Genomic DNA, 115,343 nt, shown 5'->3' with positions numbered 1-115,343 from the left:
AGCCGCGGATGTTCTATCGCAGCCTGACCGCGATCGAACAGCAGCACCTCGCCGACGCGTTCGCCTTCGAACTGGGCAAGTGCGCCGACGAGACGATCCGGCAGCGCGGGGTGCAGATGCTCGCCGAGGTCGATACCGACCTGGCCGGATACGTGGCCGGTGAACTGGGTCTGCCGGTGCCCGCCCCGCAGTTCTCGGCCGTCGTCGAGCTGCCGCCCAGCCCGGCGCTGTCGCAGCTGCGCGGCACCTTCCCCGTGGACGGGCGCAAGGTCGCCATCCTGGTCGACGATCAGGTCGATCATTCGCTGCTCGACGATCTGGTGCGGCTGTTCCAGCGTGCCAAGACCAGCCCGATGGTGGTGGCCCCGCACGGCGGAAAGCTGAACCACCAGAGCGGGATCGGGATCGATCGCAGCTTCGCGACCATGCGCTCGGTCGAATTCGACGCCGCGTTCCTGCTCACCGCCGCCGGTGACCACCGGGTCGACCTGCTGGTCGGGGAGATGTGGCGGCACGGCAAACCGCTTGCCGCGTCGGGAGCCGGGGAAGAGGTGCTCAAGCGCAACGGGTATGGGCCGGATCGGCCGGGGGTGTTCGCCGGGGAGGATCTGGAGATCACTTCCAACGATCTGCTGGAAGCGCTTGCGGCGCATCGGGTTTGGGCCCGGTTCTCGTAGGAGTTCGAACGCCCCGGCGCGCGTGGCGCGCCGGGGCGCGAAACCCCTTCTCACAGCACCGGATTGCCGCCCGTCACCGCGATGCGGGCACCCGAGACGTAGCTGCCCTCGTCACTGGCGAGCATGACGTAGACCGGGGCCAGTTCAGCCGGTTGACCGGCGCGGCCGAGCGGGGTGTTGTCGCCGAATTCGGCGACCTTCTCCGGGGGCATGGTGGACGAGATCAGCGGTGTCCAGATCGGCCCCGGGGCGACGCTGTTGACGCGAATTCCCCGCTCCCCCAGCAACTGTGCCAGGCTGGCGCAGAAGTTCGCGATGGCCGCCTTGGTGGCGGCATAGGGCGCCAGTTTCGGGCGCGGCATATCGGAGTTGACCGAGGAGCTGCCGATGATCGAAGAGCCGGACCGCATATGCGGCAGCGCGGCCTTGACCAGGCGGAACATCGCGCCGATATTCAGGTCGAAGGTGTAGTCCCACTCCTCGTCGCTGATCTCCTCCAGGGTGTCGTGCGACATCTGGTAGGCCGCGTTGCTCACCAGCACATCGATGCGGCCGAACTCCTGCACCGCGCGGTCGACGACGGCGCGGCAGTGCGCGGGATCGGCCAGGTCCCCGGCCATCAGCACGGCCTTGCGACCGGCCTGCTCGACCAGCTGCGCAACCTCTTTCGCGTCGTCGTGCTCGTTCAGATACGTGATCAGCACATCGGCGCCCTCGCGGGCGAACGCGATCGCGACCGCGCGGCCGATGCCGCTGTCCGCACCGGTGATCACCGCCGCCTTGCCGGTGAGTTTGCCGGACCCCTGATAGCTCTGCTCGCCGCAGTCCGGCACCGGCGTCATCCGCGCCTGGGTACCGGGCACATCCTGTTGCTGTTCGGGAAATCCCATGTCCGCTCCTCTCCAAATCGACCCATCAGGGCCTTACCCGGGCGGACAGGGGCTAATCGGGCGTGAGGTTTGCCAACAAATCGCTCGGGTATCCGGAACAGCAGATGCGAACAAGTGCCGACGCGACCATCGAGGAGCGCACCATGTTCAGCACGGAGTTCCGACGAGCCAAGATCGATGAGGACACCCAGCGCATGGCGGTGTTCCCGGGCGACCGGCCGGATCTCGAGGACCTTCCGGCCGCCGCGCGAGCCGAGGCGCACCGCAGGCAGTGCACGCCGGAACCGGGTAGGAAGCCGGTCCGCCGCTAGCGCTCGACCCCGCCGAGCCGCCCCTCCAGCAGCGACAGCAGATCGGCGAGGATGCGGGCGAGGTCGTCGCGCTCCCCCGCGGGCAGATCCGCCAGCAGCTTCTTTTCGTACGAAAGCTGCTGGGGCAGTACAGCGTCGACGAGTTCGAGCCCGGCGGGGGTCAGGGACAGATGAACGACGCGGCGGTCGCGGCCATCGATGCGGCGCGCGACCAGCCCCCGCTGTTCCAGTCCCCGAACACGTTTGGTGACCGCCGCGGGTGAGGCGAAGGTCTCCCGGGCCAGGCGGCCCGGGGTCAGCTCGCCGCCCATTCGGCGCAGCGCGCACAGCACCTCGAACTCCGGCCGGGTCAGCTCGGCCCGGCCCAGCGGGGCGTCACCCACCTGCTGGAACAGCGCCGCGCAGCGATTGATTCGGCCGATGATCCCCACCGGTTCGGTATCCAGCCCGGCGTACACCCGTGACCATTGCCGCAGCACGCCCGCGACGGCGTCCTCGGCGCTCACGACGCCGCCGATCGCGTGGTCAGCTCCGCCAACGCTCGATGTCCGGCCCGCTCGGCGGCCACGATGCGCTCCTCGGGCAGCGGTGCGCTCCACCACTCCCCGGCGGCCACATCGGCGGCCTCGCGCATTTCGATCAGCGCCGCGGTCAATCGCCCGCGAGCCGCGGCGGCATCGGTGGCGACGCGCGAATTCGCCGTCACCGCCTCCAGATTGCGCAGTGCCATGGCCACCCGGTTGGACACCCGGCGATTCGGAACGAGGAAGCACACCGCGATACCGACGGCCGCACCGACACAGGTGTCGAGCCAACGGTCCAGCACCAGCCGATGCGGTGGGGTGCGGGCCACGAATTCGGTCATCGCCAGCGCCATCGGCGTCACGAAGATCATTGCCAGACCATAGTTCCGGGAGATCGTCGCCTCCACCGCGAGCAGGCAGACCAGCGAGACGACCACCAGCGCCGCGGCGCTGTGCAGCAGCGGTGCCAGCGCGGTGAACAGCAGCACGCCGCCGAGGCTGCCCAGCACCCGCAGCACCGCGCGCTGCCAGGACAGCGCGGTATTGGCGACGAAGGCGGCGACGGCGGTCAGCACGGCCCAGTACGGCCGATCCACACCCAGCATCATCGAGGTCCACCCGGCCGCCGCGCCGCCGAGGGCGACTCGAATTCCGATGGGCAACAGGGCGGAACCCGGTACGAACGCCGCGAGCAGACGACGCACACCGGAGGCATCGGCGTCGGCGGCCCGCTCGGCGGCCACACCGCGCATCTCGTCCAGTTCGGCCGCGACCGGTCGCACGGTCGGTATGCCCCGCCGCCTGCGCAGCGCGCGTGCCCACTCCTCGAGCACATCGGCCTGATCGGCACGGTGGGCGGCCATGGCGGATTCGGCCCGCGCCACCAGCCGCGCCAGCGGGGCGCGCTCGGCCGACAGCACGGGTGTCTGGCGCAGCGTGTTCCAGGCCGCGTACACGGCCGCGGCCGCCTCGTAGCGCAGCCGGGCCTCGGCCGGATCGTCGGGCGTGGTCCGCAGCAGCCGCGCCGAGGTCGTCAAAGCCCGTGCCACCGCTAGCCGCTCGGGCGCATGCGGCCGAAAGATGCTCGGCGCCAGGCAGACGCACCAGGCCAGCACGCCGCCGAGCAGGACCAGAGCCAGATGCGTCGGCACCGCCGCGAGGCGCGTGGGCACGAAGGCGGCGGTGGCGACGACGAAGGTGAACACCACATTGCCCGGCGGTCCGATCCGGGTGGCATCGCAGCCCACCTTGAACAGGCCGGACAGCAGGGCGATCACGGCCACACGCAGCACCGCGGCATCGGTCAGCGCGGCGGTGCACGCGGCGACGGCGGTCCCGGCCAGCATGGCGAGCAGCACCCAGGCCAGGGTGCGCGCTCGCGCGGCATACGGCAGGCCATGCGCGTACAGCGCGCACAGGCCGCCCGCGCTGGTGTAGAGCGCGAGCTCGAGATGTCCGGCCGCGAGCAGCGTCACCTCCGGCGCTCCGACCGCGATCATCGCGCTCAGCGCCGACCAGCGCCAGGTGTCGGCGACCGGACGCAACCGCAGCAGACCGCGCACCGGCAACGCCCGCCGCAGGGTGCGGTGCGCGGGCGTGGTCCGATCCTGGGTGCGCGGGGTCGAGGGCATGACGAGAAGGTTAACAGGTGTTTTACCACGAAAATAACTATCGGTACGATCGAGTGATAGCGCTAACATTCGGCCGGCCCAGGAGACGTCGCTTCGCATTCCACGAATCGCATTTGGCGGAATAAGGTTGATCGTTCAACCACAAGCCCGAATTCGCGTCGACGGCGGTATTCGGATAAATGCGTGGATGCTAATCCGGCGCCTGCGCATTCCCGGTGAGCGACTGCCGATATGCCCGCGGTGACATCCCGCGCCAACGGGTGAAGGCGTGGGTGAAGTTGGCGGTCTCGGCATATCCGAGCAGCCGCGCCACATCCTCCACCGAGGCGCCGGTGCGCAGCAGTTCGGCCGCCCGGGTCTCGCGAACGGTGTTGAGCAGACCGCGGAATGTCGCGCCCTCGGCAGCCAGCTGGCGGCGCAGGGTGCGGGAGGTGATGTGCAGTTCGGCGGCGACCTCGGCCATCGTCGGCACGATTCCGGGGTCACGCAGCAGCCGCTCGCGCACCCGGTTCGACAGTCGCCAGCCGCCTGCCACCAGCCGCTGCAACGCCTCCCGGCACTGTCGCTCGATCAGTGCGGCGGTATGCGAATCAGCCTGTGGCATGGGATGTTCCAGATAGTCCCGGGGCAGGATCAGCCGCGTACGCGCACATCCGAACGCCACCCGGTCCGGGGGCGCGGACATCAATTCGGTCAGCGCCGCGCCCTGCCCGGCGGGCAGCTGCGACTCCAGCCGGAGCACCGGAATTCGGATCCCGAGCCGCTGGGCCGCGATGAAGATCAGCGCGACCTCGCGCTCGAGGAAATAGTCCCGCACGTCCGCCGGGATGGCGTCCCCGTCGACTTCGAGCAGGACTCGATCGCCCTGCTCCCGCAGCACATATCGGACGGCCACCGCGACCAGCGCCTGATAGCGGATGGCCAGCGCGAGCACATCGCCCACCGTGGCGCTGACCAGCGCGGCGAGTCCGACGATCCCGGCCTTGCCCAGTGTGGCCTGCCGCGCGGTCTCGATGCCGAGCCCGGGCCGGTCGCCCACGGCCGCCAGGAGATTGCGCGCCACCGTGAATTCCTGATCGGGCCAGATTCTCGTATGTTCGGCGCCGAGATCCGCGGCGGCAATTCCGCTGCCGGCCAATAAAATCGACTCGTCCACCCCGTGCGCCCGACCGACATCGGTCATCATCCGGACACTGACGCTGCCGTGCGGGACGACACCGGCCGAAGCATCGAACGCCATCACCGTCCGAAATTACCAATATTCGGTCCGGTCGGCACATTCTTTCCCGCGAAATCCGCGCATAACCTCGTCTCGGCAAGGCGATGAGGAGGAAGCGAACGTGGACATGTTCAGCACGTGCTGGATCGAGCCCATCCAGCTCACGCCGCAGCAGGCGCACGCGATCATGCAGATGCATCTGGACTGCCGGACCGAGGACTGCCCCCGCCGTCGGGCCGCGATCCGCACCCTCGTCGCGGCCGGACATCTGGTCCCCGACTCCTCCCGCACCTGCTGATCAGTCGAGAACCCGCCACTGCCAGCGCATCTCCGCGACCAGCGGGGCGTCCGGGCCGACCGCGCGCGGCCGGGTGTTCAGGCCGTTGGGCGGGCCGGACTGCGGTTCGACACAGACGGTCTCGGCCGGTTGGTCGTAGACCACCACCCAGCGCAGCGGGCTGGTGATCGCCAGCTCGATCGCATCCGGCCAGGTGAGGGTCACCGCGACGCCGTCGGGCATGCCGAAGCAGTCGTCCCACGGGCCGGGCAGCGGTGCGATGCGGTTGCCGTCGGGAAGGTAGTCCGCGCCGCGTTCCTCCTGCCAGGCGGGGGTGAAGGCGAATTCGACCGGCTTGCCATCCGGGCGCAGGCGGCGCTGGAACCAGGGGTGCCAACCCACCTGGGCCGGAAAGGGTTCCGCGGTCGCCTCGACCGTCATGCCGAAGGTCGCCGAATCCGCGGCCAGCGTGAAGGTCTGGGTGACTCGGCCCGGGAAGGGCCACGGCTCGGCGAGCTGCTGGGTCAGCACGAGTTCGGTGCCGGAGTGGCCGACCACCTCCCATGGATGATCGCGCACGGTGCCGTGGATGGCGTGCGGTTCGGCATTGCGCGGGAGCTGGTGGCTACGCCCGTTCCATACCAGCCTGCCCTCGCGCATCCGGCCACACCACGGGGCCATGGGGAAGGAACCGAATCGCGGCCCGGTGCGCAGGATCTCGGCCGCGCCGATGCGAAAATTCGCGATGCGGCCGGTCGCGGCGTTCACCGTCAGCTCGGCCGCGCCCGCGCTCAGCCGCAGTTCCTCGACACCCATATCGCCTCCCCGACTCGTGATTCGTGCCCCTCAGCATGGCACAGCGGGTGTGCGAGCCCGGCGGCTCAGGAGCGGCCGCCGAGCCAGGCGGTGGTCCAGGCTTGGGCTATCCGGGTCGCGCGGGCCGGGGGCATGCGATCGGGCTCGGTGATGACGGCGATGGCGAAACCGTCCATCAGGGCCAGGAATTCGGCGGCGGCCTCGCGGGCCTCGTCCGCGCGGGCGGGGTTGGCGGCGGCGAGGACGTGCGCGATGAGCTCCTCCAGACGCTGCCATTGCGCGCGATGCAGGGCGGCGAGCTGCGGATCGTGGGCGGCGCGGGCGATCAGGGCCAGCCACACGCGGGTGAGGCGGTCGTCGCTGCCGGGCGGCACGAGCAGTTCGGTCAGATGCTCCAGCTGCCGGGCGGGGGTCTCGTCGGCGACGCCCGAGCCCCAGAACCGATCGGCGGTCTCGTCCCGGACGTGTTCCCAGACCCGTTGCAGCAGTTCGCTTTTCGTGGCGAAATAATACTGCACGGTCCCGATGGAGACCCCGGCCCGGGCGGCGAGGGTGCGAATGCTCACGCCCTCCATACCGTCCTCGGCGATGACCTCCGCCAGCCGGTCGAGCAGCTCTCGCCGCCGCTCGGCCTGGGCGGCGGAGTCCGCCTGCTTAGCGCCCATTGCGCGGACTCCTCTCCCGGCGATCGCGGCCCCGATAGTAGCGCCGGACCGCCGCACCGTGACAGCGGAGGATTATTCGCCTGCGGCGCGGCGGATTTCGCCGCCCGCGGCGCGGTTGCGGGTGGCCCGGGCCGCGGCGGCGTCGAACGGTTCGAGGTGGTCGAACATGGGGTCCTCGTCGTCCACGTCGAGGACCACCGCGCGGCGGCGTAGGGCGCGGGCGGCGTCGCGGTCGAGGGTGGGGCGGGTCGGACGCGAGTCGTGGTCCTCGATGTCGTCGGGAGCGATCTCGGGGCGGTGGCGGGACAGGCGGGCGGCGCGGCGGCGGCGAATCTCCTCCTCCATGCGCACCTGGCGGCGCAGGTAGACCAGGTAGGTGGCGAGCACGACACCGGCCAGCCCGCAGACCCACCACAGCAGCGGCGAGACCGCCACGGCGAAGCCGCCGCACAGCAGCATGCTCAGCACCAGCCCGAGCGCCGAGCGCTGCCGGAACCGGTAGCGCGCGGCCCGCGCGATCGCATCGGCCTCCGGATCGTATCCGCCGCGCCCACGCCTGCTCGGGATGAAATCGCTTGCCTCGGAATCGGGTTCGTATTCGTATTCGTCCTCGGGCTCGGCGCGGGGCGCGGGTGCACGCGCGGTGAGCGGACGCTCGGCGATCTCGTCGGCGGGATCGGCCTCGGCGACCTCCTCGACCGGGTCCTCGGCGCGCGCCGCGACCTCGTCGTCGGCATCCTCGTCCGCGCCGGACGGGTCCACCTCGGCGTCCACCTCGGCATCGATGATGTCGGCGTCCTCGGCGGCGGGCGATTCGGCACGCGGCGTCCGGTCGAGATCGGCTGCGCCGTCGGTCGTCTCATCGTCGATGACGGGCTCATCGGCCGATGTCGTCATCCGATCCTCCGCATCATCACCGTGGGAAAGCTTTCTCTGCACGCGAGCCGGTACCCAGTCCGGATCGGTTTCGTGCCCGGCACCGGGTCCCTTCCTCATGCGTCGCTTGGTGCCGCCGCGGTGCAACACCCGGGTGGCCAGCGCCGCGTCGGTGGTCCGCCGAATCCGCGGATGCCGGTCGGCCAGCATCGGGAACAGCACGAAGACCCAGAGCACGACAAGGCCGATCCACAAGATCGAATTCGGCATCGCACTCACACCTCCGTCCCCGCCTGTCCGTGGTCCCTTCGACGGCTCGCACACCCTGCTCGTTCCGGGTACGCCCGATGCGGTGATCGACCACCACGGCATCGGCTCCCTTCCGGTAGTGCGGGACGCACCACCGACGTCCGTAGGCTAGTGCGGCGCCACAGGAATATCCCGCAGGCGCGCCGTCCACACCCGCCCCATGGGTAACACTAGGGAAGTGTGGCTCGTCCCGCCCGCACCAATCGGTCGACAACGGTTCCGGAGACCTCCTCGATGGTCATGGCGACCAGCAGATGGTCGCGCCAGGAGCCGTCGACGTCGAGATAGCGGCGCAGCAAACCCTCCTCCCGGAAGCCGACATTGCGCAGCACCGCTTGGCTGGCAAGGTTTTCCGGCCGCACGGTCGCCTCGACCCGATGCAGCCCGACCGGACCGAAGCAGTGATCGAGCCCGAGCGCCAGCGCCGCGGTCGCCACCCCCTGCCCGCCCACATCGGTCGACACCCAGTACCCGATCCAGGCCGAGCGCAATGCGCCGCGCACGATATTGCCGATCGTCAGCTGGCCCCCGAACGCCCCGTCCACCTCGATCACCAGCGGAATCATCGCCCCACGCCGGGCCTCGGCCTTCAGGCTCGACCACAGCGACGGCCAGTTCGAGGCGTGATTGCGAGCCTCCCAGGTACCGCGCCCGGTCGGCTCCCACGGCTCGAGATGCTCCCGGTCGCGCACCCGGATCCGCGCCCAGGCCGCGGCATCGCGCAGCCGGATCGGGCGCAGCGTCACTTCCCCCGCGGCGACCCGCACCGGACCCAGATGCGCGGGCCAGCCCGGATGCTGCGCGGCCCGGAACATATTCATATCCATCAGTGTCCCGCCGCGGGCGCTATCCGCGCTGGGCGAGGAAGGCCACCGGAACCTCGTCTCCGGTACGGATGTCGGTGACATCGGGCTCGACGACGATGAGGCTGTTGGCCTCGGCCAGGGTGGAGAGCAGATGCGCCGAACCGTTCACACCCAGGGGCTGCACCAGGTATTCGCCGGTCTGCTCGTCGCGCATCAGTTGCGCGCGTAGGTATCCGCGCCGACCCGGCATGGAGTTGATCGGCATGATGGTGCGCGCCTGCACCACTCGGCGCATCGGATGGCGGCGCCCGAGCGCGATGCGGATGAGCGGGCGCACCATGACCTCGAAGACCACCAGCGCCCCAACGGGATTCGACGGCAGCAGGAAGGTCGGCACCTCATCGCGCCCCAACCGGCCGAAGCCCTGCACCGAGCCCGGATGCATGGCGACGCGGGCGATCTCGAGCTCGCCGAGCCCCTCCAGCGCCTCGCGGATCTGCTCGGACACCCAGCCGCCGACCGCACCCGCGATCACCACGACCTCCGAGCGCACCAGCTGCCCCTCGACCACGTCGCGCAGCCGCGCGGGATCGGCGCTCACGATGCCGACGCGGTTCACATCGGCGCCCGCGTCGCGCGCGGCCGCGGCCAGGGCGTAGGAATTGACGTCGTAGACCTGGCCCGGTCCGGGCGTGCGGTCGATGTCGACCAGCTCACCGCCGACCGAGATCACCGACAGCCGCGGCCGCGGATGCACCAGCACCTTGTCGCGCCCCACCGCGGCCAGCAGACCCACCTGCGCGGGGCCGATGATGGTGCCCGCGCGCACCGCGATATCGCCGGGCTGCACGTCGTCGCCGATGCGCCGGACGTAATCGCCGGTGCGCACGGGCTCGTAGACCTTGATGCGGGCCCGCCCGGCGTCGGTGTAGTCCAGCGGCAGCACCGCGTCCGCGAGTGTCGGCAGCGGCGCGCCGGTGTCGACGCGCACGGTCTGCCGCGGCTGCAACCGAATGGGCTGCCGCGATCCGGCGGGCACCTCGCCGACCACCGGCAGCGTGAGATCGACCGGATTACCGTCCTCGTCGCGGATGTCGACCCCGGCGCCCTGCACGTCCACGCTGCGCACGGCATAGCCGTCGATCGCCGCCTGGTCGAAACCCGGCAGCGGCCGTTCGGTGACGACGTCCTCGGCACACAGCAAACCCTGGGCCTCGGAGATCGCGACCCGCACGGGCCGCGGGGCGACGGCCGCCGCGGTCACCTTGATCTGCTGGTCCTCAACCGAGCGCATGCAGCCCTTCCCTCATGTCCAGTGTTCAACGCGGCCGACCGGACCCGGCCACCCGCGTCACTCGGACGAGGTCAGCTGCGGATTCCAGTCGGGAGCCAGCCGACGTTCGAGCCACTCGCGCAACTCGGGGCCGTATTCGTCTCGCTCCAATGCGAAATCAACCGCAGCACGAAGATAACCGCCAGGGTTGCCCAGGTCGTGGCGCGACCCACGGTGCACCACAACATGTACCGGATGCCCCTCGTCGATCAGCAGCGAGATCGCGTCGGTGAGCTGCAGTTCCCCGCCCGCGCCGGGTTCGATGCGCCGCAACGCGTCGAAGATCGCCCGATCGAGGAGGTAGCGGCCCGCCGCGGCGAACGTCGACGGCGCATCCTCGAGGCTGGGCTTCTCGACCATGCCCCTGACCCGCAGCACATTCGGATTGACCGCGTCGGGCACCTTCTCCACGTCGAATACGCCGTAGGAGCTGACCTGTTCCTTGGGCACGTCGATGGCGCACAGCACCGAACCGCCGCGCTTGGCCCGCACCCGGCACATCACCTCGAGCACGCCGCTGGGCAGCACCAGATCGTCGGGCAGCAGCACCGCGACGGCGTCCTCGTCGGCGTCGAGTGCCTGCTCGGCCTGGGCCACCGCATGCCCGAGACCCAGCGGCTCCTCCTGCACCACCGAGCTCACATCGAGCAGGCCGGGGGCGCGGCGGACCTTCTCCAGCAGCTTGTACTTGCCGCGCTCCTCGAGCGTGCTCTCCAGGACCATGTCCTCGACGAAATGCGCGACCACGCCGTCCTTTCCGGGCGAGGTCACGATGACCAGGCGATCGGCCCCCGATTCGGCGGCCTCGGCCGCGACCAGCTCGATGCCGGGCGTATCCACCACCGGCAGCAGCTCTTTCGGCACGGTCTTGGTCACGGGTAGGAAGCGAGTCCCCAGTCCGGCCGCCGGCACCACCGCGGTGCGGAAGCAGGACGGCGTGTCCGATCCGGCGTCAGCTGTCATAAGGCACACCCTATCCATCGATGTCGTCCGCGGGACCCGGCTGCGCACGGGCCCGGCATTCCCGGAAGCCTAGGGGGCCTCGGCGGCGACTGCTCGGTGATGAGGATCCGAGCAACCGACCGGCGTGGCCGTTCCGGACTGCATTCTTCGATTCCCCGCCGCTTCGCTCGCGAAACCCTCCGACAGGATTGCTCACATAGGGTGGCGCTGTGGACGTGGCTGGTCAGCGAGACAAACGGCAATGGCGAACCGAGTTGCTCGCCCGTCGGGCGGCCGTGCCGCCGGAAGTTCGGGAGGCGGAGGCGGCCGCGCTGGCCACCGCCGCGGCCGCGCTGGCCACCGCCGCGGCCGCGCTGGCGGCCGACCGGCCGCAATGGGTGGCCGCCTACGTGCCGGTGGGCGGCGAACCGGGCTCGATCGCCATGCTCGACGCGCTGCGCGACGGCGGGGCGCGGGTGCTGCTGCCGGTGACCGGACCGCCGGGGCCGCTGGACTGGGCCGAATACCTGGGGCCGGAGTCGCTGCACACCGCGCGATGGGGTCTGCTGGAGCCGAGCGGCCCCCGGATGCCCTGTACCGCAATCGAATCGGCGCGGATCGTGCTGGTTCCGGCATTGGCGGTGGATCTGCGGGGCGTGCGGCTGGGCCGGGGTGCGGGGTACTACGACCGCACGCTGCCCGCCGCGCGGCCGGATGCCCGGCTGATCGCGGTCGTGCGCGACGACGAACTGGTGCCCCGGCTGCCCGAGGAGCCGCACGATCGGCGCATGGGATGGGCCCTGACGCCTGGCGGCGGGCTGCGACATCTGGACGGGAATTAACGACGGATTGGCACTGTTGGCACTGTCGGCTGTAGAGTGCTAACCGACGGAGACCGTGGAGGTTGGAGTGCCTACTTACTCGTATCAGTGCACGCAGTGTGGCGACAAGTTCGACATCGTGCAGTCGTTCTCGGACGACGCGCTGACCACCTGCGAGAAGTGCGACGGCAAACTGCGCAAGCTCTTCAACTCGGTTGGCATCGTATTCAAGGGCAGCGGCTTCTACCGCACCGACAGCCGCAACGGCTCGTCCACCGCGAGTGAACCGGCCAAGTCCAGCGGCGGTTCCAACGGTTCGAGCTCCGATTCGTCGTCGAGCTCGACATCGAGCTCGTCATCCACCGCGAGCAGCACCTCCAGCGCGGGCACCGCGGCCTGATTCGCCGACGACTCGCCGGGAATTCTCGGCGAGTTGTCCACAGCCTTCTCGTTATCCACAGGGCGATTTCGACCAGCGGTTTTCCAGCGGTACGGCATACCTCCAGCCGTAGCGTCGGATCATGCGATCGAGTCCGAACCTTCCCGGCACCGCCGATTCCGGCCGGGAACCGCCCTGGGAATTCCTGCTCCGGCATCGGCCGTCCCGGCTCGATGTCACACTCCTGCGTCGGATGCTCGCCGCCCTGCTCGCCATCGGCGCGGTGGTTCTGTTCGTACGCGGTGATCCGCAGGCCCGCTCGGCCGATGTGGTGATCGCCACTCGCGACCTGTCCCCGGGCCGCGTGCTGAGCGCCGCGGATCTGCGGGTCGTGGCCCGCCCGGCCGGACTGCTGCCAGAGGGGAGCGTGCGCGAGGTGTCGGCACTGGTGGGCGCGACCGTCTCGGGAGCGGTGCGGGCCGGGGAGATGCTGACCGATCTGCGCGTGCTCGGCGCGCGCCTGGCCCAGGTCGCCACCGGCGTCGCCGATGCTCGCATCGCGCCGATTCGCCTGGCCGACAACGCCGTTGCCGATATCCTGCGAGTGGGTGACCGGGTCGACGTGGTCACCGCCGAACGCTCTGAAGGCGATCCGGCGCACGCCGGGCCGCCGCGTACCCTTGCCGCCGACGCGGTCGTGGTGCTGATCTCCGCCCCCGAGGGCCGCCGCGGACCGAGCGGTGAGCGGGTGGTGCTGCTCGCCCTCGACTCCGCACACGCCCTCGACCTCGCGGCAGGCTCGCTGCGCACCGAACTGACCGTGCTGTTCCGCTGATCACTTGCTTCGCCGGACATTTGCCCCAGACCTCCACTAGCATCCCGACTATCCGGTTCGATAGCGATCCTCGATCGTCTCGGATGCATTGACCAGATCGACGGCGCGGCACGGTCGTGCCGAGTGAGACAGGAGCCGCAATGCTGAAGGGTTTCCGGGACTTCCTGTTCCGCGGGAATGTCATCGACCTGGCGGTCGCGGTCGTGATCGGCACCGCGTTCACCGCCGTCATCACGGCCTTCACCAACGGAATCATCAACCCGCTGCTGGCCGTGTTCGGCAGCAGCGGCGAACTGGGCCTCGGCTTCCGGCTGGTCTCCGACAAACCGGCCACCTTCATCGCCGTCGGCCCGATCATCACCGCGGCCCTGAACTTTCTGATCATCGCGGCCGTCCTCTACTTCGTCCTGGTCCTTCCGGCCATGACCGCGAAGAAGCGCTGGGGCAAGACCACCGAACCGGCCATCACCGACACCCAGTTGCTCACCGAGATCCGCGACCTGCTCGCCGAGGGCGGCAAGAGCTCGGGCGGCCGCCACGAATCCTGACCCGCCCGCCGCGGCTCGAATAGTTTTGCCGGACAACGACAATGGGCCCGGCGCGTGGCGCACCGGGCCCATTGCTATTGCCTACCTTGACCGTTCAGGTCACGAGGTCATCAGCCGATGCTGAAGGGCTGGCCCCACAGCGTGACCGTGCTCATGACGTTGTCGGTCTCCACGCGCACGCGGACGACCGAACGCGCCTGCGCGTAGCCGCCGCAGCCGGTGAGGCCGATGGTCGAGTCCTGCCAGCTGATCGAGCCGCTGTGGCCGTTGAAGGTGTTGCCCGAGGAGTGATCCTCGTTGCCGTAGTCGTCCGCCGCCTCCAGGTCGAGGATGGTGAACGAACGCGCCTGGCCGGGTCCGAGGCTCAGGGTGGCGCCGCCACCGGCGCCGATGTTGCCCTCGGCCTGTTCACCGCTCCAGTCGACGCTGGCGTTCGGTCCGCCGCTGACGCCGCCGCCGTCGATGTTGACCTGGCAGCCGACCACGTACCCGGGCCAGATCTTGCCCTTCTTGGCGGTGGTCTCGCCGGAGATCTCGACATGCACGGTGCCGGAGACCCACGCGTTGCGGTGCACCGGAGTGGAGCCCATGGACGGGCTGATGGTGGCGGACTCGTCGGTCATCCAAACGCGCACGACGGTGCCGTCGGACAGGGTCTGGGTGATGTCGCCGCCCGGCAGCGGCACGAAGGTGTCGGCGTTGGCGGCGCCGGTGGAGAGAAGGCCGAGGGCGGCGACGGTGGCAGCACCGACTCCCGCCGCGCGAGCCGCGGTCTTACGGATGTTCATAATTGAGGTCCCTCAGGGTGAATCGCTTGGTGGGAAATAGGTTTGGCGAAGGCGACCACGTCAGCCGATGCTGAACGGCTGCCCGTAGAGGGTGGTCTTGGAGTAGTGGTTGCCCACGATCTCGAGAACGGTGTACGACCGAGCCTGCGCGTAACCGGCGCAACCGGAAAGCTTGAGCCCCATGTCCTGATACTCGACCGAGTACGTCCCGGGCTTGGTGATGTCCTTGCCCTGAATTTCGACGAAGCCCACCTGGCCGGGGCCGAGCTGGAGACCGATGGTGCCACTCACGCTCGCGCCGTTGAGGTTGATGCCGCCGCTCATTCCGGCGCTGATCGCATCGTCGGCGATGCTGACCTGGCAGCCGATGATGTAGCCGGTGCTCAAGCGGGACGCACCGTGCGTCGACGAGTTGTTGGTGCCTTCCCCGTTGGTCGGGCCGTTCCACGGACCCACGGTCGCCTCGGGAGCATTCGGCGCATCGGCGCGGACATTGCCGGACACCCAGACATGACGACCGGCACCGTTGGCCGCCAGCGACGGCGATACCACGGCATGTTCACCGGTGCGGGTGATCACAACGCCATTGGGACCCAGCTTCTGGCCGTCCGGCAACGGCACGAAGGCGTCGGCGTTGGCAGCACCGGTCGAGAAAAGGCCAATGGCCACGGCCGCGGCCGCGCCGATGCCCGCGAAACGGGCACCACGCCGCAGACCGTTGGTGCGGTTCTCGCTCATACTTCCCCTCATCAGGTTCTTACGGTCAGCCTCGACTACCGAGGCTGTAAGCGGTCCTTAAAGGCCCTGCTCAGTTTGTCGCCGGTTTGTTGCCGCCGTGTAACCGACGACCAATTTTCCGCAAACTGTCGGAACCGGGCTCCGTTCCGGCGAGGTCGACGCGAGGCGTCTTCCCGTAGCCTTCGAGAACCGCAGGTGGAGCAGCCCAAATGCGAACATTAAACGGCTCGGCAACTACATGACAACGTAAGCGTCCGTAAAGGCAGTGTGATCTGAATCACACCCCAATCTCGGTCATATTACGCATAGTGCATAAATGCTGTGAGAACTCGGAAACATGACCGGCCCTCCCCCGTGGCGCAATCGAGACGGTCGCTCACTGGTGATGCGGCGGCACCTGCGAGCGCAACCAGTCGTCCGACGAGCCCGGCCGCTCGCCGTCGGGAGACCGTTCGTCACTACTTGTTTGCGGCAGCGTCTCGCCGAAGATTCGAGCCAGCCGCGCGGCATCGGCGGCCGAACGCGACGAACCCCCCGCCCGGCGTGGGCGAGGGGTTGGCTGTTCGCTTTTCTCGTCGGCCGAATCGACGGCCCACCGCGTCCTGGCCGGGCGGGCGGGCCGGTCCTCGGCGTGAGGCGCGTCGGTCACTCCGCCAATCCGGACAGCTCATCGATGACGCGGCTGGCGAGCGGGCCCAGGGTGGCCATGCCGTCGCGAACCGCCGCGCGGGTACCGGGCAGATTGACCACCAGGGTGCTGCCCGAGACGCCCGCCAGACCCCGGGACAGGCCCGCGTCCAGCGAACCGGCCGCCAGGCCGGAGGAGCGCAGCGCCTCGCTGATGCCGGGCAGTTCGCGATCGAGGACCTCGGCGGTGGCCTCGGGGGTGACATCGCGCGGGGACATGCCGGTGCCGCCGACCGAGATGACCAGATCGACGCCGCCGATCACGGCGGTGTTGAGCGCGTTGCGGATCTCGACCTCGTCATTGGCCACCAGCACCGTGGCGTCGACCAGGAATCCGGCCTCGGTGAGCAGTTCGGTCACCAGCGGCCCCAGCGAGTCGACCCCACCGTGCGCGGTTCGGTCGTCGACGATCACGACAAGTGCACGGCCGGCCACTGCGGCATCGATTTCCATGCTGCTCACCGTAGCGTCCGTGACCGACAACGGTTCCCGTCCCCCGCCAACCGATTCCGGAAGCAGGCTCAGGGTGCGTGGACGGTGAATCATCATCGGGGCGCCTCCGCGGGTGCGGCGTCGAGGGTGACCTCGACGGTCTTGGGATCCCGGCCGTCCGGGCCGGTGTAGGTGACCTTGACCTTGTCACCGGGTTGATGGGTGCGAATCGCGGCGATCAGGCCGTTGCCGGAGTCGATGATCTGATCGTCGACCTTGGTCACGATGGCCCCCGGCGGAATTCCGGCCTTGGCTGCCGGGCTGTTCGGCAGGACATCGCGGATCCGGGCGCCGGTGGTCGGATCGTTCTGCATGACCGTCACGCCGATCTGGGCGTAGGTGGCGTGCCCGGTCTTGATCAATTGATCGGCGACCCGACGCGCCTGATCGACGGGGATCGCGAAACCCAAGCCGATCGAACCGCTCTGCTGGCCGCCCATTTCCGAACCGCCCAGGGTGGCGATCGCGGTATTGATACCCACCAGCTTGCCGTCCATATCGACCAGGGCCCCACCGGAGTTGCCCGGATTGATCGGGGCATCGGTCTGGATCGCCGAGATCACCGGCGGCTGCGACATTCCCGGCTCACCGCTGGTGGAGACCGGCCGGTTCAGCGCCGACACGATTCCGGTGGTGACCGTTCCCGCCAGGCCGAGGGGCGAACCAATGGCGACAACCGTCTGTCCCACTTGCAAATTCGACGAGGTGCCCAATTCGATCGGCGTCAGACCGGTCTTTCCGGTGGCCTTGATGACGGCCAGATCCGATACCGGATCGACGCCCACGACGGTGGCCGGAGCCGTACTGCCGTCGTTGAATTGGACCTCCATCTTGGCATTCGGGCCCGCCCCGCTGGCGACGTGATTGTTGGTGAGGATCAGGCCGTCCGAGGACAGGATGTTGCCCGAGCCCTCGCCCTCCGCGCGCGCCCCGGCCACCCTGATCATCACCACGCTCGGCAGCACCTTCTTCGCCACCGCCGGAACGGTGCCCGCCGGGGCGTTGGCGACCGGCGCGGCCTTGGGCGGCGGCGCGTTGAGCGCATTGCTGACCGGCGCCTTCTCGTCGTGGCGGCTGACCAGGGCGCCAACCGCACCGCCGATGCCGCCGCTGATCAGTGCCAGCGCGATGGCCCCGGCGATCAGCCCGGCGGCGCCGCGGCGACGCGGCGGCTGGGCGCCGTGGCCCGCCGCCACGTCCGGTCCGATCGGCGGCTGGCCGGGCGCCCCGTAGTGCTGCTGATAGGGCGGCATCGGCGCGGTGTGCTGGGCGTGCGGATCGTAGGCCGGGGCCGGACCGAATGCACCCTGCTGATACGGAAACTGCTGTCCGGCAACGGGTGTCGAACTCGTCCCCGAAGCGTCCGGCTCCTCGCGCCTGTCCTTCGAATCCTCGGTCATTTCCCTCGTTTCTCCTCGAGTCCGTCGCCAGTCTGGTGACCTCGACTGAGAGCGCCCTGAGACCGCACTGTCAGTTCTACGAGACATCCGTAGTGCTTACCCGTGTCATCCTAAAACGGATATCCACGGACAATGTTCTCCCGCTATCCCCACTCCTGCGGCTGTGAAACGCCCTCACCGGGCAGGACTATGCGCACGAGCGCACCGCCGCGGTCGGAGGTTTCGATCGTGATCGTGCCGCCGTGCTTGGTGACCACCTGTTTGACGATGGCCAGTCCCAGCCCGGAACCGGGCATCGAGCGCGCCGAGGTGGCCCGATAGAAGCGCTCGAAAACCAGCTCCCGCTCCTCCTGGGAAATACCCGGCCCGGCGTCGTCGACGGTGAATTCCAGCAAACCCGACCCGGTCTCGCGCATGGTGACCCGCACCGGTTCGCCCTCGGCGTTCCATTTGGCGGCATTGTCCAGCACGTTGAGGATGGCGCGCTCCAATCCGGCCTCGTGGCCGTAGACGAACCACGGCCGCAGATCGGCGGTGAACTCGATGCCGCTGCGCCGACGCCGCGCCCGCTCCAGCGCGCGTTCGGCCACCTCGCCGAGATCCACCGGCTCGTAAATGGTCTCGGGCGCGTCCTCGCGGGCCAGATCCACCAGATCGCCGATCAGGGTGGACAACTCCTCGATCTGGGCGGTGACGTCGGCGCGCAACTCGTCCATCTCCTGTACCGGAATCGCCGGGGCGCCGGGGCGGGAGGAGGCGATGAGCAGTTCCATATTGGTGCGCAGCGAGGTCAGCGGCGTGCGCAGCTCGTGGCCCGCGTCGGCGACCAGGCGTCGCTGCCGTTCCCGGGATTCGGCCAGCGCGCGCAGCATTGTGTTGAAACTCTCGGTGAGCCGGGCCAATTCGTCGTCGCCCACGACGGGGATCGGGGTGAGGTCGTCGGTTCGCGCGATCCGTTCGGTGGCCGCGGTCAGCCGCGCGATCGGCCGCAGGCCGGTGCGCCCCACCCCCGCGCCCGCGCCACCGGCGAGCACCACGCCGCAGCCGCCGACCACGAACATCAACCACGCCAACCGGTCCAGCGTCTCCTTGGTCGGCTGCAACGACCGCGAGAGCACCAGGGTGGCCCCGTTTTTCGTGCGACGCGCGTACACCCGCTGGTTGTCGACCGTGCGCAGCGAGGAGTCGACCTTGCCCTTGAACACCGCCCATTCCGGCGCGCCGATCCGCGTCTTCGTCGGTTGCGCTGGAGCCAGCGGCAGGTCGGGCATCTCCGGGTAGATGATCGCGATGCCGGTGTCGTTGGCGTACACCGCGGCGAAGGAGAGCAGCGCCTGGAAACCGGCCTCATCGATATTGTTGTTGACCATCACCTGCGCCCGCGCACGCAGCTGATTGTCCACATCCGCGTACAGCGAGCGCGCCACCATCGCGTAGGCGGCGATGGAGGTGAGCGCGACGGCGACCAGCACCACCGACGCCGCCAGCAATGTCACCCGCCAGCGCAGGGTCACCGAGCTGGTGAGCGGCATCGGCGGGCGCATCTCGGGCGCGTCCGGCGGATGCCCGAACCCGGCGATCACGGGTTGGCGCGGATTGGTCCTTCCCACGGCGACGATGCTCCTACGGCGGCGTCTCGCGCAGCACGTAGCCGACGCCGCGCACGGTGTGGATCAGCCGCGGTTCGCCGTCGGCCTCGGTCTTGCGGCGCAGATAGCCGATGTAGACCTCGAGCGCGTTGCCGGAGGTGGGGAAGTCGTAACCCCAGACCTCCTCGAGGATCCGGCTGCGGGTCAGCACCCGCCGCGGATTGGCCATCAGCATTTCCAGCAGGGAGAATTCGGTGCGGGTGAGGCTGATGGCGCGCTCGCCGCGCGCCACCTCGCGGGTGACCGGGTCCAGCGAGAGATCGGCGAATTTCATGGTCTCCGACGTCTCGACCGCCGAATCGGCCGCGGTACGGCGCAGCAGGGCGCGCAGCCGCGCGAGCAGCTCCTCGAGGGCGAAGGGTTTGGGCAGATAGTCGTCGGCGCCCGCGTCCAGTCCCGCGACCCGCTCGGAGACCGAATCGCGCGCGGTGAGCACCAGGATCGGCAGATCGTCACCGGTGCTGCGCAGCCGCCGACACACCTCGAGCCCGTCCAGCCGCGGCATCATCACGTCCAGCACCAACGCGTCGGGCCGCCCCGCGGCCACCTTGTCCAGGGCGTCGACCCCGTCCACTGCCAGATCGACGGAGTAGCCGTTGAAGGTGAGCGACCGGCGCAGCGATTCCCGAACCGCGCGGTCGTCGTCGACTACCAGAATGCGCATGGCCTCCAGTCTGAACGTATCGACTGAGAGTCGACTGAGAAGCAAACATCCGACACGCCAGCGGATCTGCCGGGATGACCTGCGCGTTCGGGGCCGGGGGCGCGCTTTGTTTTCGCGCGTGTGTGAAAGTGCTTGCGTACAGCGAATTTCGGCGAACCACCCAGTGAACCATCGAATTGCCGCGACGATGTTCACACGGTATGTTGCCTGCGGTAAAAGTAGACCCCTAGTTGGTTCTCAACCCGTTGGACCCGTACGGTCGACAGTTCACTGAGTGCGAATTCGAACACCCACCGGGTACGGCGCCTCTCGTGAGCGGGGCCCTCGGGGCAGCGCGGTCGGAGCCCGGGGCAACTACGCGAGCGGAGGCGACGGAAGCGGGATGGGCACTGCACCGCGGCCATGGCAGAGGAGTCTGTCCAACCTGTCCGTGACCAGCAAGGTCGGCATCGTCCTGCTGCTACCGGTGCTCCTGGCCTCGACTTTCGCGGTGTTACGCATCAAGGACGAGCTCGGCCGGATCGCCGAGTTGGACGCCGCGAGCGAGCAGGCCCGGATCATCCGGCCCACGCTGGCCTTCGCCGCCGCCGCTGAACAGCTCGCCGTCGTCGCGGGCGGCGGTGAACGCCCCACCGACGCTGTGCTCGATCAGGCGACCGGGCGATTCGACAAGGCGACGGCCGAGCTGCAGTCGGCGCTGAAGACGACCCGCGGCGAGAAGCGGGCGATCGGCGAGCTGACCGAGGCGTTGGCCGCCGGGCGGACGCTGCGCAACAATCCGCGCGCCAACAACCCGACCGCGATCGGCCAGCAGGCCGACGAGGTGGCCCGGCACGTCGGCACCGCCCTCACCGCGCTGCCCACCCCGCAGGACGGCACGATCTCGCACTACTTCGACCAGCTCGGCGCCGTCGCCGCCGCGCGTCGCCAGTTCACCCAGCAGCAGCTGCTGATCACCGGCGGCGAAATCGGCGACAATCCGGCCGCGCTGGCCCGCGTGCTCAGCGCCATCGGCGCCGAGCAGACCATGGTCCACCACTACACCTCCATCGCGCCGGACTCCGCGGTCCGGCCGGAGGTGCTGCTGAACGCGCTGCAGACCCGGATGAACGCGCTCAGCCAGAACTCCTCGGAGCCGATCGCCGTTCCCGGCGTGGCGGATTCGATGCGGATCAGCACCGACGCCTACAACGAGGCCACCGACCGGCTCGCGACGCTGATCGATTCGGGCCTGTCCCGACATTCCATCGACGCGCGCACCAATGTGCTGCGCGATGTGGCGCTGGTGGTCGTCACCCTGCTGGTGGGTCTGGCCCTGGCGCTGGCGGTCGCCCGCTCGCTGGTCGTCCCCGTGCGGCGGCTGCGCCGCGACGCGCTGCAGGTCGCCCATACCGATCTGCCCGCCGAGCTGGCCGTCGTGCGCGAGGGCGGGGCGACCCCGGAGATCGTCCCGGTCGATGTGGACACCACCGAGGAGATCGGCCAGCTGGCCCGCGCGGTCGACGATATGCACCGCCAGGCCCTGCATCTGGCCGCCGAGCAGGCCCGGCTGCGACTGCAGATCGGCAATATGTTCGAGACGCTGTCGCGGCGCAGCCAGTCGCTGGTCGAACAGCAGTTGGCGCTGATCGAGGATCTGGAGCGCGACGAGGACGATTCCGATCGGCTGCAGAGCCTGTTCCGCCTCGACCACCTGGCCACCCGCATGCGCCGCAACGGCGACAACCTGCTGGTGCTGGCCGGGACCGCGTTGCGCCGCGGCATGCTGCCGCCGACACCGCTGTCGGACATGCTCTGGAGTGCGGTGTCGCAGGTCGAGGACTATCAGAGGGTGGAGATCGGCACCGTGCCCGACGGCATCGTGGCCGGTGAGCCCGCGGTCGACATCGAACATCTGCTGGCCGAGCTGATCGACAACTCGCTGCGCTATTCACCGCCCAACACCCCCGTCGCGGTGTCGGTGACGCGCGCGGTCGACGGCGGCTATCTCATCGAGATCACCGACCGCGGCCTGGGCATGTCGTCGGAGGATCTGCGCGCGATCAACGAACGGCTGGCCTCCGGTGGCGAGGTGACCGTCGAGACCGCCCGGCGCATGGGTCTTTTCGTCGTCGGTCGCCTGGCCAAGCGGCATACCGTCACGGTGAGCCTGCGCCGCACCTCGGCCGCGGGACAGCAGGCGGGCATCACGGCCAGCGTGCATCTGCCCGGCGCGCTGGTCTCCCCGCTGCCGGAGTCCGCGACCGGTCCGCAGCCCATCATCGCCCCGTTCCCCAGCCCGCTCGGCCCCACGCCCCTGGCCGCGGTCCCGGACGCCGAGCAGACCGGCCTGTTCACCCGGCCGGAACCCGAACTACCGCAACGCCGCCCGGGCGAGGCGGCGGACTTCGGCCCGCCGATCCCGGCCGAGGATCTCGAGGGACCGGACCCGGCGCTCACCGACGGCCTGTTCACCCACGGCGGCACGGGCCACCTGTTCACCCATCGCGAATCCGCCCACGCCGACAATGTGATCGGCGGATCCGCCGCCGATTTCGGCCGCGACGACGAGGTGCCCGCCGCCGCGGCGGACGCGCCCGAACTCGATCCGGTCGACGATGACCGGCGCGAGTGGGAACCGGCCCGCTCGGACGACGACCTCGCATCGCGCGATCCGGAATCACCGTGGGCGGATGAGCCGTTCGCCGACCGGGATGCGGATCCGTCCGGGCAGGAAGATCCGTTCCCTCGACAGGATTCGGAACCGACACGTACCGATAACTCCTTCACCCCAGAAGATTTCGCATCAATTCGGGCGGAGGACGGCTTCGTACGGCAGAATTCGGAATCGGAGCATGCGGAAGACGAATCCGCGCAGCAGGATTCGGAACCGCTCGACATCTGGGCCGAAGCCGAGGACTACCCGCCGCAGCGAGACGATGAACACACCCTGGCTCAGCAGCCGGCCGCCGAGGCGGCCTCCGGCACCGGCGACGGACCGACGCCGATCTATCAGCGCATGGTCTCGGAATGGCTGGTCGAGCCCTCGTCCAGTGGGCCCGTCGACGGCTGGTCCTCACCGGCCGACGCCGGTTGGGCGGCCGCGGCCGAGGCCAGCAGCCCGACCACGGCGCGGCACACCGAGGGCGGCCTGCCGATCCGCCGACCGGGCGCGCAGCTGGTGCCCGGCGGCCTCACGACCACGAACCGATCCGGTGCCCCCGATCCGGAGGAGATCCGCACCAACTTGTCCAGGCATCTGAGCGGCGTCCGCAGCGGACGCGCGGACGCCCAGTACTACGACGGAGGGCCAGCATGACCGATACCCAGCAGACCACGACCGGGACCGACGAGAACCTGAACTGGCTGGTGACCCGCTTCACCCGCGACGTTCCCGGCGTATCCCACGCGGTGCTGGTCTCGGCCGACGGCCTGCTGCAGGCCACCAGCCCGCATCTGCCCGGGGACCGGGCCGAGCAGCTGGCGGCCGTCACCGCCGGGCTGGCCAGCCTGTCCTCGGGCGCGGCCCAGCTGTTCGACGGCGGCAAGGTCATGCAATCGATCGTGGATATGCAACGCGGCTACTTATTGGTGATGAGCGTGGGCAACGGCTCGCATCTGGCCGTGCTCGCCAACAAGCAGCACGACATCGGCCGCATCGGATACGAGATGGCGCTGCTGGTGGATCGGGTCGGTTCGGTCGTGCAAGCCACGGCCCGTTCGGCGGTCTAGAGAGTGCGATGTCGAGTTCCCTCGGTGCCGGCTCCGGCCGGCCAACCACACGCGTCCGCCCCTATGCGCTGACCGCCGGGCGGACCGAGCCCGCGGTCGAGCTGCCGCTGGAGGCGGTGGTCGAAACCCTGCCGTACGCCAACCAATTCGACTGGCCGATCGGCGATATCCGCACCGATATCCTGCGCCTGGGCACGGCCCGGCTGTCGGTGGCCGAGATCGCCGCGCACATGCAGCGACCGCTGGGCATGATCCGGGTCGTGATCGGCGATCTGGTCGTGGCGCGAACCATGCGGGTGCACACCACACTCAGCGAGCACGCCAGTTTCGACGAGCGCCGCGACCTGATGGAGAGGACCCTGCGTGGACTGCGTGCCCTCTGATCCCGAACTACCGAAAACCGCTGTCACCAGCCCGAATTCGCCCCACCCCCCGCCCGGAACACCAGGACCGTACCAGAATCCCTTCATGCCGCAGCACAATTCGCTACCGCCCTCCACCTCCGCCTCGGATGCCGCACTACCGCAACCGAATCCGTTCTCCCCCGATATCGACGGCCGGACCGCCTCCACGAAGATCGTGGTGGCGGGCGGTTTCGGCGTCGGAAAGACCACCTTCGTCGGCGCGGTCTCGGAGATCGTCCCGCTGCGCACCGAGGCGATGGTGACCGGGGTGTCCGACGGCGTCGACGATCTGTCGGCCACCCCGGGCAAGGAAACCACCACGGTCGCGATGGATTTCGGGCGGATCATCCTGCCCGGCAACCTCACGCTGTACCTGTTCGGCACGCCCGGCCAGCGCCGGTTCTGGTTCATGTGGGACGACCTGATCCGCGGCGCGATCGGCGCGGTGGTCCTGGTCGACACCCGCCGCATCGAGGACAGTTTCGCCTCGGTGGACTTCTTCGAGGCCCGCGGGCTGCCATTCCTGGTGGCGGTCAATCGTTTTCCCGACGCGCCGCGCTTTCCGGTGACCGAGATGCGCGAGGCGCTGTCGGTGCGCGATGGCGTGCCGATCGTGGACATCGATGCGCGCGACGCGGGCGAGGTGCGCGGGGCGCTGGCAGCGGTCACCGAATACGCGATCCAGCGCCTCAAGGCGGCACAGCGGCAGGCCGTCGGTCAGAGCTGAGGGGCGGGGCCTTGAGTTATTTCACAATGGGGTTGTGGGTTCTCGGGCTGTCGCTCGGTGTTTCGCTGGCGGGCGCCCTGGTCGGGCTGGCCTGCATCCGGCAGTCGATGCTGTCGGTGACCGCCAAGTTCCGGCTGGTGTGGCTGACCGCCGCGGCGGTATCGATCGGCGCGGTCGGCACGTGGCTGGCCGTGTACGTCGACATGCTCGGTGTCGGCATTCCGGGCGGCGAGGTCCACTACGACGTCGGCCGGGTCGGCCTGGCGGCGGTGCTCGCGGTGGTCGCGGTGCTGGCCGGGCTGCTGGTCGCCGGTCGCGCGCCCGCGCTGCCCCGACTGGCGGCGGGCAGCGCGGTGATGGGACTCGGGCTGGGGCTGATGCATCTGCTGAGCATGGACGCGATTCGGGTGCAGGGTTCGGTCACACTGAATCCGTTCGCGGCCTTCGGCGCGACGGTGCTGGCCGTGGCCGCGTCGGCGCTGCTGCTGGTGACCACGACCCGGCCGCGCGCCCTGCTCACACTCGCGGGAGTGGCGGCGATCTTCGCGATCGCCGTGTGCGCGCTGCACTATCTCGGTCTGGCGGGCGTGCGGGTGCGGCTGGACGCCACGGCGCGACTGCCCGCGGGCGACGATCTGTTCACGCTGTTCGTGCCGGTCTTCGTGCTGGGCACGCTGTCGCTGGCGGTGCCGATCACCGCGGTGCTGGTGGCGCCGGATCGCTCGAGCAGCGCGCGGGCGGCGCGCCGGACTGCGGCGCAGCCGCCCGCGCGACGCCGTTCGCTCAGCTCGCAATCGTCCTGAGCCGAAACGACATTCGGGCCGGATCACCGAGGTGATCCGGCCCGAGGCGTAGGTGGGGACCCGTCAGGGCGCCGGAGCGGGAACCGGCGGGGTGGCGACGTCGGCGAAGAACTGAATCAGCGCCACCGCCACCACGGGCCCACCGATGATGATGGTGCCCGCGACCGCGCCCATGGCCGCCAGGGCCGCGCCGGTCACCAGGCAGCCGCCGATCGCGGCCGGAACCGCCAGCGTGCCGATGGTGACCGCGGCACCGGCCAGACCGGACACGATGCCGCCGGCGACGCAGCCGATGCCCGCACCGATCGCGGTGCCCACCAGGGTGCCGATCGCGACGCCGATCGAGATCTCGCTGGAGAGGTTGCTCAGCGCCTGGTTGAAGTTCGGGTTGGCGGTGGCGTCCACGTAGCGCAGATCCGGCACGCCCTTCGCGACCGGGGTGGCCGCGGCGCGGTCGACGCTCGGGGTCAGGGTCGCGGTGTTGCCGTCGATCGCCGCCGCGATTGGGAAGCTCAGACCGTCGCGCTGATAGCTCAGCGGAAGCGCAGCAACCACCCGGCCACTGCCGTCGAGAACCTGGAACTGACCGTCGCGGGCCGCCATCGAACCGCTGTCGGTGCTGACGACGACCGAGTGGTCGACCAGGCTCGCGCGGTAGTGGATGCCCGGCGCGACATCGGTCTGCAGCGTCGAATTCGACGCCGGGGCGGGCTCGGCGTAGGCAGTACCCGCCGAAACACCGAGAGCGGCAATGACCAGCGCCGATGTCGCGGCGAACTTAGTGAACCTCATCTGGAAACGCTTTCTTCAGCAGGTGCGCCACCAACCATTGGCGCGCAGGCTCCGAATCGAACCTTCCAGCATGCTGTCTTGCTATTATTACGAACGAGTAACAAGGCCCATCAAGAACCCGCCAAGAATGTGCCGGATGTGTTAAAAAGCCGAAAATTCGGCATTCGACGACCGGCTGAGGGCCCCAGCAAACCCTCAGCCGATTCGATGGGACAACTACATCTCGCCCACGCGCACGTTGGTGTCGATGATCCCGAAGGCCTCGCCCTGCGGGGCGGCGACGATGGCCATCCGGCCCACCGGGGAGTCGGTCGCGGGCATCATGACCGTGGCGCCGAGTTCCCGGGCGCGGCCCAGCCCCTCGTCCACGTTGTCGTACTGGAACCAGGTCATCCAGTAGCTGGGCATGGGTTCGCCCGGCATCAGGGTGTCGTCGTTCATCCCACCCGCGGGCTGTTCGGCGCCGGGCGGGGTGAACATGGCGTAGCGCATCGTCGCGCCGTCACCGATGTGCTCGTAGGTGTAGCCGAAGACGTCGGCGTAGAACCGCTCCGCGGTATCCAGCTGCCGGGTGTGCAGCTCGTTCCAGCAGTACGCGCCGTGCTCGTTGTGCACGGCCGCGCCGTTGTGGGCCCTGGCCTGCCAGACGCCGAAAACCGCGCCAGTGGTGTCGGAGCCGACGAACATCCGTCCGGCATCGAGCACGTCGAAGGGCGTCATCATGACCTGACCGCCCGCGTCGGCCACCTTCGCGGCGATCTCGTCGGCATCGTCGGCCGCGAAGTAGGTGGTCCAGACCGACATCATGCCCGCCTGCGGCTTGGGGCCGATCCCGGCCACGGACTGCCCGTCCTTCATGGCCATCAGATAACCACCGGCTTCCTCGCCGCCGCCCTCGATCGCCCAGCCGAACAGGCTCGCGTAGAACTCGCTCTCCTTGACCGGATCGTCCACCTGACAGTCCACCCAGCAGGGGGTGCCTTGCGGCCAAGGTCCGTCGTGAACAGGCATCAGATATCTCCGTTCTGATCGTGCTGTTGCCTGCGGCCGCGGGTCGGCTTCCGACCGAACGCGCGCCGATGCGCACCCGCCCCAAAAGTGATGCCGATCACACGGCCATAAGTAGTGAACCAGCTACCACCGACAACTTCGGCGAGTCGACACTCGCACCCGTTCAGCCCCCTCACATCCGCGCCGACCTTCGCCATGCGCCAGCGAGTCATCGCCATGCGAATTACAGTGGGATTCATGCGTTTCGGCCTGGACTACGCCGCCGCTCGGCCCGGTGGCAGCGCGATCCGGGCCGCGGGTTACGACTTCGTGGTCCGTTACCTGTCCTCCGGTGGCGCGACCCTGCCGGGCAAGTTGCTCACGCCCGAGGAGGCGGCCGATCTGCGCGGGCACGGCGTATCGATCGTGTCGAACTGGGAGACCACCGCGAACCGCATGCTCGACGGCTACGCCGCGGGGGTAACCGATGCCCGCGCGGCACTGAACCAGGTGCTGCGCTGCGGCGGCCGCACCGATCGCCCGATCTACTTCTCCGCCGATTTCGACGCCACCCCGCGGCAGCAGCCCGCGATCAACGCCTACCTGGACGGGGCCGCGAGCGTGCTCGGCCGGGCGAATGTCGGGATCTACGGCGGGTACTGGCCGGTGAGCCGCGCGCTGGACGCCGGTGCCGCGCAGTGGGCCTGGCAGACGGTCGCCTGGTCCGGCAGCAATCGCGATCCGCGGCGGCAACTGTTCCAGACCGGACAGCAGGTCCTGGTCGGGGGCGTGGTGTGCGATGTGAACGAGGCCCTGACCGAGGACTTCGGGCAGTGGGACTTCATCGAGGAGGAAGGATCGGACGTGACCCCGGAACAGGACGCGATCCTGCGCGACATCCAGATCCAGCTGCGCGGGCCGGGCCTGTCCGGCTGGCCGCAGCTGGGCGCCGATGCCGCCGGTCGCAACCGCACGGTGGTGGACGGGCTGGCGGCCGCCCTGCAGCAGATCGCCGAACTGCGCACGGAGATCAGTGAATTGGAGGCGACGACCGCCGAGCTGAGCAAGCAGGTGCAGGAGCTGTCGGAGCACAACCACTGGCCCTGGCCGTTCTCGCTGCTGTCCGGTCCGGCCGCGGCCGTCAGCGGCGGGCTGAACCGCCTGGAGTCGCTGATCGACGAACTGCCCCGGCCGGGACGGGCCGACGGTGGAAAATAGCGGGAACGTCCCCAGAAGTGGCGATGAGCGGGTTCTTCCGGTGATCCGGAAGAACCCGCCCTCCCGGATGAGGGTACCGGCGCAGGGGCACGAAAGCATCACTTCGAGCAGACTTTTTCGTTGCTGAAAAACGTACTAGCAGTACGTAATTCAGAATGCAGCTATTTGCCCGTTACCGCAATCGTCGCCGTTCGTCGTCATTGCCCGTGACGAGCCGATAACCAACTCGTCGCTGTACTCGGACAAATCCGCCAAACTGACGCAGGCCGTCCGACCGGAAACTCCTTCGCGCCGCGCCGCACCAGCACATTCCCCGCTACAGCTTCTCGGGATCGATCAGCCCCCGCCGCACGGCCGCGACCAGACGCCGGGGCACCTTGCGCACCACCCCGTCGACCCGGACCGGAACCAGGTCCGGCGGCGTCGCCTTCCAGTTGGCCCGTCGGCTGCGGGTGTTCGCCCGCGACATTCGCCGCTTCGGCACCGCCATGTCTCAGCTCTCCTTCCGCGCGGCCGGATCGGCCTGGGCGCGTACCCGTTTGCCGTACTTGCGTTCGAACCGCTCCACCCGCCCCTGGGTGTCGAGCACGCGGTTGGCACCTGTCCAGAACGGATGCGAATCGGCGGTGACGTCGACGGTGATGAGCGGATAGGTGTTGCCGTCGGACCACTCCACGGTCCGGGTGCCGGTCGCGGTGGACCGGGTGAGGAAGCGCTTACCGGTGCTCGCATCCTCGAATACGACCGGGTGGTAATCCGGATGAATTCCCGACTGCACGGGCCTACCTTTCGTTCGCGCGCTGCTCACCCACCGGTGAGACGCTGGTTTCGCTTGTGTCGCAAGGGTCTTCGTGCCAATCACCAAACGGGTCCTCCCACTGCGCGACCAGTTCGGGCGCCCCGCGCAGCAGCATCAGCTCGGCCTCGTCGAGCAGGGCCCAGTGCAGGGCGTGGCGGATCTCGTCGGCATCGGCGTCGCGGGTCAGGATCACCAGCGAGATATGGCGATCGCCGAAGTGCTCGTCCCAGTGCAGCGCGGCCAGCGCTCGGCGATCGGGATCGACACTCGCCAGTTCCTCCGCATCCATTGCGGCCAGCCAACGTCCGGCGCTGCCCACCCGCAGCCCGGCCCCGGCCGATTCGAGCCACACCACCTCGTCGGGCTGGGTGGCCAGCCAGATCCGGCCGCGCGCGGTGACCACACCGTCGAACAGCACATCCAGCGCCTCGTGCAAGCGCCCCGGATGGAAGGGACGGTCGGTGGCGAATTCGATCAGTTCGACCCCGGATTCGGTGTGCAGCGGCGGCTGGCCGCGCAGCAGTGGGGCGTGCGCGTCGAAGCGACGGCCGCGCCGGGAATCGGCGGGAATCGCCTGCAGCAGACCCTCGATCTCACCCGTGCTCAGCATGGCCGGATCGCCCACCCAGACCAGCGGGGCCCGCGGAATCAACCGCTCCAGCACCGCGCCCAGCTGCTCGCGCTCGTGCACGGTCATGGCGTCGACCCCGAAAACCAGTGCGGCATCGGCGAAGTCGACCTGGCCGACGGCAACCTGCGCGACCGTCCGCTCGTCGTCGGCATCGGCCAGGCCGCGCTCGGCGAGGCTCTCGTCACTCAGCGCATCGGCCAGCCAGCCGCGCCCGTCCAGACAGGTCAGCACGGCCTCGATGCGCACATCGCGCCCCGCCGGACCGTCCACCCGGCCCACCACACCGGCGACCGGAACCTCCTCGATGGCATGGCATACCGCCTCGGCCTCGAAGGCCGGATCCAGCGCGATCACGATGCGCCGCACCGAATCTCGCGCCGCCAGCAGACACAGCAGCGGCAGCAGATCCGCGCGCAGTGTGCAGGTGACGCATCCGTGCGCGAGCTCGTGCACGGAGGTGGTCTCCCGCCCGTCGGCGAATACGGTCCGACGGACGATCCCCTCACGCAACTCCGTCAGATCGTGCCGCACCACGACGGTGCCGGGCGTGTCCCGCAGCATCCGCGCCACATGGTCCACGCCGGTCGTCGCGAGGCCCTCGAAGCCGGCCAGCACCACCACGGGCGTGCGGCGGTCGGGATGAGACAGCACCGGAACCCCTTTCGACAATGATTTTCATTTCCTATCGAGCCACGCTACAGTGTCGAGCGACCGTTGTCGAAAATGATTGTCGTTTGTGGTGTGCACGACGAGCGCCGCGCTGCCACGCCGAGGAGGGAAGCATGTCGGCCCACTGCCAGGTCACCGGGCGCAAACCGGGCTTCGGCAAGTCCGTGTCGCACTCGCACAAGCGGAACAGCCGCCGCTGGAACCCCAACATCCAGCACCGGACCTACCACCTGCCCAGCGAGGGCCGCCGCATCACGCTGACGGTCTCGGCCAAGGGCATCAAGACCATCGACCGCGACGGCATCGAGGCGGTCGTCGCCCGGCTGCGCGCGCGAGGGGAGAAGATCTGATGGCTCGCAACGAGATTCGGCCCATCATCAAGCTGCGGTCCACCGCGGGCACGGGCTACACCTACGTCACGCGCAAGAACCGGCGCAACGATCCCGACCGGATGATCATGCGCAAATACGACCCGATCATCCGCAAGCACGTCGACTTCCGCGAGGAGCGCTGATGGCCAAGAAGTCCAAGATCAACCGCAATGAGCACCGCAGGGCCGTCGTCGCCCGCTACGCCGAGCGGCGCGCGGAGCTCAAGGAGCTCATCCGCAAGCCGTCCACACCCGACGACCAGCGGGCCTTGGCGCAGCTAGCCCTGCAGAAGCTGCCGCGCGATGCCAGTCCGGTACGATTGCGCAATCGGGACGCCACGGATGGCCGCCCCCGAGGGCATCTCCGCAAATTCGGCCTTTCCCGGGTCCGGGTTCGTGAGCTGGTCCACCGAGGGGAGCTGCCCGGAGTGCGTAAATCGAGTTGGTAGACCTCCGCAGATCTCGCGAGTGAGTAAGGAACCGCTGACATGCCAGTGAAGCGATCACCGTCGAAGAAGGTCCGCGCCGAGCAGGCGCGCCGCCCGAAGAAGAACCCGCTCATCGCCGCGGGCGTCGAAACCGTCGACTACAAGGACGTGAACCTGCTGCGCACGTTCATCTCCGACCGCGGCAAGATCCGCAGCCGCCGTGTCACCGGCCTCACCCCCCAGCAGCAGCGACAGGTCGCCATCGCGGTGAAGAATGCCCGCGAGATGGCCCTGCTGCCGTTCACCAGCCGCTGAGTCCAACGCGAAGGCCCCGACGTTCGCACGTCGGGGCCTTCGTTGTTCACGGAATCGTCAGGACCTGCCCCACATCGATCGCGTCCGGATTGTCGATGCCGCTGGCCTGGGCGATCTCGCCGTAGCGATTGCCGTCACCGTAGAAGCGCTCGGCGATGGCCCACAGGGTGTCGCCGGGCTCGACGGTGTAGGTGCGCGGCTCGGGGGCGGGCGGCGGGGGCGCCTGCTCGGCGGCCGGTTCGTTCACCGGAGCGGCGGCCGCCTCCTCGACCTGGATCGGATTGTCGGTGTTGGTGCCCGAGGCCCACACCGCGCTGCCGTCCTTGCCGTACAGCACCACATTGCGATCGGCCTGCACGACCAGCCGATCGACCTCCTTGCCATCGGTGTCGGTGGCCCAGGCCGGGCCATCGTCGGAGTACAACACGAAGTTGCCGTCGTCCTGCAGGACCGCGCGCTTGACGCCCTGCTCGTGGGTATTGGTGGCCCACACCACACCGCCGGGCTCCGACAGCACCAGATTGCCGTCGTTCTGCAGCGTCAGGGTGTACGCACCACCCTGGAGGGATTGGCCGAGACCGAGTTCATCGCCTACGTTCAGCGTGTCGCCCATCGGAGGGTCCTTTCGGGACAGGGTTTCGCTTGCTCATAAGTCGATGGCGCAGAACTGCATTCGCTCATCGTTTGCAGACACTACTGTTCGGTACCCGCCCGCGCACCGATTACGCGCAGTCGTTGTCGAAAGTTCACTGTCGGGCCGGACACATCCGGACAGTGCCCGCGATCGACCCACTAGGGTGGGTGGCCATGAAACCGATCTCGGGCTCGCGGCGCGCGGTCGCGGCCGCCGCCACCCTGCTCACTCTCCTGGTCGCAGGCTGCGGCCAGGCGAACAACGATGGCGCACAGGGGAATACGAGCGCGAACCCGACCTCCACACCGAGCACGCCGACCGAACAGACCACCCCGCAGCCCGGCCGGGCGTTCACCGCGAATCCGGCGATCGTCAATTCGCGTCCGGTCCCGTTCGACAGCTGGACCCGCGTCGCACCCGATCGGATCGCGGTCAACTTCCAGATCGGCTCGCCGGAATGCTATGGCGTGGACGCGAGTACGAACGAGACCGACAGCACGGTAACAGTCGAGTTGCGGGCAGGCACGCTGCCGGAGGCGGTCGGGCGGATGTGCACGATGATCGCCGTATTCGGCACGCTGGAGATTACACTGAAGCAACCATTGGGCAACCGAAAGGTGCTCAGCGCCAGGTGAATACACTCACCTCGAAATTCGGAGTGATGTACCTCACAGCGAGAGATTCCACTGCGGTTATAGCGGTTCGGTCTACCGCACGGACCCCGCGGAAGTGGTACCTTCCCTGCTCTGTAGGCACCCGGCGTACGCGCCGGGATGACGAAACCTGGGAGTCGGGATGGCTATGGCCCGGCGCCTGGAAGACGAAGCCCCTGCGCGGAGACCACGTCCACGCAGGGGCTTCGATATATCTCAGTGCGCGAAGTGCCGCGCGCCCGTGAAGTACATCGCCACACCGGCCTCCCGGCAGGCGTCGATGGTGAGCTGGTCACGCACCGAACCACCCGGCTGCACAATGGCTTTCACACCGGCGGCGATCAACTGCTGCGGACCGTCCGGGAACGGGAAGTAGGCATCGGAGGCGGCCACCGAACCCCTGGCCCGCTCACCCGCCCGCAGCACCGCCAGATGCACCGCGTCGACCCGGTTGACCTGACCCATACCCACGCCGACCGAGGCGCCGTCGTGCGCGAGCAAGATCGCGTTCGACTTCACCGCACGGCAAGCGCGCCAAGCGAATTCGAGATCGGCCAGCGTGGACTCGTCGACCGGGTCGCCGGAGACCAGCGTCCAGTTGGCCGGATCGTCGCCCTCGGCGTCGACGATATCGGTCTGCTGCAGCAGCGCGCCGCCGCTGATCGGGCGCAGTTCCGCACCACCGCGGCGCGGCTCCTGGGCCACCAGGATGCGCACATTCTTCTTGCGCTGCAACACTTCCACCGCACCATCGGCGTAGCCGGGCGCCACGATCACCTCGGTGAAGATCTCGGCGACCTGCTCGGCCATCGCGACGCTCACCTCGCGATTGGCCGCGATCACGCCGCCGAACGCGCTGACCGGATCGCAGGCGTGCGCCTTGCGGTGCGCGGCGGCGATATCCGCGCCGACAGCGATGCCGCAGGGGTTGGCGTGCTTGATGATCGCGACCGCGGGGGCGCTGTGGTCCCAGGCGGCACGCCAGGCGGCATCGGCGTCGGTGTAGTTGTTGTACGACATCTCCTTGCCGTGCAACTGCTTGGCCTGCGCCAGACCCGCCGGGCCGGATTCGTTCACATACAGCGCCGCCGCCTGATGCGGGTTCTCGCCGTAGCGCAGCACTGTCTCCTGGGTCCAGGTGCCGCCCAGCCAGGCCGGGAAGCGCTGTCCCGCTTCGGGATCGGCCGCCAGCACATTGGTCATCCAGCTCGCCACCGCCACGTCGTAGCTCGCGGTGTGCTGAAAGGCCTTGGCCGCCAGGGTGGTTCGCTCGGCGAGGGTGAAGCCGCCGGACTTCACCGCGGCCAGCACGTCGTCGTAGTCACCGGTGTCGACGACCACCGCGACCGACGGATGGTTCTTCGCGGCGGCGCGGACCATCGACGGGCCGCCGATATCGATCTGCTCGACACATTCGTCCGGCGTCGCGCCGGAGGCGACGGTCTGGGTGAACGGGTAGAGGTTCACCACCACCAGTTCGAATGCCGCCACGCCCAATTCGGCCAGCTGCGCGGCGTGCTCGGGCTTGCGCAGATCGGCGAGGATTCCGGCATGTACCCGCGGGTGCAGGGTCTTCACCCGGCCGTCCAGGGTCTCGGGGAAGCCGGTCAGCTCCTCCACCTTGGTCACCGGAATTCCGGCGTCGGCGATGCGCGCCGCGGTGGATCCGGTCGACACCAGCTCCACGCCCGCGGCGTGCAGGCCGGTGGCCAGCTCGACCAGTCCCGTCTTGTCGTAGACGCTCACCAGCGCCCTGCTGATCGGCTTGCGCTCACTCACCGGAGAACTCGCTCATCTGGGATAACTGCCTTTCGTCCATCGGAGACAATGCCTCGGGTCGCGACGGCCGCGACGACCTGCGCGAGCAACCGCCGTTCGACGACCTTGATCCGCTCGTGCAGGGTGGCCTCGTCGTCGTCGGGCAGCACCGGCACCGCCTCCTGCGCGAGGATCGGGCCGGTGTCGACGCCCGCGTCGACCAGATGCACGGTCGAGCCGGTCACCCGCACCCCGTAGGCCAGCGCGTCACGCACCCCGTGCGCGCCCGGAAAGGACGGCAGCAGCGCGGGGTGGGTATTGACGATGCGGCCGCCGAAGCGATCCAGGAACGCCGGGCCCAGGATCTTCATGAAGCCCGCCGAGACCACCAGATCGGGCTCGTGGGCGGCCACGGCCGCGGTCAGCGCGGCGTCCCAGGCGGCCCGGTCGGGATGATCGCCCAGCGCCACCCGGAAGTGCGGGATACCAGCGGCGCGCGCGTGTTCGGTTGCGGCGCACGTCCGGTCGACGCCGACGGCCACGATGCGGGCCGGGTAGTCCGGTTCACCGGCGGCCTCGATCAGCGAGCGCAGCAGCGAGCCGGTGCCCGAGGCCAGCACGACGACGGACGCGGGCGCCGTCGGCGGCACCAACTGGGCGGGCGGGGTCGTCAGCGCTCTACTCCCTGTGTGCGGCGGGTGCGGGATGGCGGCGGCCAGTCCGGGCCGCCGCGTTAGAGCCTAACGACCGTCCACTTCGTCGCTGTCCGGCAGGTCCGCCTCCACCACCTCGGCATCGAGAATGTCGGAGCTCTCGGTGGTCTCGACGCGGGTGGACAGCGCCAGCGGCTCCTCGACCAATTCGCCGTCGACGACCGAGGTACCCGGCTCGGGCCGGTAGACGTAGCCGTCGTCGGGGTACTCCTCGGCGTAGTCGTCGTATTCGTCGTATTCGTCGTCGGGATAGTCGTCGTAGTCGTCCGCGTCGTGGTAATCCCCCGGCGGCAGATCGGCCGCGGGCGCGGCGAGGAACCACCGGGCCGCCAGCAGGCCGACATATCCCGCGGCGGCGGTCCAGACGAACGTCAATCCGGTGAACAGCCACACCCCGGGGCCGAGTTCGCCGAACGAGCCCGCCGCCCCACCGGCCGCGAGGCCGAGCACCGCCACGCCCGCCGCGGACAGTCCGGCCGCGGTCAGGGTGGCCCAGGGTGCGCGCACCCGATCGCCGGAGCCGCGGGCACATTCGCGTCCGGCCAGCACACCCACGACGATCGGGATCAGCAGCGCCACCGGCCACCACGCGGCCGCCGGCCCCTCGGGCACGGCGACCAGGATGGGCAGGGCGGGAATCGGCGCTCCGGTGATGCCGAACAGGCTCAGCGAGCCCGCGCCCAGATGGACGTCGGCGCCCACCAGCACGCTCGTCGCGTCGATCACGACGTTCGGCAGATAAGCCAGCGACAGCGCCGTCAGACCCACGACGCCCGCGAAATTGCCCGCCGCCCGGTAGGTCTCACCGATCCGCGACCAGTGCACCAGGAATGACACCAGGGTCAGCGCGGTTCCGGCGAACAGCAGCCGCTGCACCACCCGCAGCGCCGCCTGGCCGCCGGGCAGCACCCAGTCGGGCAGATAGGGCGTGATCAGCTCGGGCCGCCGAATGCCGATGCCGGCCGCCGCGGCCAGCAGATGCAGCCCACCCACGCAGCCGAAGGCGGCCAGGGTGTTCGGCGGCTGCAGCGCCACCACCGAGGAGGCGTCCTCGGCCACCGCCAGGCAGACCGCGGTGATCAGCAGCGGTCCCGACAGCGCCGCGCCCACGATCCAGCCGAGATCGGCGCGCGAGGACCGCGGTTCGACCGCCCGCGCACAGTCACGCGCGGCGAACCACACCACCACCCCGGTCGGCAGCAGCGGCAGCACTCCGAGCGAGGTCGTCCCGATCACCAGCGGAACCTGATGCACCGCAAGCCAACCGGCCGCGATCGCACCCGATGCCCCGGTCAGCCCGCCGTCCGCGGCGAACAACGTCGCGAGCACCAGCGCCACGATGGCGACCACGGTGAAACTCGACGTGCGCGCCGCGACAATGAGCAGCACCCGGGCCCGCTCGGGCGTCAGGGACAGAAAGATGTTGTCCTCGGGGGGATTCGGCTCGTCCGCGGTCACCGTCGATCCGGTCCGTCGCTGCCCGGACTCGTCCCACCTGACCAACGCCGACGACCTCACCTGCCCCTCCCGATAACCGTCCACCACGGGCGGCGAGTCGGAGGTCCACTCGTGAGCTTGCCCATGGGAATTCAGCGTGGCAGGTTTCCGCGCCGCCGCGAGTCAGGCGCGCCGCGCGGGCCCGACTCACCGGCGGCCGGAGGGGTTACTGCTTGTCGTCCTCCGGACGGAATGCCTTGGTGGCGTCCGCGGCCGGGTTCGAGTTCTGCTCGCCGCCGAACGGGCTGGACTGGGTGCTCTGCGGACCCGTCTGGCCCTGCTGGCCGTAGCTGGTGCTGCCGTACTGTTGCTGGCCCGGCTGCGCCGCGCCGAAATGCTGTGTGGCGCTCTCGTCACCGGCGGGCTGCTGCGCGGACCGCTGCGGCTGCGCCGCGCCGAAGGGCTGCTGCGCACCCTGCTGCCCGTAGGACGGCTGCTGGGTCTGGCCGTACTGCGGGGTCTGGCCGTACTGCTGCTGGCCGTACTGCTGCTGACCCGGCTGGCCGTAGGCGGGCTGCTGACCGTACTGGCCGTAGGCCGACTGCTGACCCGGCTGCTGACCGTAGGACGGCTGCTGGCCGTACTGCCCGTAGGCCGAGGGGTTCTGGCCGAACTGGCCCTGCTGCTGAGCCTGCTGGCCCTGGCCGTAGGACGGCTGCTGCTGGCCGTAGCCTCCCGGACCGCCGAATCCGCCCCCCTGCGGCGCGGCCGGTTTCGGGGCGGGCGGAGTCAGGATGCCGCCCTCGAACAGCACCGCCACCACCGCGGCCGCGGTCTGGACCAGGGCGAGGAACAGCACCACCCAGGCGCCCCACGCCAGGCTGTAGCCCTCACCGAGGCTGAACGACTGGAACAGCAGACCGAGGAAGCCCGCACCCGCCGCGGCCGCCGCCGCGCCGACCCAGTTCTGCTTGGGTAGCAGCGACAGTCCGGCCAGCAGGCCGCCGAGCAGCAGGAAAACCAACAGCGGCGAGATGCCACCGGCCTTGAAGAAGTTCGCGGTCTGCTCCGGAATGCGCAGTCCCAGCGCCGAGCCCTCGCCCGGGTTGTAGGTCGCATAGGAGGTGAAGCCGAGCAGGAAGTTGATGACGCCCAGCGCGGCGACACCGACGGTCAGATAGAACGGCAGCCCCTTGGCACTCGATTCACCGGCCGCCGTACCGGCACTGCCGCCGTTGCCCGGCTGCTGGCCGAAGCTGGGCGCGGAGGAGGGCGTCTGGGGAGCGTTGTACCCGGAGCCCCCGGTCGGGTAAGACATGGCGTCGTCTCCTATCGAGTCCTTCATGGTCTACACGGCTGGATGCCCTCTTGACGCTACTGCACTCGGGCGATCCGGTCACGGCGGCGGTTCGCACCGAACGCCCTGCATGGCCGCCGTCGGGCCCACGACGGCGAAGGCCGCCTCCCGACCAGGAGGCGGCCTTCCCTCGTTCGTCCACGAATCAGGCGTTGACAGCGGCCTTTTCGAGGATTTCGCGGGCCAGCGCGGCGGTCTCGGACGGCGTCTTGCCGACCTTCACACCCGCGGCCTCCAGCGCGTCCTTCTTGGCCTGCGCGGTGCCCGACGAACCGGACACGATCGCACCGGCGTGGCCCATGGTCTTGCCCTCGGGGGCGGTGAAGCCCGCGACGTAGCCGACGACCGGCTTGGTCACATTGGCCTTGATGTAGGCCGCGGCCCGCTCCTCGGCGTCGCCGCCGATCTCGCCGATCATGACGATCAGCTTGGTCTCCGGATCCTTCTCGAACGCCTCGATAGCGTCGATGTGGGTGGTGCCGATGACCGGGTCGCCACCGATACCGATCGAGGTGGAGAAGCCGAAGTCGCGCAGCTCGTACATCATCTGGTAGGTCAGGGTGCCGGACTTGGACACCAGGCCGATCGGGCCCTTGCCGGTGATGTTGGCCGGGGTGATGCCCACCAGCGACTCGCCCGGGGTGATGATGCCGGGGCAGTTCGGGCCGATGATGCGGGTCTTGTTGCCCTTCTCCACGTTGTAGGCCCACGCGTAGGCGGTGTCCTGCACCGGGATGCCCTCGGTGATGACCACGAGCAGCGGGATCTCCGCGTCGATGGCCTCGATGATGGCGTCCTTGGCGAACTTCGGCGGCACGAAGACGATCGAGACGTCGGCGCCGGTCTCCTTGATGGCCTCGGCGACGGTGCCGAACACCGGCAGCTCGATGCCGTTGCCGTCCTTGTCGGTGTGCGAGACGGTGGTGCCCGCCTTGCGGGCGTTGACGCCGCCGACGACCTGGGTGCCCGCCTTGAGCATCAGCGCGGTGTGCTTGGTGCCCTCGCCGCCGGTGATGCCCTGGACGATGACCTTGGAGTCCTTGTTGAGGAAGATAGACATTCTCGTTCGTCCTTTACTTGGCCGCGGCCAGCTCGGCGGCCTTGTCGGCGCCTTCGTCCATTGTCTGCGCCAGCGTCACCAGCGGGTGGTTGGCGTCGGCCAGAATCTTGCGACCCTCCTCGACGCGGTTGCCGTCGAGACGGACCACCAGCGGCTTGGTCGCCGAATCGCCCAGGATCTCCAGGGCCTTCACGATGCCGTTCGCCACGGCGTCACATGCGGTGATGCCGCCGAACACGTTCACGAACACGCTCTTGACCTGGGTGTCGCCCAGGATGACGTCGAGGCCGTTGGCCATCACCTCGGCCGAGGCGCCGCCGCCGATGTCCAGGAAGTTCGCGGGCTTCACGCCGCCGTGGTTCGCACCGGCGTAGGCGACCACGTCCAGGGTCGACATGACCAGACCGGCGCCGTTGCCGATGATGCCGACCTCACCGTCGAGCTTGACGTAGTTGAGGTCGTTCTCCTTGGCCTTGAGCTCCAGCGGATCGGTGGCGTCCTTGTCGCGGAACTGCTCGTGGTCCGGGTGGCGGAACTCGGCGTTCTCGTCGAGGGTGACCTTGCCGTCCAGGGCCAGGATCTCGTTGTCGGGGGTGCGGACCAGCGGGTTGACCTCGACCAGGGTGGCGTCCTCCTTGACGAACACCTCCCACAGCTTGGAGATGGTCACCGCGGCGGCGTCCAGGATGTCCTCCGGCAGGTGGCCCTGCTTCGCGATCTCACGGGCGAAGGCGAGGTCCACGCCCTTGGTGGCGTCGACGGGGACCTTGGCCAGGCGGTCCGGCTTGGTGGCGGCCACCTCCTCGATCTCCATGCCGCCCTCGACCGAGCACATGGCCAGGTAGGTGCGGTTGGCGCGGTCGAGCAGGAAGGAGATGTAGTACTCCGAGGCGATGTCCTTGGCCTCGGCGACCAGGATCTTCTTGGTGACGTGGCCCTTGATGTCCAGGCCCAGGATGTTCGACGCGTGAGTGAAGGCGTCGTCGGGAGTCGCGGCGTACTTCACGCCACCGGCCTTGCCGCGGCCGCCGGTCTTGACCTGCGCCTTGATCATCACGGGCTTGCCGATCTCGGTCGCGATCGCACGGGCTTCCTCGGCCGAGTCAGTGACCCGGCCTTCCGACGAAGGCACTCCGTGCTTCACGAAGAGCTCCTTCGCCTGATATTCGAAGAGATCCATGTACTCACCGTCTCGTCTGCGTTGTTGTGACAACGACTTCTGTTGGCGGCCCGTCGTCGGAGGCGGGTCGGCTCGGACTCTAATCAGTCACATGGACGCGAAATCAGCCGCATACAGCCTAAGTGGCGCAGGTCACGGGACCGCATCCGCGTCCACAAAACCCCTGGCCAAGCCTACTCGCGAGTAGCTTCTCGCCCGTGCGACGGATGAGCGGTCGCGACGGTATTTTTACGACAATTCGTCGTAGACGGACCTGCCGGGGTTACCCCCAGCACAGTTTCGTATTCCGTGCTGTTACCGTGATGAATCTCACATGTTTGACCGGATCGACCGTAGCGCTTGCTGACCTGCAATCGTTTCGTTACCGTCGATGCGGTCGATGTCACAGCACGGTCACGACTGGGGTCAGGGACTAGGAGGGACGGCAGGCTTGTTGCAGCACAGCGCTCCGCAGGTAGAGGGCCGCTCCGCAGGCGACTTGTCGACCGATCGGTTCCGTTCGAAACCGGGTTTCCGCCGATGAGCAACGGCCTGTTCCAACACAGTCAGCGCGCGCAGTCGGCCGGGCGCTATCGGCCCGAGGGCGAATCCTTCGACAACCATTCGTATTTCGGTGCGGCCGGATCGTTCGGCGGTTACGCCGCCCCGCGCGCCGATCACTTCGACGCCTGGCAGCACGAGCCCGCGAACGGCTGGAACGACGCCGACACCACGCACTGGGACGCCGCCGAGGACGCCTGGGACACGGGACATTCCGATGATTCCGGCTGGGATGCCTGGGACACCCACGACGACGATCAGCAGGCCGACGACGAGCCCTTCGACATCGCCCGGCTCGGAAACGCGTGGCCGCACAAGACCTCTCGCACCGACGGCGTGGCGGGACGCTCGAACAAACCCGGCGCTCGCCGATCCGGCGCCCATCGGATGCCCCCTCCCCCGGCCGCGCTGAAGGGCCGGGCGGCCGTGGTAGCCGTCGCCGCGGGCGCGGTCGTGGCCGCCGGGCAGGCCGGGATGGAGTCGGGCGGGCAGTCGCCCACCGCGACCACCGCCGACTACGAGGCCGCCGGTCAGGTACACGAGATCGCGGCCCAATCCCTCAGCACCGAAACCGAGGGCTCCCCCGCGCCGCAGGTGCTCAATGTCGCACCCGTCGCGGATCTGAGCCAGTTTCAGGACATCCTGCAGCACGGCCAGCAGTTCGCCGCCGAACTCGCCGCGCAGGAGGCCGCCAAGCTGCGGCCGCTGTTCTCGAAGTTCGCCAATGGCACCTTCACCTCCGGCTTCGGCAGCCGCTGGGGCGTCCAGCATCTCGGCGTCGACGTCGCCGCCCCCATCGGCACCCCCATCTACGCGGTCGAGGACGGCACGGTCCTCGACGCGGGTCCCGCCTCCGGCTTCGGCATGTGGGTCCGCCTCAAGCACGACGACGGCACCATCACCGTCTACGGCCACGTCGACACCGCCACGGTCTCGGTCGGCCAGCGCGTCATGGCGGGCGACCAGATCGCCACGGTCGGCAACCGCGGCTTCTCCACCGGCCCGCACTGCCACTTCGAGGTCTGGCTCCCCGGCGAGCACAAGATCGACCCCCTGCCCTGGCTGGCCTCGCGAGGCATTTCGCTGGGGCCCGAGCGCGACTGACGGCCCGCCAGCGCAGACCTCGGCGGAGCGGCGACGGGCGAAGCAGCCCGGACACGCTACAGCGGCTTGGACATGAATGTCCGTGGCGGGATGGAGTATCCGGCTCGCTAGCACAGTCGCACGGCGGCCAGGTTTTCCTGGCGCACCATGAGGTGCAGGGCGTGGACGTCATGGCGGCGGGCGAATTCCTCGGCGTGCTCGAGGGCCGCCGCGCCCAGTCCCGGCTCGACGAGCCGCCACCCCCTCCCTCCACCAGCAGCGCCAAGAACTTTCGCACCCCTTCCCGCCCTTCGCACCCCTTGCAGAGGCCCACAGAGGGTGCGAAGAGCCAGAAACAGTGCGAGGTTCGGCCCCTGCCGACCGGTAGGCCTTCGCCTCCGACTACAACTTCACCAAAGTCCGGCTGTACTGCGGGATCAGGCGAATCTTCCCCGCAGTGCCGAAGTCGATGGTGACCGTGGCGAGGGAGCCGAAGCCCTCGGCGGCGATTACCCGGCCCAGGCCGTACTTGTCGTCGCTGACTCGGTCGCCGACGGCCAGCACGAGATCGGAGTTGTTGCGTTTTCCGGCGGTCGCGGGGGCGGGGCGGCGGGGGGCGCGGTCCCGCAGGCCGGGGCGCTGGTCGGACCAGCCGTCGCCGCGGGTCCAGTCGCGCTCCAGGCCCTCGTCCTCGCCGCGGCGGCGGAAGCCGCGCGCCTGGGGCGAATTCGCGGGCTCGAGTCGCTGCCAGTCGATGAGGTGGCCCGGAATCTCCTGCAGGAAGCGCGATTCCGGATTCGAGACGGGCTGGCCCCAGCCGGAGCGGACGACCGCGCGGGTGAGATACAGCCGCCGTCGAGCGCGGGTGAGGCCGACGTAGGCCAGGCGACGCTCCTCCGCCAGCTCGGCGGGATCACCGAGCGCCCGCATGTGCGGGAACTGTCCGTCCTCCCAGCCGGTGACGAACACCACCGGGAACTCCAGGCCCTTCGCCGTATGCAGGGTCATCAGCGTGACCACCCCGGCGCCCTCGTCGGGAATCTGATCGGTATCGGCGACCAGCGACACCCGCTCCAGGAACGCCGCCAGCGAACCCGGATCCGGCTCGCCCTCACCGGCCTCCGGCAGCAGGCCCTCCGCCCGCGCGGCCTCCACGTTGTTGCGCGCCTCGGAGCTGAATTCCCGGGCCACGCTGACCAATTCGTTCAGGTTGTCGAGCCGGGCGCCGTCCTGCGGATCGTCGGAGGACTCCAGCTCCATGCGGTAGCCCGTCTTGTCCAGCACCGCCTCGACCACCGACCCGACGTCCGGGAATTCGACATCGTCCTGCGCACCGGCCGCGCGGATCTCCTCGAGCAGCTCGAGGAAGCCCGCGATCGCCCGCTGCGCGCGGGTGTTCAGCAGCGCGACCTTGCCCTCGGCCGCCTCGCGCAGCGCCTGGGCGAAGCCGATGCCGCGCTGTTCGGCGTGCACGGCAACACATGCCTCGGCCCGATCGCCGATGCCGCGCCGCGGGGTGTTGAGAATGCGCCGCAGGCTCACCGCATCGTCCGGATTCTCCAGCACCCGCAGGTAGGCGACGATATCGCGCACCTCCTTGCGCTCGTAGAAGCGCACGCCGCCGACCACCTTGTACGGCAGGCCCATACGGATGAAGATTTCCTCCAGCGCGCGGGAATTGTTGTTGGTGCGGTAGAACACCGCCACATCGCCGTAGTTGTAGTCGCCCTGGTCGACCAGCCGATCGATCTCGCGGGCCACGAACGACGCCTCGTCGTGCTCGTTGTCGGCGACATAGCCCACGATCAGGTCGCCGTCGCCCGCGTCGGTCCACAGCTTCTTCTCCCGCCGGCCCTCGTTGCGCGAGATCAGCGAGTTGGCGGCGGACAGAATGTGCTGGGTGGAGCGGTAATTCTGTTCCAGCAGAATGATTTCCGCATCCGGGAAGTCGCGCTCGAACTCCTCGATATTGCGAATCGTCGCACCGCGGAAGGCATAGATGGACTGATCGGCGTCGCCCACCACGCACAGCTCACTCGGCGGCACCGCGTCGGCGCGCTGGGCGGGGGCGAAGTCGGGATCGGCGGCCGCGGCGCCCGCGTCGGCGTCGTCGAGGGCAGCGTGATGGCCGACGAGCTCGCGCACCAGCACGTACTGGGCGTGGTTGGTGTCCTGATACTCGTCGACCAGCACGTGCCGGAAGCGGCGGCGGTAGTACTCGGCGACCTGCGGATGGTTCTGCAGCAGCGCGACCGTCTCCCCGATCAGGTCGTCGAAGTCCAGGGCGTTGGCGGCGCGCAGCCTGCGCTGGTACTCGGTGTAGACCTGGGCGACGATGCGGGGCAGCTCACTCTCGTCGGATTCCGCGTCGGCGGTCGCGGTTTCGGGATCGATGAGCTCGTTCTTGAGATTCGAGATGGCGGTGGCCAGCAGGCGCGGGGAATATTTCTTGGCGTCCAGGTCCAGATCGCGCCCGATCATGGCCAGCAGCCGCCGCGAATCGTCGGCGTCGTAGATGGAGAAATTGGAGTTCAGGCCCGGTAGCAGGGCGGCCTGGGTGCGCAGGATGCGCACGCAACTGGAGTGGAAGGTCGACACCCACATGCTCGCGGCGCGCGGGCCCACCAGCCCGGCCACTCGCTCGCGCATCTCGGCGGCGGCCTTGTTGGTGAAGGTGATGGCCAGGATCTGGCCCGGGGTGACGCCGCGGGCGGCCAGCAGATAGGCGATGCGGCGGGTCAGCACCGCCGTCTTGCCCGAACCCGCGCCCGCCACGATCAGCAGCGGGGAGCCCGTGTGCAGGACCGCCGCGCGTTGCTGCGGGTTGAGCCCCTCCAGCAGGCGTTCGGCCGCCGCGTTGCCGTCTCGATCCCTGTCCTGCGCGCGCCCGCTCCGCGCCTTGTCAGCCACCGTCGTATCCATCGCCCATCCACGCTACCGGCGGGGACCGACACGGATGTAGTTCCGGCGCATTCTCAGCAGCCTCTCAACGTGAAACTGTTTTGCATCACTCCGGGCCCGTGGCAGACTGGCCACATGACCAGCGCTCACACGACCTCTGCCCACGGGGCGGTCATCGGCAGTCGTCGCCACCGATCTTGCACCTGAGCGCACACCTGACGGGGGACAATGAAAGGCTCACCGGGTCTGAATCACGGTGAAAGAACCGATCGGTAACGGGTCGGGGCCGCCTGCCGATCGAAGTTCTGACACGAGGAGAGAAAGTATGAGCACCTCTACGACCGCGACCGGGTCCGACTCCGCGCTGCCCAGCAGCGAGGCGGAAATCGACAAGCTCCGCAAGGAGATCGATCGACTCGACGCCGAGATCCTGGCCGCCATCAAGCGCCGCACCGAGATCTCGCGCATCATCGGCCGCACCCGCATGGCCAACGGCGGCCCGCGACTGGTCCACTCCCGCGAGATGAAGGTGCTGGAGCGCTTCAGCGAGCTCGGCCAGGAGGGCCACACCTTGGCCATGCTCCTGCTCCGCCTCGGCCGCGGCCGCCTCGGCCACTAGACCACGCGGCGTTCCACGAGCTCCGCGACCTCGAGCCGCCCCGGGTGATGTCACCCCGGGGCGGCTTGTTTTGTGTCTGCGTGGGGAGACGCGCTCGGATCAACCCTGTCGGTGTCGTCGTGGGTCTGTGGCGTTGGTTCGCAGCGGCCCAGTTCGCGGAAGCCGGGTACGGCGAACCATCTTTCGCACCAGGCGGGACGGTCTGGGGAACAAGTGCCCGGAAGAAGACCGCGGGCCCACCGCACAGACTCACTGCAAGGCGATGTACTTCGTCGACAGGTACTCCTCGATGCCCTCGAAGCCGCCCTCGCGGCCGAAGCCCGACTCCTTGACGCCGCCGAAGGGGGCGGCGGGGTCGGAGATGACCCCGCGGTTGACGCCGACCATGCCGCTTTCCAGGCCCTCGGCGATGCGCAGGGCGCGGTCCAGGTCGCGGGTGTAAATGTAGGCGACCAAACCGAATTCGGTGTCGTTGGCGGCGGCGAGGCCCTCTTCCTCGGTATCGAAGCCGACGATGGGGGCGACGGGGCCGAAGACCTCCTCGCTGAGGATCCGGGCTTCGGCGGGGACATCGGCGAGGATGGTCGCGGGGTAGTAATAGCCGGGGCCGCCGGGAGCCTTACCGCCGAGGCGGACCTGGGCGCCCTTGGCTACCGCGTCCTCCACCAGCTCGCTCACCGTGGTCAGCTGCTCCTCGTTGATCAGCGGGCCCAGCGTGGTCTTCGGATCGGCACCGGCGCCGAGCTCGACCTCCCGCATGGCCGCGGCGAACTTCTCGGTGAACTCCTCGCGGACCGAGTTGTGCACGTGGAAGCGGTTGGCGGCGGTGCAGGCCTCGCCGCCGTTGCGGAGCTTGGCCAGCATGGCGCCCTTGACGGCCTCGTCGATGTCGGCGTCGGCGAATACCACGAAGGGGGCGTTGCCGCCGAGTTCCATCGAGGTGCGCAGCAGTTTGTTCGCCGACTTCTCGACCAGCTTCTTGCCGACCGCGGTCGAGCCGGTGAAGGTGAGCTTGCGCAGCCGGGAGTCGTTCAGCAGGGGTTCGGTGACCGCGCTGGAGCGGCTGCTGGTGATGACCGACAGCACGCCGTCGGGCAGGCCCGCCTCGGAGCACAGCTTGGCCAGCAGCAGCATGGTCAGCGGGGTGGCCGAGGCGGGCTTGACGATCATGGTGCAGCCCGCGGCCAGCGCCGGGCCGATCTTGCGAGTGCCCATGGCCAGCGGGAAGTTCCACGGGGTGATCGCCAGGCACGGACCGACCGGCTGCTTGTGCACGACGATCCGGCCGGTGCCGGTGGGCGCGGTCTGGTAGCGGCCGTGGACGCGCACCGCCTCCTCGCTGAACCAGCGGAAGAATTCGGCCCCGTAGCGCACCTCGTTGCGGCTCTCCGGCAGCGCCTTACCCATCTCGAGGGTCATCAGCAGCGCGAATTCCTCGGTGCGCGCGATGATCCGCTCGTAGACCGCGCGCAGGATCTCGCCGCGTTCGCGCGCGGGCGTCGCCGCCCACTGCTCCTGGACCGCGGCGGCCGCGTCGAGGGCGCGCACGGCATCCTCGGGACCCGCGTCGGCGACCTCGATCAGCGTCTCGCCGGTGGCCGGGTTCTCGACCGGGAAGGTGGCGCCGCCGGTGGCATCCACCGGCCCACCGATCCAGAGCTGTGTGGGAACGGACGCGAGAAGTTCACTTTCGGACACCATGGTTTCCAGCCTAGGCCGGACACCTGTCCCCGGGTGGCTGCAATCAGCCGGATGCCCCAGGCGCTTACGAACGATCTGTAATCTCGGCCCACCCGTACAGCCAACGACATCACCTCGGTACCTGCGCGGCTCAGCTGTGGTCTGTAATCTCGGCCCAACCCGTACAGCCAGCGACATCACCTCGGTACCTGCGCGGCCCGGCTGTGGTCTGTAATCTCGGCCCAACCCGTACAGCCAGCGACATCACCTCGGTATCTGCGCGGCTCGGTTGTGGTCTGTAATCTGGGCGGACGTGAGCAGCGACATCACCGCGACGGCGGCCTGGCGGAAACTGCGTGATCACCATTCGGCACTCGCCGACCGGCATCTTCGTGACCTGTTCGCCGAGGATCCGGCGCGGGGGCGCGAGCTGATCCTGCGGGTCGCGGATCTGCACATCGACTACAGCAAGCACCGCATCACCCGCGAGACCGTCGATCTGCTGGTGCGACTGGCAGAGGCGGCCGAGGTGCCGAGCCGTCGCGACGCCATGTTCGGCGGCGAGCACATCAACACCTCGGAGGACCGCGCGGTCGGCCATGTCGCCCTGCGCCTGCCGCCGGGGCGATCGCTGCGCATCGACGGCGCCGATGCGGGCGCCGAGGTGCACGAGGTGCTGCGGCGGATGGGCGAATTCACCGACGCGCTGCGCTCGGGCCAGTGGCGCGGCGCGACCGGCGAGCAGATCGCCACGGTGGTGAACATCGGCATCGGCGGCTCCGACCTCGGCCCGGTCATGGTGCACCAGGCGCTGCGTCACTACGCCGACGCGGGCATCGCGGCGCGTTTCGTCTCCAATATCGACCCCGCGGACCTGATCGCGAAACTCGACGGCCTGAACCCGGCCACCACCCTGTTCATCGTTGCGTCCAAGACGTTTTCGACGCTCGAGACCCTCACCAACGCGACCGCCGCGCGGCGCTGGCTGGTCGCCGCCCTCGGCGAGGACGCCGTCGCCAAACATTTCGTCGCCGTGTCCACCAATGCCGAGCGCGTCGCGGACTTCGGCATCGACACCGCCAATATGTTCGGCTTCTGGGATTGGGTCGGCGGTCGCTACTCGGTGGATTCGGCGATCGGCCTGTCGGTGATGGCCACCATCGGCAAGGAGCGCTTCGCCGAATTCCTGGCCGGCATGCACGCTGTCGACGAGCACTTCCGTACCGCTCCCCTGGCCGAGAACGCGCCGGTGCTGCTGGGTCTGCTCGGCGTCTGGTATTCCAACTTCTTCGGCGCGGAATCCCGTGTGGTGCTGCCGTATTCGAACGATCTGGCCCGTTTCCCGGCCTATCTGCAGCAACTGACGATGGAGTCCAACGGCAAGTCGGTGCGCGCCGACGGCACCCCGGTCAGCACATCCACCGGCGAGATCTTCTGGGGCGAGCCCGGCACCAACGGCCAGCACGCCTTCTATCAGCTGCTGCATCAGGGCACCCGGCTGATCCCCGCCGATTTCATCGGATTCGCCCGCCCCACCGACGATCTGGCGACCCGCGACGGCACCGGCAGCATGCACGACATTCTGATGAGCAACCTGTTCGCGCAGACCAAGGTGCTCGCCTTCGGCAAGACCGCCGAGGAGATCGCCGCCGAGGGCACCGATCCCACAATCGTTCCGCACAAGGTGATGCCCGGAAACCGCCCCAGCACAACGATTCTCGCCCCGCTGCTGACCCCGTCGGTGGTCGGCCAGCTGATTGCCCTCTACGAACATCAGGTATTCGTCGAGGGCACCATCTGGGGCATCGACAGCTTCGACCAGTGGGGCGTGGAACTGGGCAAGCAGCAGGCTTTGGCACTGGAACCGCTGCTCACCTCGGCCGAAGAGCCCGGCCCGCAATCGGATTCGTCGACCGACGCGCTGATCCGCTGGTACCGCTCGCATCGCTGAGCACCGATGTCGATCGCGCGCCACCTGCTGCTGTTCCTGCCCATGCTGTGGCTCGGGATGGTGCTGGCGATCTCCTTCCTGGAGGCGCCGCTGAAGTTTCGCGCCCCGAACGTGACCCTCGCCATCGGCCTGGGCATCGGCCGCCTGGTGTTCCGCGCGTTGAACACCGCCGAGACGGTACTCGCCCTCGCCCTGCTGATCTCGGCATTCCTGGCGCGGGTATCCGGCGCGACCTGGGTCTGGCTCGCCGCGGCGGTGGCGGTGCTGGCGGTCCAGATCCTGATCGTCCGCCCGCCGCTGACGCGCCGCTCGAACCGCGTCCTCGCGGGCGAGGAGGGCCCCCGCTCGCACGCGCACTACTGGTACGTGGGTCTGGAGGTCGCGAAGGTCGTCACCCTGATCGGCCTCGCCCTCACAACCGCACCGTAAGCGGGCGCCACGGCCCTACCCTGTTGGGATGACCGATTCGACGCTGCCACACGGCATCGGCGCACCGGCGACCCGCGCCCTGAACGCCGTGGGCTATACCGAACTCGAACAACTCGCCGGGGTACCCGAAGCCGAACTGCTGGCCCTGCATGGAGTGGGCCCGAAGGCGATTCGCGTGCTGCGCGCGGCGCTCGCCGAACGCGGTCTTTCGCTGGGTTGATCGTTTTCGACCGCGACGCCCGGGGCATGGAATTGGGGGCGTGCCGGGGGCGGCGAACGCTGTGATCCTGGTTCCGGAGGGAAATTCACCACATGGGGGGAACCATGACGCTCTCGATTCGCGCGGCGGCGCCCGCGTTCATCTCCACCGCCGACCTCGGCCCGCTGCAGGATCTGCCGGGCACCTGGATGGGATCGGGCTTCAGCGTCGCCGAACTACCGGACCACCAGGGCGGCACGCCGTTTCGCGTGCAGCTCAACGCCACCCGGGAGGTACTGACCTTCACCGAGATCGGCGCGCCCATCCCCAATCGCGGCAACAACCAGGACGATATCTTCCTGCGCGGCCTGCACTATCACCAGCAGATCTGCGACGCCCAGACCAACGAGGCGCTGCATCTGGAGAACGGGATGTGGCTTTTCGTGCCGCCCACGACTTCGCCGATCGCGGTGGCGACGATCGTCCGGATGGCGGCCATCCCGCACGGTGACACGCTGCTGGCCCAGGGCACGCCGCTACCGGATGTGGCGGGCGCGCCGGACATTCCGCCGCTGGACACCACGCCCGTCGGTTTCACCTTCGGCGACGGCTATTTCCCGCCGCCGGACACCCAGCTCCCGCCCGGCGTGCCGGAACAGGCCCTGCGCGATCCGTCGATCCTGCTCACCGACGCGCTCAAGGAGCGCACCGTCATCCACACCACCACGCTGGACGTGCGCACCGGCCGCGGCGACATCCGCAATATCGGCTTCGTCACCGCCAATGCCGAGGCCACAACCCTCTCGTCCACCTTCTGGGTGGAGACCCTGCACGGACCGCACGGGCAGGAGACGCTGCAGTTGCAATACAGCCAGCGGGCGATGCTGCGTTTTCCCGCTGGGCCGCAACCGGATCCGGCGAAGCCGATCGACTGGCCGCACATCCAGGTCGCGACCCTGCTCAAGCAGTAACGCGGTCAGGCGTAGGCCCGCTCGAGGATCGCCGCGGTATCCACCCCTGTCGGAAGCGTGCCGAAGGCGATACCCCAGTCGCCGCCGAACCGGCTGGCGCAGAACGCATCCGCGACGGCCGCATGACCGTGCCGGACCAGCTGGGCACCCTGCAGCACCAGCGCCATCAGTTCCACGATGCGCCGGGACCGGTACTCGATCTCGCCGAGATCGGTGAACTCCTTGCCGATTCGGTCGATGGCGTCGTCGAGATGACGGTTGGCCCCGCGGGCGAGGGAGACCTCGGTGAAGTACGCCTCGACGGTTTCGGGCTGGCGGGCCATGGCGCGCAACGCGTCCAGGGCCGCGACATTGCCCGAACCCTCCCAGATCGACATGAGCGGGGCCTCACGGTACAGCCGCGGCATACCGGATTCCTCGACGTAGCCGTTGCCGCCCAGGCATTCCAGCGCCTCGGCGGCGTGTGCGGGGGCCCGCTTGCACACCCAGTACTTGGTGACCGCCAGCGCGATGCGCCGCAGCGCCGCCTCGGCCGGATCGCTCGAGGCGCGATCGGTGGCCCCGGCCAGCCGCATCATGACCGTGGTGGCCGCATCGGATTCGATCACCAGATCGGCGAGCACATTGCGCATGGCGGGCTGGTCGATCAGCTTGGCGCCGAAGGCTTCCCGGTGCCGGGCGTGATGGGCGGCGAACACCACGCCGGTCCGCATACCGGTGGCCGAGCCGATCACGCAGTCCAGCCGCGTCATATTCACCATCTCGATGATGGTCTTGACGCCGGCGCCCTCCGCGCCGACCAGCCAGCCGACCGCGTCCTCGTATTCGATCTCCGAGGAGGCGTTGGACTTGTTGCCCAGCTTGTCCTTCAGGCGCTGCAACCGCAGCGCGTTGCGGGTGCCGTCGGGCAGCACTCGCGGCAGCAGGAAGCAGGACAGTCCGCCGGGCGCCTGGGCCAGGGTGAGGAACATATCCGACATCGGGGCCGAGGTGAACCACTTGTGGCCCACGATGCGGTAGGTGCCGTCGGATTGCGGTGTGGCGGTGGTGGTGTTGGCACGCACATCGGAGCCGCCCTGCTTCTCCGTCATCGACATGCCCGCGATCAGGCCCGCCTTCGTGGACGGCTCGCGCAGACCGAAATCGTAAGCGCGCGAGGTCAACAGCGGCTCGAACCGCGCCGACAGCTCGCGATTGTGCCGCAGCGCCGGAACCACGGCGTAGGTCATGGAGATCGGACACATATGCCCCGGATCGGTGATGCCCCAGGTGTGGAACTTGGCCGCGCGCGCGACATGCGCCCCGGGCCGATCGTCGGCCCACGGGGTGCCGTGCAGCCCGTGCGCGACCGCGACCTCCATCAGCCGGTGCCAGTACGGGTGGAACTCCACCTCGTCGACGCGGTTGCCGTAGCGGTCGTGGGTGTGCAGCACCGGTGGATTCTCATTCGCCAGCCGCCCCCACTCCTGCGCCTCGAAACCGCCTGCGAGCGTGCCCAATTCACGCACCTCGGCCTCGGCCCATCCGGCGCCCTCGCGGTGCAGGCCCTCGATCAGTGCCGGATTGCGGGAGAAGTCGAAGGGAACGATGTCGGGAACCTGATTGAACACAACGTGGGTGGGCATGGCAGCTCCTATTCGTGCAGACCCAGGGCGCGCAGGGCGAAGGCGACAAGTTCGGGGACCACCGATTCGCTGTCCAGCGCCTCGGCCAGCGGCCCGACCAGCACCTCACCGACGGCACCGACCAGCGCCGTGGCGCTGATCCGCGAATTCTGCGGTGGCAGTTGACCACTGGCGACGCCCGCGGCGATGGCCGATTCGAAGGTCTCGGCGAACGCGCGACGGAATCGCAGTCGTTCGGTGTCGACCGCCGCGTCCACCGGCTCGGCGAGCAGCACATACGCCAACTTGGGATTCTTCAGGGCGCGACCGGCGAAGGTCTCCACCGCCGCGGTGACCCGCTGCACCGGCCCGCCCTCGGCCCCGGCCGCCGCGACCGCGGCGACCTCGCGGGTGACGACCGCACGGAACACTGCCGTCACCAACTCGGCTTTACCGCTGAAGTTCTTGTAGACGGTGCCGGTGGCCACGCCCGCCTCGGCCGCGACCGCGGCCATGGACAGGCCGGAAAACCCCTCGCGCGACAGCACCTTCATCGCGGCGCGCGTGATCGCGCCCGCCTGGGCGTCGAGCCGGGCCTGGACGGCCGGGGTTCTGCGATAGGCCACGCAAGAAGTGAATCATGAATTCATTTCTTGACGCAAGGGCGGGTTTACGTCGTATGGTCGAGCTCGACCCATCGGCGCGGCTCCGTCGCCTGCGACGGCCCGGAAGCGACAGCGAGGCAGCGGCATGAGCGTACGAATCGAGCGCACCGGTCCGGTGCTCACCGTGGTGCTGGACCGTCCGGAGGCGCGCAACGCCGTCGACGGCCCCACCGCCGCGGCGCTCGCCGACGCCTTCCGCGAATTCGACGCCGACCCCCAGGCCGCGGTGGCCGTGCTGTGGGGTGCGGGCGGCACCTTCTGCGCCGGGGCGGATTTGAAATCGCTTGGGACCCAACGATCCAACCGGGTGACCGAGACCGGTGACGGCCCGATGGGTCCGACCCGCATGCGGCTGTCCAAACCGGTGATCGCCGCGGTGTCCGGCTATGCCGTGGCGGGCGGGCTGGAGCTGGCGCTGTGGTGTGACCTGCGGGTCGCCGAGCAGGACGCCACCTTCGGGGTGTTCTGCCGACGCTGGGGCGTGCCGCTCATCGACGGCGGGACCGTGCGGCTGCCGCGCCTCATCGGCGCGGGGCGAGCCATGGACATGATCCTGACCGGACGCGCGGTCGGCGCACCGGAGGCCCTGCAGATGGGGCTGGTCAATCGCGTCGTGCCGCCGGGCGAATCCCGCAGTGCGGCAGCGGCTCTGGCCACCGAGCTGGCCGCCCTGCCGCAGACCTGCCTGCGCTCGGACCGGCTGTCGGCACTGGAGCAGTGGAGTTTGGACGAGGACGCCGCCATCGCCAACGAACTGCGCCACGGCATGACCGCGCTCGCCGACGCCGACGGCGCGCTGGCCGGGGCGCAGCGGTTCGCCTCCGGCGCGGGACGACACGGCCGTCCCGCCTGATCGGGACGCACGCCGCGCCGCCGATGGCACGATGGCGACATGCCGACCCGCCACGCCGTACATCGTCCAACCCCAACCGCCACGGGGCGGAGGTGATGTGCCGATGAGCCGATTGAGCGTCGTCGACGAGATCTTCCTGCGCACCCATCGCGGCATGGGCACGCCGATCGCGCTGCAAGGGCTGTGGCGGACCGCCGGGCGGGTGGAGCCGGAATTGTTGCGGCAGTTGCATTCCGCGTTGCGGGTGGGGCCGCTGGGGCGGCGCGTGGTGCGGCCGCGGGTGCCGGGGGCGCGGCGGTACTGGCGGGCCAATGATCGTGCGCATCCACTGCTGATCGAGCCGCGGCCGATCCGCATGGATCAGCTGTGGGAGTGGGCGCAGGCACAGGGCTTCGACCTGGATCCGGAATTCGGTCCCGGCTGGCGGCTGTCGGCGACGCGGCTGGTGGATCGGAGTTCGGTTGTCGCGCTGACCTGTTCGCATGCGCTGGCCGATGGGCGCGGGCTGGTGACCGCCGTCGATCGAGCCCTGAGCGGGCGGGTCGACACCGAACGACCGGTCGTGCGGTCGGATTGGGACGATGCGCGGCGGCAGTTGTCGACCGTGCTGGGCGGCACCGTCCGCGCGCTGCGGCGCGGCGTGCCCACGCCACCGGCCACCACCGCCCCGCGCACCGCCTCCGACGCCGCGACCCGCAGCGCCGTACTGCAGATCCCGGCCGCGGACTGGGAGCTGACGGCCGCGGCCCGGGGCGGCACGGCGAACAGCCTGTTCGTCCACGTCGTGGCGAAGATGCTATGGGACAGTGGATTTCCCGAATCCGAGATCACCGCCAGCCTTCCCGTGGACACCCGCGACGAATCACGGGTGGACAACGACATGGCGATGACCGAGATCACCGTCACGCGCACGGACACCCCGGCCACCATCCGCGAAAAGTGCCGCGCCGCATATGAATACCGCATGACCAGCCCCGGCGGCCTACCCGAGGAGATCCTCCAGGTCCTGCCCGACCGCCTGGCCCACCGACTGTCCCGCGGAGCGGGCGAACGAGACATCCTGTGCTCCAATATCGGCGCGCTCCCCGACTCCCTCACCCACTTGGGCCCGCACCGCTGCACCGGCGTCGCGGCCAGGGCCATACACCCCGGCCTCACCCCGGCCCGGCTCCCCCGCACCCGCCTGTCCGGTTATCTGTCGCGGATCGCGCACACCTACACCCTCGCCCTGATCGGCCTCGACCCCGAGCACATCCGATCACACGCCGAGCTGACGGATCTCGCTCGCGGCACCCTCGCGGACCTCGATCTCACCGCCACGCACTGGTGACCTAGGCGTCGACGGGCGCCTGCGTCACCCGCGCGTGGACGTACTCGGGAATGTCGATGCCGGGGGCCAGATCGCCGTTCGATCGCGGCGTGCCGAAAATCTGCCGGATCGGGAGCACCCCCGCCCACACCCCGTTGTCGAGATCCTCGGGATCGTCGCCGCTGTCCCCGGCACGGGATTTCACCGACGCCTCGGTGAGGTCCAAAGCCAGCACGCGGGTGGCGGCCAGTTCCTTCTTGTTGGGTGGGCGGACGACATCCCACGCGCCCGGGGCGTTGTGGTCGGTGATGACGCGCAGCGCGCGCAGCCGCTCGTCCGGATCGGTGACCTCGGTGGGGCGGCCGTGGATGACGGCCGAGCGGTAGTTCATCGAGAAGTTCATGGCCGAGCGGGCGTAGACGATGCCGTCCAGGAGGGTGACGGCCACCGAGACCTCGCCGGTCAGGGCTGCCCGCAGATTGCCCGCGCCGGTGGAGCCGTGCAGGTAGAGGGTGTCACCGTGGCGGCCGTAGATGGTCGGCAGGACCACGGGCGAGCCGTGCATCACGACGCCGACGTGGCAGAGCAGTCCGGCGTCCAGGACCGCGTCCAGGGCGGCGCGATCGATGGCGGCGCGGTCGCGGTAGCGGGTCAGGGTGCTGCGCGAGGTCGGCGAGAGCGAGGGCCGGGCGGAAACTGACTCGGTCATGAGATCAGATTCCCCGGGCGAATGGCATTGTTGAATGGCCAATTCGTCGAAATCTCGAAAGACCACTTCTCGTGCACGACGCCCTGGACGAACTTCCGCTCGCGGTCGACCGCGCCGCGGCCACACCGCTCGCGGTGCAGGTGGCCGACGGTCTGCGCGCCGCGGCGACGGCCGGTCGGCTGCGCGGCGGCGACCGGCTGCCGTCCTCGCGCGCCCTGGCGGCGCGGCTGGGCGTGAGCCGCACGGTGATCACCGCCGCCTACGAGCAGCTGCACGCCGAGGGGTGGCTGTCCGGCCGACAGGGCTCGGGCACCTATCTCACCGCCTCGCCCGCGCCCCGCCCCGAGCGCGATCGGATCGCCGCGGAACCGCATCCCGAGGCGGCACACCTGGATCTGGGCGCGGGCGCACCCTGTATCGAGGCGATCGACCGCGCCGCCTGGCGACGGGCCTGGCGAAACGCGGGCGACCGGATTCCCCCGGCGCGCCGGGACCGGGCGGGCGATCCGGAATACCGCGCCGCGGTCGCCGAACATCTGCTGCGCCATCGCGGTCTCGGCGCGGGCAGCGACACCGTCGTCCTGGCGACGAGCGGCGCCAGCGCCGCGGTCGGCGAGTTGGCCGCGGCGCTGCTGCGCCCCGGCGCGACGGTGGCGATGGAGGATCCGGGTTATCAGCGCGCGGTCGGGGCCTTCCGGGCGGCGGGTGTGCGGGTGCTGCCGGTGCCGGTCGACGGCGACGGCCTGCGGGTCGAGGACATACCGCCCGGCGTCGAGGCCGTGTATTGCACTCCGGCACACCAGTTTCCGCTCGGCGCGCGGATGCCCGCCGCGCGCCGGGTGGAGCTGATCGAATTCGCCCGGCGTACCGGCGCATTCGTCATCGAGGACGACTACGACGGCGAACTCCGTTACGACACCGCCCCGTTGCCGCTGCTGGCCACCCTGGCCCCCGACGTGGTCGTCCACCTCGGCACCACCTCGAAGATCCTCGCCCCGGTGCTCGGCATCGGCTGGCTGGTCGGGCCGCCCCGGGTGACGAAAGCCGTTCTCGCGCACCGGGAGCACACCGGCACCGGACCGGCGACGGCCGGTCAGCAGGTGGTGGTCGAACTCGCCCGGCACGGCGACCTGGCCCGCCATCTGCGCCGGTTGCGCCGGGCAATGCCGCCGCGGCGCGCGATCGTCGTCGCGGAGTTCCGCCGCCGCGGCCTGGACATCCTCGGCGACGACGCGGGCAGCCACCTGGTGGTCCGGCTGCCCTCGGCGACCGCCGAGCAACGGGTCACCGCCGCCGCCCGCCGCCGCGGCATCCTGCTCGAGGGGCTGGCCGGACACCACCTCGGCCCGCGGCAGACCTTCGGCATCGCCCTGGGCTACGCCGCCGTGGCCCGCGCCGACCTCCCGGCCGCCGTCCGCACGGTGGCCGACTGCCTGGCCGACGCGGGCGCGGATCGGCGGCCCGGATTTGCCAACCGGCAGCCGTAGCATGGATCGCATGACCGAACAGGACATTCTGGCTCGCATCAAGGACCTGGTGGATCAGGAGCACAAGTTGCGGTCGAAGGCGGTGGCCAAGGAGCTGGACCCGGAAACCGAGCGGCGGCAGCTGGCCGATCTGGAGGTGATGCTGGATCAATGCTGGGATCTGCTGCGGCAGCGCCGGGCCCGGATCGATCGGGGCGCGGACCCCGATGCGGCACAGGCCAACTCGGCCAAGCAGGTCGAGGGCTACCTGCAGTGAGGTCTACCATTCGTAGATGGTAGAAGTCACGACCGCCGACGGCGTCGTCCGCGGTCATCGCGGCCGACGCACCCTGCGGTGGCGTTCGATCCCCTATGCCGCGCCCCCGGTGGGTCCGCTGCGATTCCGCGCGCCCCAGCCGGTCGAACCCTGGTCCGGGGTGCGCGACGCCACGCAGTTCGGCTTCGCCGCCATGCAGCACCGCACCGGGGCCCGCATCGGGCCGCGCCGGCTGCAGCCGACCGGCGAGGACTGCCTGACCCTGAACGTCACCGCGCCGGCCACACCCTCGGCGACGCCGCGGCCGGTCCTGGTCTTCATCCACGGCGGCGGCTATGTCCTCGGCACCTCCGCGCTGTCGCTGTACTCGGGCTCGCGGCTGGCCATGCTCGGCGATGTGATCGTGGTGTCGATGAACTATCGGCTGGGCGCCTTCGGCTATGTGGATTTCAGCGAATTGTCCACGCCGGAGCGGCCGTTCGATTCCAACCTGGGCCTGCGCGATCAGGTCGCCGCGCTGCAGTGGGTGCGGCGCAATATCGCGGCCTTCGGCGGCGATCCGGACAATGTCACGATCTTCGGCGAATCCGCGGGCGGGCACGCGGTGGTGTCGCTGCTGGCGACCCCCGCCGCCGCCGGGTTGTTCCATCGGGGCATCGCGCAGAGCGCGCCCGCGGACTGGGCCGTCGGGGCCGACGACGCTCGGGTATTCGCGCGGCGGTGTCTGGAAAATCTCGGCGCCACACCGCACGACGCCGCCGCGGCCCTGACCACGTCCCCGGCCAACGACATTCGCAAGGCGGTGGACCGCGCGCTCGACGCGTCGCTGTGGAATCAGCCGGGCTCCTTTCCCGCCGCGCCGGTCGTGGACGGTGACTATCTGCCGCGCGCGCCGATCGATGCGATCGCCGGGGGCAGCGCCCACGCCGTTCCGTTGATCATCGGCACCAACCGGGACGAGGGAACGCTGTTCTCCCGCTTCGATCGCACGCTGCCAACCACCCCGCAGCAGTTGCACAAGGCGCTTGCGCGCTGCGGCGAGGACGTCGAATCCCGCATCGTCGCGGCCTACCCCGGATATCCGGCGGCGAAGGTGGCGATCCGGATGGGCGGCGACTTCGTCTTCTGGCGGCCGACCATCGCACTGGCGGACGGGCACAGCCGGTACGCGCCGACCTATGTCTACCGGTTCGACTACGCGCCGCGCGCGATCCGGCTCGCCGGTTTCGGCGCGACCCACGCGCTGGATTTGATTCCGGTGTTCGGCGGTGTCGATACGCCCATCGGCCGCGCGCTGACGGTGACCGGCGGATATCGGGGCTTCCTGGCGGTGCAGCGCGAATTTCAGAGCCACTGGCTGTCTTTCGCGCGCACCGGCAAACCCCGCGACTCCTGGCCGGAGTACACCGAACAGCGCCGCAGCACCCGGATCATCGACCATCCGTCCCGCGTGGAGGTCGATCCGGAGCGGGCGAAACGCCTGGCCTGGGCGGGCGTGCGCGTCCCGGCCCTGGGCTGACCCGCCGTCTCGGCGGGAGCCGGGCCCCAGGTGGTCGTTGCGCGGCAGCGGATCGACGCGGGTGCACTTGGGTCCCGGCTTCCGCCCTGGCGGCCGGGCGCTACTTCAGCAGCCGGGACATGCGGCGGTCGGCGAGGATCTTGCCGCCGGTCTGGCAGGTGGGGCAGTACTGGAAGGACTTGTCGGCGTAGGCGACCTCGCGCACGGTGTCGCCGCAGACCGGACAGGGCAGGCCGGTGCGGGCGTGGACCTGTAGACCGGAGCGCTTCTCCCCCTTGAGGCGGGCCGCGTCCTGGCCGACCGAGCGGTCGAGGGCATCGGTGAGCACCGCGCGCATCGCCGCGTACAACTGGGCGATCTTGGCCTCGTCCAGGGTGGCCGCGGTCGCGAACGGGGACAGCTTGGCCGCGTGCAGGATCTCGTCGGAGTAGGCGTTGCCGATCCCCGCCAGCAGCGACTGATCGGTGAGCGCGGTCTTCAGCCGCTGCGAGGTGCCGCGCAGCAGTTCGGCGAACTGCCGTTCGTCCACCGCGAGCGCGTCGGGGCCCAGCCGGGCGATGCCGGGGACCTGCTGCGGATCCGCCACCACCCACACCGCGAGCCGCTTCTTGGTGCCCGCCTCGGTCAGATCGAAGGCCGGGGTCGCGCCCTCGGGCGTGAAGAAGTGCACCCGCAGTGCCAGCGGCCCCTTGCCCGGCTTGGGCGGTGCGGCGCCGGGCTCATCGACCCAGCGCAGCCAGCCACCGCGCTACAGATGCGTGATCAACCACAGCCCGTCGCAATTCATCCCCAGATGTTTGCCCCAGTGCCCGACCCCGGTGACATCGCGCCCGGACAGCGCGGTGATCGGCGGGTCGAAGGTCTTGAGCACGCTCAGCGCCGCGACATCCACCCGCCCGACCACCGCGCCCACCGCATGCTCGGCGAGGAATCGCTCGAGCGCCGCGATCTCGGGCAACTCAGGCATACCCGCAGCCTACCGGCCCGCGCCGACAGATATCGGCCAGCTCAGCGCCTGCGCAGCAGGTAGATTTCGAAGATCCAGCCCTTGCGTTCCCGTACCTCGTTGCGGCACCGGACGATCCGCTGCTCCACCTGCCGCAGCGGGCCCTCGATCAGGATCTCGTCGGGCATGCCCAGATACGCACCCCACCAGATGTGCAGATCGTCGCCGGGCACCTGGGTGAACGAGCACTCCCCGTCCAGCATCACGACCGTCGGCTGTCCGGCGGCGACCCCCTCCTCGCGCAACCGCCGCCCCGTGGTGATGTGCACCGGTTCGCCGATGTCGTGCAGCACGATCCGATGCCGTGCCGCCAGCGCCTGCGCGCTGGTGATTCCGGGAATCACCTCGTAGTCGAAGCGCACCACGCCCCGCTCCGCCACCCGGTGCACCATGCGCAGGGTGCTGTCGTACAGCGCCGGATCGCCCCACACCAGAATCGCGCCCACCCCCTCGGCCCGCGCGAACGCCTCCTCCAGCAGCGCGGCCCGGCGCTCGTGCCAGTCCGCGACGACCTCGCGATACTCCGCCGCATCCGGCACGATCCGCTCGCGCGGCGGATCGGCGATGGTCACCACCGCATAGGGCCGCTGGACGTGCGCGGCGAGAATGGCCGCGCGCACATCGGCCAGTTCGCGCTTGCGCTCCCCCTTGCCGATGACGAAGAACACATCGACCTGCCGCAGCGCCGCGACGGCCTGCATGGTCACCTGATCGGGATCGCCCGCCCCGATTCCGATCACAAACAGCTTCCGCACGATGCGTAAGCTTGCCAGTCATGGGCACCGATACCCAGTACGAGGACCTGCTGCGACACGTGCTGGCGAACGGCACGCCGAAGTCGGACCGCACCGGCACCGGCACCCGCAGCATCTTCGGCCACCAGCTCCGCTACGACCTCTCGCACGGCTTCCCGCTGATCACCACCAAGCGGGTGCATCTGAAGTCGATCGTCTACGAATTGCTGTGGTTCCTGCGCGGCGATTCGAATGTGGGCTGGCTGCGCGAGCACGGCGTGACGATCTGGGACGAATGGGCCGACGCCGACGGTGAGCTGGGCCCGGTCTACGGGGTGCAGTGGCGGTCCTGGCCGACCCCGGACGGCACCCATATCGATCAGCTGGCGCAGGTGCTGCGGACGCTGCGCACCGATCCCGATTCCCGGCGCATGCTCGTATCCGCCTGGAACGTGGCCGAACTGGACAAGATGGCGCTGGCGCCCTGCCACGCGTTCTTCCAGTTCTACGTCGCCGACGGGCGACTGTCGTGTCAGCTGTATCAGCGCAGCGCCGATCTGTTCCTCGGGGTGCCGTTCAATATCGCCAGCTATGCGCTGCTGACCCACATGGTCGCCCAACAGGCCGAACTGGAACCCGGTGAGTTCATCTGGACCGGCGGGGACTGCCACATCTACGACAACCACGTCGACCAGGTGCGAGAACAGTTGAGCCGCAAGCCCTATCCGTTCCCGCGGCTGCGGTTGCATCCGGCGCCGACGCTGTTCGACTACCGCTACGAGGATGTCGAGGTCGTGGACTACCGGCATCATCCGGCCATCAAAGCTCCGGTGGCGGTGTGATCGGGCTGATCTGGGCGCAGACGCCGCAGGGGGTCATCGGCGCCGACAACACCATTCCGTGGCGGGTGCCCGAGGATATGGCCCACCTCAAGGAGGTCACGCAGGGGCATCCGGTGGTGATGGGCCGCAAGACGTGGGATTCGCTGCCCGCGCGATTCCGTCCGCTGCCGGGGCGGCGCAATATCGTCGTCACCCGGCAGCCGGACTGGTCGGCCGAGGGCGCCGAGCGGGCGGGATCGGTGGACGCGGCGCTGACGCTGGTCGGCGCCGCGGACGTATGGGTCCTGGGTGGCGGCGAAATCTACCGAGCCGCAATGGATCACGCCACCGAACTGGTGGTGACCGAGGTGGACACCGAGGTGGCGGGCGACGCCTACGCTCCCCGGATCGGGCCGGAATGGTCGATCGACTCCGACAGCGGCTGGCGCGAATCCTCGAGCGGTCTGCGCTATCGGTTTCTGCGCTACGTGCGCTGAGACCGTCGCGAAATCGCAACAGCGAAACCGCCGGACCCGGGGGTATCCGTCCGGCATACTCACGACTATCGGATCCGGGAAAGGGTGCCATGGACAAGAAATCGCTGACCGCCCTCGCTCGCCAGCAGCTCAAACTGGCCGCGACCGCCACGAGCGGTCGCAGCTCCCAGACCATCTACGGCGGACACACCCACAGCCTGCGCCAGACCGTGATCGCCCTGACCGCGGGACAGAGCCTGGCCGAACACGAGAATCCCGGCGAGGCCACCCTGCAGGTGCTCACCGGCACCCTGACCCTGCTCAGCGGCGCGCACGAGTGGAAGGGCTCGCCCGGCGATCTGCTGGTGATTCCCGACGCGCGGCACAGCGTCAAGGCCCTCGACGATGTGGCGTTCCTGTTGACCGTGGCCAAATAGCCTCGCTGTCCGAGCAGACATTCGGCAACCACCGCAGCGGTCTGTCGGTGCGCCCGCCTAAGCTGTTGATCATGGGTGAGCCGCAGCCGGTCCTCGATCCGCTGACGCGGGCCGCGATCTTCCTGGTCGCCACCATCGACAAGGGCGGCGAGCCGGTCGTGCGCGATCTGCTGGCGGATCTGCAGGGGCTGCGCCGCTCGATCGGATTCCGGCTGCCCGGCACCGACCTCGGCGTCATCGCGGGTATCGGCTCGGCGGCCTGGGACCGGCTGTTCTCCGGCCCGAGACCGGCTGAGCTGCACGAGTTTCCGGGCTACGAGGGCCCACGGCACCGGGCTCCGGCAACACCGGGCGATCTGCTGTTCCACATCCGCGCCGAATCCCAGGACGCCTGCTTCGAACTGGCCATGACCATCGCGGCCCGGCTGCGCGGCGCGGCCACGATCGTCGACGAGACGGTCGGCTTCCGCTATTTCGAACAGCGCGACCTGCTGGGCTTCGTCGACGGTACCGAGAATCCGGAAGGCCGGGCGGCGGTGTCGGCGACGCTGGTAGGCGACGCCGACCCCGAATTCGCCGGGGGCAGTTATGTGATCGTGCAGAAGTACCTGCACGATCTCGACGCCTGGAACGCGCTGCCGGTCGGCGAGCAGGAGCGCGTCATCGGGCGCACCAAACTCGACGACTTCGAACTGCCCGACGAGGACAAGCCCGCCGACTCGCACGTCGCGGTGAACACGCTGATCGATCCGGACGGCACCGAGCGCCAGATCATGCGCGCCAACATGCCTTTCGGCAGCGTGCGCGAGGGCGAATTCGGCACCTACTACGTCGCCTACGCCGCCACCCCGAGCGTCACCGAGCGGATGCTGGTGCGGATGTTCCTCGGCAGCGAGGAGGCCGCCTACGACCGCATCCTGGACTTCTCCACGGCCGTCACGGGCACCCTGTTCTTCGCGCCGTCGCTGGACTTCTTCGACGACCTTCCGGACCCGCCCGCGGCGGCGCCGGAATCATCCGCTGCCGCGCCCCCGGGGGACGGCTCTCTCGGTATCGGCACCCTGAAAAGGAGCAACGCATGAACAATCTGCACCGCGAACTCGCGCCGATCACCGCCGAGGCCTGGGCGGCGATCGAGGAGGAGGCGACCCGGACGTTCAAGCGGCACATCGCCGGTCGCCGGGTCGTGGATCTGTCCGGTCCGCACGGACCGGATTATTCGGCCGTCGGGCTGGGCCGTACCGCGCCGATCGCCGCGCCCGACGAGGGTGTGCAGGCCCGGCAGCGGCTGGTCGCCCCGCTGGTGGAGCTGCGGGTGCCGTTCACGCTGTCGCGCGAGGAGCTGGACAATGTCGAGCGCGGCGCGCAGGACGCCGATCTGGATCCGGTGAAGGACGCCGCACGCAAGATCGCCTTCGCCGAGGACCGCGCGATCTTCGAGGGGTATCCGGCCGCGCACATCTCCGGCATCCGGGCGAGTTCGTCCAATGAGCCGATCGCGCTGCCCAGCGATCCGCGTCTGGTGCCCGAGGCGGTCGCCCAGGCACTGAGCGCGCTGCGGCTGGCCGGTGTGGACGGGCCGTATTCGGTGCTGCTCAGCGCCGACCTGTTCACCCAGGTCAGCGAGACCTCCGATCACGGCCATCCGATTCGCACGCATATCGAGCGCCTGATCCCGGAGGGCGAGATCATCTGGGCGCCCGCGATCGACGGCGCGTTCGTGCTCACCACCCGCGGCGGCGACTTCGATCTGCGGCTGGGACAGGATCTCTCGATCGGCTATCTGTCCCATGATGCGGAGTCGGTGCGGCTGTACTTCCAGCAGAGCCTGACGTTCCTGGTCTACACCGCCGAGGCCGCGGTCGCGCTGCGGTCGTAATTCGAGGGGAAGACGCACCCGGTCTCCCGGTACGGTGGTTGCGCGCGGTAGCCAGGAGGTCGAGAGATGAGGATGGTACGGGCAGGCGTGGTGTCCGGTCGGCGGGCGCTGCTCTACGGCTCGCTGGCGGTGCTGGCGATCGTGGCCGTCTGCGGTGGGTTCGTCGGGGCGTTCGGGCTCAACCGGGTGGTCACCGGGCTGTTCATGGGGTTGATCGCGGGCATCACGCTGCTGGTGGCGCTGTTCGGGCGCGACGTGGTGCTGCTCACCGATCGCGCCATCTACTGCCGCACCCCCTGGGCCGAGACGAGCATCGACTGGGACCGCGTGGTGGCCGGGCGGTTCGCGCTCGACGAGCGGGCCCGCTGGTCGCTGGCGCTGGATCTGAGCGGCGGCGACGAACGCCACGGCGAACTCGTCCTACTCAACATCCCGCCGGTGATCCGCCCGATCTCCAATGCCTTCGAACACCGCAAACGCGAACAGGTCGTACAGATACGCACCATGCTCCGGGAGAAGCGGGTGCCGGTGACGATCCTGCCGGAGATCGCGCGGGCGCTGCACGAGCATTGGAAGCTCGCGCCCCCGGTGCATTGACGGTGGAACGAGAACAAGGAGACGGATGATTCACACGGCCACGCTGGCCTATGTTCGTGATCGGCGGCTGCTGCAGGCTCGGTCGGCCCACAAAGAGGTCTTCTACATGGCGGGCGGCAAGATCGATCCGGGCGAGACTCCCGTCGAGGCGCTGTATCGGGAGGTGCGCGAGGAGCTCGGGGTGGAGGTGGCCGAGCATCGCGAGCTCGGGGTGTTCCAGTGTCAGGCCTTCGGCGAGGCGCCGGGGGTGCGGTTGCACATGACGTGTTTCACCGCCGATCTCACCGGAGATCCCCGGCCGACCAGCGAGGTGGCCGAGCTGCGCTATTTCACCGGCGGGGAGTACGAGGCCATGCCGCACGTGGCGCCGGGCTCGATGCTGGTCTTTCGTCGGCTGCACGAGCTCGATCTGATCGACTGGTAGACGCTACGAACCGTCCCCGGCGTCGGCGATGCCGGAACTCTGTCCGGCGCCCACCGGAATTCGCGTCGTGGCCAGGAATCCGAGCAGCAGGAAGGCCGCCGCGACGAGCATGGTCAGCCGGGTCGCATCGGTGAAGCCGCGGGCCAGCGCGTCGACGACGGCGTCGGTGCCCTGATGTTCGCGCAGGCCCGCGATGGCGCCGCCCGCGGAGGTGCGGGTGGCCTCGGCGGCCTGATCGGCCGCATGCGGCGCGAGACCGGGCACCGCGGCGAGCCGATCCGCCAAAAACCGGCCCAGCCCGATCGACAGCACGCCGCCGAGCACCGCCGCCCCCAGGGCCGAGCCGACCTGGCGGACCGTGGACTGGGTCGCCGACCCCTGCCCGGACGCCTCGGGCGGGACCCCGGCCAGCACCGTCCCCGTCAACTGCGCCGAGGCCAGCCCCAGACCCACGCCGTAGCAGGCCAGCAGCACCGCGAGCAGCCACGGTGCGATATGCGGCGAGACGAACAGAGCGGTCACCGCGATGGCGGCCGCCTCGATCCCCACGCCCAGCCGCACGATCCGCACCGGCCCGAGGCCGCGCGCCAGCCCCTCGGTCGCACCACCGGCCAGAAACGCCCCGAGCGCCATCGCGGCCAGGACCAGACCGCTGCGCAGCGTCGACAACCCCAGCACGTCGACCAGGAACAGCGGCAAGACGAACAGCAATCCGAATTCGCCGAGCGCGACCACGAACGCCGCCGCGTTACCCCACCGGAACGTCCGCCTCCGAAACAGCGAAAGATCCAGCAGCGCAGACCTTTTCACCCGCACCCGATGCCGTTCCCAGCGCAGGAACAGCGCCAGCAGCGCCAGTCCCACCGCCAGCAGCACCGGGACGACCGAGACCGCGGCGTCCGCCGACCACGTCAGCCCGAACAGCCGGAACTCCCGCAGCGGCCGCCACCACCCGTAGGTCTGCCCCTCGATGAGGGCGAAGACCACCAGCGCGAAACCCGCCGCGCTGAGCAGGAATCCGTCCACATCCACTCCGCGCGCGTGCTCGCGCTCGTGCGTCTCGGGCACGAAGGCGACGATCCCGGCCAGCACGACCAGCCCGATCGGCAGATTGACCAGGAAGATCCACGGCCACGTGAACGAGGTCGTCAACCACCCGCCGAGCAGTGGCCCGATCGCCGCCATCCCCGACATGACCGACCCCCACACCGCGAACGCGATCACCCGATCCCGCCCCCGAAACACCGCGTTCACCGTCGACAGGGTCCCCGGCAACACCGCGGCCCCACCCACCCCCTGCACTATGCGCCCCCAAATCAGCGCCCCCGAATCCTCCGCCCCCGCCGCCAACAGACTCCCCGCCACGAACACCACCACCCCGGCCGCGAACACCTTCCGCCGCCCCACCCGATCACCCAACCGCCCCGCCGTGATCAACAACCCCGCGAACACCACCGAATACACACTGTTGACCCACTGCGCCTGCGTGAAACTCAGCCCCAAATCCTCGATGATCACCGGCAACGAGACATTCACGATCGTCCCGTCCAACACCACCATCGACAGCCCCAACGCCAACACCCCCAGCGCCCCCCACCGCCGAACCTCGACAGACCCCATGCCCACTCCCATCCTCGACACCCCAACCGCCGAGCCAACCCAGCCCAAGTTTACGAGCGGTTTGCTAGCCCGAACCCTCCTCCCGAATACACCCCCACACCCAATCGAAACGGGCGATCCCCACCACAGAAATATCCCTCCGGAAGCGACCTACCTGTTCACCCCGCCGCGACAAGCCCCACCCGATCACCTCACCGCGACGAGCCCCACCCGATCACCCACCGCGACAAGCCCACCCAATCACCTCACCGCGACAAGCCCACCCAATCAACCCACCGCGACAAGCCCCACCCGATTACCTCACCGCGAGCGCCAGCGAGCGGCGGGTCGGCCGGAACACGCGAAGATCAAGTGCGCCAATGCAATTAGGGGGTCGTGCCGGCACGCCGGAGTGCGGGATCATGCCGGGTGGGGGCGGTACGGACCGGGTCAGGGGTGCAATTGCTCCAACAGGTGTGCCGCGGCGGCTCGGGGTTCGGCGGGATCGCCGTGCCAGCCGAGCATGTGCAGCAGGGCGTCGGGAATCAGGCGTTCGGCGTAGGCGGGAGCGGAGCCCTCGTCGGAGCGGATGTTGATAACGGATTCGACCAGGCGGAACGGGAGGACCTGGGCGTCGGTCAGGGTGGGTGCGCCGGGGACGGCGGCGGCGAGTTCCTCGTAGTGACGGCGCAATTCGTCGCGGCGGCGGCGGAAGGCCGCGAAGCGTTCCGATCGCAGCTCCGGCAGCAGGTACAGCGCACCGAGATTCCAGCGCGCCGCGCACAATTGCCGAACGTCGAACCAGGCCAGCGCGTACAGCCGGACCTCGGCCGGGGCCGGGTCGTGGCGCAGTCGGCGCGCCAATTCCAGTGGGCCGGTGATGGTTTCGTCGAGCAGCGCGTCGAGAATATCGTCCTTGGCGGCGAAGTGGTGGTAGAGCGAGGCCTGCCGGATGCCCACCGCGTCGGCGATGCCGCGGGTGGAGGTGCTGGCATAGCCCTTGGTGGTGAACAGTTCCGCCGCGGCGTCGAGGATCTCGGCGCGCGGCGTCTGACCTTGCCGACGCCGCGGTTCGAGACGGGGGCGGCCGGGTCCGAGTTGCGTCACCGCACCATTCTGACCCATCGCCCGGACACGACCGCCCTCACCTGGGCGGAGAGGTTTCTGTCATTCGACAGAAACGGCGGTAACGCAGAAGTTACCACCGACGCTCGGCCGGATACGTCGGCGTCACCACCCACGACCCCGGCCCTGGAAAACTTTCATTCGATAGATATTGGCCAAGACGACGAAGGATCCGCCCATGGCCGCCACCCTCACCCCACCCGATCTCGCCGACAACGCCGATCTCGAACGCTTCGGCTATCAACCGGTGCTACGCCGCAAACTCGGCCGCTACGCCTCGTTCGCGGCCGGCTTCTCCTTCGTCTCCATTCTCACCACGATCTTCCAATTCTTCGGCTTCGGTTACGGTTTCGGCGGCGGCGGCTTCTTCTGGACCTGGCCGGTCGTCTTCGCGGGTCAACTCCTGGTCGCCCTGAACTTCGCCGAACTCGCCGCACGCTATCCGATCTCGGGCTGCATCTATCAGTGGTCACGACGACTGGCCGGAGAGCTCGTCGGCTGGTTCGCGGGCTGGCTGATGATCATCGCCCAGATCGTGACGGCCGCGGCCGCCGCGATCGCCCTGCAGGTGGTGCTGCCCGCGATCTGGAGCGGATTCCAGATCGTCGGCAGCGACACCGCCCTGACCTCCACCTCCGGCGCGATGAACGCCATCCTGCTGGGCAGCGTGCTCCTGGTGCTGACCACGCTGGTGAACGTGGTCGGCATCGGCGTGATGGCGCGGATCAACACCATCGGGGTGACGATCGAGATCATCGGCGTGCTGGCGACGGTCGCGCTGTTCTTCACCCACCCCGATCGCGGACCGGGAGTGGTATTCGATACGAGCACGGCCGCGCCGGGCTCGTACTGGGCGGCATTCCTGGTGTCGGGCCTGATGGCGGCGTACGTGATGGTCGGATTCGATTCCGCCGGTGAGCTTTCCGAGGAAACCAGAAACCCCCGCCGGGTCGCACCGCGCACCATACTGACCGCGCTGGCGGTGTCCGGCCTCGGCGGCGGGCTGATGCTGTTGGGCGCGCTGATGGCCGCCCCCAGCCTCGACGACGGCCACTTGGCCGCCGAGGGCCTGGCCTATGTGATCTCGGCGAAGCTGGACAGCCCCGCCGGAAAGGTGCTGCTGGCCTGTGTCGCGGTGGCGATCTCGGTGTGCACCTTGGCCATTCAGACCGCGGGCTCGCGCCTGATGTTCTCGATGGCCCGCGACGGCAGGCTGCCGTTCGCGCGCGGGCTGGCCGCGGTGCATCCGCGCTTCGGCACGCCGGTGCTGCCCGCGGTGGTGATCGGCGCCCTCGGAATCGCCCTGCTGCTGGTCAATCTGGGCAATGCCGCCATTTTCGCCACCCTGGCCGGTGTCTGCATCGTCACCCTCTACCTCGCCTATCTGCTGGTGACGCTGCCCCTGCTGGTCCGCCGCCTCAAAGGCTGGCCCGGCAACGAAAAGCTGGCGGATACAAGCCTTTTCAGCCTCGGCCGCTGGGGCGTCCCCCTGAACGCACTTGCCGTCGCCTGGGGCATCGCCATGGCGGTGAACCTCGCCTGGCCCCGCTCCGAGGTCTACACCCCCAAGGGCGGCGGCTGGTGGTTGCTCTGGGCCGCACCGCTTTTCGTGATGCTTGCGGTACTCGTAGGCGTACTGGTGCACCGGTTCGTTTCCACTCGGCCGGCTCCCGATCGCGTGAGCTCGACCCCACCGGCCTGACCTACCCGCCGCCCACCGCACCCGAATCCCTCGGAATCGCCTCGAAAGGCGTCGGGGGAGCCCACCCTGAGACGAAAACGGGAAGGAAGGGCCATGACAAACACCGCATCGACCTCCGGCGCGCGCGACCATGCCCGTTCACAGGCGGCCACCGCCCACATCTCGGGACCCACGCTGCCGCAAGGGCTGCGCCAGACGGATATCGTTTTCGCACAACGCGTTCCGCCGTACGGCTATGCCAATGTCGTCCTCGGCCGCGGCACCCGGCTGCGGCTGACCGATCCCGAGGGCTTGGCATGTGCACACCTACTGCTCCTCCGCGCCGAATCCCCCTGGGAGCGACTCAATGTCGCCGATACCGTGAAGGTCCCCTGGCAGGCCTATCTCGGTCAGGGCCACCCCCTGCTGTCGGATCAGGGCCGGGTCCTCGCCACGATTGTGGCCGACTCGTCCACACACCACGACGCGTTGTGCGGACCGAGCCCGCGGGCGCGGCAAGCGCTGCGGCTGGCCGGTGCGAAACAGGGCCTGCAGCCCCGCGATATCGGCCCGACGGTAGCGCTGTTCCGCGGCGTCCGCGTCGAACCGGACGGCGCGCTCACCCCCATCGGCAGCGCCGGGTCCGGCGGCGCGGTCGACCTGCTGATTCACCTGCCGGTCACCCTGCTCCTCGCCAATGCCCCACATCCGCTCGACCCCACCGCGCCGACCGACCTCGATCTCGTCGCGTGGTCGGCTCCCGAGGATCTCACCGTTCAGCACAGCACCGACCCGGAATACCTTCGCGCCGTGGGGAACACCGAACAGGCATGGCACGCCGCGCAGCCCCCGGAGGCACAGTCATGAGCACGATCGTCCTGGACGAGACCGTCCCCGCCCGCGCCCCCTGGTCCGCCGTAATCCGCGCGGGCGACCGGCTGGAAATCATCGACCTGCACGGCAATCAGGCCGTGGACTGCCTGCTCTACTCGGCCGCCGACCACACCGACCGCTACAGCGCGCAGGCCACGATCACCGCCCAGCGCAACATCTTCCTCACCACCAACAGCGTGCTCTACACCGAGAACGGCACCGCCCTGATGACCGTCGTGGCCGATGAGGTGGGCAACCACGATACGGTCGCCGGGGCATGCTCCCAGGAGTCGAACACCCTGCGCTACGGCCACCACACCCGCCACCAGCACGCCTGCGTGGAGAACTTCCTGGCCGAGGGCATGAAATGGGGTCTGGGCAAACGGGATCTGGTGCCGAATATCAACTGGTTCATGAACGTCCCGGTGGAGGCCGACGGCACGCTCGGCATCGTCGACGGCCGCTCCGCCCCCGGCAAGAAGGTGACCCTGCGGGCCGAGGTCGACACCCTGGTGCTGGTCTCGAACTGCCCGCAGATCAACAACCCCTGCAACGGCTTCGACCCCACCCCGATCCGCATGGTGGTCACGCGATGACGACGCCCGCGAGCCACCTGGACGTGCTGCGTCCGGGCCTGCTGACCACGGTGCAGGATTGGCCCGGCCGGGTCGGGTACTGGCATGTCGGCGTGCCGCCGTCGGGTCCGATGGACGATCTGTCGTTCCGGCTGGGCAATCGCGTGCTGGGAAATGCCGAGGGCGCACCGGGATTGGAATGCACGCTCGGCGGCCCCGTGCTGCGGTTCTCCGCGGCGACGTGGGTCTGTGTGACCGGTGCGCCGACAATCGTTGCGGTGGATGGTGTTTCGGTTTCGCAGTGGCGCGCCGTCCCGCTCGCGGCGGGCAGCGTATTGGACGTCGGTGCGGTGGTGGGGCCGGGCATGCGCTGTTACGTACTCGTCGCCGGTGGCATCGAAGTTGCCCAGTATCTCGGCAGCGCAGCGACTTTCACGCTCGGCAAGTTCGGCGGTGCCACCGGCGCGCCGCTGCGCGCCGGCGACCGGCTCGCCCTCGGTCGCGACCATGGTTACGTCGCATCCGGCGTGCCCGCCGAGGAGCAGCCGGTCATGACACGGCGCTGGGAACTCGCCGTCACCGAGGGCCCGCACGGCGCACCGGAGTTCTTCACGCGCACCGACTTCGACACCATCCTCGCAACCGACTACGAGGTGCATTTCAACTCCGACCGCACCGGTGTGCGCCTGATCGGCCCGAAGCCGCGCTGGGCGCGCACCGACGGCGGCGAGGCCGGGCTGCACCCGTCCAATATTCACGACACCGCATACTCGGTCGGCGCGCTGGATTTCACCGGCGACACCCCGATCCTGCTCGGCCCCGACGGGCCCAGCCTGGGCGGCTTCGTCTGCCCGGTCACCGTGGTGGCGGCCGATCGGTGGAAGCTCGGCCAGCTCGCTCCCGGCGACCGGGTCCGCTTCGTGCCCGTCCGATCCGATCGCGCGGCTCCGCTGCGCGCGACCGGGCTCGCCCGCCGCGCCCAGTGGCCGTTCGTCCCGTCCACCGGCGGCGACGGCGACGACGGTGTGCTGGCCCGCGCTGCCGCCGACGACGCCACGCCGGTGACCTACCGCCGCGCCGGGGACGATGGCCTGCTCGTCGAATACGGCGATATGACACTGGATCTCGGGCTGCGCGCCCGGGTGCACGCCCTACACCGGCAGTTGCTGGAGTGCCGCGAACCCGGTATCACCGAGCTCACCCCGGGCGTCCGATCGCTGCAGGTCCGCTTCGATCCCGACCGGCTCGCCACGGTCAAGCTGCTGCGGCTGCTGCAGGAGGCGGAATCGGTGCTGCCCTCGGTCGAGGAGCTCGTGGTGCCCAGCCGCACGGTCCATCTGCCGCTGTCCTGGGACGACCCCGCCACCCGGGAGGCGATCACCCGCTATATGCACGGCGTGCGCGCGGATGCGCCGTGGTGCCCGTGGAATATCGAATTCATCCGGCGGATGAACGGTTTGGCGACCGTGCGCGAGGTCTTCGACATCGTCTTCGCGGCCGAATACCTCGTTCTCGGACTCGGCGACGTCTACCTGGGCGCACCCGTGGCGACCCCGATCGATCCGCGGCATCGGCTGGTCACCACGAAATACAATCCCGCCCGCACCTGGACACCGGAGAACGCGGTCGGTATCGGCGGGGCCTACCTGTGCGTCTACGGGTTGGAGGGCCCGGGCGGCTATCAGTTCGTCGGCCGCACCACGCAGGTCTGGAGCCACGGCCGCGACGAGGAGAAGCCTTGGCGGCTGGACTACTTCGACCGCATTCGCTGGTATCCGGTCACCGCGGAGGAACTGCTGGAGCTGCGGGCCGATTTCGCCGCGGGCAACGGCGCGTTGCGTACCGAAGACGGCGAGTTCCGCCTGACCGACTACCGCCGCTTCCTCGCCGCCAACGCCGACTCCATCGCCGACTTCCGGGCTCGCCAGGGCGCGGCGTTCACTGCCGAACGCGATTCCTGGCGCGCCGCGGGCGAACTCGCCGGGACGAAGGGACTCACCGACGCATGACCATCTGGATCCACCGCAGGCCCGAATCCGAGATCGACGCCGAGACGGCCTCGGCGCGTGGGCCTTTGGCGGGGCTGCGTCTCGCGGTCAAGGACAACGTGGATGTCGCGGGGTTGCCGACCACGGCGGGTTGTCCCGGGTATGCCTATCTGCCCGAACGGGATGCGGCGGCAGTATCCGCGCTGCGGGCCGCCGGGGCCGTGGTGGTCGGGAAGACGAATCTCGATCAGTTCGCCACCGGGCTGGTCGGCACCCGTTCGCCGTACGGACCGGTGCCCGATGCCCGCAGGCCCGAATATGTCTCCGGCGGTTCGAGTTCCGGCTCGGCGGTGGCCGTCGCGCGCGGCGAGGCCGATATCGCGATCGGCACCGATACCGCCGGATCGGGGCGGGTGCCCGCCGCCTTCCAGGGGATCGTCGGTATCAAGCCGACCCTCGGCGTGATCAGCACCGACGGTGTTGTTCCGGCCTGCCGCTCCTATGACTGCGTCACCGTCTTCACCGCCGAGCTCGGCCTTGCCGACCGGGCGATGGGCGTCCTGGCCGCGGGCGCACCCGGACGCGCGTGGCCGAGCGATATCCGCCTCGCGGCACCGCCGCAACCGGTTGTCGCCGTATTCGATTCGCTTCCCGATCTGGACCCGGCCTGGGAACCGGCCTATCGGCGCACCGTGTCCGGACTGCGCGAGCGCGGCGTCTCGATCGTCACCGTCGACCCCGAACCGTTCCTGGCCGCGGCCCGCCTGCTCTACGGCGGCGCGCTGGTGGCCGAAAGATATGCTGCGGTGGGCGAATTCGTCGACGCTCACCCCCAGGACATCGATCCGACCGTCGGTGCGATCATCCGCGCGGCTCGCGACCTGCCCGCACACCGACTGGTGTCCGATCTGGCGGAGCTGGAACGACTGCGACTTGCCGCCATGACGAGCCTCAGCGGAGCCGATGTCCTGCTCACCCCCACCGCGCCGATCCAGCCGACGATCGCGGCGGTGGCCGCCGATCCGGTCGGCGTCAACTCCCGGGTGGGCACCTATACCAACTTCTGCAATCTGTTCGATCTGTGCGCGGTCGCCGTTCCGGCGGGCACCGCGGGCGATGCGCAATTCGGTGTCACGGTATTCGCGCGCGCCTTCGACGATGCCGTCGCACTCGAGATCGCGGGCCTGATCGCCGGGGTCGGTCTCGACACCCCGTGGCCGACGCGGGTCACTCCCGTCCACGAGTTGATCGTCTTCGGCGCCCACCTGCGCGGCCAGCCGCTGGAATACCAGCTCACCGACCTCGGCGCCCGCTGGGCGGGCGAGGTGCGCACCGCCGCGCGTTACCGCCTGGCCGCCCTGAACACCACACCGCCCAAGCCCGCGGTCACCCGCTGCCCCGACGGAGAATCCGGCGTCTCGGTCGCGGGCGAACGCTGGCTGCTCTCCCCCGCCGCCCTCGGTCGCTTCCTGGCCGCGCTCCCGGCACCGATGCAGCTGGGCCGGGTGGAACTCGAGAGCGGCGCGTGGACAACGGCTTTCGGCTGCGACGGTGCGGCCGCCGCGGCGGGTAAGGACATCGGCGAGTACGGCGGCTGGCGCGCCGCACTCGCCGCCGGGGTCGTCTGATTCACCGCAGGCCGCGGAAGAATTCCCGCACGTCCGCGACCAGCAGTTCCGGCTCCTCCAGCGCCGCGAAGTGCCCGCCGTGGTCGACGTCGGTCCAGTGGGTGATGGTGTTGGCGGTCTCGCAGTAGCGGCGAATGCAGACGTCGTGCGCGAAGGCGATGACGCCGGTGGGGACGCCGGAGTTCACCTCGAGCGAATCCCAGGCCCGGTCCTGGGCGTAGCCGACGTACGCCGCCGAGGCGGCGGTGCCGGTGAGCCAGTAGATCATCACATTGGTCAGCAGTCGATCGCGGTCGATGATCTTGTCGGGCAGCACGTTTCGCGGATGCGTCCACTCGCGGAACTTGTCCATGATCCAGGCGAGCTGGCCCACCGGCGAATCCACCAGGCCGTATCCGAGGGCCTGCGGGCGGGTGGACTGGATCGCGATATAGCCGAACTCCTCCCGCATGAAGGCCGCGATCCGGTTGATCCGATCGCGTTCGAGATCGGTCAGTTCGGCCAGTTCCTCGTCGGGGATCGGAAACGGCGGCAGATTCGTACCGCCGTTGACATGGACGCCGATCACCCGATCGGGTGCGGCGCGACCCACCTCGGGGCTCACCGCGCCGCCGATGTCACCGCCCTGCACGCCGTAGCGCTCGTAGCCCAGCCGCTCCATGAGTTGCGCCCACACTCGTCCGATTCGATCTCTGCTCCAACCGGATTCGGTGACCGGACCGGAGAATCCGAAGCCGGGCAGGGACGGAATCACCACGTGGAAGGCGTCGGCGGGGTCACCGCCGTGCGCCCGCGGGTCGGTGAGCGGGCCGATGATGTCGAGGAATTCCACGACCGATCCGGGCCACCCGTGCGTCAGCAACAGCGGCACCGCATTCGGCTCCGCCGAGCGCACATGCAGGAAGTGGATGCGCTGCCCCTCGATCTCGGTGGTGAACTGCGGGAAGGAGTTCAGCCGCCGCTCCGCCGCCCGCCAGTCGTAGCCGGTGCGCCAGTAGTCGACCAGCTCCCGCAGCCAGTGCGTGGGTACACCCGTATCCCAGTCGTCGCCGGGCAGCGGCTGCGGGAACCGGGCGTTGTCGAGCCGGGCGCGCAGATCGTCGAGCCGCTGCTGCGGGATGTCGATGCGGAAGGGGGTGATCGCTGTGCTCATGGATATGACATTAGGGCGGGGCTAGGACAGCTTCCGCCCTAGCTATCGAGCAGAATGACAAACATGTTGGAGACCTCGGCACGACTGCTCGAACTGTTGTCGCTACTGCAGACTCCCCGCGATTGGAGCGGCACGGAGCTGGCCGAGCGGCTGGAGGTGGATGTGCGGACGGTGCGCCGCGATATCGAAAAGCTGCGCACCCTGGGCTATCCCGTGCACGCGGTGCCCGGTGTGGCCGGATACCGACTGGGTGCGGGCACCAAACTGCCGCCGCTACTGCTGAACGACGACGAGGCGGTGGCCGTGGCCGTCGGCCTGCGCACCGCGGCGGGCGGCACCATCGCCGGAATCGAGGAGAGTTCGCTGCGCGCGCTGACCAAACTCGAGCAGATCCTGCCCGCCCGGCTGCGGCATCGGGTGTCGGCGCTACAGGCCGCGACCGTCAGCATGTCGGCCGGAACTCCGACCGTGGACCCGGAGGTGCTCACCTCGATCGCCGCGGCGATCCGCGACCACGAGCAACTGCGCTTCGACTATCGCACGCACGGGGACAAGGAGATTCGCCGCGTCGCCGAACCTCATCGGCTGGTTCACACCGGACGGCACTGGTATCTGGTCGGCTGGGACGTGGACCGAAACGATTGGCGCACATACCGAGTCGATCGCCTGCGCCCGCGCGTGCCCAACGGCCCCCGCTTCACCCCACGCGACGCACCCGATATGAATGTGGCGGGTTTCGTCTCCAACGGTGTGAGCACCGCGCCGTACCGCTATCGCGCACGCATCACCCTCGAGGTCCCCGCGGCCGTGGCGGCGGATCGAATCGCACCGACCGTCGGCGTCATCGAGGCAATCGACGAACACCGCTGCCTACTGCGCACCGGCGCCGATTCCCTGGACGCATTGGCGCTCTACACCGGGCTTTTCGGCTTCCCGTTCCGAGTGCACGAACCCCCCGAGCTGATCGATCATCTGCGCGAACTGGCCCGACGCCTGAGTGCGGCGGCCGACTGAGCCGCCGACACCGACCTCCCACTCCGCGCCCACCACCGGCTCACACTCCGTCCCCCACCACCAACTCACGCCCCGTTTCCCACCACCAACCTCACGCTCCGAACCCCAACCGACTCACGCCCGGATCCCCACCACCGATCCACGCCCGGATCCCCGCCACCGATCCACACCCCGACCCCCACCACCGACTCACGCCCCGATCCCCCACCACGGTCCTGACGCCGAGCCCTCAACTTTGTTCCCCGCCGCCGAGGCCCCCTGGGGGCCGAGGCGGCGGGGACTCACCGCGGCTTCACCTCCACCAGCAACTCCGGCCCCCGCGCATGCAATCGCTTCTCGACCACCCGTGCCGCGACCACCGCCGCACCGATGCCCATCGCGATCCCCACCGGCACCGCGGTCCACTGCACCAGCCAGTTGTGCAGGTACGCACCGACTCCCAGGACCGCGATCACCGGAAGGCACAGCACGATCTGGCCGAGGCCGACCACGACCTGGACCAGAGCGCGGGCGCAGCCGGGGTTGGCACCGCCGCCGCTGAAGGGGTTGCCGCGCTGCTGCGGGAGGGGATAGGCGGCGTATACCGACAGGAACATGGCGGTCGCGATGCCGACGCCGAGCAGAACCGGCAGCGTGGCCAGGCCCCAGGGGTACAGCTTCGCCAGGCCGACCGCGCCGGGGAGGATCAGGGTGAGCAGGAGGCCGAAGGGGGCCACGATGATCAGCCAGGCCAGCATGCGGCCGCGGACGTCGGCTCGGATCGCGCCGGGAATCACCAGCGTCTGCCAGATCGCCGTGCCGTCGAAGGCGTACATGTTGGCGCTGGCCATGGCCGCCATCCACACCACGAACGCACCCGCGAACGGGAGCGCGCCCTGATTGTGCTGAAGCGAAAGGAATACGGGGACCACGATTCCGATGAGCATCAGCGGTAGCAGCGCCGCCCGGCGGCGGCTGTCGCGCCACCAGCTGCGCAACTCCTTGGTCACCACCGCACCCACCGGATCGGGGCGCAGCAGCCGATCCAGCACGCCGCCAGCGGCATTCGCGCGCACCTGCCCGGCGGTCGCCTCGGGCGTGGTGAGCCTTCGACGCAGCAGGACCGCCCACATCTGCCACAGCACCAGCGACAGCAGCATCAGCCCGCCCACGGCCAGCAGACTCAGCCACCACTGACCACGCGCGGCGGCCTCGACCGCATACGGCGCCCAGCCCGAGGGCGGAATCCGCAGCGCCAACTCCACCGGCCGCGAGGCATGTTCCAGACGCGGCCCGACATAGGTGACCAGCAGTTGGATCGGGTAGTACGCCAGACCGATCATCGCGGCCAGCACCACGCCGAGGTCCTTGCCGCGCCGCGAGCGCATGGCCGCCCCGATCCAGGCCAACAGCACCCGCGAGAGCAACACCACGAAAGCCAGCTGCGCGACGGTGCCGAGGATCGCGAAAAGTGTTGGCAGCAGCCCGAATCCCGTACCGAGCAACACCAGTCCACCGAAGGCGATCAGATTCACGACCGCCGCGGGCCCGGTGAACGCGGCGGCCAGCAGCCCGAGCGCCAGCTGCCGGTAGCTCAGCGGCAGCAGCCGAAAGTGTTCGGGCTGCAGGGTTTCGTCACTGCTGCCGCTGAGGATCGGCCCGCAGAGCCAGCCGAGGGTCCACACCGCGTACAGCGCGGCGGCGGCATTGGTGGCGGCGCGCGCATCCCAGGCGTGCCCGGCCGCCGCCAGCAGCGCCGCGGTGCCGAGCGCCGCGATCAGCCCGACGCCGACGCCGAGCCAGAACGCCACCGAGGCCCGCCCGCTGCTCATCGAGCGCAGCGTGAGCCGCCACCGCATCCGGATCAGGACGCCAACCACGCCAGCCCCTCGTCCCCGGCGACCCGTCCCCCGACCAGGCGCACGAACGCCTCCTCCAGCGTCCCCTCGCCCCGGACCTCGTCGACGGTCCCCGCCGCGACCACCTGACCGCGATTGATCACCGCGAGCCGATCGCAGAGGTTCTCCACCAGCGCCATCACATGACTGGACAGCACCACCGACCCACCGGCCGCGACGAACCGCTGCAGAATCGTGCGAATCGTCCTGGCCGACACCGGATCCACCGCCTCCAGCGGCTCGTCGAGTACGAGCAGCTTGGGCGCGTGCAGCAGCGCGGTCGCCAGCCCGATCTTCTTGCGCATACCCGCGGAGTAGTCCACCACCAGTGTGTTCTCGGCACCGCTCAACTCGAGTACGGTCAGCAGTTCCTCGGCCCGCTCGGCGACCGTCCCCGCGGCCATCCCGCGCAAAAGCCCGGTGTAGGTGAGCAATTCGCGACCGGTGAGCCGCTCGGGCAGCGACAGCCCGTCGGGCAGCACCCCCACGATGGTCTTGGCATGCACCGGATCCGACCACACATCGAAGCCGAAGATCCGCGACTGCCCCGCATCCGGCCGCAGCAACCCCACGGCCATCGACAGCGTCGTCGTCTTACCGGCCCCATTGGGCCCCACCAATCCGAAGAACGATCCGGGCGGCACGACCAGATTCACCCCGTCCACCACCCAGGGCCCACCGAACCGCTTGTACAGCCCGCTCAATTCCAGCGCGGGCGAACCATCCGATTCCATAACTCCCCTTCTCCGACCCGCAGAGACATTCGCCCCACCATACGGAACCGCTTTCCCCACCCCTACCGCTACAACCCGCGTGTCGGGGTCCGACCCACCAGCACCCAGGCAAAGCCGACAAACGGCTAGCGCAACAAAGTGGCCGGATCGATGGTGAACTCGAAAGGCGAGTGGAGCGCCACCGATTCGCCCGCCTGAATGCGATGCGTCAGTTCGTATTCGCCATCGTCACCGAGCACGTAGGCGAACAAGACCGGAAGCTGCTCTCCGGGCAGCCGCCCCTTGAACGAGTTGATCTCGAGACGCCAATAGTTGGCAATGCCCGCCTCGGCGTACAGGGCGGGCTTCACCATCTGGTCCATCATGGTCGTGGACGCCGAGACAATCTCCACGGCCAGCAGGACTTGCTTGTCGGCAATGCCTCGCGCATCCATGTCGACATCGCCCTTGCCGTATACGAGGCGGGACGGACCGGACGGTGGAGAGATCTTCCCCGTCCGGTCCGGACTACTCCGCCACGATCACCCGAATCTCGTCGTCACCCGATTCCCCCGCCTCCTCGGCCGTGACGAACCAGTGGGTGACCTCGCCGTCGGCCAGATCGGATTCCACATCCCCGCTCGGCAGCACCGACAGCGCACCCGCCGTGGCGCTGGCCAGGAACTCGGCCAGGGCCGCGGGGCCCGCGGACGAGGTGGTGTACGTGGTCGACTCGTAGTCGATCTCGTTGTCCTCGCGCAGGGCCTCGGCTCGGTCGAGGGTCTGCTCCTGGGTGAGCGGGGTCCAGGCGCCGTCGGCGGACCGGATCACGAAGGCCGGGTGGTCCTCGTGCAGCGGGCGGACGCGGTCGGCGTAGGAGACCGGATGCGCCGGTGCCGCCGCGAGGTCGGCCTGCACCTTCGGGTCGGTGGGCACCAGCCAGCGGACCGACTTGGCGGCCGGTTCCAGGGTGATGCCGAAATCTGCTCCGGCGGAGACGATTTCACCGAAGGACAGGCCATCGGCGAACAGCACCGCGGCGCCGGCCTTCTGCACCGCCCACACCGCGACCACCGCGTCCAGCGACCGCGGCAGCGCGATCGCCACGATGTCACCCGGGCCCACACCCCGGTCGATCAGCACCCGCGCCAGCTTCGAGGAGCGCGAATCCACCACGTGGTACTGGATTTCCGCGCCGTCGACCAGGACGGCCGGGGCCTGCGGATCCTCCTCGACCACCTCGCCCAGCGCCTTGGCGACCGTCCGCGCCCCGACCCGGGCGGGCTCGGGCGCGGAATCGGTTGTGCCGACCCCGGATTCGGCCAGAATCCGGGCCCGCTCGGCGTGATCGAGAATGTCGATATCGCCGACGAGCGCGTCCGGATCGCCCAGCAGCGCCTCCAGCACCCGCAGCATCCGGCCCGACAGCGTCGCGACCTCGTCGGCGGTGAACCGACTGCCCAGATACTTCCAGGTCAGCTCGATCGTGGCCTCCGCGGTCACCAGCAGCGTCAGCGGATAGTGCGTGGCGTCGTTGACGCCGACACCGGTCACCGACATGCCGTCGATGGAGCTGGCGGCGGCGATCGCCTCCTTGTCCATCGGATACGACTCGAACACCAGCAGGGTGTCGAATTGCGCTCCCGCACCGGCGATCCGCTGGATATCGGTCAGCCCCACGTAGTGGTGTTCGAGCAGATCGGCCTGATCGTGCTGCAGGCGTTGCAGCAGCTGGCCGACCGAGAGCCGATCGTCCACCCGCACCCGCACCGGCAGCGTGTTGATGAACAGACCCACCATCGACTCCACACCCGGCAGCTCGGCCGGTCGGCCCGAGACGGTCGCGCCGAACACCACGTCGCCGCGTCCGGTGAGCCGCCCGAGCAGGATGCCCCAGGCCGCCTGCACCAGCGTGTTCACCGTGACGCCGAGTTCGGCCGCGTGCTTGGTGAGCTGACGCGTGCGGTCGGCGTCGATCTCGGTGATCAGCTTGCCGATCTCGTACTGCTCGGCCGTGCGCGGCTGCGGCGCCAGCGCGGTGGGCTCGTCGGCGCCCGAGAGCGCCTTGGCCCACGCCCGCAGCGACGCGTCGCGGTCCCGCCCGGCCAGCCAGGTCAAGAAGCTGCGGTAGGGCGCCACCCGCGGCAGCGCCGTCTGATCGCCGCGCACCGCGTACAGCACCAGCATGTCCCGCATGAGCAGCGGCATCGACCAGCCGTCGAGCAGGATGTGATGGGTCGTGATGCCCAGATGCCACTGGCTCTCGCCGGTCCGGTAGAGCGTGAACCGCATCAGCGGCGCGGTCGTCATGTCGAAGTGGGTCTGGCGATCCACATCGACCAGCCGCTGCAACTCCGGAAGCCGTTGCGCCTCGGGAAGACGCGTCAGATCCACCTCGCGCCACGGCGCCTCGACCCGATCGAGCACGACCTGCACCGCGTGACCGTCGGAATCGGTGACGAAGGCCGTGCGCAGGTTCGGGTAGCGATCCAGAATGCCCTGCGCCGCCGCCCGCAACCGCGCGATGTCCAGCGTGCCGCCGAGATCGACGACCGCCTGCATGGTGTAGACGTCGACGGTCGCCTGCGTCATCAGCGCGTGGAACAGCAGCCCCGACTGCAGCGGCGACAGCGGCCAGACATCGCCCAGGCCCGGGTAGTCGCGCTCCCAGACCTCGATATCGGACTGACCCACGTGCACCAGCGGCAGATCCGATGGGGTGAGGCCACCGGCCTCCGGACGCCGCGCGTGCCGGGCCAGCGCGGTCAGCGCGGCCACCCACAGCTCGGCGAACTCGGCCACCCGCTCGCGGCTCAGCAGACCCGTCGGGAAGGCGAAGGAGGCACCGAGCCGCGGACCGTCGTCGCCGTCGGTGACGATCGCGTTGATATCGATCGTCGCGTTGGCGGGCATGTCCTGATCCATATCGGCGTCCAGGCGACCCAGATCCGCAACCGGGACCCAGCCGACCTCGGCCAGTTGCTCCGGAATCTCCCCGGCGGAGACGCGGCCCAGATAGTTGAAGCTGATCTGTCCCGCGCCACCGAGCTGTTCGGCGGTCTCGGCGTTCAGATATCGCAGCAGGCCGTAGCCCAGACCCTTGTCCGGTACCGCCAGCAACTGCTCCTTGATCGACTTCACGACCTCGCCCAGGGCGTTGCCACCCGCGAACGCGTCGTCCAGGTCGGCCCCGGCCAGATCCAGCCGCACCGGGTAGGCACTGGTGAACCAGCCGACCGTGCGCGACAGATCCGCACCCGGGACCACGTCCTCCTCGCGGCCGTGCCCCTCGAGCTTGACCAGCGTCGCATCGCCGAATTCGGCTCCGCGCCACCGCGATACCGCCAGCGCCAGCGCCGACAGCAGGCCGTCGTTCACACCGCCCCGGTACAGGCCCGGGATCGCCGTCAGCACCGCATCGGTCACCTCGGCCGGCACGCTCACCTCGACGCGTTCCACCGTCGCGAAGGTGTCGACGGCCGGATCGAACGCCCGGCTGCCCAGCAGCGGATCCGGCGTCGCCGAAACCTGCTGCCAGAAGGGCAGTTCCGCCGTCCGCTCGGGACTGCGGGCCGCTTCGACGAGGGCATGCGCCCACCGTCGCATCGAGGTCCCGTTGGCGGGCAGCGCCACCGACTGGCCCGCGGCCAGCTGCGACCAGGCGACCGCCAGATCCGGAATCAGGATGCGCCAGGACACACCGTCGACCACGAAGTGGTGCGCCACGACCAGCAGGACATCTCGGCGGCTGGTGGTCTCGCCCGGGAAGGCGAACCACACGAACTGCACCATCGCGGCGTTCGCCGGGTCCAGACGGCCCAGCGCCGCATCGTATTCCGCGCTCGCGCGCCGGGTCAGCTCCGCGTCGGAGATGTCGCCCGGCAGCTCGACCCGGTGCACCAGCGCGTCGACATCGACCGCGCCGCGCTCCAGCGCCTCGAACGTCCAGCCCTCGGAGTTGTTGCCGCGCAACCGAGCCCGCAACACATCGTGGTGATCGAACACCGCGGCGATGGTGGCGACCAGGGTCTCGCGGTCGATGCCGTCGGGCACGCGCAGTTCCATCGACTGCGAGAACCGATCGTAATTCGAGCCGCTCGACAGGATCGAGGTCATGATCGGCGTCAGCGGGATCTCGCCCACGCCGCCGCCGGGCAGTTCGGCCAGCCGCTTCTGCTCGGATTCGCCACCGAGCGTGGCGATCTCGGCCAGCGCCGCGACGCTGCGCCGCTCGAACACATCGCGCGGGGTGAACAGCACGCCCCGGGCCTTGGCCCGCGACACCAGCTGGATCGACAGGATCGAATCACCGCCCAGGGCGAAGAACGAGTCGTCCAGGCCGACCTGGTCCACGCCGAGTACCTCGGCGAACACCGCGGCGATGATCGTCTCGACCTCGCCCGCGGGCGCCCGGAACTCCCGCGGCGCCAGCTGCGGTTCGGGCAGGGCCTTGCGGTCCAGCTTGCCGACCGGCGTCAGCGGGATCTCGTCGAGCACCACGACCGCCGAGGGCACCATATGCGGCGGCAGCGTCCGCGCCACGAACTCGGTCACCCGCGCCGGATCCACCGCCCGGCCCGGCGCGCCGAGCACATAGGACACCAGAATCGTTGCGCCGGCATCGGTCTGGCGGCCCATGGTGAAGGCGAATTCCACGTCCGGATGCCGCCCCAGCGCCGCGTCGATCTCGCCGAGCTCGATGCGGAAACCGCGCACCTTCACCTGGAAGTCCGAGCGCCCGACGTAGTCCAGCTCCCACGGCACCTCGGGCGAGGCCAGGTTGCCCTGGCGCCGCTCCGGCGCGGCGAACCAGCGCACCACGTCACCGGTGCGGTACATCCGGGTGCCCGGCGCGCCCCACGGATTGGCGACGAACCGTTCCGCACTCAGGCCCGGCCGGTTGTGGTAACCGCGCGCCACCGCGCCACCGGCCAGATACAGCTCACCCGCCACACCCGGCGGCACCGGATTCATCCGCGAGTCCAGCACCAGCGCCGACATGCCGTGCACCGGCGTGCCGATGGTGATGTGATCGCCCGGGAACAGCCGCGCGTAGGAGGAGATGATCGTGGTCTCGGTCGGCCCGTAGGCGTTGAAGTACTTCCGCCCCGGCTGCCACTTCGCCAGCAGTTCCGGCGTGGTGACATCGCCACCGACCGAGGTGACCAGCAGCTGCTCCTGCCCGGCCGGATCCATCGTGCCCAGCACCGCCGGGGTGATGATGGTGTGTGTGACGCCCTCGGTCCGCAGCAACTCGGCCAGGTCCGGGCCACCGATGATCGTGCCGGGCACGATCACCAGCGTCGCGCCGATGTAGAAGGCACACACCCACTCCAGCACCGACGGATCGAAGCTCGGCGAGCAGATGTGCAGGAACCGGTGGTGCGGCTCCAGCCCGTACAACCCGGTCGCCACGTCGGCCAGGCCGCCCAGACCCGCGTGGGTCACCGTGACGCCCTTGGGCTTACCCGTCGAACCGGACGTGTAGATCACATACGCCGGATGCGACATGTGCAGCGGCGCAAGGCGATCGGCATCGGTGACCGGCTCGGCGGACGCGGCGGCGCACAGCTCGCCGGTCGCCGGATCGTCGAGCAGCAGCCAGTCCACGTCGTCGGGCAGGCCGCCGACGTACTCCGAACCCGTGATGCCGAGCACCGCGGCCGAATCGGTGAGCATGTGCCGCACTCGATCCTGCGGATAGTTCGGATCCACCGGGACGTGCGCACCACCGGCCTTGGTGATCGCCAGCACCGCCAGCACCATCTCGTAGGAGCGCGGGAACGAGACGGCGACCAGCCTTTCCGGACCGACGCCGCGCTCGATGAGCACCCGCGCCAGGCGCGAGGACTGCTCGTCGAGTTCGCCGTAGGTGATCGAACGCCCGTTGTAGCGCACCGCGGTGCGATCGCGGCCCAGCCGCAGGCCGTTGGTCATCAGATCGGGCAGCAGCCCGGTCGCCATGACCTCGTCGCCGTGCACGTGGGTGAGCAGTTCGTACTCGCTCGGCGCCAGCAGCGGCAGGTCGCCGACCGGCACCGACCCGGAATCGCGCGCGATGGCCTCGAGCAGGCGGCTGAACCGCTGCGCGAACACCTCGACGGTCGCATCGTCGAACAGGTCGCGGGCGAAGGAGAATTCGGCGTACATGCCGTTGGCCTCGTCGGCCGACTCCCGCATCGTCAGCGACAGATCGAATTTCGCGGTGTCGACCTCGAAATCGACCGCCTGGACCCGCAACCCGGGCAGCTCGAACGTGCTCTCCGGCAGGTTCTCGAACGACAGCGCCACCTGGAACAGCGGATGCCGCGCGGTGGAGCGTTCGGGCTCGAGCAGGTCCACCAGGCGTTCGAACGGAATGTCGGCATGGGCGAACGCCTGCAGGTCGGCGTCCTTCGCCTGCGCCAGCAGCTCCTCGAAGGTGAGCTGGCCCCGCACGTGGGTGCGCAGCACCAGCGTATTGACGAACATGCCGATCAGATCGTCCAGTTCGGCCTCGCCACGACCCGCGATCGGGGTGCCGATCGCGATGTCGTCGGTGCCCGACATGCGCGCCAGGAAGACCGCCAGGGCGGTGTGCACGACCATGAACAGGGTCGCGTTCTGCTCCCGCGCGATCCGCTGCAGCGCCCGATGCAACTCGGCGCCGATCGGGAAGACCACCCGGCCACCGGCGAACGACTGCACGGTCGGCCGCGGCCGGTCGGTCGGCAGGTTGAGTTCGTCCGGCACCCCGGCCAAGGCCTTGCGCCAGTACTCGGCCTGGATCGACAGCAGGCTCTCCGGATCGTCGATCGAGCCGAGCAGATTGCGCTGCCACACCGAATAATCCGCGTACTGCACCGGCAGCGGCGTCCACGCCGGGGCCTCACCGGTGGAACGGGATACGTACGCCACCATCAGATCCCGGGTCAGCGGGCCCATCGACCAGCCGTCGGCGCTGATGTGGTGCGCGACGAACACCAGCACGTGTTCGGTCTCGGTGACCTGGAACAACCGGATGTGGAACGGGATCTCGCGGGTCACGTCGAACCCGGCCGACACCAGCGCCAGCACCTCCGCCGGTACCCGGTCCTCGCCGATGCGCACCGGCGTCAGGTCCACCGGCGCCTCGGCGGGCGAAAGCACCTGCTGCACCGGGCCTTCCGGGGTCTCCGGGTAGATGGTGCGCAGAATCTCGTGCCGTGCGACCAGATCCCGCGCGGCCTGCTGCAGCGCGGCCACGTCCAGCTCACCCGAGAGCCGGATGGCCACCGGGATGTTCTCCACCGACGACGAGGTGTCGAACTGGTTGAGGAACCACATGCGGTGCTGTGCCAGCGACAGCGGCACCCGGTCCGGGCGCGGCCCGGCCACCAGCGGCGGACGGCCGCCGACACCGGCCTGCTGCTCGGCCTTGGCGGCCAGGCCCGCGACCGTGGACGCCTCGAACAGCGCGCGCACGGGCACCCGGGTGTCCAGCAGCGCACCGATGCGGGCCGCGACCTGCGTCGCCAGCAGCGAGTTGCCGCCGAGGGCGAAGAAGTCGTCGTCCGCGCCGACCCGGTCCACACCGAGGACATCGGCGTACACCGAGGCCACGACCTCTTCGATCGGGGTCGAGGGCGCCCGGAAGGAGGTGCTCTCGAACTCCGGCTCCGGCAGCGCCTTGCGATCCAGCTTGCCGTTGATGTTCAGCGGCAGCGCGTCCAGGACCACGAAGGCCGACGGCACCATGTACGACGGCAGCGCCTCCGCCAGCGCCGACTTCACCTGCGCCACATCGACTTCCGAGCCGACCAGGTAGGCGACCAGCCGATCGCCGGTCCGCTCGTCGGACTTCGCCAGCACGGCCGCCTGAGTGATCTCCGGCAGCGCCAGCAGCGCGGCCTCGATCTCGCCCAGCTCGATGCGGAAGCCGCGGATCTTCACCTGGAAGTCGGTGCGGCCCCGGTACTCCAGCTCGCCGTTGTGCCAGGCCACCAGGTCACCCGTGCGGTACATGCGGGCACCCGCCTCGAACGGACTAGCGACGAACCGATCCGCCGTCAGGTCGGGTCGGCCGAAGTAGCCCCGGGCCAGCTGCGCACCGGCCAGATACAGCTCACCGGCCACACCATCGGGCACCGGATGCAGGCGCGAATCCAGCACGTACACCTGACTGTTCCACTCGGGCGCACCGATCGACACCGACAGCTGGTCGGCGCGGGTCACCTTGTGGCTGGTGATCGAGACCGCCGCCTCGGTCGGGCCGTAGAGGTTGAACAGCTCCCCGGCGTTGTCGCGCCGGAACCGCTGCGCGGTCGCCGCGGGCAGCGCCTCACCGATGGCCAGCACCCGACGCAGCGAACGCGCCAGCGCGCCACCGGATTCCACGAGCAGCGCGTCCAGCATCGACGGCACCACATGCAGCGTGGTCACGCCCTCGCGGGCCATGAGCTCGTTCAGGTACGCCGGATCGCGATGTCCGTCGGCCGTGGCGATGACCAGGCGGCCACCCGACACGGCGGCCGACCAGAACTCCCACACCGACAGGTCGAAGGTGGCCGCGGTCTTCAGCAGCACCGCGTCGTCCACGCCCAGTCCGAATTCGGCCGTCTTCCACAGCAGCTGGTTCACCACGGCCGCATGCGGCAGCGCCACACCCTTGGGACGACCGGTCGAACCGGAGGTGAAGATCACGTACGCCGTGTTCTCCGGCCGCAGCGGGGCCACCCGCTCGGCGTCGGTGATCGCGCCGTCCGCGAGCTCACCCAGGGCAAGCTCGTCGATCCGAATCACCGGAGCCACAGCGGTATCGAACTGCGCGGCGGCATTGGTGAGCACGCACACCGGCGCGGCGGTCTCGAGGATGTAGCCGGTCCGCTCTGCGGGCTGATCCGGATCCACCGGCACGTACGCGCCGCCGGCGGTCGACACCGCGTACATGGCGACCACGAGATCGGTGGAGCGCCGCAATGCCAGCGCCACCCGCGACTCGGGGCCGACGCCTAGCGAGATCAGGTGCCGCGCAAGGCGGTTCACCCGGCGCGCCAGCTCGGCATAGGTCAGCACCGCGCCGTCGGGGCCGATCAGCGCGACCGCGGTCGGATTCGCCGATGCCGACGCCGCCAGCAGTGATGGCAGGGTCCGGGTGCGGTCGACCTCGGCGGCGGTGGCGTTGCGCGCCTCGATCAGCGCGGCCCGCTCGGCCGCGGCCAGCAGCTCGATATCGCCGACGGCCGTGCGCGGCGCGGCGATGATCTCGCCGAGCAGCCGCACGAACCGATCCACGAAGCCCTGCACCGTATCCCGCTCGAACAGGTCGGTGGCGTAGGTGAAGAACCCGGTGATGCCCGCGGGCTCGCCACCCTGGCCGTAGCGGTCGGTCGCGATCAGGTGCAGATCGAACTGCGAGATCTGGGTGTCGAAGTCCAGACCCTCGACCCGCAGACCCGGCAGCTCCAGGCTGGACTGGGCCAGGTTCTGGAACGACAGGCCCACCTGGAACAGCGGATGCCGCGCGGTCGAACGAACCGGGTTGAGCACCTCGACCAGCCGCTCGAACGGCACATCGGCATTCGCGAACGCCTGGATGTCGGTCTCGCGCTGACGGGCCAGCAGCTCGGTGAACGGTTCACCGGCCTCGACCCGGGTGCGGAACACCAGGGTATTGACGAACATGCCGATCAGATCGTCCAGCACCGCCTCGCCGCGACCCGCCATCGGCGTACCGATCGCGATGTCGTCGGTGCCCGACAGCCGTGCCAGCAGCACCGCCAGCGCCGTGTGCACGACCATGAACAGCGTCGCGCCCTCGGCGCGCGCCAATTCGACCAGCGCCCGGTGGGTTTCGGCGTCGATGCGCACATCGACCTTGCCACCGGCGAACGACTGCACCGCCGGACGCGGCCGGTCGGAGGGCAGATCCAGCTGATCCGGCAGATCGGCCAGCGCGGAGGTCCAGTACTCGACCTGCTTGGCCGCCAGCGAGTTCGGATCGTCGTCGCTGCCCAGCAGCTCGCGCTGCCAGATCGAGTAGTCCGCGTACTGCACCGGCAGCGGCGTCCAGCCCGGCGCCTCACCCAGCGAACGGGCGGCGTAGGCCGTCATCAGATCGCGGGTCAGCGGGCCGACCGACGAACCGTCGCCGGAGATGTGGTGCACGACCATCGCCAGCACGTACTCCGGGACATCGGAGTCGGAGTCCGCGATCTCGAACAGCGCGATCTTGACCGGCACCTCGGCGGTGACGTCGAAGATCGTATTGGTCAGCGCGACCACCGCGGCCTCGATGCCGTCCAGGCCGACGGTGCCGATCTCCAGCTCCGGAACCGCCTGCGCCGCAGGCAGAATCACCTGCACCGGCCCGTCCTCGGTCTGCGGGTAGATGGTGCGCAGGATCTCGTGGCGCGCCACCAGATCCGCGATCGCCGCCCGCAACGCCGCGATGTCCAGCGCACCCGACAGCCGCACCGCGATGGGCACGTTGTAGGCCGCCGACTGGGTGTCGAACCGGTTGAGGAACCACATGCGCTGCTGCGCCAGCGACAGCGGGATCCGATCCGGGCGCGGACCGGCCGTGAGCGCCTTGCGCCCACCGGCGCCCGCATGCTGTTCCACCCGCACCGCCAGCGCGGCCACGGTCGACGCCTCGAACAGCAGGCGCACCGGAACCCGGGTGTTCAGCGCCTCGCCCAGCCGCGCCGCGACCTGCGTCGCCAGCAGCGAGTTGCCGCCGAAGGCGAAGAAGTCGTCGTCGCGCCCGACCGCGCCGCTATCCAGGCGCAGCACCTCGGCGAAGGTGTTCGCCACGATCTGCTCGATCGGGGTCACCGGCGCGCGGAATACGGCCTTCTCGAAGACCGGCTCCGGCAGCGCCTTACGGTCCAGCTTGCCGTTGGCATTGAGCGGCAACGCCGCGAGCCGCATGAACACCGACGGCACCATGTACGACGGCAGCTGGGCCGCCAGTGCCGACTGCAACGCCTGCCTGTCCAGCTCGTCGGGGCCCACCACATAGGCCACCAGGCGGTCGCCGATATGCGGATCGCTGTGTGCCACCACGGCCGTCGCGGTGACGCCGTCCTGCCGCAGCAACGCGGCCTCGATCTCGCCGAGCTCGATGCGGAAGCCGCGGATCTTCACCTGGAAGTCGGTGCGGCCCAGATATTCCAGCTCACCCTCGGGCGTCCAGGCCACCAGGTCGCCGGTGCGGTACATCCGGGAACCACTACCGGAGGCGCCCTCGATTTCCCCGAAGGGGTTGGCCACGAAGCGATCCGCGGTCAGATCCGCGCGACCGAAGTAACCGCGCGCCAGCTGCGCACCCGCCAGATACAGCTCACCCGCGACCCCGACCGGAACCGGGTGCAGGCGCGAATCCAGCACGTACACCTGGCTGTTCCACTCCGGCGCACCGATCGACACCGACGCCTGATCGGCCTCGGTCACGCGGTGGCTGGTGATGGACACCGCGGCCTCGGTTGGGCCGTAGAGGTTGAACAGCTCGGTCCGTGGATGCTCGCGCAGCACGCGCTGCGCCAGCGAACCGGGCAGCGCCTCACCAATGGCCAGGATGCGCCACAGCGAATCCGACAGCCCGGCGGTGAGCAGGGCGTCGAGCATCGACGGCACCACGTGCAGCGTGGTCACCCACTCGCGCGTCATGAGCTCGTTCAGATACGCCGGATCCCGATGCCCCTCGGGAGCGGCGATGACCAGGCGGCCGCCGCAGGCCACGGCGGACCAGAACTCCCAGACCGACAGGTCGAAGGTGGCGGCGGTCTTGAGCAGCACCGCATCGGCCGGATCGAGGCCGAATTCGCTCACCTTCCAGCGCAACTGGTTGACGATCGCGCCGTGCGGCACCGCCACGCCCTTGGGGCGGCCGGTCGAACCGGAGGTGAAGATCACGTACGCGGTATTGGCCGGGCCGAATGCCCGCACCAGCTCCCCGGCCGCGATCGCCGCGTCCGAGTGGCCCGACAGGTCCAGCCGGTCGATGCGCACCACATTGCCGTGCTCGAAGCCGTCCACCGTGGTGGTCAGCACGCAGACCGGGGCCGCGGTCTCGAGGATGTACTCGACGCGATCGGCGGGCTGAGCCGGATCGACCGGCACATACGCCGCACCGGTGCGGGCGACCGCGTACATCGCGACCACCAGATCCACCGAGCGCCGAATGGCCAGCGCCACCCGGTCTTCCGCGCCGACGCCACGCTCGATCAGGTACCGCGCCAGGCGGTTCACCCGGGCGTCGAGCTCGCGGTAGGTCAGCACCTGCTGCGGCGCGGCGGCTTCCGGGGCGTCGGCGACCAGGGCCACCTCCTTCGGATGCGCGGCCACCGCGGCGTCGAGCAGTGCGGCCAGCGTGCCGGAGGGCACCTCCTGGGCCGTCTGGTTCCAGGCCCGCAGGATCCGCTCGCTCTCCGCACCGTCGAGCAGGTCGATATCACCCACCCGCACCGAGGTGTCGGCGATGACGGCGTCGAGGACCCGCACGAAGCGATCGGCGAAGCCCTGCACGGTCGACTCGTCGAACAGGTCGATCGCATAACCGAATTCGGTCACGATCTCGGCGGGCGTGCCGTCCTCGTCGTACCGGTCGTACAGCGTGACGTGCAGATCGGTCTTGGCCAGCTGCGAGTCGAATTCGACCGCGCTCACCGACAGGCCGGGCAGCTCGAAGGTGGTCTCGGCCAGGTTCTGGAACGACAGACCCACCTGGAACAGCGGATTGCGCGCGGTGGAGCGGACCGGGTTGATGACCTCGACCAGTCGCTCGAACGGCACGTCCGCATGGGCGAACGCCTCGAGGTCGCGCTCGCGCACCTCCGCCAGCAGCTGTGCGAATCCGGCGTCGCCGTCCACGCGGGTGCGGAACACCAGCGTGTTGACGAACATGCCGATCAGGTCGTCGAGCTCCCGCTCGCCGCGGCCCGCGATCGGGGTGCCCACGGCGATGTCGTCGGTGCCCGACAGCCGGGCCAGCAGCACCGCCAGGGCGGCGTGCACGACCATGAACAGCGAGGCGTTGTTGGCCCGTGCCACCTCGTGCAGCCGAGCATGCCGCCGTGCGTCGATATCGAAGCGAATCGCCTTGCCCTGGAACGACTGCGCGGGCGGGCGCGGGCGATCGGTGGGCAGCTCCAGCTGATCGGGCAGTCCGGCCAGCGCGGCGGTCCAGTACGAGACCTGCTGGGCGGCCAGCGATTCCGGATCGTCCTCGGCGCCGAGCACGGCACGCTGCCACAGCGCGTAGTCGGCGTACTGCACCGGCAGCGGCGCCCACTGCGGCGCGTCGCCCTGGGCGCGCGCCACGTAGGCGGCCATCAGATCCCGCGCCAGCGGGGCCATGGACGAACCGTCGGCGGATACGTGATGCACGGTGAAGGCGAGCACATGCTCGTCGGCGCCGATCACGTGGAACAGCGCCACCCGCAGCGGCACCTCGACGGTCACGTCGAAGGTGGTCAGCGCGAATTCGATGATCTTCTCGCGCAACTCGGTCTCGTCGACCTCGATCGGCGTCAGCGCCGCCGGGGTCTGCGAGGCGGGCAGGATGACCTGGTGCGGTCCCTCGGGCGAGCCCGGGTAGACCGTGCGCAGCACCTCGTGGCGAGCGAACACGTCGCCGATGGCCTGCTCCAGCGCGGCCACGTCGAGCGTGCCCGACAGCCGCACGGCCAGCGGGATGTTGTCGACCGCGGAGGTGGCGGTGTCGAACTGGTTGAGGAACCAGTACCGCTGCTGCGCGGGCGAGAGCGGAATTCGTTCCGGCCGTTCGCCCGCAGTCAGGCGCGGCCGGGTACGCCCGGAGCCCGCACCCTGCTCGAGTCGGGCCGCCAGCGCGGCCACGGTCGACGCCTCGAACAGATCGCGCACCGCCAGATGGATGTCCAGCGCCGAGCCGAGCCGCGCGGTCACCTGGGTGGCGATCAGCGAGTTGCCGCCCAGTTCGAAGAAGTCGTCGTCCACGCCCACCCGGGTCGCGCCGAGCACATCCTCGAACGTGCCCGCCACGATCTCCTCGATCGGGGTCGACGGCGCCCGGAACACCTTGGCCTCGAACACCGGCGCGGGCAGCGCCTTGCGGTCCAGCTTGCCGGAGGCGTTGAGCGGGAAGGCATCCAGCACCACGAAGGCCGAGGGCACCATGTACGCGGGCAGTTCCCCGGCCAGCGCCGAGCGCACGGCGTCGAGATCGAGGGCGTGGCCCGCGTCGGCGACCAGATATCCGACGAGCTGGTCGCCGAGCCGATCGTCCGAACGCACCACCACGACGGCCTGAGCCACCGAATCCAGTGCGACCAAGGCGGACTCGATCTCACCGAGCTCGATGCGCAGACCGCGCAGCTTCACCTGGAAGTCGGTGCGGCCCAGATATTCGATCTCACCGGCCGCGGTCCAGCGCACCAGGTCACCGGTGCGGTACATCCGGGCGCCCGGTACGCCCTTCGCGGCGCCGAAGGGGTCCGCGACGAAGCGATCCGCGGTCAGATCCGGCCGCGCGACATAGCCGCGGGCCAACTGCACGCCCGCCAGATACAGCTCACCCGCGACCCCCGGCGCGACCGGGTGCAGGCGCGAATCCAGCACGTAGACACGGGTGTTGAACACCGGGCGGCCGATCGGCACCGAGGCGACATCGGCGGGGGTGACCTCGTGATAGGTCACGTCCACCGCGGCCTCGGTGGGCCCGTACAGGTTGTGCAGCCGCGCACCGGTCAGCTCGACCAGCTTCTGCGCGGTCGGCGCGGGCAGCGCCTCACCGGAGGCGAACACATTGGTCAGCGAGGTGCATGCGGCCGCGCGCTCCTCGGCGACGAAGACCGACAGCATCGAGGGCACGAAGTGCGCGGTGGTCACGCCCTCGGCCACGATGAGCTCGGCCAGATACGCCGGATCGCGATGCCCGTCGGGCTTGGCCACCACCAGGCGCGCACCGATCTGCAACGGCCAGAAGAACTCCCACACCGACACGTCGAAGGTGGCCGGGGTCTTCTGCAGCACCACGTCGTCGGCGTACAGGTCGTACTCGTCCTGCATCCACACCAGGCGGTTCACGATCGCGTCGTGGGTGACCGCGACGCCCTTGGGGCGGCCGGTCGAACCGGAGGTGAAGATCACGTACGCGGTGTTCGACGGGCGCAGCGGCGCGATCCGATCCGCGTCGGTGACCGGTTCGGCCGAGTAACCGGAGACGTCGAGGGTGTCGATCTCGAGAATCAGAGCCGCATCACCCTGGGCCAGAGCCTCATCGCCCTGGACCCGAGCCGCATCACCATGGACCCCGCCGAAGGCAGGGGCGAACTCGTCCCGGGTGGTGGTCAGCACGCAGACCGGCCGCGCCGTCTCCAGCACGTACTGGTTGCGCTCGGCCGGATGATCCGGATCCAGCGGCACATACGCACCGCCGGCGACCGTCACCGCGTACATGCCCACGACCAGTTCGATCGAGCGGCGCATGCCGAGCGCGACCAGCGCATCCGGCCCCACACCCCGCGAGATCAGCTCGCGCGCCAGCTGATTCACCCGCGCGGCGAACTCGCCGTAGGTCAGCGTCGTGCCCTCGAACGTCAGCGCGGGCTCGTCCGGGGTGCGCTCGGCCTGCATCGCGAACATCGACGCCAGGGTCAGCGCGCGGCTGCCCGCGGACTTGCCCAGCACCACCCGGTCGATGTCGTAGCCGGTGGCGTTCCAGTTGTCGAGCACCTTGCGGCGTTCGGTGTCGTCGAGCAGCTCGACATCCCCGACCGCCACGGCCGGATCGGCCACGACCGCCGTGAGCATGCGAACCAGCCGGTCGGCGAAGGCCGCGACCGTCGCGGCGTCGAACATATCGGTGGCATAGGCGAATTCGGCGCTCATGCCATCGCCCAGGCCCTGCGCGTCGAACCGCTCGGTCAGGTTCAGATGCAGGTCGAACTTGGCCGTCACCACGTCCAGTGGCACCCCGGCCACCTCGAGGCCGGGCAGTTCGAACGACGCCGCACCGGTGTTCTGGAACGACAGCATCACCTGGAACAGCGGATGCCGCGCCTGCGACCGCGCCGGGTTGAGGATCTCGACCAGCCGCTCGAACGGCAGGTCGGCCTGGCCGAACGCGGCCAGATCCGTCTCCTTGGTGCGGGTGAGCAGTGCGGCGAACGCATCGTCCGCCGCGACCGGGGTGCGCAGCACCAGGGTGTTGACGAACATGCCGATCGCATCGTCGAGCGCGGCCTCGCCGCGGCCCGCGACCGCGGTGCCGATGGCGATGTCGTCGCTGCCCGACAGCCGCGACAGCAGCGCCGCGAAGGCCGCGTGCACGACCATGAACAGGCTCGCGCCGTGCTCGCGTGCCAGCGCGTTGAGCCCGCGCAGCAGCTCGGCGTCGATCGAGAACTCGTGCACGCCACCGCGGTTGGACGCCACGGCCGGGCGCGGCCGATCCGAGGGCAGATCCAGCTGTTCCGGCAGCCCGGCCAGCTGCCGCGACCAGTAGGCGACCTGCTGGGCGATCAGTGCGGTGGGATCGTCCTCCGAGCCCAGTGTCTCGCGCTGCCACAGCGCGTAGTCGGCGTACTGCACCGGCAGCGGCGCCCAGCCCGGCGCCTCGCCGCGCGAGCGGGCCGCGTAGGCGATCATCACGTCGCGGGCCAGCGGGCGCACCGACCAGCCGTCGCCGGAGATGTGGTGCACCACGAAAACCAGGACGTGCGTGGGCCGTTCGGCGTCCTCGACCCGGAACAGCCCGGCCCGCACCGGAACCGCGGCGGTCACGTCGAAGCCGGTCAGCACGACCTCGGCGATGCGCTCGGCGATCTCGGCCTCGGTCACCGGAATCGCTTCCAGCTCCGGCGCATTCGAGCCGGCCGGCAAAATCACCTGTACGCCGTGCCCGTCGGCGGTCTCCGGATAGACGGTGCGCAGCACCTCGTGCCGATCGACCACATCGCGCACGGCCGCGCGCAGCGCGTCGACGTCCAGCGCACCGGTCAGGCGCACGGCCAGCGGAATGTTGTTGACCGCGCTGGCGGTGTCGAACCGGTTGAGGAACCACATGCGCTGCTGTGCCAGCGACAGCGGGATCTCCTCCGGCCGCGGTCCGGCCACCAGCTCGCGGCGGGCGCCGGTCCCGGCATGGCTCTCCAGGCGCGCGGCCAGCGCACCCACCGACGGCGCCTCGAACAGCAGCCGCACCGGCACCCGGGTGTCCAGCGCCGCGCCGAGGCGGGCGACCACCTGAGTGGCGATCAGCGAGTTCCCGCCCAGATCGAAGAAGTCGTCGTCGACGCCGACCTGCTCGCCCAGGCCCAGCACCTCGGCGAAGGTGGCGGCGACGATCTCCTCGATCGGGGTCGCCGGTGCCCGGAATTCCCGGGCCTCGAAGCTGGGCTCGGGCAGCGCGCGGCGATCGAGCTTGCCGTTCGGGTTGAGCGGCATGGCGTCGAGCACCACGATCGCGGCCGGGACCATATAGGACGGCAGCTGGGCGGCCACGTGCGCGCGCAGCGCGTCGACGTCGACCTCGTCCGCGGCCGGTACGACATAGGCGACCAGTTGGTCGCCGGTCCGCGCGTCCGAGCGCACCAGCGCGACCGCCTGGCCGACGGAATCGTGTGCGACCAGGGCGGATTCGATCTCGCCGAGCTCGATGCGCAGACCGCGCAGCTTCACCTGGAAGTCGGTGCGGCCGAGGTAGACGATCTGCCCGTCCGCCGCGCGGCGGACCAGGTCACCCGTGCGGTACATGCGCGAACCGGCGCCGGACGCGCCCCCGCTGCCCCCGAACGGATTCGCGACGAATCGGTCCGCCGTCAGGTCCGCACGGCCGAAGTAGCCGCGGGCCAGCTGATCGCCCGCGAGATACAGCTCACCCGCGACACCCGGCGGCACCGGATGCAGGCGACCGTCGAGCACGTAGGCCTGGGCGTTCCAGACCGGCAGGCCGATCGGGACCGCGCCGCGCACATCGTCGGCGACCGGGGCGTGCGTGGCGTGCACGGTGAACTCGGTCGGTCCGTAGAGGTTGTACAGCTCGACATCGGTGCTCAACGCCCGGAACCGCCGCACCGCATCGGAGGTGAACGCCTCACCCGCGACCAGCAGCGCCCGCAGCGATGCGATCGCCGCGCCGTCCGCACTCGCCGCGAACACCGTCAGCATCGACGGCACGAACGAGGTCATGGTGACCCGCTCGGCCGCGATCACCTCCGCGAGGTACTGCGGATCCCGATGTCCGTCCGGGCTCGCGACGACCATGCGACCGCCGACCGCCAGCGGGCCGAACAGCTCCCACACCGACACGTCGAAGGTGGCGGGCGTCTTGAACAGCACCACATCGTCGGCGCCGATGCCGTATTCGCCGGTGATCCAACGGATCTGGTTCACCACCGCGGAATGCGGCACGGCCACGCCCTTGGGGCGGCCGGTCGAACCGGAGGTGAAGATCACATATGCGGTGTTCGAAGGACGCAGGGGCGCAAACCGTTCCGCGTCGGTGAGCGGAACGTCCGGGTACACCGCCAGATCCAGCCGGTCCACGATCAGCACCGGCAGCTCACCGGCGGTGAAACCGTCACGCTCGGTGGTCAGCACGCACACCGGCCGGGCGGTTTCCAGCACGTAGCCGATGCGCTCGGCGGGCTGGCCCAGATCCAGCGGGACGTAGCCGCCGCCCGCCTCGAGCACCGCGTACGCGGCGACCACGAAGTCCAGCGAACGCCGCAGGCCGAGGGCCACCAGCGTTTCCGGTCCGACCCCGGCCTCGACGAGGCGACGGGCCAGCCGATGCACGCGCGCGGCGAACTCGGCGTAGGTCAGCGTCTGTCCCGCCTCGCGGTCCACGAGCGCGACCGCCTCCGGCGTGGCCTGGGCCCGCGCCTCGAACAGCTCGACCAGCGTGCCGCCCGCGGGCAGCTCGCGCGCGGTGTCGTTCCACCCGCGCAGCTCCTGCAGCGCCTCCCGCGCGTCCAGCAGCGGGATGTCCCCGACCGGCCGGTCCGGTGTCGCCGCAATGGATTTCAGCAGTCGGGTGAATCGCCGCGCGAACAGCGCCACCGTCGCGGCGTCGAAAAGGTCGGTGGCGTAGATGAACTGCGCCTCGACCCCCGCGTCGGGCTGTTCGGTGAGGACCAGCTGCAGATCGAACTTCGCCGTATCGATCGGCAGGTCCACGCCGCTGGCGGTCAGGCCGGACAGTTCCAGCGAGGTCTGCCCGAGGTTCTGGAAGGCCAGCATGACCTGGAACAGCGGATGCCGCGCCTGCGAGCGCGCCGGATTCAGGATCTCCACCAGCCGCTCGAACGGCAGGTCCGCGTGACCGAACGCGGCGATGTCGGTGGCCCGCACCGACCGCAGCAGATCGGTGAACGTGGTGCCCGGCTCGATCTCGGTCCGCAGCACCAGCGTATTGACGAACATGCCGATCAGATCGTCCAGCGCTCGCTCGCCGCGGCCCGCCACCGGCGTGCCGATGGCGATGTCCTGTTCACCCGACAGCCGCGACAGCAGCACCGCCAGCGCGGCGTGGGTGACCATGAACAGCGTCGCGCCGCGGGTGCGGGCCAGATCGGCCAGCCGCGCGTGGGTGTCGGCGTCGATGCGGAAGGTATGCGTCGCACCGCGGCCCGAGGCCACCGCCGGACGCGGCCGATCCGAGGGCAGGTCCAGCTGTTCGGGCAGTCCGCGCAGATTCTCGCGCCAGAACGAGATCTGCTGGGCGATCACCGATTCCGGATCGTCCTCGCGGCCGAGCACCTCGCGCTGCCACAGCGCGAAGTCGGCGTACTGCACCGGCAGCGGGGCCCACGCGGGCTCGCCGTCGACGCGCGCGCCGTAGGCGGTCATCACGTCGCGGGTCAGCGGACCCATGGAGAAGCCGTCGGCCGAGATGTGGTGCACCACCAGCGCCAGCACATGCTCGGTCGGGCTGATCTCGAACAGCCGCGCCCGGAACGGCACCGCGGTGGTGACGTCGAAGCCGGTCCGGAACAGCTCCGAAAGCCGTTGCGGCAGTTCGGCCTCGGTGACCTCGACCGGGGTGAGATCGGGAATGACCTTGCCGGTCGGCACGATCTGCTGATAGCCCGTGCCGTCGGCTTCCGGATAGTACGAGCGCAGCGATTCGTGCCGGGCCAGCACATCGGCCACGGCCACCTGCAGCGCCTGCCGATCCAGCAGGCCCGACAGCCGCACGGCCACGGGGATGTTGTCGACCGCCGATTCCGGATCGAATCGGTTGAGGAACCACATCCGCTGCTGTGCCAGCGACAGCGGCACCCGCTCCGGCCGCGGCTGCGGCACCAGCGCCGCGCGCCCGCCCGTTCCCGAGCGGGTCTCGGCGCGGGCCGCCAGCGCGGCGACCGTGGAGCCCTCGAAGATCTCGCGCACGCCCAGCTGGGTGTCCAGCGCGGCCGACAGCCGCGCGGCCACCTGGGTGGCGATCAGCGAGTTGCCGCCCAGGGCGAAGAAGTCGTCGTCCAGGCCGACCCGCTCGACGCCGAGCACCTCGGCGAAGACGTCCGCCACGATCTCCTCCACCGGCGTGGTCGGGGCGCGGAACACCGCGGCCTCGAACACCGGCGCGGGCAGCGCCTTGCGGTCCAGCTTGCCGGAGGCGTTCAGCGGGAACTCCTCGAGCACCATGAACACCGACGGGACCATGTAGGCGGGCAGCCGCTCGGACAGCTGCTCGCGCACGTCCTCGATGTCGACCGAAAGTCCGTTCGCGGCAACCAGATACGCGACCAGCTGATCACCGGTGTGCGCATCGGTGCGGACCACCACGACCGCCTGCGCGATCTCGTCGAGCGCGGTCAGCGCCGACTCGATCTCGCCGAGTTCGATGCGCAGGCCGCGCAGCTTCACCTGGAAGTCGGTGCGGCCGATGTAGTCGAGTTCGCCGTCCTCGGTCCACATCACCAGGTCGCCGGTGCGGTACATGCGCGAACCCGGCCCGCTGGAGGCGCCTTCGATGCCCCCGAAGGGGTTGGCCACGAAGCGATCCGCGCTCAGATCCGGGCGCGCCACATAGCCGTGCGCGAGCTGGACGCCCGCGAGATACAGCTCACCCGCGACACCCACCGGAACCGGCCGCAGCCGGTTGTCGAGCACGTAGACCTGGGTGTTGAACACCGGGCGGCCGATCGGCACCGACACCTGATCCGCGTCGGCGACCTGGTGATAGGTGACGTCGACCGCGGCCTCGGTCGGGCCGTACAGGTTGTGCAGCGCGGCGCCGGTCAGCTCGCGCAGGCGATGCGCGGGCTTGGGCGCGAGCGCCTCACCCGAGGCGAACACCAGCCGCAGCGAGGTGCACTGCGCGGCCGCCTCTTCCGCGACGAACACCGACAGCATCGACGGTACGAAGTGGGTGACCGTGACGCCCTCGGCGGCGATCAGCTCGGCCAGATACGCCGGATCACGATGCCCGTCGGGCTTGGCCACCACCAGCCGCGCACCGATCTGCAACGGCCAGAAGAACTCCCACACCGACACGTCGAAGGTGGCCGGGGTCTTCTGCAGGACGGTGTCGGAACCGGTGAGCCCGTAGGCGGACTGCATCCACACCAGGCGATTGACGATCGCCGAATGCGGCACCGCCACACCCTTGGGGCGGCCGGTCGAACCCGAGGTGAAGATGACGTAGGCGGTATCCGACGGCCGCAGCGGATGGCGCCGCTCGGCGTCGGTGACCGGCTCACCCGAGTAGTTCGCCAGATCCAGCAGATCGATCCGCACCTGTGCGGTATCGATGCCCAGATCGTCCTCGGTGGTCAGCACGCACACCGGATCGGCGGTCGCGAGGATGTACTCGGTCCGCTCGGCCGGATGATCCGGATCCAGCGGCACGTACGCGCCACCGGCGACGGTCACCGCGTACATGCCGACGACCAGATCGATCGAGCGCCGCATGCCCAGCGCCACAAAGGATTCCGCGCCCACGCCGCGCTCGATGAGCCAGCGCGCCAGCTTGTTCGCCCGCGCCGAGAACTCGGCATAGGACAGACTCGTCCCCTCGAAGCTCAGAGCCGTTGCGTCCGGGGTGCGTTCGACCTGCTCCTGGAACCGCGACACCAGCGTCGCCGCGGCGTCGACCGCGAAATCGGTCGCGTTCCAGCGCGACACCACCTGCGCGCGCTCGGTGGCATCGAGCAGATCGATCTCACCCACCACCGCATCGGGATCGATGCTGATCGCGGTCAGCACCCGGATCAGCCGGTCGGCGATGCGGCGAACCGTGTTCTCGTCGAACAGATCCCGCAGGTACCCGGCCCGCACCCGCAGGCGGCTGTCCAGCTGCGCGATCAGCGTCAGCGGATAGTGCGTGGCGTCGGCGGCGTCCAGGCCGGTCACGGCCATGCCGTCGATATCGGCGGCCTGCCGCTGCAGGCCCTCGGCGTCGACCGGGTAGGACTCGAACACGACCAGCGTGTCGAACAGCCCGCCGATTCCGGCCGCGGACTGGATGTCGGCCAGGCCGATGTAGTGGTGATCCAACAGATCAGCCTGCTCGCCCTGGGTGCGGGTGAGCAGCTGCCGCGCGGGCTCGGACGGATCGAAGCGCACCCGTACCGGCACGGTGTTGATGAACAGGCCCACCATGGATTCGACACCGGCCAGCTGCGCCGGGCGGCCGGATACGGTGGTGCCGAACAGCACATCGTCGCGACCGGTCATGCGGCCCAGCAGGATTCCCCACGCCGTCTGCAGCACGGTGTTGGCGGTGACGCCCAGCTGCGCGGCCAGCCGGGTCAGCCGCGCGGTGGCGGCCTCGTCCAGCTCGAAGAAGTATTCGCCGGACAGGCTGGTGATCTCGTGCGCGGCGTCGGGGCGGGTCAGCAGCGTCGGCTCCGACACCCCGGCCAGCGCCCGGGTCCAGGCCGCCAGCGAGGCGGAATGATCCTGGCGCGCAACCCATTCCAGGAAGTGCCGGTAGGAGCGGACGGCGGGCAGCGCGGCGGCGTCGGCGTGCGTGGCGTAGAGCACCAGCAGATCCCGCATGAGCAGCGGCATGGACCAACCGTCGAGCAGGATGTGGTGGTTGGACACGGCCAGCGACCAGCGGTCCTCGGCCACCCGGATGAGGGTGAACCGGATCAGCGGCGGCTCGGCCAGATCGAAGCGCCGCAGCCGGTCGGCCGCGATCAGATCGCTCGCGTCGCCGGTGCGGCGGCGATCGTGTTCGGCCCAGGCCACCCGCACGCCGTCGAGCACGACCTGCACCGCATTGCCCTGGGCATCGGTCACGAAGGCGGTGCGCAGATTCTCGTAGCGATCCACCAGCGCCTGCGCCGCGGACCGCAGCCGCGCCGCGTCGACTCGACCGGTGAGCGTGAGCACCGCCTGCGCGGTGTAGACATCCACCGAGGTGGCGGCGAGCTGGGCGTGGAACAGCAGACCACCCTGCAGCGCCGACAGCGGCCACACCTCGGTCAGCGCCGGGAAGCGCCGCTCCCAGGTGTCGATATCGGCCTGGGTGACGCGCACCAGCGAGAAGTCCGATGGCGTGTGGCCGCCCGCATCCGCCGAATCGGCGTGGCGCGCAACGGCTTCCAGCGCACGAGTCCACAGCGCACCGAACTCGCGCACCTCCTCGGCGCTCAGCAGCGTGGTCGGATAGCCGATCTGGGCCGAGAGCCGGTCGCCGGCCACGATGGCGTTGATGTCCAGCGGCGCCATGGCGGGCATATCGGCGTCGTAGGCGCCGCCCAGCTCGCCCAGCTCCGCGGCCGGCACCCAGCCGAAGCCGCGCAGCGCATCGGGGACGCTGGTCTCCGAGACCCGGCCCAGGTAGTTGAAGCTCACCTGGCCCGGCAGCTGCTCGGGCAGTTGGGGCGCGGTCTGCGGATTCAGATAGCGCAGCAGGCCGTAGCCGAGGCCCTTGTCGGGCACGGCCAGCAGCTGCTCCTTGATCGTCTTGATGGCCCTGCCCATCGCGGCACCACCGGCCAGCGCGGCATCGATATCGATACCGGACAGGTCGAAGCGCACCGGGAAGATCGCGGTGAACCAGCCGACCGTGCGCGACAGATCCGCGCCCGGCACCAGCTCCTCCTCGCGACCGTGCCCCTCCATCCGGATGAGCAGCGAATCCTCTTCCCGAGCACGCCATTTCGCGACCGCCAGCACCAGCGCGGTGACCAGGCCGTCGTTCACGCCGCCGTGGAACAGCGCCGGAACGGTGGTCAGCAGCGACCGGGTGACCTCCGGGGAGACCTCGACCCGATGCTTGTCGAGCACGCCGGTCACATCGACGTTCGGATCGAACGGCCGCGCGGTCAGCAGCGGATCCGGGCCCTCGACCACCTCGCGCCAGAACTCGAGCTCCCCGGCCCGATCGGCCGCCGCCCGCTCGAGGGCGTGCGCCCAGGTGCGCATGCTCGTCGCCGGCGCCACCAGCTCGGGCGTCTGCCCAGCCGACAGCTGACCCCATGCCGTTACGAAGTCGGGCACCAGAATGCGCCAGGACACGCCGTCGACGACGAGGTGGTGCGCGACGACGACCACACGCCCGCTCCGGGTCGGTTCGGACGGCTCGAGCCAGACGAACCGGACCACCACGCCCGCCTCGGGCTCCAGCCGGTCCAGGCTGGCATCGACCGCGGCGGAGGCGATTTCGACGATCGCGGCATCGTCGGCCGCGGCATCGAATTCGACGCGGTCGATGAGCGCGTCCACGTCGACCGTGCCCGGCGCGGCGGTTTCGATGATCCACTCCGCACCCGCGTGCCTGCGCAACCGCGCCCGCAGCATGTCGTGGCGGTCGATCACCGCGCCGACGGTGGCCGCGATCCCGGCCCGGTCGATGCCGATCGGAAGCTCCAGCGCGAGCAGCTGATTGAAGCGCCGGAACGCACCCGGTCGCTCCACCATGAAGCGCGCCACCGGGGTGAGCGGCATGGTGCCCACGCCGCCGCCGGGCAGCTCGGCCAGCGTCGGCGCGGAATCGCCACGCCCGTCGGCGGTTTCGGCGACCGCGGCCAGTCCGGCCACGGTGCGCTGCTCGAAGACGTCGCGCGGGCTGAAGACCACCCCGCGCGCCTTGGCCCGCGAGACCAGCTGGATGGAGACGATCGAATCACCGCCCAGGGCGAAGAACGAATCGTCCACGCCGACCCGCTCCACGCCCAGCACCTCGGCGAACACCTCGGCGATGGCGTGCTCCACCGGGGTGCGCGGCGCGCGGAAGGTGACCTCGGTGGCGAACACCGGCTCCGGCAGGGCCCGGCGGTCCAGCTTGCCGACCGGGGTCAGCGGAATCCGGTCGATCACCATGATCGACGAGGGCACCATGTAGGCGGGCAGGGCTTGCTCGACGTGGTCGGTCAGTGCGGCCACATCGATCGAATACCCCTGGGCGGCAACGACATAGGACACCAGCGAGGTTGCCCCCGCGGAGTTCTTGTGCCCCACGGTGACCGCGAAGTCCACGGTCTCGTGCGAGGCCAGGGCGGCGTCGATCTCGCCCAGTTCGATGCGGAAACCGCGCACCTTGACCTGGAAGTCGGAGCGGCCGACGTATTCGACCTCGCCGTGCTGGGTCCAGCGCACCACGTCACCGGTGCGGTACATGCGCTCGGTGCCGCTCGCGGCATCCCCATAGGGGTTGGCGACGAACCGCTCGGCGGTCAGGCCCGGCCGCGCGTGGTAACCGCGCGCCAGCTGCACGCCCGACAGATACAGTTCACCCGCGACACCCACCGGAACCGGCCGCAGCCGCGAGTCGAGGATCAGCGACTGCATCCCGCGGATCGGGCCACCGATGGTGACCGGATCGCCCGGCGACAGCGGATCGCTGATATTGGTCATGATCGTGGTCTCGGTCGGACCGTAGCCGTTGTGGAAGCGGCGACCCGAACCATCCTGTGCGCCACCCCATTTGGTGACCAGATCCGCCGGGACGTTCTCACCACCGGCGACGATCACCTTCATCCGGTCCAGCGCGGCCGGATCCAGCGAGGCCAGCACCGACGGCGTGAGGAAGGTGTGGGTGGCCCGCTCGCGGCGGATCAGCTCCGAGAGCTCCTCGCCGCCGTAGACACCCGGCGGCACGACCACCAGGGTGCCGCCCGCGCCGATCGCGAGCAGGAATTCCAGCATCGAGGCGTCGAAGCTCGGCGAGGCGAAATGCAGTGCGCGCGTATCGGAGTCGACGCGGTAGCGCTCGTTCTGCTCGGCCCGGAAGTTGGCCAGGCCCGCGTGGGTGACCACGACGCCCTTGGGCAGACCGGTCGAACCGGAGGTGTAGATGACGTAGGCCGGATGCTCCGGACGTACCGGGCGCAGCCGGTCGGCATCGGTCACCGCGGCCGCGGAGTAGCCGTCCAGCTCCAGCTCGTCGAGAACCAGCCAGTCCACCGACTCCGGCAGCTCACCGCGCACCGACGACACGGTCAGGCCCACCGGCGAACCGGAGTCGGTGACCATGTGCGCGATGCGGTCGGCCGGATAGGTCGGGTCGATCGGCACGAAGGCCGCGCCCGACTTCGACACCGCCCACTCGGCGAAGTAGGACTCCTCCGACCGCGGCACGGCGACGGCAACCAGATCCTCGGTGCCGACCCCGCGCTCGATCAGCAGGCGCGCCAGGCGATTCGACCGCTCGTCGAGCTCGCCGTAGGACAGACTTCTCCCCTCGAACACCACCGCGGGTGCGGCCGGATCGATGGCCGCGGCCTCGGCCAGCAGCTCGGGCAGGGTGCGCGCCGGTTCGGCGGGCAGCCCGGTGCGGGCGATCAGATCGGCCCGCTCGGCGGCGTCGAGAATGTCGATGGCGCCCACGGTGATCCGCGGATCGGCGGCGATCGCCTCGAGCACCCACACCCAGCGCCGCACGATCTCGTCGGCGGTGGACTCGTCGAACAGATCGGTGGCGTAGGTCAGCGCCAGCGCCATGCCGCCGTGGCCCGCGGCGATTTCCGACAGCGTGAACTGCAGGTCGAAGCGGGCGAAGTTCTCCTCCAGATCCAGCGACGACACCGTCAGCCCCGGCAGTTCCAGGGTGGCGCGGTCGAGGTTCTGGAAGGCCAGCATCACCTGGAACAGCGGGTTGCGCGCCTGCGAACGCTCCGGCGCGAGCAGCTCCACCAGTCGCTCGAACGGCACATCGGCATTGCCGAACGCCTCCAGGTCGATGTCCTTGATCCGCGTCAGCAGCGCGGTGAAGGATTCGGCCGGATCCAGGCCGGTGCGCAGCACCAGCGTGTTGACGAACATGCCGACCAGATCGTCGAGCGCGGCCTCACCGCGTCCGGCGATCGGGGTGCCGACCGCGATGTCGTCGCCGCCCGAGAGCCGGGCCAGCAGCACCGACAGCGCGCCGTGCATCACCATGAACAGCGACGAACCATGTTCGCGCGCAACGCCTTCCAGCGCGTTGACCAGTTCGGGGGCGAGCGTGCGGTGCAGCGTGGCGCCGCGATGCGAGGCGACCGCCGGGCGCGGCCGGTCGGTCGGCAACGCCAGCTCGTCGGGCAGGCCGTCGAGCGCGCGCTGCCAGTAGCCGACCTGGCGGGCCAGCAGCGACTCCGGATCGTCCTCCGAGCCCAGCACCTCGCGCTGCCAGATGGCGAAGTCGGCGTACTGCACCGGCAGCGGCGTCCAGCCCGGGGCGCTGCCCTGGGTACGGGCGGTGTAGGCGGTCATCACGTCGCGCGCCAGCGGGCTCATCGAGAAGCCGTCTGCGGCGATGTGATGCACGACCACGACCAGCACATGCTCGTCGCCCTGCACCTGGAACAGCCGGGCCCGCAACGGAACCTGATCCGCGACGTCGAATCCGGTGGAAACGAATTCCACGACCGCGGTGTGCAATTCGGTATCGGTCACCGGATACGCCCGCAGGTCGAGCGCGATCTGCTCGGCGGGCACGACCACCTGCATCGGGGTGCCGCCGTGCTCCGGATAGCGGGTGCGCAGCGACTCGTGCCGACGGACCACGTCGAAGACGGCCAATTCCAGTGCGGCGGTGTCGAGTTCGCCGGACAGCCGGATCGCCAGCGGCAGGTTGTAGGCGGCCGAGGTCTTGTCGTACTGGTTGAGGAACCACATCCGCTGCTGCGCGAACGACAGCGGCACCAGCTCCGAGGCCGAGCGGGCCCGCGCCACCAGGCGCGGCCGCGACTCGCCGCCGGTATGCGATTCCAGCCGCGCGGCCAACGCCTCCACGGTCGGGGCCTCGAACAGCATCCGCACCGCGACGGTCGTGCCCAGCGCGGCGCCGATGCGCGACACCACGCGGGTGGCGATCAGCGAATTGCCGCCCAGGGCGAAGAACTCGTCGTCCAGTCCGACCCGCTCGAGATCCAGCACCTCGGCGAAGACCGCGGCCACGGCCTCCTGCACCGGGGTCTCCGGCGCGCGGAAGGCCCGCGCCTGCACCGCCGGGGCGGGCAGCGCGCGCCGGTCCAGTTTGCCGTTGACGGTCAACGGAATCCGGTCCAGCACGACGAACGCGGTGGGCACCATATAGGACGGCAGCCGCTCGGCCGCGCCCTCGCGGACCGCGTCGACATCCACCGCGCCCGTCGGCACCACATAGGCGACGATGCGCTGATCGCCCGGCTGATCCTCGCGCACGATGACCGCGGCCTGGGCGATCCCCGGCTGCGCCAGCACCGCGGCCTCGATCTCGCCGAGCTCGATGCGGAAGCCGCGCACCTTCACCTGATCGTCGGCGCGGCCCAGGTATTCCAGTTCGCCGTGGCGGTTCCAGCGCGCCACGTCGCCCGAGCGGTACAGGCGCGAACCCGGCTCACCGAAGGGGTCGGCGACGAACCGGGCGAAGGTCAGATCGGGACGCCCGAGGTAACCGCGCGCCAATTGCGGCCCGGCGACGTACATTTCGCCCGCCACGCCCACCGGGACCGGGTGCAGGCGGTCGTCGAGCACGTACACCCGCAGCCCCGCGATGGCGCGACCGACCACCGAACCGGTTGCGGCGGCGATGGTTTCGGCGTCGAGCACGCGGTGCGAGACGTGCACCGTGGTCTCGGTGATGCCGTACATGTTGACCAGCTGCGGCCGGTTGTCACCGTGGCGTGCGATCCAGTCGGCCAGGCGGCGCAGCTCCAGCGCCTCACCGCCGAAGACGACGTACCGCAGCGCCAGCGGACCCGCGTTCGGCGCGGCATTGCGATCGGCCTCGGCCAGTTGGTAGAAGGCCGACGGGGTCTGATTGAGCACCGTGACCCGTTCGCGGCGCAGCAGTTCCAGGAACTGCTCCGGCGAGCGGGAGGTGTAGTAGTCGACCACGACCAGGGTGCCGCCGTAGAGCAGCGGACCCCACAGCTCCCACACCGAGAAGTCGAAGGCGAAGGAGTGGAACAGGGTCCACACATCACCCGGCCCGAAGCCGAATTCGCGATCGGTATTGGCGAACAGCCGCACCACGTTCCGATGCGCGACCGCCACGCCCTTGGGGCGACCGGTCGAACCGGAGGTGTAGATGACGTAGGCGATGGCATCGGCGGTCAGCGGCGCGCGACGATCGGCGTCGGTGATCGGTCGCTCGCCCGCGTCGACCAGATCGGGTGTTTCCACCCCGAATCCGTCCATGGAGACGATCGGCAGCCCGGCAGGCAGTGCGACATCGAGCCCGCCCGCGACCAGCACGCTGGTCGGCTTCGAATCCGACAGCACGTACGCGATGCGATCGGCCGGGTAGGTCGGGTCGATCGGCACATAGCCCGCACCGGACTTGACGACCGCGAGCAGCGCGACCACCAGATCCAGCGAGCGCGGCAGCACGACCGCGACCAGTTTCTCCGGCCCCGCGCCCTCGGCGATCAGCTTGCGCGCCAATTGGTTCGCGCGCTGATCGAGTTCGGCGTAGGTCAGCTGGTCGTCGCCGAATCGGACGGCCACCCGATCGGCGTGCGCCGCGGCGGCCGCGTCGAACAGATCCGACAGCGTGATCCCGCGATCGGCGAAACGCCCACGGCCGCCGTCGTTTCCGGCCGACACCCAGCGCTGCGACACATCCAACCGCTCGGCCTCGCCGAGCAGATCGATATCGCCGACCACCACGGTCGGATCCTCGGCGATACCGCGCAGGATCCGCACCAGCCGATCGGCGAACGCGGCGATGGTCTCCGGATCGAACAGATCGGTGGCGTAGTTCCACGACAGCGACAGCCCGCCGTCGAGTGCCTCGCCCACGGTCAGCTGGACATCGAATTTGGCCGTGACGTCGTCGAATTCGACGACGTCGAGTTCGAGTCCGGGCAGCGTGACCGCGCCCGCGTCGCGCTGCGAGGCGGCCTGGAAGGTCAGCGCCACCTGGAACAGCGGATGGTGCGCCTGCGAACGGACCGGGCTGATGACATCCACCAGCCGCTCGAACGGCACGTCCGCGTGCGCGAAGGCGGCCACGTCGGTGCGACGCACCTGGTCGAGCAGGTCGGCGAAGGAGGCCGAGCTCTCGACGTTCGTGCGCAGCACGAGGGTGTTGACGAACATGCCGACCAGCTCGTCCAGCGCCCGCTCGCCGCGGCCCGCGATGGGCGTGCCGATGGCGATATCGGTGCCGCCGGACAGCCGCGCCGCCCAGGTGGCCAGCGCGGCGTGCATGAGCATGAACAGCGTGACGCCCCGCGAGCGCGCCAATTCCGTGAGCGCGGAATGCAATTCGGCGTCGATGGCGAACGTGTGCGTGCCGCCGCGGTTGCTCGCCACCTCCGGCCGCGGCCGGTCGGCGGGCAACTCGATCTGATCCGGCAGATCGCGCAGCTGTTCGCGCCAGTACCCGATCTGCTCGGCGGCCAGCGATTCCGGATCGCCCTCGTCGCCGAGGACCTCGCGCTGCCACAGCGCGAAGTCGGCGTACTGCACCGGCAGCGGCGCCCACGCCGGAGTCTCGCCGCGGGCGCGCTCGGTGTAGGCGGCGACCACATCGCGCAGCAGCGGACGCATCGAGAAGCCGTCACCGCTGATGTGATGCAGCACCAGCACCAGCACGTATTCGTTGTCCGCCGGTCGCAGCAGATTGGCCCGGAACGGCAGCTCGCGGGTCACGTCGAAGTACACACCCGCCAGCGCCGCTATGCGCGCGGGCAATTCGGCCGCGGCCACCGGTTCGGGGGTCAGCTCCACCGCCACCTCGGCGGCGGAGAGGACGCGCTGATAGCCGACGCCCTCCACCTCGGGGTAGATCGTGCGCAGCGTCTCGTGCCGCGCCACGACATCGCGGATCGCCGCGGTGAAGGCGTCGAGGTCCAGTTCGCCGGTGAGCCGGACCGCGACCGGGATGTTGTTGACCGCGGTGCGGTTGTCGAACCGGTTGAGGAACCACATGCGCTGCTGCGCGGGCGAGAGCGGCACCAGTTCGGGCCGCGGGCGCGCGGTCAGCGGTGTGCGACCGCCCTGTCCCGCCTGGGATTCCAGCCGCGCGGCCAACCGGTCCACCCGCGAATCCTCGAACAGGGCGCGCACCGGCACCTCGGTGTCGAGCGCCTCGCCGAGGCGGGCCACCACCTGCATGGCCACCAGCGAGTTGCCGCCCAGTTCGAAGAAGTCGTCGTCCAGGCCGACCCGCGGCACGCCCAGCACCTCGGCGATGGTGTCGGCCACCGCCTGCTCGACCGAGGTGGTCGGGGCGCGGAAGGCGCGAGCGGCGAAGGTCGGCGCGGGCAATGCGCGGCGGTCCAGTTTGCCGGAGGCGTTGAGTGGGAACGCGTCCAGCACCACGAACGCCGCGGGCACCATATAGGTCGGAAGTTGCTGCGCCAGAGCGGATTTCACCGCGTCCACGGCGACGGCGGCGCCGGGCGCGCCCACCAGGTAGGCCACCAGCTGATCGCCGATGCGCTCATCGGTGCGCACCACCACGACCGCCTGCGCGACCTCCGGCAGCGCCGTCAGCGCCGCCTCGATCTCACCGAGTTCGATGCGCAGACCGCGCAGCTTCACCTGGAAGTCGGTGCGGCCCAGGTACTGCAGCTCCCCGGACTCGGTCCACATCACCAGGTCGCCGGTGCGGTACATGCGCGCACCGCCCGAGCCGGCAGCACCGCCCATTTTCCCGTAGGGATCGGCCACGAACCGCTCCGCGGTCAGACCCGCCCGCGCGACATAGCCGCGCGCCAGCTGCGCACCCGCCAGATACAGCTCGCCCGGCACCCCCACCGGAACCGGTCGGAGCCGCGAATCCAGCACGTAGGCCCGGGTATTGAACACCGGCGCGCCGATCGGCACCGAGACGGTGTCGGCGTCGGTCACCTCGTGCGCGGCGACCTGCACCGCGGTCTCGGTCGGACCGTACAGATTGTGCAGCCGCGCACCGAGTTCCGCACGCACCCGCTGCGCGAACGGCCCGGCCAGGCCCTCGCCGCCAGCGAAGATCAGCCGCAGCGAATCCAGCCCGCGGGCCTGCGGCGCGGCGACGAACTGCTGCAGCAGCGACGGCACGAACTGCGCCACCGTGACCTGTTCGGCGGCGATGAGCCGGGCCAGGTAGGCCGGATCGCGGTGGCCGTCCGGGCGCGCCACGACCAGGCGCGCGCCGACCTGCAAGGGCCAGAAGAACTCCCACACCGACGCGTCGAATGTCGCCGGGGTCTTCTGCAGCACCACATCGTAGGCCGCGAGCCCGTACTGGGCGTGCATCCATACCAGCTGGTTGACGATCGCGCCGTGCGCGACGGCCACACCCTTGGGGCGACCGGTCGAACCCGAGGTGAAGATGACGTAGGCGGTATTCGCCGCCCGCAGCGGGGCCCGGCGATCGGCGTCGGTCAGCGGGGTGTCGGCGAAACCGGACAGATCCAGCTCGTCGATCCGGACCTGCGGTGCGGTCGCGGATTCCAGCTCCGACTCCGAGGTCAGCACGAAGACCGGGCGGGCGGTGTCGAGGATGTAATCGATGCGCTCGGCCGGATGGTCCGGATCCAGCGGCACATACGCGCCGCCCGCGGCGCTGACCGCGTACATGCCGACCACCAGATCGATCGAGCGCCGCATGCCCAGGGCCACCAGCGTTTCCGGCCCGACGCCCTCGGCGATCAGCCAGCGCGCCAATCGACGCACCCGGGCGGCGAATCCGGCATAGGACAGACTCGTCCCCTCGAACGTGACCGCGGCCGCGTCCGGGGTGCGCGCGACCTGCGCCTCGAACAGCGACACCAGGGTCGCGGCGGCGTCCTCGGACACCGTCGGCAGGGCCGCGTCGATCGGGTAGGCGGTCTCGTTCCAGTGGTCGAGCACCAGGGTGTGCTCGGTGGCGTCGAGCAGGGGCAGATCGCCGATGGTCGCGGCCGGGTCGGTGCCGACCGCGGCCAGTACGCGCAGCAACCGCTGCGCGAAGGCGTGGGCGAATTCGGTATCGAAAAGATCCGTGGCGAAGACCAATTCGGCGTCCATCGCCGAGGCATCCGACTCCATCAGCGACAGCTGCAGATCGAATTTCGCCGTCTGCTGGTCGATGCCGAGTTCGGTGACCGTCAGGCCGGGCAGCTCCAGCTCGGTGCGGCCCAGGTTCTGGAACGACAGCATGACCTGGAACAGCGGATGCCGCGCCTGCGAGCGCACCGGGTTCAGCATCTCGACCAGCCGCTCGAACGGCACGTCGGCATGCGCGAACGCGGCCAGGTCGCGCTCGCGCACCTGCGCGAGCAGATCGGTGAACCGCGCGCCGGTATCGACATTCGCCCGCAGCACCAGCGTGTTGACGAACATGCCGACCAGATCGTCGAGCGCCCGCTCACCACGACCGGCGACCGGGATGCCGATGGCGACGTCGTCGCTGCCGCTCAGCCGCGACAGCAGCGCGGCGAATGCGCCGTGCACCACCATGAACAGCGTGGTGCCCTGCGCGTGCCCGACCCGATTCAGCGCATCGATGGTCTCGCCGGGCACCCGGAAGCGGTGCGTCGCCGCACGATTCGAGGCGACGGCCGGGCGCGGCCGGGTCGACAGTCGCAGTTCGTCGGGCAGTCCGGCCAGGGCGTCGTGCCAGTAGTCCAGTTGCTGGGCGATCAGCGAGCGCCGATCGTCCTCCGAGCCCAGCACCTCGCGCTGCCACAGCGCGTAATCGGCGTACTGCACCGGCAGCGGCGCCCAGCCCGGCTCGGTGCCCGCGGCGCGGGCCACGTAGGCGGTGATCAGGTCGCGCACCAGCGGTCGCATCGAGAAGCCGTCGGTGGCGATGTGGTGCACGACCATCGCGAGCACGTGATCGTCCGCGCCCAGCCGGTACAGCCGCAGCCGCGCGGGGGTCTCGGTGGTCACGTCGAAGCCGCGTCCGACGAAATCCGCGATGGCCGCGAACAATTCGCCCTCGGCGACATTCACGACCGCCAGCTCGGGAAGGGCCCGGGTGGACGGCAGCACCTTCTGGTAGGCGATGCCCTCGTGCGAGGGGTAGATCGTGCGCAGCGACTCGTGCCGCGCCACCACATCGGCGATCGCGCCGCGCAGCGCGTCCAGATCCAGCGCGCCGGACAGGCGCACGGCCGCCGGAATATTGTTGGCGGCGGAGTCGGTGTCGAACCGGTTGAGGAACCACATGCGCTGCTGCGCGAGCGACAACGGCGGATGCTCCGGGCGTGGGCGGGCGGTGAGCGCCTGGCGCACACCGGATCCCGCATGCGACTCCACCCGGGCGGCCAGCGCCGCCACGGTCGGGGCCTCGAACACCGTCCGGACGCCGACCTCGGTGTTCAGCGCGGCGCTCAGCCGTGCGACCACCTGGGTGGCGACCAGCGAGTTGCCGCCCAGTTCGAAGAAGTCGTCGTCGACGCCGACCCGCTCGACACCGAGCAGCTCGGCGAAGATCTCCGCCACGATCTCCTCGATCGGCGTCGAGGGCGCGCGGAACTGCCGGGCCTCGAACACCGGCGCCGGCAACGCCTTTCGATCCAGCTTGCCCGAGGCGTTCACCGGGAACGCGTCCAGCACGACCAGTGCGGCCGGGATCATGTACGCGGGAAGCAGCTGTGCCAGTGCGACCTTCACCGCATCGGGGTCGAGCGCCGCCTCCGGGTGGCGAACGACATAGCCCACCAGCTGATCGCCCGCGTGCGCATCGGTGCGCACCACGACCACCGACTGCGCCACACCCGGCTGGGCCAGCAGCGCGGCCTCGATCTCGCCGAGCT

85 protein-coding genes and 1 pseudogene (2 of these 86 cut by a window edge) are annotated in these 115,343 nt (G+C 69.6%); 42 read left to right on the top strand and 44 right to left on the bottom strand.

Features of this window, described 5'->3' with window-relative positions; all coding sequences use genetic code 11:
- Nucleotides 1-677, top strand: partial view of a catalase gene (locus tag NDR87_RS25150; protein WP_251913164.1) — the end only. It extends 1,474 nt beyond the left edge of the window; 677 of the gene's 2,151 nt are visible here — the last part of the coding sequence; its start codon lies beyond the left edge, outside the window; it ends in the stop codon at nt 675-677.
- 50 nt (nt 678-727) lie between these two features.
- On the opposite strand, the gene NDR87_RS25145 is transcribed toward NDR87_RS25150, so the two are convergent.
- Nucleotides 728-1,567, bottom strand: a complete 840-nt coding sequence (locus tag NDR87_RS25145) for a glucose 1-dehydrogenase (RefSeq protein ID WP_251913162.1) — start codon at nt 1,565-1,567, stop codon at nt 728-730.
- Nucleotides 1,568-1,671: 104 nt separating this feature from the next.
- Between NDR87_RS25145 and NDR87_RS25140 the strand changes: the two genes are divergently transcribed.
- The gene (locus NDR87_RS25140) at nt 1,672-1,878 is read left to right on the top strand and encodes a hypothetical protein (protein ID WP_251913160.1); all 207 of its coding nucleotides are present in this window, start codon (nt 1,672-1,674) and stop codon (nt 1,876-1,878) included.
- Here the strand turns inward: NDR87_RS25140 and NDR87_RS25135 are convergent.
- The 3 genes from NDR87_RS25135 to NDR87_RS25125 form a co-directional block, all read right to left on the bottom strand.
- Nucleotides 1,875-2,384 carry a MarR family transcriptional regulator gene (locus tag NDR87_RS25135; protein WP_251913158.1) on the bottom strand — a complete coding sequence of 170 codons (510 nt, stop codon included), beginning with the start codon at nt 2,382-2,384 and terminating at the stop codon, nt 1,875-1,877. The genes NDR87_RS25140 and NDR87_RS25135 overlap by 4 nt on opposite strands.
- Nucleotides 2,381-4,033, bottom strand: coding sequence for an FUSC family protein (locus tag NDR87_RS25130; protein ID WP_251913157.1), 1,653 nt, complete (start codon nt 4,031-4,033; stop codon nt 2,381-2,383). The genes NDR87_RS25135 and NDR87_RS25130 overlap by 4 nt, the downstream gene beginning before the upstream one ends.
- Nucleotides 4,034-4,223: 190 nt before the next feature.
- Complete coding sequence (locus tag NDR87_RS25125) at nt 4,224-5,273, bottom strand: AraC family transcriptional regulator (RefSeq protein WP_251913275.1); 1,050 nt, start codon at nt 5,271-5,273, stop codon at nt 4,224-4,226.
- A gap of 100 nt (nt 5,274-5,373) precedes the next feature.
- On the opposite strand from NDR87_RS25125, the gene NDR87_RS25120 reads away from it, so the two are divergent.
- Nucleotides 5,374-5,550 (top strand): hypothetical protein, encoded by a 177-nt coding sequence (locus NDR87_RS25120; RefSeq protein WP_251913278.1) that lies wholly within the window; start codon nt 5,374-5,376, stop codon nt 5,548-5,550.
- Here NDR87_RS25120 and NDR87_RS25115 read toward each other — a convergent pair whose 3' ends face one another.
- The 6 genes from NDR87_RS25115 to NDR87_RS25090 form a co-directional block, all read right to left on the bottom strand.
- Entirely contained in the window at nt 5,551-6,345 is a 795-nt protein-coding gene (locus tag NDR87_RS25115; RefSeq protein WP_251913155.1) for an aldose 1-epimerase, read from the bottom strand. It lies immediately after the preceding gene.
- 65 nt (nt 6,346-6,410) lie between these two features.
- Nucleotides 6,411-7,010, bottom strand: a complete 600-nt coding sequence (locus NDR87_RS25110; protein WP_251913153.1) for a TetR/AcrR family transcriptional regulator — start codon at nt 7,008-7,010, stop codon at nt 6,411-6,413.
- A gap of 72 nt (nt 7,011-7,082) precedes the next feature.
- Nucleotides 7,083-8,156, bottom strand: coding sequence for a gephyrin-like molybdotransferase receptor GlpR (gene glpR / locus NDR87_RS25105; RefSeq protein WP_251913151.1), 1,074 nt, complete (start codon nt 8,154-8,156; stop codon nt 7,083-7,085).
- A gap of 209 nt (nt 8,157-8,365) precedes the next feature.
- Nucleotides 8,366-9,016 carry a GNAT family N-acetyltransferase gene (locus NDR87_RS25100; RefSeq protein WP_251913149.1) on the bottom strand — a complete coding sequence of 217 codons (651 nt, stop codon included), beginning with the start codon at nt 9,014-9,016 and terminating at the stop codon, nt 8,366-8,368.
- Between the two features lie 25 nt (nt 9,017-9,041).
- A complete protein-coding gene (glp, locus tag NDR87_RS25095) occupies nt 9,042-10,295 on the bottom strand; it encodes a gephyrin-like molybdotransferase Glp (RefSeq protein ID WP_251913148.1) in 1,254 nt (417 codons plus the stop codon).
- A gap of 57 nt (nt 10,296-10,352) precedes the next feature.
- On the bottom strand, nt 10,353-11,297 hold the full coding sequence (locus tag NDR87_RS25090; protein ID WP_251913147.1) for a UTP--glucose-1-phosphate uridylyltransferase: 945 nt from the start codon (nt 11,295-11,297) through the stop codon (nt 10,353-10,355).
- 209 nt (nt 11,298-11,506) lie between these two features.
- Here NDR87_RS25090 and NDR87_RS25085 point away from each other — a divergent pair, with 209 nt between their 5' ends.
- The 4 genes from NDR87_RS25085 to mscL all read left to right on the top strand — a co-directional run bounded on the left by NDR87_RS25085 (nt 11,507) and on the right by mscL (nt 13,859).
- Entirely contained in the window at nt 11,507-12,118 is a 612-nt protein-coding gene (locus tag NDR87_RS25085; RefSeq protein WP_251913145.1) for a 5-formyltetrahydrofolate cyclo-ligase, read from the top strand.
- Between the two features lie 67 nt (nt 12,119-12,185).
- Complete coding sequence (locus tag NDR87_RS25080) at nt 12,186-12,497, top strand: FmdB family zinc ribbon protein (RefSeq protein ID WP_251913143.1); 312 nt, start codon at nt 12,186-12,188, stop codon at nt 12,495-12,497.
- Nucleotides 12,498-12,618: 121 nt separating this feature from the next.
- Nucleotides 12,619-13,311, top strand: coding sequence for an SAF domain-containing protein (locus NDR87_RS25075; protein ID WP_251913141.1), 693 nt, complete (start codon nt 12,619-12,621; stop codon nt 13,309-13,311).
- A 140-nt stretch (nt 13,312-13,451) separates the two neighbouring features.
- A complete protein-coding gene (gene mscL, locus NDR87_RS25070; RefSeq protein WP_251913137.1) occupies nt 13,452-13,859 on the top strand; it encodes a large conductance mechanosensitive channel protein MscL in 408 nt (135 codons plus the stop codon).
- A 110-nt stretch (nt 13,860-13,969) separates the two neighbouring features.
- Here mscL and NDR87_RS25065 read toward each other — a convergent pair whose 3' ends face one another.
- The 7 genes from NDR87_RS25065 to NDR87_RS25035 form a co-directional block, all read right to left on the bottom strand.
- Nucleotides 13,970-14,647 (bottom strand): MspA family porin, encoded by a 678-nt coding sequence (locus tag NDR87_RS25065; protein ID WP_251913134.1) that lies wholly within the window; start codon nt 14,645-14,647, stop codon nt 13,970-13,972.
- A gap of 60 nt (nt 14,648-14,707) precedes the next feature.
- The gene (locus tag NDR87_RS25060) at nt 14,708-15,385 is read right to left on the bottom strand and encodes an MspA family porin (RefSeq protein ID WP_251913132.1); all 678 of its coding nucleotides are present in this window, start codon (nt 15,383-15,385) and stop codon (nt 14,708-14,710) included.
- 376 nt (nt 15,386-15,761) lie between these two features.
- Nucleotides 15,762-16,034 carry a hypothetical protein gene (locus tag NDR87_RS25055; RefSeq protein ID WP_251913276.1) on the bottom strand — a complete coding sequence of 91 codons (273 nt, stop codon included), beginning with the start codon at nt 16,032-16,034 and terminating at the stop codon, nt 15,762-15,764.
- Nucleotides 16,031-16,525, bottom strand: a complete 495-nt coding sequence (locus tag NDR87_RS25050; RefSeq protein ID WP_251913274.1) for a molybdenum cofactor biosynthesis protein B — start codon at nt 16,523-16,525, stop codon at nt 16,031-16,033. The genes NDR87_RS25055 and NDR87_RS25050 overlap by 4 nt, the downstream gene beginning before the upstream one ends.
- Nucleotides 16,526-16,617: 92 nt before the next feature.
- Nucleotides 16,618-17,964 carry a S1C family serine protease gene (locus tag NDR87_RS25045; protein ID WP_251913130.1) on the bottom strand — a complete coding sequence of 449 codons (1,347 nt, stop codon included), beginning with the start codon at nt 17,962-17,964 and terminating at the stop codon, nt 16,618-16,620.
- 143 nt (nt 17,965-18,107) lie between these two features.
- Nucleotides 18,108-19,508 carry a HAMP domain-containing sensor histidine kinase gene (locus NDR87_RS25040; RefSeq protein WP_251913271.1) on the bottom strand — a complete coding sequence of 467 codons (1,401 nt, stop codon included), beginning with the start codon at nt 19,506-19,508 and terminating at the stop codon, nt 18,108-18,110.
- A gap of 79 nt (nt 19,509-19,587) precedes the next feature.
- Nucleotides 19,588-20,277: a response regulator transcription factor gene (locus NDR87_RS25035; RefSeq protein ID WP_251913128.1), complete on the bottom strand. Its 690-nt coding sequence runs from the start codon at nt 20,275-20,277 to the stop codon at nt 19,588-19,590.
- A 430-nt stretch (nt 20,278-20,707) separates the two neighbouring features.
- On the opposite strand from NDR87_RS25035, the gene NDR87_RS25030 reads away from it, so the two are divergent.
- The 5 genes from NDR87_RS25030 (at nt 20,708) to NDR87_RS25010 (ending at nt 25,922) form a co-directional block, all read left to right on the top strand.
- Nucleotides 20,708-23,575 carry an ATP-binding protein gene (locus NDR87_RS25030; RefSeq protein WP_251913126.1) on the top strand — a complete coding sequence of 956 codons (2,868 nt, stop codon included), beginning with the start codon at nt 20,708-20,710 and terminating at the stop codon, nt 23,573-23,575.
- Entirely contained in the window at nt 23,572-23,988 is a 417-nt protein-coding gene (locus NDR87_RS25025; protein WP_251913124.1) for a roadblock/LC7 domain-containing protein, read from the top strand. The genes NDR87_RS25030 and NDR87_RS25025 overlap by 4 nt, the downstream gene beginning before the upstream one ends.
- An 8-nt stretch (nt 23,989-23,996) precedes the next feature.
- Nucleotides 23,997-24,371, top strand: coding sequence for a DUF742 domain-containing protein (locus NDR87_RS25020; protein WP_251913122.1), 375 nt, complete (start codon nt 23,997-23,999; stop codon nt 24,369-24,371).
- Between the two features lie 85 nt (nt 24,372-24,456).
- Nucleotides 24,457-25,119 carry an ATP/GTP-binding protein gene (locus NDR87_RS25015; protein ID WP_286014014.1) on the top strand — a complete coding sequence of 221 codons (663 nt, stop codon included), beginning with the start codon at nt 24,457-24,459 and terminating at the stop codon, nt 25,117-25,119.
- A gap of 11 nt (nt 25,120-25,130) precedes the next feature.
- Entirely contained in the window at nt 25,131-25,922 is a 792-nt protein-coding gene (locus NDR87_RS25010; RefSeq protein WP_251913120.1) for an MHYT domain-containing protein, read from the top strand.
- Between the two features lie 63 nt (nt 25,923-25,985).
- On the opposite strand, the gene NDR87_RS25005 is transcribed toward NDR87_RS25010, so the two are convergent.
- A complete protein-coding gene (locus NDR87_RS25005) occupies nt 25,986-26,714 on the bottom strand; it encodes a hypothetical protein (protein WP_251913118.1) in 729 nt (242 codons plus the stop codon).
- 216 nt (nt 26,715-26,930) lie between these two features.
- Nucleotides 26,931-27,725 (bottom strand): VOC family protein, encoded by a 795-nt coding sequence (locus NDR87_RS25000; protein ID WP_251913116.1) that lies wholly within the window; start codon nt 27,723-27,725, stop codon nt 26,931-26,933.
- 237 nt (nt 27,726-27,962) lie between these two features.
- Here NDR87_RS25000 and NDR87_RS24995 point away from each other — a divergent pair, with 237 nt between their 5' ends.
- Nucleotides 27,963-28,922 carry a DUF1906 domain-containing protein gene (locus tag NDR87_RS24995; RefSeq protein WP_251913115.1) on the top strand — a complete coding sequence of 320 codons (960 nt, stop codon included), beginning with the start codon at nt 27,963-27,965 and terminating at the stop codon, nt 28,920-28,922.
- A 316-nt stretch (nt 28,923-29,238) separates the two neighbouring features.
- On the opposite strand, the gene rpmF is transcribed toward NDR87_RS24995, so the two are convergent.
- From rpmF to mrf, 3 genes are read right to left on the bottom strand one after another with little or no spacing between them, the layout of a single operon-like run.
- Nucleotides 29,239-29,412, bottom strand: coding sequence for a 50S ribosomal protein L32 (gene rpmF / locus NDR87_RS24990; protein ID WP_251913113.1), 174 nt, complete (start codon nt 29,410-29,412; stop codon nt 29,239-29,241).
- Between the two features lie 3 nt (nt 29,413-29,415).
- The gene (locus NDR87_RS24985) at nt 29,416-29,700 is read right to left on the bottom strand and encodes a type B 50S ribosomal protein L31 (protein WP_251913111.1); all 285 of its coding nucleotides are present in this window, start codon (nt 29,698-29,700) and stop codon (nt 29,416-29,418) included.
- Nucleotides 29,701-29,704: 4 nt separating this feature from the next.
- Nucleotides 29,705-31,003 carry a ribosome hibernation factor-recruiting GTPase MRF gene (gene mrf / locus NDR87_RS24980; RefSeq protein ID WP_251913109.1) on the bottom strand — a complete coding sequence of 433 codons (1,299 nt, stop codon included), beginning with the start codon at nt 31,001-31,003 and terminating at the stop codon, nt 29,705-29,707.
- Between the two features lie 131 nt (nt 31,004-31,134).
- On the opposite strand from mrf, the gene rpmB reads away from it, so the two are divergent.
- The 4 genes from rpmB to rpsR are packed head-to-tail and all read left to right on the top strand — an operon-like array spanning nt 31,135 to nt 32,134.
- On the top strand, nt 31,135-31,371 hold the full coding sequence (gene rpmB, locus NDR87_RS24975) for a 50S ribosomal protein L28 (RefSeq protein WP_251913107.1): 237 nt from the start codon (nt 31,135-31,137) through the stop codon (nt 31,369-31,371).
- Complete coding sequence (gene rpmG / locus NDR87_RS24970; RefSeq protein WP_251913105.1) at nt 31,371-31,535, top strand: 50S ribosomal protein L33; 165 nt, start codon at nt 31,371-31,373, stop codon at nt 31,533-31,535. Before rpmB ends, rpmG begins: the two co-directional genes overlap by 1 nt.
- A complete protein-coding gene (gene rpsN / locus NDR87_RS24965; RefSeq protein WP_251913103.1) occupies nt 31,535-31,840 on the top strand; it encodes a 30S ribosomal protein S14 in 306 nt (101 codons plus the stop codon). Before rpmG ends, rpsN begins: the two co-directional genes overlap by 1 nt.
- Before the next feature lie 39 nt (nt 31,841-31,879).
- The gene (rpsR, locus tag NDR87_RS24960; RefSeq protein WP_251913101.1) at nt 31,880-32,134 is read left to right on the top strand and encodes a 30S ribosomal protein S18; all 255 of its coding nucleotides are present in this window, start codon (nt 31,880-31,882) and stop codon (nt 32,132-32,134) included.
- A gap of 46 nt (nt 32,135-32,180) precedes the next feature.
- On the opposite strand, the gene NDR87_RS24955 is transcribed toward rpsR, so the two are convergent.
- Complete coding sequence (locus tag NDR87_RS24955) at nt 32,181-32,747, bottom strand: LysM peptidoglycan-binding domain-containing protein (RefSeq protein ID WP_251913099.1); 567 nt, start codon at nt 32,745-32,747, stop codon at nt 32,181-32,183.
- A gap of 194 nt (nt 32,748-32,941) precedes the next feature.
- Here NDR87_RS24955 and NDR87_RS24950 point away from each other — a divergent pair, with 194 nt between their 5' ends.
- On the top strand, nt 32,942-33,403 hold the full coding sequence (locus NDR87_RS24950) for a hypothetical protein (protein ID WP_251913097.1): 462 nt from the start codon (nt 32,942-32,944) through the stop codon (nt 33,401-33,403).
- A gap of 234 nt (nt 33,404-33,637) precedes the next feature.
- Here the strand turns inward: NDR87_RS24950 and purH are convergent, their stop codons facing one another.
- From purH to sucC, 6 genes are all read right to left on the bottom strand, one after another.
- A complete protein-coding gene (gene purH, locus NDR87_RS24945) occupies nt 33,638-35,200 on the bottom strand; it encodes a bifunctional phosphoribosylaminoimidazolecarboxamide formyltransferase/IMP cyclohydrolase (RefSeq protein ID WP_251913095.1) in 1,563 nt (520 codons plus the stop codon).
- Nucleotides 35,197-35,829: a phosphoribosylglycinamide formyltransferase gene (purN, locus tag NDR87_RS24940; protein WP_251913093.1), complete on the bottom strand. Its 633-nt coding sequence runs from the start codon at nt 35,827-35,829 to the stop codon at nt 35,197-35,199. Before purN ends, purH begins: the two co-directional genes overlap by 4 nt.
- Before the next feature lie 90 nt (nt 35,830-35,919).
- Nucleotides 35,920-37,350 (bottom strand): DUF6350 family protein, encoded by a 1,431-nt coding sequence (locus NDR87_RS24935; RefSeq protein WP_251913092.1) that lies wholly within the window; start codon nt 37,348-37,350, stop codon nt 35,920-35,922.
- A 205-nt stretch (nt 37,351-37,555) separates the two neighbouring features.
- Nucleotides 37,556-38,647 carry a DUF5336 domain-containing protein gene (locus NDR87_RS24930; RefSeq protein WP_251913091.1) on the bottom strand — a complete coding sequence of 364 codons (1,092 nt, stop codon included), beginning with the start codon at nt 38,645-38,647 and terminating at the stop codon, nt 37,556-37,558.
- A 184-nt stretch (nt 38,648-38,831) separates the two neighbouring features.
- The gene (gene sucD, locus NDR87_RS24925; RefSeq protein ID WP_251913090.1) at nt 38,832-39,746 is read right to left on the bottom strand and encodes a succinate--CoA ligase subunit alpha; all 915 of its coding nucleotides are present in this window, start codon (nt 39,744-39,746) and stop codon (nt 38,832-38,834) included.
- A gap of 13 nt (nt 39,747-39,759) precedes the next feature.
- Complete coding sequence (gene sucC / locus NDR87_RS24920) at nt 39,760-40,926, bottom strand: ADP-forming succinate--CoA ligase subunit beta (protein WP_251913089.1); 1,167 nt, start codon at nt 40,924-40,926, stop codon at nt 39,760-39,762.
- Between the two features lie 519 nt (nt 40,927-41,445).
- Here sucC and NDR87_RS24915 point away from each other — a divergent pair.
- Complete coding sequence (locus tag NDR87_RS24915) at nt 41,446-42,570, top strand: M23 family metallopeptidase (RefSeq protein ID WP_251913088.1); 1,125 nt, start codon at nt 41,446-41,448, stop codon at nt 42,568-42,570.
- 107 nt (nt 42,571-42,677) lie between these two features.
- On the opposite strand, the gene NDR87_RS37930 is transcribed toward NDR87_RS24915, so the two are convergent.
- Entirely contained in the window at nt 42,678-42,866 is a 189-nt protein-coding gene (locus tag NDR87_RS37930) for a GNAT family N-acetyltransferase (RefSeq protein WP_372494176.1), read from the bottom strand.
- 85 nt (nt 42,867-42,951) lie between these two features.
- Nucleotides 42,952-45,471: a DNA helicase PcrA gene (gene pcrA / locus NDR87_RS24910; protein WP_251913087.1), complete on the bottom strand. Its 2,520-nt coding sequence runs from the start codon at nt 45,469-45,471 to the stop codon at nt 42,952-42,954.
- Between the two features lie 304 nt (nt 45,472-45,775).
- Between pcrA and NDR87_RS24905 the strand changes: the two genes are divergently transcribed.
- Nucleotides 45,776-46,069 carry a chorismate mutase gene (locus NDR87_RS24905; protein ID WP_251913085.1) on the top strand — a complete coding sequence of 98 codons (294 nt, stop codon included), beginning with the start codon at nt 45,776-45,778 and terminating at the stop codon, nt 46,067-46,069.
- 249 nt (nt 46,070-46,318) lie between these two features.
- On the opposite strand, the gene NDR87_RS24900 is transcribed toward NDR87_RS24905, so the two are convergent.
- The gene (locus NDR87_RS24900; protein ID WP_251913083.1) at nt 46,319-47,770 is read right to left on the bottom strand and encodes an NAD-dependent succinate-semialdehyde dehydrogenase; all 1,452 of its coding nucleotides are present in this window, start codon (nt 47,768-47,770) and stop codon (nt 46,319-46,321) included.
- Between the two features lie 292 nt (nt 47,771-48,062).
- Here NDR87_RS24900 and pgi point away from each other — a divergent pair, with 292 nt between their 5' ends.
- The 4 genes from pgi (at nt 48,063) to NDR87_RS24880 (ending at nt 51,299) form a co-directional block, all read left to right on the top strand.
- On the top strand, nt 48,063-49,700 hold the full coding sequence (gene pgi / locus NDR87_RS24895; RefSeq protein WP_251913081.1) for a glucose-6-phosphate isomerase: 1,638 nt from the start codon (nt 48,063-48,065) through the stop codon (nt 49,698-49,700).
- 6 nt (nt 49,701-49,706) lie between these two features.
- Entirely contained in the window at nt 49,707-50,129 is a 423-nt protein-coding gene (locus NDR87_RS24890; protein WP_251913074.1) for a hypothetical protein, read from the top strand.
- A 28-nt stretch (nt 50,130-50,157) separates the two neighbouring features.
- Entirely contained in the window at nt 50,158-50,349 is a 192-nt protein-coding gene (locus NDR87_RS24885; RefSeq protein ID WP_251913072.1) for a DNA-binding protein, read from the top strand.
- A 104-nt stretch (nt 50,350-50,453) separates the two neighbouring features.
- The gene (locus tag NDR87_RS24880; protein WP_251913070.1) at nt 50,454-51,299 is read left to right on the top strand and encodes a heme-binding protein; all 846 of its coding nucleotides are present in this window, start codon (nt 50,454-50,456) and stop codon (nt 51,297-51,299) included.
- Nucleotides 51,300-51,304: 5 nt separating this feature from the next.
- Here the strand turns inward: NDR87_RS24880 and NDR87_RS24875 are convergent, their stop codons facing one another.
- Together NDR87_RS24875 and NDR87_RS24870 are read right to left on the bottom strand one after the other, a co-directional pair.
- Nucleotides 51,305-52,924 (bottom strand): acyl-CoA dehydrogenase family protein, encoded by a 1,620-nt coding sequence (locus tag NDR87_RS24875; RefSeq protein ID WP_251913068.1) that lies wholly within the window; start codon nt 52,922-52,924, stop codon nt 51,305-51,307.
- An 8-nt stretch (nt 52,925-52,932) separates the two neighbouring features.
- Nucleotides 52,933-53,529 (bottom strand): TetR/AcrR family transcriptional regulator, encoded by a 597-nt coding sequence (locus NDR87_RS24870; RefSeq protein ID WP_251913066.1) that lies wholly within the window; start codon nt 53,527-53,529, stop codon nt 52,933-52,935.
- A gap of 124 nt (nt 53,530-53,653) precedes the next feature.
- Here NDR87_RS24870 and NDR87_RS24865 point away from each other — a divergent pair, with 124 nt between their 5' ends.
- A complete protein-coding gene (locus NDR87_RS24865; protein WP_251913064.1) occupies nt 53,654-54,421 on the top strand; it encodes a crotonase/enoyl-CoA hydratase family protein in 768 nt (255 codons plus the stop codon).
- 103 nt (nt 54,422-54,524) lie between these two features.
- Nucleotides 54,525-55,751, top strand: a complete 1,227-nt coding sequence (locus NDR87_RS24860; RefSeq protein WP_251913062.1) for a hypothetical protein — start codon at nt 54,525-54,527, stop codon at nt 55,749-55,751.
- A gap of 1 nt (nt 55,752) precedes the next feature.
- On the opposite strand, the gene NDR87_RS24855 is transcribed toward NDR87_RS24860, so the two are convergent.
- The gene (locus tag NDR87_RS24855; RefSeq protein WP_251913059.1) at nt 55,753-56,439 is read right to left on the bottom strand and encodes a pyridoxamine 5'-phosphate oxidase family protein; all 687 of its coding nucleotides are present in this window, start codon (nt 56,437-56,439) and stop codon (nt 55,753-55,755) included.
- 71 nt (nt 56,440-56,510) lie between these two features.
- Between NDR87_RS24855 and NDR87_RS24850 the strand changes: the two genes are divergently transcribed.
- The 3 genes from NDR87_RS24850 to NDR87_RS24840 are packed head-to-tail and all read left to right on the top strand — an operon-like array spanning nt 56,511 to nt 59,701.
- The gene (locus NDR87_RS24850; protein WP_251913057.1) at nt 56,511-57,926 is read left to right on the top strand and encodes a PLP-dependent aminotransferase family protein; all 1,416 of its coding nucleotides are present in this window, start codon (nt 56,511-56,513) and stop codon (nt 57,924-57,926) included.
- Between the two features lie 10 nt (nt 57,927-57,936).
- A complete protein-coding gene (locus NDR87_RS24845; RefSeq protein ID WP_251913054.1) occupies nt 57,937-58,182 on the top strand; it encodes a DUF2630 family protein in 246 nt (81 codons plus the stop codon).
- A 16-nt stretch (nt 58,183-58,198) separates the two neighbouring features.
- Nucleotides 58,199-59,701, top strand: coding sequence for a carboxylesterase/lipase family protein (locus tag NDR87_RS24840; protein ID WP_251913051.1), 1,503 nt, complete (start codon nt 58,199-58,201; stop codon nt 59,699-59,701).
- A gap of 100 nt (nt 59,702-59,801) precedes the next feature.
- Here NDR87_RS24840 and NDR87_RS24835 read toward each other — a convergent pair.
- Nucleotides 59,802-60,668, bottom strand: a pseudogene (locus tag NDR87_RS24835) (Fpg/Nei family DNA glycosylase).
- 41 nt (nt 60,669-60,709) lie between these two features.
- A complete protein-coding gene (cobF, locus tag NDR87_RS24830; RefSeq protein WP_251913049.1) occupies nt 60,710-61,462 on the bottom strand; it encodes a precorrin-6A synthase (deacetylating) in 753 nt (250 codons plus the stop codon).
- 20 nt (nt 61,463-61,482) lie between these two features.
- Between cobF and NDR87_RS24825 the strand changes: the two genes are divergently transcribed.
- From NDR87_RS24825 to NDR87_RS24795, 7 genes are all read left to right on the top strand, one after another.
- On the top strand, nt 61,483-62,283 hold the full coding sequence (locus NDR87_RS24825; RefSeq protein ID WP_251913045.1) for a thymidylate synthase: 801 nt from the start codon (nt 61,483-61,485) through the stop codon (nt 62,281-62,283).
- A complete protein-coding gene (locus NDR87_RS24820; protein ID WP_251913044.1) occupies nt 62,280-62,759 on the top strand; it encodes a dihydrofolate reductase in 480 nt (159 codons plus the stop codon). Before NDR87_RS24825 ends, NDR87_RS24820 begins: the two co-directional genes overlap by 4 nt.
- An 89-nt stretch (nt 62,760-62,848) precedes the next feature.
- A complete protein-coding gene (locus tag NDR87_RS24815; protein ID WP_251913042.1) occupies nt 62,849-63,175 on the top strand; it encodes a cupin domain-containing protein in 327 nt (108 codons plus the stop codon).
- 71 nt (nt 63,176-63,246) lie between these two features.
- Nucleotides 63,247-64,257 carry a Dyp-type peroxidase gene (locus NDR87_RS24810; RefSeq protein ID WP_251913040.1) on the top strand — a complete coding sequence of 337 codons (1,011 nt, stop codon included), beginning with the start codon at nt 63,247-63,249 and terminating at the stop codon, nt 64,255-64,257.
- Nucleotides 64,254-65,054, top strand: coding sequence for a family 1 encapsulin nanocompartment shell protein (locus tag NDR87_RS24805; RefSeq protein ID WP_251913038.1), 801 nt, complete (start codon nt 64,254-64,256; stop codon nt 65,052-65,054). The genes NDR87_RS24810 and NDR87_RS24805 overlap by 4 nt, the downstream gene beginning before the upstream one ends.
- Before the next feature lie 66 nt (nt 65,055-65,120).
- Nucleotides 65,121-65,651 carry a hypothetical protein gene (locus NDR87_RS24800; RefSeq protein WP_251913037.1) on the top strand — a complete coding sequence of 177 codons (531 nt, stop codon included), beginning with the start codon at nt 65,121-65,123 and terminating at the stop codon, nt 65,649-65,651.
- 25 nt (nt 65,652-65,676) lie between these two features.
- The gene (locus NDR87_RS24795) at nt 65,677-66,075 is read left to right on the top strand and encodes an NUDIX domain-containing protein (RefSeq protein ID WP_251913036.1); all 399 of its coding nucleotides are present in this window, start codon (nt 65,677-65,679) and stop codon (nt 66,073-66,075) included.
- A gap of 3 nt (nt 66,076-66,078) precedes the next feature.
- Here the strand turns inward: NDR87_RS24795 and NDR87_RS24790 are convergent, their stop codons facing one another.
- Complete coding sequence (locus NDR87_RS24790; RefSeq protein ID WP_251913035.1) at nt 66,079-67,695, bottom strand: DHA2 family efflux MFS transporter permease subunit; 1,617 nt, start codon at nt 67,693-67,695, stop codon at nt 66,079-66,081.
- Nucleotides 67,696-68,124: 429 nt separating this feature from the next.
- A complete protein-coding gene (locus NDR87_RS24785; RefSeq protein WP_308212143.1) occupies nt 68,125-68,781 on the bottom strand; it encodes a TetR/AcrR family transcriptional regulator in 657 nt (218 codons plus the stop codon).
- Nucleotides 68,782-68,977: 196 nt separating this feature from the next.
- On the opposite strand from NDR87_RS24785, the gene NDR87_RS24780 reads away from it, so the two are divergent.
- The 5 genes from NDR87_RS24780 to atzF all read left to right on the top strand — a co-directional run bounded on the left by NDR87_RS24780 (nt 68,978) and on the right by atzF (nt 75,544).
- A complete protein-coding gene (locus tag NDR87_RS24780; RefSeq protein WP_251913033.1) occupies nt 68,978-70,501 on the top strand; it encodes an amino acid permease in 1,524 nt (507 codons plus the stop codon).
- Between the two features lie 93 nt (nt 70,502-70,594).
- The gene (locus tag NDR87_RS24775) at nt 70,595-71,347 is read left to right on the top strand and encodes a DUF1989 domain-containing protein (RefSeq protein WP_251913032.1); all 753 of its coding nucleotides are present in this window, start codon (nt 70,595-70,597) and stop codon (nt 71,345-71,347) included.
- Nucleotides 71,311-71,949 (top strand): urea amidolyase associated protein UAAP2, encoded by a 639-nt coding sequence (locus NDR87_RS24770; RefSeq protein ID WP_372494174.1) that lies wholly within the window; start codon nt 71,311-71,313, stop codon nt 71,947-71,949. Before NDR87_RS24775 ends, NDR87_RS24770 begins: the two co-directional genes overlap by 37 nt.
- Nucleotides 71,946-73,937: a 5-oxoprolinase/urea amidolyase family protein gene (locus NDR87_RS24765; RefSeq protein WP_251913030.1), complete on the top strand. Its 1,992-nt coding sequence runs from the start codon at nt 71,946-71,948 to the stop codon at nt 73,935-73,937. The genes NDR87_RS24770 and NDR87_RS24765 overlap by 4 nt, the downstream gene beginning before the upstream one ends.
- Nucleotides 73,934-75,544, top strand: a complete 1,611-nt coding sequence (gene atzF, locus NDR87_RS24760) for an allophanate hydrolase (protein WP_251913029.1) — start codon at nt 73,934-73,936, stop codon at nt 75,542-75,544. Before NDR87_RS24765 ends, atzF begins: the two co-directional genes overlap by 4 nt.
- 1 nt (nt 75,545) lies before the next feature.
- Here atzF and NDR87_RS24755 read toward each other — a convergent pair whose 3' ends face one another.
- The gene (locus NDR87_RS24755; RefSeq protein ID WP_251913028.1) at nt 75,546-76,697 is read right to left on the bottom strand and encodes an epoxide hydrolase family protein; all 1,152 of its coding nucleotides are present in this window, start codon (nt 76,695-76,697) and stop codon (nt 75,546-75,548) included.
- Between the two features lie 63 nt (nt 76,698-76,760).
- Here NDR87_RS24755 and NDR87_RS24750 point away from each other — a divergent pair, with 63 nt between their 5' ends.
- Nucleotides 76,761-77,711 carry a YafY family protein gene (locus NDR87_RS24750; RefSeq protein ID WP_251913027.1) on the top strand — a complete coding sequence of 317 codons (951 nt, stop codon included), beginning with the start codon at nt 76,761-76,763 and terminating at the stop codon, nt 77,709-77,711.
- A 281-nt stretch (nt 77,712-77,992) separates the two neighbouring features.
- On the opposite strand, the gene NDR87_RS24745 is transcribed toward NDR87_RS24750, so the two are convergent.
- The 4 genes from NDR87_RS24745 to NDR87_RS24730 all read right to left on the bottom strand — a co-directional run.
- On the bottom strand, nt 77,993-79,570 hold the full coding sequence (locus tag NDR87_RS24745) for a hypothetical protein (protein WP_251913026.1): 1,578 nt from the start codon (nt 79,568-79,570) through the stop codon (nt 77,993-77,995).
- Nucleotides 79,555-80,322, bottom strand: a complete 768-nt coding sequence (locus NDR87_RS24740) for an ABC transporter ATP-binding protein (RefSeq protein WP_251913025.1) — start codon at nt 80,320-80,322, stop codon at nt 79,555-79,557. The genes NDR87_RS24745 and NDR87_RS24740 overlap by 16 nt, the downstream gene beginning before the upstream one ends.
- 125 nt (nt 80,323-80,447) lie before the next feature.
- A complete protein-coding gene (locus NDR87_RS24735) occupies nt 80,448-80,756 on the bottom strand; it encodes a Uma2 family endonuclease (RefSeq protein WP_251913024.1) in 309 nt (102 codons plus the stop codon).
- A 73-nt stretch (nt 80,757-80,829) separates the two neighbouring features.
- Nucleotides 80,830-115,343, bottom strand: partial view of a non-ribosomal peptide synthase/polyketide synthase gene (locus NDR87_RS24730; protein WP_251913023.1) — the 3' portion only. It continues 9,184 nt past the right edge of the window; the window shows 34,514 of its 43,698 coding nt (coding positions 9,185-43,698); the start codon falls outside the window, past its right edge; its stop codon occupies nt 80,830-80,832.

The organism is Nocardia sp. CDC159, assembly GCF_023740735.1.
Classification (GTDB): domain Bacteria; phylum Actinomycetota; class Actinomycetes; order Mycobacteriales; family Mycobacteriaceae; genus Nocardia; species Nocardia pulmonis.
The sequence above is the reverse complement of the archived record's forward strand: the minus strand, read 5'-3'. Positions and strand labels throughout refer to the sequence as shown.

What these genes read in the sequence shown, in the direction of transcription:
- NDR87_RS24950 (WP_251913097.1), top strand. Translation starts at nt 32,942, where the DNA reads ATGAAACCGATCTCGGGCTCGCGGCGCGCGGTCGCGGCCGCCGCCACC.
- NDR87_RS24805 (WP_251913038.1), top strand. Translation starts at nt 64,254, where the DNA reads ATGAACAATCTGCACCGCGAACTCGCGCCGATCACCGCCGAGGCCTGG.
- NDR87_RS24780 (WP_251913033.1), top strand. Translation starts at nt 68,978, where the DNA reads ATGGCCGCCACCCTCACCCCACCCGATCTCGCCGACAACGCCGATCTC.
- NDR87_RS24750 (WP_251913027.1), top strand. Translation starts at nt 76,761, where the DNA reads ATGTTGGAGACCTCGGCACGACTGCTCGAACTGTTGTCGCTACTGCAG.
- NDR87_RS25075 (WP_251913141.1), top strand. Translation starts at nt 12,619, where the DNA reads ATGCGATCGAGTCCGAACCTTCCCGGCACCGCCGATTCCGGCCGGGAA.
- glp (WP_251913148.1), bottom strand. Translation starts at nt 10,295, where the DNA reads ATGCGCTCGGTTGAGGACCAGCAGATCAAGGTGACCGCGGCGGCCGTC.
- NDR87_RS24865 (WP_251913064.1), top strand. Translation starts at nt 53,654, where the DNA reads ATGAGCGTACGAATCGAGCGCACCGGTCCGGTGCTCACCGTGGTGCTG.
- NDR87_RS24740 (WP_251913025.1), bottom strand. Translation starts at nt 80,322, where the DNA reads ATGGAATCGGATGGTTCGCCCGCGCTGGAATTGAGCGGGCTGTACAAG.
- NDR87_RS24885 (WP_251913072.1), top strand. Translation starts at nt 50,158, where the DNA reads ATGACCGATTCGACGCTGCCACACGGCATCGGCGCACCGGCGACCCGC.
- NDR87_RS24955 (WP_251913099.1), bottom strand. Translation starts at nt 32,747, where the DNA reads ATGGGCGACACGCTGAACGTAGGCGATGAACTCGGTCTCGGCCAATCC.
- NDR87_RS24930 (WP_251913091.1), bottom strand. Translation starts at nt 38,647, where the DNA reads ATGTCTTACCCGACCGGGGGCTCCGGGTACAACGCTCCCCAGACGCCC.
- NDR87_RS24995 (WP_251913115.1), top strand. Translation starts at nt 27,963, where the DNA reads ATGCGTTTCGGCCTGGACTACGCCGCCGCTCGGCCCGGTGGCAGCGCG.
- NDR87_RS24775 (WP_251913032.1), top strand. Translation starts at nt 70,595, where the DNA reads ATGACAAACACCGCATCGACCTCCGGCGCGCGCGACCATGCCCGTTCA.
- NDR87_RS25140 (WP_251913160.1), top strand. Translation starts at nt 1,672, where the DNA reads ATGCGAACAAGTGCCGACGCGACCATCGAGGAGCGCACCATGTTCAGC.
- NDR87_RS24810 (WP_251913040.1), top strand. Translation starts at nt 63,247, where the DNA reads ATGGGTGAGCCGCAGCCGGTCCTCGATCCGCTGACGCGGGCCGCGATC.
- NDR87_RS25090 (WP_251913147.1), bottom strand. Translation starts at nt 11,297, where the DNA reads ATGACAGCTGACGCCGGATCGGACACGCCGTCCTGCTTCCGCACCGCG.
- atzF (WP_251913029.1), top strand. Translation starts at nt 73,934, where the DNA reads ATGACCATCTGGATCCACCGCAGGCCCGAATCCGAGATCGACGCCGAG.
- NDR87_RS24815 (WP_251913042.1), top strand. Translation starts at nt 62,849, where the DNA reads ATGGACAAGAAATCGCTGACCGCCCTCGCTCGCCAGCAGCTCAAACTG.
- NDR87_RS25100 (WP_251913149.1), bottom strand. Translation starts at nt 9,016, where the DNA reads ATGAATATGTTCCGGGCCGCGCAGCATCCGGGCTGGCCCGCGCATCTG.
- rpsN (WP_251913103.1), top strand. Translation starts at nt 31,535, where the DNA reads ATGGCCAAGAAGTCCAAGATCAACCGCAATGAGCACCGCAGGGCCGTC.
- NDR87_RS25025 (WP_251913124.1), top strand. Translation starts at nt 23,572, where the DNA reads ATGACCGATACCCAGCAGACCACGACCGGGACCGACGAGAACCTGAAC.
- NDR87_RS25020 (WP_251913122.1), top strand. Translation starts at nt 23,997, where the DNA reads ATGTCGAGTTCCCTCGGTGCCGGCTCCGGCCGGCCAACCACACGCGTC.
- NDR87_RS24735 (WP_251913024.1), bottom strand. Translation starts at nt 80,756, where the DNA reads ATGGATGCGCGAGGCATTGCCGACAAGCAAGTCCTGCTGGCCGTGGAG.
- sucC (WP_251913089.1), bottom strand. Translation starts at nt 40,926, where the DNA reads ATGGATCTCTTCGAATATCAGGCGAAGGAGCTCTTCGTGAAGCACGGA.
- NDR87_RS24845 (WP_251913054.1), top strand. Translation starts at nt 57,937, where the DNA reads ATGACCGAACAGGACATTCTGGCTCGCATCAAGGACCTGGTGGATCAG.
- NDR87_RS24790 (WP_251913035.1), bottom strand. Translation starts at nt 67,695, where the DNA reads ATGGGGTCTGTCGAGGTTCGGCGGTGGGGGGCGCTGGGGGTGTTGGCG.
- sucD (WP_251913090.1), bottom strand. Translation starts at nt 39,746, where the DNA reads ATGTCTATCTTCCTCAACAAGGACTCCAAGGTCATCGTCCAGGGCATC.
- NDR87_RS25125 (WP_251913275.1), bottom strand. Translation starts at nt 5,273, where the DNA reads ATGGCGTTCGATGCTTCGGCCGGTGTCGTCCCGCACGGCAGCGTCAGT.
- NDR87_RS24755 (WP_251913028.1), bottom strand. Translation starts at nt 76,697, where the DNA reads ATGAGCACAGCGATCACCCCCTTCCGCATCGACATCCCGCAGCAGCGG.
- pcrA (WP_251913087.1), bottom strand. Translation starts at nt 45,471, where the DNA reads ATGGATACGACGGTGGCTGACAAGGCGCGGAGCGGGCGCGCGCAGGAC.
- NDR87_RS24770 (WP_372494174.1), top strand. Translation starts at nt 71,311, where the DNA reads ATGGCACGCCGCGCAGCCCCCGGAGGCACAGTCATGAGCACGATCGTC.
- NDR87_RS25060 (WP_251913132.1), bottom strand. Translation starts at nt 15,385, where the DNA reads ATGAGCGAGAACCGCACCAACGGTCTGCGGCGTGGTGCCCGTTTCGCG.
- NDR87_RS24795 (WP_251913036.1), top strand. Translation starts at nt 65,677, where the DNA reads ATGATTCACACGGCCACGCTGGCCTATGTTCGTGATCGGCGGCTGCTG.
- rpmB (WP_251913107.1), top strand. Translation starts at nt 31,135, where the DNA reads ATGTCGGCCCACTGCCAGGTCACCGGGCGCAAACCGGGCTTCGGCAAG.
- NDR87_RS24825 (WP_251913045.1), top strand. Translation starts at nt 61,483, where the DNA reads ATGGGCACCGATACCCAGTACGAGGACCTGCTGCGACACGTGCTGGCG.
- NDR87_RS25040 (WP_251913271.1), bottom strand. Translation starts at nt 19,508, where the DNA reads ATGCGCCCGCCGATGCCGCTCACCAGCTCGGTGACCCTGCGCTGGCGG.
- NDR87_RS25130 (WP_251913157.1), bottom strand. Translation starts at nt 4,033, where the DNA reads ATGCCCTCGACCCCGCGCACCCAGGATCGGACCACGCCCGCGCACCGC.
- NDR87_RS25015 (WP_286014014.1), top strand. Translation starts at nt 24,457, where the DNA reads ATGCCGCAGCACAATTCGCTACCGCCCTCCACCTCCGCCTCGGATGCC.
- NDR87_RS24800 (WP_251913037.1), top strand. Translation starts at nt 65,121, where the DNA reads ATGAGGATGGTACGGGCAGGCGTGGTGTCCGGTCGGCGGGCGCTGCTC.
- glpR (WP_251913151.1), bottom strand. Translation starts at nt 8,156, where the DNA reads ATGCCGAATTCGATCTTGTGGATCGGCCTTGTCGTGCTCTGGGTCTTC.
- NDR87_RS25035 (WP_251913128.1), bottom strand. Translation starts at nt 20,277, where the DNA reads ATGCGCATTCTGGTAGTCGACGACGACCGCGCGGTTCGGGAATCGCTG.
- NDR87_RS25050 (WP_251913274.1), bottom strand. Translation starts at nt 16,525, where the DNA reads ATGGAAATCGATGCCGCAGTGGCCGGCCGTGCACTTGTCGTGATCGTC.
- rpsR (WP_251913101.1), top strand. Translation starts at nt 31,880, where the DNA reads ATGCCAGTGAAGCGATCACCGTCGAAGAAGGTCCGCGCCGAGCAGGCG.
- rpmF (WP_251913113.1), bottom strand. Translation starts at nt 29,412, where the DNA reads ATGGCGGTGCCGAAGCGGCGAATGTCGCGGGCGAACACCCGCAGCCGA.
- NDR87_RS25005 (WP_251913118.1), bottom strand. Translation starts at nt 26,714, where the DNA reads ATGAGGTTCACTAAGTTCGCCGCGACATCGGCGCTGGTCATTGCCGCT.
- NDR87_RS25110 (WP_251913153.1), bottom strand. Translation starts at nt 7,010, where the DNA reads ATGGGCGCTAAGCAGGCGGACTCCGCCGCCCAGGCCGAGCGGCGGCGA.
- rpmG (WP_251913105.1), top strand. Translation starts at nt 31,371, where the DNA reads ATGGCTCGCAACGAGATTCGGCCCATCATCAAGCTGCGGTCCACCGCG.
- NDR87_RS24855 (WP_251913059.1), bottom strand. Translation starts at nt 56,439, where the DNA reads ATGACCGAGTCAGTTTCCGCCCGGCCCTCGCTCTCGCCGACCTCGCGC.
- NDR87_RS24890 (WP_251913074.1), top strand. Translation starts at nt 49,707, where the DNA reads ATGTCGATCGCGCGCCACCTGCTGCTGTTCCTGCCCATGCTGTGGCTC.
- NDR87_RS24905 (WP_251913085.1), top strand. Translation starts at nt 45,776, where the DNA reads ATGAGCACCTCTACGACCGCGACCGGGTCCGACTCCGCGCTGCCCAGC.
- NDR87_RS24840 (WP_251913051.1), top strand. Translation starts at nt 58,199, where the DNA reads ATGGTAGAAGTCACGACCGCCGACGGCGTCGTCCGCGGTCATCGCGGC.
- mscL (WP_251913137.1), top strand. Translation starts at nt 13,452, where the DNA reads ATGCTGAAGGGTTTCCGGGACTTCCTGTTCCGCGGGAATGTCATCGAC.
- NDR87_RS25115 (WP_251913155.1), bottom strand. Translation starts at nt 6,345, where the DNA reads ATGGGTGTCGAGGAACTGCGGCTGAGCGCGGGCGCGGCCGAGCTGACG.
- NDR87_RS24915 (WP_251913088.1), top strand. Translation starts at nt 41,446, where the DNA reads ATGAGCAACGGCCTGTTCCAACACAGTCAGCGCGCGCAGTCGGCCGGG.
- NDR87_RS25145 (WP_251913162.1), bottom strand. Translation starts at nt 1,567, where the DNA reads ATGGGATTTCCCGAACAGCAACAGGATGTGCCCGGTACCCAGGCGCGG.
- NDR87_RS25000 (WP_251913116.1), bottom strand. Translation starts at nt 27,725, where the DNA reads ATGCCTGTTCACGACGGACCTTGGCCGCAAGGCACCCCCTGCTGGGTG.
- NDR87_RS25045 (WP_251913130.1), bottom strand. Translation starts at nt 17,964, where the DNA reads ATGACCGAGGATTCGAAGGACAGGCGCGAGGAGCCGGACGCTTCGGGG.
- NDR87_RS24860 (WP_251913062.1), top strand. Translation starts at nt 54,525, where the DNA reads ATGAGCCGATTGAGCGTCGTCGACGAGATCTTCCTGCGCACCCATCGC.
- NDR87_RS24765 (WP_251913030.1), top strand. Translation starts at nt 71,946, where the DNA reads ATGACGACGCCCGCGAGCCACCTGGACGTGCTGCGTCCGGGCCTGCTG.
- NDR87_RS24880 (WP_251913070.1), top strand. Translation starts at nt 50,454, where the DNA reads ATGACGCTCTCGATTCGCGCGGCGGCGCCCGCGTTCATCTCCACCGCC.
- NDR87_RS24900 (WP_251913083.1), bottom strand. Translation starts at nt 47,770, where the DNA reads ATGGTGTCCGAAAGTGAACTTCTCGCGTCCGTTCCCACACAGCTCTGG.
- NDR87_RS24875 (WP_251913068.1), bottom strand. Translation starts at nt 52,924, where the DNA reads ATGCCCACCCACGTTGTGTTCAATCAGGTTCCCGACATCGTTCCCTTC.
- NDR87_RS25065 (WP_251913134.1), bottom strand. Translation starts at nt 14,647, where the DNA reads ATGAACATCCGTAAGACCGCGGCTCGCGCGGCGGGAGTCGGTGCTGCC.